Origin of the sequence: Pseudoalteromonas atlantica (assembly GCA_007988745.1) — a bacterium.
Lineage (GTDB): Bacteria > Pseudomonadota > Gammaproteobacteria > Enterobacterales > Alteromonadaceae > Pseudoalteromonas > Pseudoalteromonas atlantica.
In genome coordinates this window covers 1-115343 of the sequence record BJUT01000003.1, presented here as the reverse complement: position 1 = coordinate 115343, position 115343 = coordinate 1, and the positions used below count along the sequence as shown (strand labels likewise).

The window sequence follows — 115343 nt, the reverse complement described above, 5'->3', positions numbered from 1 at the left end:
AAGTGAGCGTCGTTTAAATGTATTAGCGCAGCTATGTCAAAATTAATCCCAGTTATTGAGGCTCATACCAGACACTTTTTAAGATGTACTTTTATAGCTTTAGTGTGTGTTTGCATAACAGCATGTAGTAGCACATATAAAAGCAGTGAGCGTGTTGATATTTCTGCAGCCACTACACTTGATATTTCGCATGTGCCTGTACAAATGTTTGATCAAAATTGGCAGCATGTTTTATATATTCAAAACAATGAGAAAGAGCATACATTATTAGCACAATTAGAAATAAACAAGCAGGGTACTATCAACTTATTGTTAATGACTACACAAGGCTTACCTATTTTAAAGCTTGAAAAACTAAATAACCAACCACCTAATGTTACTAAAATGATAGTCGGTGTTGATTTAGACCCTGCTTATATATTGGCAGATATTGCCTTAGTGCATTGGCCTGTATTATTTCTTAATGAGAAAATATCTGGGGCGATTATAAAGCAGATAGCCACACAAAGGCGTGTTGTAAAAAATAACCGCTCGATTATTACAATAAATTATAGCGATAATAAAACAGTACTAAATAATAGTGAGCGACATTATCAAATTACATTTGAGAAGGTAAACTAGTGACTTTTTGGTTAAATGATTTAGGCATTGTAAGTGCAATGGGCAAAGGCATTGAAGATACAATTATTAGCCTAAATAACTTACAAAATAATGAAGCCCCACAGCTTTTAAAGACAAAAGATTTAAGCACAGAGGGTTTGCCATTTTATGTTGGGCACGTGGACTGCGTTCCTCTAAATCAAAAGCACCGTATTGATACGCTAATTGATATAGCCCTTGAGCAAATATCCCCAACACTTAAGCGTTTTTCACATATTGATAAATCACGAATTGCTGTTGTGGTAGGTACAAGTACATCTGGGGTGCATGATGGCGAACAAGCTCGAGCTGAACACGACAGTTCAGGTGTGTGGCCAAGTGACTTTTTATATGCTGATCAAGAACTTGCTACTCCTTCACATTACATAGCCGAAAAAGTAGGGGCGTTAGGTCCTTGTTATAGTATTTCAACGGCATGTACCTCAAGTGCTAAAGCTCTCATTAGCGCAAAAGCTTTAATAACTGCTGATTTAGCAGACGTTGTAATTTGTGGTGGCGTAGACAGCCTTTGCAAACTTACCATTAATGGATTTAATGCCTTGGCATCAATGAGCACTGGAATGTGTAAGCCTTTTTGCGATGACAGAGATGGTATTAATATTGGTGAGGGTGCTGCGTTATTTGTCATGAGTAAAGAAGCACCGTTAGAAAATGGCGTCATGTTTTTAGGTGGTGGGGAAAGCTCTGATGCTCATCACATTTCGGCGCCAGACCCTAGCGGTAATGGTGCAGAATCGGCAATGAAAGCAGCTCTGGCCGTTGCTGACTTATTACCTAGTGATATTGACTATATAAATGCACACGGCACAGCAACAATTAAAAATGACGAAATGGAAGCCCTTGCAATTAATAGTGTGTTTGGCAACAATACACCGCTGAGCTCCAGTAAGTACTTAACTGGGCACACTTTAGGTGCAGCTGGTGCAATTGAAGCAGGTATTTGTTGGCTGTTGCTCAGAGGGAGAGGAAATATTACTTTGCCTTTTAATAAATGCACACACAGAAATAAGCTCGCAGATATCAACGTTATTGAGCAAGCTAGCACGGTTAAATTAAATTACTGCCTATCAAACTCATTTGCGTTTGGTGGTAATAATGCCAGTTTGATTTTAGGTACTCATAATGAATAATTATTCTATAGAGCAGGTTGTACCCCACGATGCTCCTATGATCTTAATAGATCAGTTAGTTGAATACAGCGATGAAAGTGCAACCTGCTCTGTGACTATTACACCCCAAAGCCCTTTTTATAATGAGCAAATTGAGGGAGTGCCAAGTTATATAGGTGTTGAATATATGGCCCAGTCTATAGCTGCCTATGCTGGAGCATTAGTTAACGATATTAATGAAGCGGTTAAAATTGGCTTTTTGATCGGCACGCGAAAATATAAAACACATCAGGCTATGTTTTATAAAAACAGCACCTTAACTATTTATGTTCACAAGCTTTACCAAGAAGAATCTGGTTTAAGTGTGTTTGAATGCCAAATAAGTGAAAATAAAAAAATACTGTGTGATGCAAAAATAAATGTATTTCAGCCAGAAGAACCGCTGGAATTTATAAGAGAAAACCAATGAATAAAAGAATTTTAGTGACCGGCTCTAGCCGGGGTATAGGTAAGGCTATTGCACTTAAACTTGCAGCTCAAGGCTATGACATTACTGTTCATTGCAGAACTGGTTTAGAGCAAGCTCAGCAAACATGTGCAGAAATACACGCACTTGGACAAAGCACTACACTACTACAATTTGACGTATGCGATAGAGCAGCGGCAAAGCAACAAATTGAGCAAGATATTACAAACAATGGTGCTTACTACGGTGTGGTGTGTAATGCGGGCATTACCAATGATATGGCTTTTCCGGCAATGCAGGGCGATGATTGGGATAGCGTAATTAGAACTGGGTTAGATGGCTTTTATAATGTTGTGCACCCAACAGTTATGCCCATGGTACAAACTCGTAAAGGTGGGCGCATTATTACTATGGCTTCAGTGTCGGGTATTGCGGGCAACAGAGGGCAAGTAAATTACAGCGCAGCGAAAGCAGGTATTATTGGCGCTACCAAAGCCCTATCGCTGGAACTAGCTAAGCGAAAAATTACTGTAAATTGTGTAGCGCCTGGTTTAATTGAAACAGCAATGACGGATGAGCTTCCGGTTGCTGAAATGATGAAAATGATTCCACTTAAACGTATGGGAACAGTGAACGAAGTGGCTGGTACAGTTGCATTTTTAATGTCTGATGATGCTGCTTACATCACTCGCCAAGTTATTTCGGTTAACGGCGGGATGGTTTAATGAAACGTGTTGTTGTTACAGGGATGTCGGTTATAACCGCATTGGGCGATGATTGGGATGAATTTAAAAGCGCCTTGATTAAAGGTGAAAATGCAGTTGTAACAATGCGTGAATGGGATAAAGCTGATGGGCTTAATACGCGCTTAGCTGCCCCTGTCACCCATTTTGAAAAACCTAACCATTATAAACGTAAGCAAATACGCTCAATGGGGCGAGTGGCACTTATGTCCACACGTGCAACTGAGCGTGCGCTTGAGCAAGCTGATTTACTTGAACATAAAAGTCTTACAGACGGCTCTACCGGTGTAGCATATGGCTCATCCACCGGCTCAACACCGCCACTTCTCGCATTTGCAAATATGTTGGAAAGTGGCTCAATGTCTGGAGTCACAGCTACAAGCTATATTCAAATGATGGCACATACAGCGCCAGTAAATGTAGGCGTATTTTTTGGCATAAAAGGACGAGTGATCACCACAAGTTCGGCATGTACGTCTGGCTCGCAGGGTATTGGCTACGCTTATGAGGCAATTAAATTTGGTCGTCAAAAAATAATGGTAGCAGGGGGGGCAGAAGAACTTTGTATTACCGAAGCAGCTGTATTTGATACGCTGTATGCTACAAGTATTAAAAATGACACCCCTAAAAATACGCCTCGCCCATTTGATAAAAACCGTGATGGCTTGGTTATAGGAGAAGGTGCCGGTACTTTAATACTTGAAGAGTATGAGCATGCTAAAGCTAGAGGGGCAAATATATTGGCTGAGGTTGTCGGTTTTGGCTGTAACTCTGATGGACAACATGTTACTCAACCATCTTCAGATACCATGCAAATAGCCATTGAAATGGCATTGCAAGATGCAAATTTATCGGCAGATCAAATTGGTTATGTTAATGCACATGGTACTTCAACAGATCGTGGTGACATTGCAGAAACAAATGCAACCTTTAACGCGTTAGGTGCTAAACCAATTAGTTCACTAAAAAGTTATCTTGGTCATACTTTAGGTGCTTGTGGGGCGATAGAAGCGTGGGCTAGTATTAATATGATGACTGATAATTGGTTTGCCCCAACAATTAATTTGACAGAAGTAGACAATGAGTGTGCGCCTTTAGATTATATTACAGAACATGGCCGTGAAATAGATACCGATTATATAATGAGTAATAACTTTGCATTTGGTGGCATTAATACCTCATTGATTTTTAAACGCTTTAAAGGTGAGTAATATGCCTTGGTTAGTGTTATTTTTGTGTTTATTTAGCCCATTGAGTTTTGCTACATCTAAATTAGAAATAGGCGGTGGTGTGTTTGTGGCTGATATCCCCCACTATCTAGGATCAGATCAAAGTGAGCAATACATAATGCCTGTGCCTTATGTTCGTTATCAAAGTGATGAGTTAGATGTGGACCGCAATAGCTTTACTGGTTACTTATGGCATTTTGATAATGTACACCTAGATATATCTGCTGGAGTTAGTATAGCCGTTGACAGCGCAGGTAACCAAGCTCGAGAAGGCATGGATGATTTAGATTGGGTGTTTGAACTTGGACCTTCGCTAAATTATTACTTTAAAGGTGATCCCCAAGCGGCAGAACAATTTTATATTGGCTTATTCACCCGTAAAGCTATGGCAACTGATTTTAGCTCAGTGACTAACGTCGGTTGGCGTTATGGGCCGAGCATCTACTATCAAAGCCCGGTGTTTATTGCCCCAACTTATGAAATTACCACTAGCGTAAGAGCAAATGCCAATTTTGCCGACGGTCGTTACTTAAATTATTATTATAGTATATCAGCATCAGATACGCATGATTCACGTTCAAAGTTTAATACTCAGTCGGGCTATTCTGGCGCCGATATTTCGCTGGGGCTTAATTTAGATAGTAAAAAATATTGGCTAGGTGGCTTTATTAAATATCACCACTTAGCCCAAAGCAAACAGCAACGTAGTCCCTTAGTGAAACACGATAGTAATATCTCGTTTGGTTTTGGAGTTGCATGGAAGTTCTATACAAAAGAAGGAATATAAAATGAAATTAATGACAAGTTTATTATTAGCTACATCTTTGTTAACAGTGAGTGCGGTTGAAGCACGTGATGATATAGGTAAATATCCTATTCAATCACTGCTAGAAACCAGTAAAGCCAAAAGTGCGCTATTAGATGTACCTCTTTACTTTGCTGATCAAAGCTACGGTAGTGAGAGCAGTAAATACGGTGAAGTGATCACTAATAAAAAAACTAACGCATTTAATAAAAGTGATCGTGAAGCGTGCGAGTGGGTCATGCTTAGTGCTTTAAAAGCACTACAAGAGCGTGCCATAAAAGAAGGCATGAACGCAGTTGTAAATATTCAATCATATTATAAAAAGCGTAAGTTTGTAAGTAGCACGGAATATGAATGCGGTGCTGGTACAATTATCGCTGGCGTTGCATTAAAAGGCACTTTAGTTAAGTTATAACTAACTGTTGACTCATTTTTGCTGTATAATTTGCGACCCTTGATAAATGTGGCCGCAGGTTATACAGCATGAATTTTAAATCTTTTAGTTTTTCCCCTGAACTTATTCAGGCGTTAGGCGAACTTAATTACCACACCCTTACGCCCATTCAGCGTTCAGCTATTCCGGCTGTTCGTAAAGGTAAAGACGTTTTAGCAAGTGCCCAAACAGGCACAGGTAAAACGGCTGCGTTTGCTTTACCTATCATCCAAAAATTAACTGAATCTGAGCTAAGCACAAGCAATGCTCCGCACGCGTTAGTGCTTGCGCCAACTCGTGAGCTGGCAGAGCAAATAGCAAATAACTTTAAAGCCTATGCAAAACATACCGCTTTAAAAGTAGTGAGCCTATTTGGCGGTGTTAATACCGCAGGCCAAGCAAATGCACTTAAAGACGGCGTAGATGTTGTAGTTGCAACCCCAGGGCGTTTACTTGATCATATTCGCTTAGGTAATTTAAGCCTAGCAAGCGTTAAACACTTAGTACTTGATGAAGCCGACCGTATGCTTGATATGGGCTTTATTAAAGATATGCAAAGTGTTATTAAAAGTTGTGACGAGCAGCGCCAAATTTTACTTTTTTCAGCCACTTTTCCAGCGGCTATTAAGCAGTTTGCAGCAAAAGTATTAAAACAGCCTGAAATTGTTCGCGTAGATCAAACTAATAGTACTGCAAGTACGGTACAGCATGTTGTGTACCCAGTTGAAGAGCGTCGTAAGCAAGAGCTGCTTTCTGAGCTGATTGGTAAAAAGAACTGGCAACAGGTACTTGTGTTTGTAAACATGAAAGAAACGGCGGATGAGCTGGTTAAAGAGCTTAACCTTGATGGTATTCCTGCCACTGTATGTCATGGTGATAAATCGCAAGGTAACCGCCGACGTGCACTTCGTGAATTTAAAGAAGGCAAAGTACGTGTTTTAGTGGCTACCGAAGTTGCAGCGCGTGGTATTGATATTGAAGGCCTACCACGAGTAATTAATATTGATTTACCATGGCTTGCAGAAGATTACGTACACCGCATTGGCCGTACAGGTCGTGCTGGTAATCAAGGCCAAGCTATTTCGTTTGTAAGCCGCGAAGAAGAAAACACCTTATTTGAAATAGAGTCGTTAATTGGCCAAAAAATCAAACGTGTTTACTTAGAGGGTTATGAAGTAAGTAGCCGTGAAGTACTTATTGATAAAATAGGTAAAAAACCAGCGCATTTACGCCGTAGCCGTACTAATAAGCCAACAGGCCAAGCAACAGGCGAAGCACGTGCGGTAAATCGCTCACGTATTTCAAATGTGCGTAAAAGCTTAAAAGGCGCCAAGCTTACCCTTAAAAAGTAAGCTTAAAAATTTAGCATTTATAAAAAACCTGAGGTTTACTCAGGTTTTTTTGTGCCTCAATTTAGCTCAAGGTTTAAACAAAAAAACCTCACTAAGTGAGGTTTTTGATTAATAACTTAAAAGGGTTAAGCGTTTTCTAACATTGAGAGTGCAACGGCTTCAGCTGCTTTAATACCATCAATACCTGCAGATAAAATACCACCTGCGTAACCTGCGCCTTCACCCGCTGGGTATAAACCTTTAGTATTTATGCTTTGGAAGCTTTTATCGCGTTTGATACTAATCGGCGATGATGTACGGGTTTCTACCCCTGTTAATAATCCGTCGTTTGTAGAAAAACCACGAATTTGCTTATTAAAGGCTGGAATGGCTTCGCGTATTGCATCGATAGCAAACTGCGGGAGTACATTTGCTAAATCGGTGAGTTTTATTCCTGGTGTAAACGATGGTTGTACATCACCTAAATCGCCCGATGCTTTTCCTTTTAAAAAGTCGCCAATTAACTGTGCTGGTGCATCGTAGTTGCTGCCGCCTAATGCATAGGCTTGCTCTTCTAGTTTACGTTGCAAATCAATGCCGGCAAGCGGGTGACCAGGGAAGTCTTTTTCAGGTGTAATACCTACTACAATGGCACTATTTGCATTGCGCTCACTACGAGAGTATTGGCTCATACCGTTTGTTACTACGCGGCCTTCTTCAGAGGTGGCGGCTACAACAGTCCCTCCTGGGCACATACAAAAGCTGTAAACTGTGCGGCCATTATCACAATGGTGAACGAGTTTATAATCAGCAGAGCCTAAAATGGGGTTACCCGCGTTAGGCCCAAAACGACACTCATCAATCATCGATTGCTTGTGCTCGATTCTAAAGCCCACAGAAAACGGTTTTGCTTCTACGTAAATGCCTTTATCGTGAATCATTTTAAAGGTATCACGGGCGCTATGTCCCACAGCAAGTACTACATGGCGGGTATTGAGCTTTTCACCGTTTGAAAGCGTTAAGCCAGTTACTTGTCCATCATCTATATGAATGTCGTCTACGCGGGTACTAAAGCGGATTTCGCCGCCAAGTTCAATAATACGTGCGCGCATTTTTTCAATCATGGTAACAAGTTTAAACGTACCAATGTGTGGCTTACTTACGTATAAAATTTCATCTGGTGCGCCGGCTTCTACAAATTCGGTGATAACTTTACGCCCGTAATGTTTTGGATCTTTTACTTGGCTGTATAGTTTACCGTCTGAAAATGTACCTGCGCCACCCTCGCCAAACTGCACATTAGACTCTGTATTAAGGGTACGTTTACGCCAAAAGCCAAAGGTGTCTTTGGTACGTTCGCGTACTTCTTTACCGCGCTCTAAAATAATAGGGTTAAAACCCATTTGAGCCAGCACTAAGCCCGCAAATAATCCACACGGGCCAAAGCCAATTACTACAGGGCGCTCAGTAAGGTTAGCGGGGGCTTGGGCAACAAATTTGTATGAGGTATCAGGGGCAGGTTTTACGTGCTGATCTTTTGCAAATGCGTTTAACAGCGCTTCTTCGTTATCTACTTCAATATCGAGGGTATAAATAAGTAAAATAGCCGTTTTTTTACGTGCATCGTACCCACGTTTAAACACATTGTAGCTGTGTAGCTGCGCTGGCTGTATTTTTAGTTTATCAACTATGGCTTGGCCTATAGCGTCTTCGTTATGATCAAGCGGCAGCTTTATTTCGGTTAAACGTATCATTGTTATCTCTTTTAGGTGTCTTAGCGGTAATATTATCCGCTCACAATAAGAAGTGTAGGGCACGTAATGGCTATACATTAAGGGCGCATATATTACGTTAAATTGACCGCAGATGGCACATATTTATTGTGTTTTTAATGGGGTTGGGTATGATCCTCGCTTTAGATAATTAATTACTAGGTTTAAACTATTATGGCGTTTGTGGTCACCGAAAACTGTATTAAGTGTAAATACACAGATTGTGTGGCAGTGTGCCCTGCAGATGCCTTTTACGAAGGCCCTAACTTTTTAGCAATAAGCCCTATTGATTGCATAGATTGTGGATTATGCGTACCAGAGTGCCCAGCTGAAGCAATTTACCAAGAAGATGAGCTGCCAGAAGACCAAAAAGAGTTTACCGAGCTTAATGCTGAGCTTGCATTGGTGTGGCCACGCATTGTTGAGGTAAAACCAGCGCCTGCTGATGCCGATAGTTGGAATGGCGTGGCTAATAAGCTTAAATTAATTGAAACCTAGCTTTTAAATTAAGCCTTTAATATTAATTAGTTAAAAAAGCCATTGTTTTTAGTATCAAACTATTAACAAATGTACTGACTTAAATTACACTGCATAAATAAGTTTACCTTTTAAGGGTAAACACGTCTAAATGGATGTTTATGCAGTACTTAATAATTATAAAAAAACAATGCAGTGCTTTATTCCCCTTCTTATTAGCACTTTTATTTTCTAACCACCTTTACGCCAGTGAAAAACAGCAGCATTCTCTTGAACATATAAATGCAGATATTACTGTAGATGGCGTACTTGATGAGCCCCACTGGCAAAATGCCACTTTAGTTCCTATAGCATTTCAAGATGAGCCTAACGAAAAGGGCGCCCCACCGGTTAAAACTGATGCTTACATGTATGAAGATGGCAGCAACTTATATGTTGCTTTTGTAGCCGAAGATCCACAGCCGAGCGAAATAACAGCTTCTCTACGTGACAGAGATACGCTTTGGCAAGATGATACGGTTATTTTAATTATTGACACTTTTAACGACGAACGTTCAGCTTACGAATTTTATGTAAATCCATTGGGTGCGCAAGGTGATACGCGGATGAGTGACACCGATGGCTGGCAATCAGACCCGTCTTGGGATGCAATATGGGATAGCGCAGGGCAAATTACCGACCAAGGGTTTGTGGTTGAAATGCGTATACCTTTTAAAGCGCTAAGATTTCCTGAAAATAAAACAGATTTAACATGGGGCTTTGCCCTTATGCGAAATTACCAACGTGATGTACTGTATCAGCTTTCAAATATGGGGTTTGACCGAGATATAAAATGCAGTTTATGTCAGTTTGATAAATTAAATGGTTTTAAAAATATAAAAGCCAGTAAAAATCTGCAACTAACGCCAACACTTACGGCGCTCAGAAATGATTCAAAAGCTACCTTGCCAGGACAGTGGGATAATGGTGATATAGACACCGAAGCTGGCCTTGATTTACGCTGGGGGGTTACACAAGATGCGGTAATTAATGCCACTATAAACCCAGATTTTTCGCAAATAGAAAGTGATGCGTTAGCCCTTGATGTAAATACCACGTACTCAATTTATTATGCAGAAAAGCGACCATTTTTTTTAGATGGCGCATCTTACTTTAAAAGCAGTTTATTTGAACTATTGTATACCCGCACTATTGCAGAGCCTGAAGTAGGGGCAAAATTAACAGGTAAAACAGGGCAACATAGCTATGCATTTATGTATGCCGATGACAATAATAGCAATATTTTATTGCCAACAAATCAAGGCTCTGGTTTTGCAATTTTAGAGGATAAAACCCATGCAGCAGCGGCGCGTTATCAATACGATATTGGCCAACAAGGCACTATAGGGCTAAGTACGACCCTCCGCGAAAGCGATGATTACTACAATACAGTGCTTTCTGTCGATGGCAGCTATTGGTTTAATCAATCAGATCTGCTGACCTACCAGGTAGCTACAACAGATTCTAAAAACTCTGATTTTTTAACAAGTAACTATAACTTATCTAAAACTCAATCTGATGAAGCGTACGCTATAGAGTTTACCCGTGATAAACGTGACTACAATTTGTTTGCCAGCTACGAAAACATAGGTAAAGACTATCGCACTGACTTAGGTTATCAAGAAAAAGTAGATTATGAGAACGTAGGCTTTGGGGGCGGACAAACCTGGTATGCAGATGAATCTGGTTTATTAACGTCATGGTCTTATGAGGCTGATTGGGATAAAACATGGGCGCAAAATGGCGACCTACTTGAAGAAGAATACCAAGGGTTTATAACATTAAAAGGGCAAAAGCAGTCTATTTTTGAAATTGGCTTACTGCATCGTTATGAAAACTATAATGATGCTTTTTATAATCAAAATATTGGCTTTGTTTATACGGGCTTTAAACCTAAAAATAATATATGGCTTTCGTTTTATGGTGAGTATGGCAGCCGCATTGATTACGCCAATGAGCAAATTGGCGATTCGTATGCTACGCAAACGCAAGTTACGTGGGATATAAACGATCATTGGCAAGTAGACGCTACGCATAACTACAGCGTTTTAGATAACCCTCAAGGGGAGCGAGTTTATACTGCTAACTTATTAGATTTTAGGCTTTATTATAAATTTAGCATGCGCGCTATGCTCAAGCTTATATTGCAATTTGAAGACGTTGATAGAAATAAAGACGCCTACTACTACCAAGTTAGCCACATTAATAAAGACTATGGCAGCCAATTAGTTTACTCGTACAAAATTAATGCTCAAACATTATTTTATTTAGGCTACTCAGATAAAAGCTATCAAGACGATTTTCTAAAACACGTTGAGAGAGATCAACGTACATTTTTTACAAAAGTGAGCTATGCATGGCAGCTATAAGTTGTTAAGCCAAAATATGTAACTTTAACAAAGTGGTTTATTTTTATTCATCACACTCTATAATTAGTTAATTATTAAGCATTAATTTATTCTTTTTGAGTACAGTTCTAAAAATTTTAATGAATAAGGACTGTGCTATGGCTTGCTTAGTACTAAAAACAGGCGATATAATCGTCCTTTAGTAACGGGTTTATAGGATAAGTAATTTAGATGGATTTTGTTGATGAATAAATTTAAACCCTTAGGCGGCATTTTTTTTGTATTTATCTTGTTTTGCTTTTGTTTAAACATCGAACTAACAAACCAGATTAACCGCATTAATTTATTCAACCCTGATATAGATTTACGCCACTTTGATATTGTAGATACAACGCTCGAAATGGCGCCTTGGTATAACCCTATGCTCAATGGGCACTATTTAATACACCAGCCTTCTGCCGATTTTTTGTTAGTTAAAACTACCGACACGGAATTTATCGCTGCAAACGCAACAAAGCTTATTTTAATGACGCTAACGTCGCCAATAAACTTTATATTGGTGTGTATGGTATTGTTTGTTGGCTTTACAATTATTCGTAAAGAGCGTAAAAAAATCTCTTATCAGCATCAAATTGCACAACTGAATAACAACGCTAATCAATTGCTTGTTGCCTTTAACCTACAACCCCAACACGACAACCCGTCAGGGCTGGGCAATTTAAGCCAGTCAATAAACAATTTAAATACCCATGTTGCTAATTATTTAAAGCAAACACAAACAAGTATCTGCCAAGATAAACTAACCTTGCTCATTGACCGCCATGCTTATATTGAGCATATAGATAGGCAAATAAATTTTACTGACGAAGAGCAGCTTAAATGCGCCTTATTGTTTATTGACCTAGATGGGTTTAAACAGGTAAATGACTCGTTTGGCCACAGCTTTGGTGATGAAATTTTGGTACAGGTTGCTACGCGCTTAGCCAACGTATTACGCCATCATAAGTTAAGTAATATTAACGAGGCGAATCAGTTAGAGCAAAATTTATCTCGTTTAGGCGGTGACGAATTTTCAATTTTTATTGAGTCGGTAGATACCGATAATAAAGTGGTCGATATTGCTAAGCACGTACTCAGTGAACTTGAAAAAGACTTTGTACTAGGTAATAAAATAATAAAAATTAGCGCCAGTATTGGTATAGCGGCGTACCCAGAGAGCGCATCAACCCCACAAGCATTATTGCAATTGGCCGATGTGGCAATGTACCGTGCAAAAAGCGATGGTAAAGGCATTTTTAAAGTGTACTCCCCAGAGATGGGTAATAAAATGCGCCGCTATCACTATTTATTAGAAGAGTTGCGTTTAGCGGTTGCGTGTAAAGACTTTTACTTATCTTTTCAACCTATCGTGCATGTAGAAGATTGCATGATAGATTATTTTGAAGCGCTTACACGCTGGGATCACCCTATAGAAGGGATGATTTCACCGGCGGAGTTTATACCTATTGCCGAAGAGTCTAACCTTATTTTAGAGCTCGGCGATTGGATTATGCATGAGTCGTGTAGGCAAATGGCGGCATGGCATAATGCCGGTATGCGCAAAGTAAAAATTTCGGTTAATGTATCGGGTGTGCAACTAAAACACCGCTCAGTGTACGATTGGATAATGAAAAACCTAAAAAACACAGGGCTACCATCGCATTCTTTAATGCTAGAAATAACTGAGTCTACGTTTATTAAAGCCAGTAAAAGTATGATTGAAGAGCTTGAGCGGCTTCGTGCAGAAGGTGTGACAATTGCTATTGACGATTTTGGTACTGGCTTTAGCTCATTAAGCACATTGGCTGATTTGCCCATTGATGTAATAAAAATAGATCGCTCGTTTATCTCTCAAGCCGATAAAAGTCCAAAGTACAATGACATCCTTAATACGATTAGCGAATTAGGTCAAAAGTTAGGACTTAAAATAGTGGCAGAGGGCGTAGAAGAAATCGAGCAGTTTGAACTTGTAAAACGCATGGGAGTAAGCTCTGTACAAGGCTATTTGGTTAGTCGCCCTCAATCATCCATCAATGTGGGTAACAAAGTTTTACGTAAAAATACCGCTAACTTATCTGCAGCGGGTACCAGCGCCTGGGAAATAGAAGGTTAGAGCCTGTATATTATTATAGGTAATTTAATAGCTTATGTAGGGTTTTAGGCTAAGGCTATGGTATTAAATTGCCACTACCGATAGCGATTAACTTGAGCATTCACTGGTGCAGCTATTCAGGCCACGAAATGTTAAACCCTATATTGTGCTTAATTGCCCCTAAATAAAACTAAGTTCTTTAGGACTACAGCCTTAAAATTTAGTAAAAAAAATGCCACTTTTAAAAGTGGCATTTTTGTTTGTAGAATCTAACAACTACAATTTTATAAATCGAATGTGCGTGATATAGCAAGTACTATACGCTCATCAGCGTAATCGTAATCTAGGCTTGTGTCTTCAGCAGCAATCTCTATGCCAAAGCCTTCGTAGCTAGTTTGGTACGCTAGGCGGTAATGTTTGTATGATTTCTTTTGGTTTACATCCCATGCCCATTTTTCGCCATCAAGCGAATTAGAAATATCAAAGCTTGCACGAATTGCATGATTCGGGGCAATTTCAAAGGTGTGGGCAATCATAGAAATAACATGGCCAGCGCCTGTACCAAAGTAATCCCAGCTATACCAAAAGTTTAGCTCTGTTTGACCATACTCACTTGCATAGCCAAATTTTGTGTAGGCTTCGGCGTAGTTACCATCGCTGTTATTACCTTGGTATGTGTAATAAGCAATACCGTAATCAGCGCTAACCGTGTCAGTTAATTGCACGTATTTACCTAGGTAGGCATCAAGTTCAAAATCAGTGTCATCACCAAAATCTACATTAGATGCCCATGCACCCGCATACACACCGCTGTCGAACGCGTAATCAAGGCTTGCTTGAATTGCAGGGTCGCTATCAGTTTGTGTTACACCGTTAAAAGTATAGTCAGATGCTGCTGTAATGGTTGTTGACCAGTTAGCTGACACCGTAGTTGATAAAAGTGCGAAAGGTAGCGCTACGGCTAGTTGTTTTAGTTTGTTATTCATTGTTGATCCCTAATGTACAGTTTCTATTTTTGTGTAATCTATTTTGTTTGCTTTTGGCGAACTGTCTATATTGTTAACCGTTTTAAATTTGCTGTAGCCAATAAACGCAGCACAGCCAAAAAACAGTGCAATTACTAACGCGCCAACCCATTGAATTTGTAAAAACTCAAGCTTAAACAATAGGGTTAGTAACGAAAGGGCAACAATATTGAGTATCATATAGTTCATTTTACCTAAACGTTTAACCGTTAAGTTAAGGTTATCTGTGTATAAGCGTATTAATGAATCAAGCGAATTAATAACAAACACTATCCCAACAAATACCATGGCAAAGTTTTTAATACCCGCTGTTGAAATACCCATTTCGTGGTAGTGATAAAGTACGCTAAACCAAATCGCAATCGGAATAGATGGAAATATCAACATTGCACCTAATACTTGGTATGTTTTAAGGCCGCCTACAAAGCGAGACGTAAATTGGCCAATCATAATGCTCCACGCAAACCACCAAAATAGATAAAATTCATGGTAGTCATTAAGCGGTAAAACAAACTGATTTATATTGGCAAAGTAAGTACCAATTTCAGCAAGGTTATTGGTAAATGCCGACATTTCGCTGTCTCCAACGACAAAGGCACCTGCCCACATAAAGGCAATTAATGCGATAAATAACCACGTTGTAGAAATACTTAAAAAGCGCACGTATTTAATATCTGTACTTGAGTACACAGCAAAGCAAATAGCTGCAAATACAATAAAGTAGAAGGTAGGTATAACGCTCGAACCATCGCCTAGCTCTGGTAAGTACCAGGGTAAGTTAGAAAGCAGTAGGTAAGCCGTAAAGGCACATGTGCCAATAATAACCACGTTATTAATGAACTTAACCCATGAAATTTCGAAAAATTTAACTTTGGGCTCTATTACGCAGAAATAAAAGCACGTAAGAAAGTAAAATCCCCAGATCAAGAATCCCCAATAGCCAAACTCAATAGCCAGTGGGTTTGCAAACGCGTATTCTGGGCTTGCTTTTATGTCTGCATAACCTGCAAATTCGGTTAATGGAAACATGATTAGGCCAACGTCTAGGCCTGAGGTAAATAAGATTGCGATAAAGGTAAACGTTCTCACTGGTGTTACGCCTACTACGCGTACGTTACCCCATTTAAATAAAATAGTGATAACTGCAAGTAGCGTAAATATAATGCCAGCACTAAGCCATATAGTCATTATCGCCCTCCCAAAATGAATAAAAGTAACTCATAAGTTCTCCGTTTTTGTTTTATTGCTTGCATAAACACCGCGTAACCAATTTACGCCGTGAGCCACTGCAAGTTGAACGTGCCCTACATAGTGTTAGGCACGTTATGGCTTAATTAAATCTCGCTATTACGTTGCGTTGTTTGCCAATTACTGCTCATGGCAACGTTTACCGATGCCTGTGTAAGTGGGGTTTTACCTAAAATTAGATCAGCTGCTTTTTCTGCAACCATAATTGTAGGGGCATTTAAGTTGCCATTTGGCACCGTAGGGAAGATTGACGAGTCAACAACACGCAGCCCTTCAATACCGTGTACTTGGGTATTAGAATTAACCACGGCCATGTCATCTTCGCCCATTTTGCAAGAACAAGACGGGTGATAGGCACTTTCTACTGCTTGGCGTACAAAGGCATCTATTTCTTCGTCGGTTTGAATGTGCTTACCTGGTTGAATTTCTTCATTGCGGTAGTCATCAAATGCGCTTTGCTCAATAATGTCGCGAGTGAGGCGCACACACGCTCTAAAGCCTTCAATATCGTCTTTATGCTGCAAGTAGTTAAATAAAATTTTCGGCGGTTGCTCAGGATTAGCTGATTGAATAGTGACACTACCACGGCTTTTAGGTTTGTTATGGCCTACATGTACCTGAAAACCATGGCCCGCAAATGCACTGCGCCCATCGTAGCGCATCGCCGCTGGTAAAAAGTGGTACTGAATATCTGGCCATTCAACGTCTGGTTTTGAGCGAATAAACGCACACGACTCAAAGTGGTTTGTTGCACCTAAGCCTTTTCGGGTCAGTAGCCATTTAGCGCCAATTAAGCCTTTTGAAATAAGACCTAATTTACCGTTTAAGGTAATAGGTTGTTTACACTTGTACTGAAAGTAAAACTCAAGGTGATCTTGCAAGTTTTGACCAACGCCTGGTAAGTGATGTTTTACCTCAACACCGGCTTCTTCAAGTATGGCTTTATCGCCAATCCCCGAAAGCTGTAAAATATGAGGTGAGCCAATTGGACCTGCACTTAATACAACGTCTTTAGTAGCATGCGCCGTTTTAAGAGTGCCATTTACTGTGTACTCAATGCCTGTGGCTTTTTTGCCTTCTAAAATCACTTTTTGTGCTAAAGCACCTGTAATAACTGTTAGGTTACTGCGTGATTTTACTGGGTCTAAATACTCGCGCGAGGCCGAACTGCGCACACCGTCTTTAACAGTCATGTGCATCGGGCCAAAGCCTTCTTGCTGAGCTGCGTTGTAGTCGTCTGTGTGTGCATACCCTGCTTCTACGCCTGCTTTAATAAAGGTGGTGTAAAGCGGGTTTTGCATTTCGTTACCGTTATTAACGCCAAGCGGGCCTGTGCCACCACGGTGCGCATTTTCACCTAAATAAAAGCTTTCTGCTTTTTTAAAGTAAGGTAAGCACGACTGATAATCCCAGCCGTTAGCACCGTGTTGTTGCCACTCGTCAAAATCTTTCGCGTGGCCGCGAACATATACCATGCCATTAATTGATGACGAACCGCCTAACACTTTACCGCGTGGGCAGTGCATTTCTCGGTTATCTAAATACGGCTCTGGCTGAGTGTGAAATTGCCATGCGTATTTATCTGTATTCATAGGAATAGAGAGCGCCGTTGGCATTTTTATAAATATACTTTTATCGCTACCACCGGTTTCTAGCAATAGCACTTTATTGTTTGTATCTTCAGATAAGCGATTTGCAAGTACACAACCTGCAGAACCGGCGCCAACAATAATATAGTCGTAAGTGTTACTCATAGTTGCCACCTTAAAACGGGCTTTCTATGTCGGCCATGCCCACATAAATAGACTTAGTTTGCGTGTAATGATCAAGCGTTTCTATGCCATTTTCACGGCCAATACCTGATTGCTTGTAACCACCAACAGGCATTTCAGCAGGTGAATTACCGTAAGCATTAATCCAACAAATACCGGCTTCTAATTGGTGAATAACACGGTGCGCACGTTTAATATCGCTAGTAAATACGCCTGCGGCTAAGCCAAGGTGTGTACCATTTGCACGGGCGATAACATCGTCTTCGTCTTCAAAAACAAGCACGCTCATAACTGGGCCAAAAATTTCTTCTTTAACAATAGTCATTTCATCGTTGCAATCGGTAAATACTGTAGGTGCTACAAAGTAGCCATTAGGCGCTGATTCAGGAGAAAGAGTTGTACCGCCAGTAAGTAGTGTTGCACCTTCGGCTAAGCCACTTTCTATGTAGCTCATTACCAATTCTTGATGCTTTTTAGAAATTAATGCCCCAAAGTTAGTATTTAAATCTTGTGGGTCGCCGGCAATAATATTCTGCTCAGTACGTGTTTTAAGCTCATCAATAAATTGTTGATATACATTTTTATGAACATAAATACGGGTACAGTTAGTACAAATTTCGCCTTGCGTATAAAAGTTACCTAGCATGGCTGCACTGACTGCTTGCTCAATATTGGCATCTTCAAACACTAATAAAGGTGATTTACCACCTAATTCCATTGTTACGTCTTTTAATGTACCGGCAGCGCTTGCCACTACTTTTTTACCTGTGCCTACTTCACCAGTGAACGACACTTTGTCTATTTCACTGTGAGAGGTTAACCACTGACCTACATCACCCGCACCTTGCACAACGTTAAATACGCCGGCAGGTACGCCTGCTTCAACAAAAACTTCAGCTAGTTTAATAGCACCTAAAGGGGTTTCTTCAGAAGGTTTAAAAATAAACGCATTACCTGCGGCAAGGGCCGGGCCCGATTTCCAACATGCAATTTGCAGCGGGTAGTTCCACGCGCCAATACCGGCACAAATGCCTAGTGGCTCTTTGCGGGTATAGTAAAAGTCTTCGCCAACCATTTGCTGCTGGCCAACTTGCGCTGGTGCTAGGCCTGCAAAGTATTCAATTACATCTGCGCCTGTTTCTATATCAACGCAGTTAGCTTCTTGCATTGGTTTACCTGTATCAAGCACTTCAACTAAGGCAAGCTCGTCATTACGCTCACGTAATAAAGCAACCGCTTTTAATAAAATACGGCTACGTTCTATTGGGCTCATTTTTGACCATTGAGCAAAGCCTTGTTTTGCACTTTCGATAGCCGCGTTTTGAATAAATTCGTCGGCAACTTCTACCGAGTAAATAACTTCATCTGTGGCTGGGTTTTTTACATCAAAAGTTTCACCACTTTGGTTTGCAAGGAAGTGGCCGTTTATAAAGTTTTGATAGACAGGTGTAGTCACGCTAGGCTCCATATTGCTTGATGAGTGAATGTACATAGCTTTTTGCTAATGTTTCACTGTGTTTAAATTGGTTTTCGTCAGATTGACTTAATACTGCTCTTAACCATAGGCCATCAATCATGGCGGCGCTAAGTTCTGCAGCTTGTTTTGCTTGCTTTACGGGCATTAGTTGCTTAAAAGAAAATGCTAAATTACTTTGCAAGCGATTACTGTTTACATTTTGCAGCCTGTGCAGCTCTTGATCGTGCATTGACTGCGCCCAAAAACTTAACCACGTTCGCGTGGTGTCATTGCGCTGTTGAACAAGTGCAAAGTTGGCCTCAACAATAAACATCAAACGCTCAATTGCGCTGGTGGTTGGCTCAACTTTTTCAATTAATTCATTTTTTAAATTCGATAACAAATACCTAACGGTTGCCTCTATTAACCCCTGCTTGCCACCAAAGTAATGGCTAATAATGCCAGATGATAAACCCGCATTTTTACTGATGGTGTTAATGGTTGTTCCTTGCAAACCGCGCTGTGCAACTGACTCAATGGTCGCGTCAATTAGCTGCTGACGCCTGACAGGTTCCATTCCTACTTTAGGCATAATTTTTATTAATTGAACGTTCAATAAAGATAAGCTTAATGTAATAGCTCTAACAATTCAAGGCGCAAGTAAACAACCAGATACCAAGATGTAGATGGATTATTAATAAAAACGGGTTAATTTGTAGTAGTGCCATATGCAGGTCTTGATTAATAAAATTGTTTATATTCAGTGAGTTATATTTAAATTTTTAAACGCTAAAAATAGTAAGGATTTGTTTACGGGGTATGAGTAATAAAAAAGATAAATATTCGTTAGAATGGTAATAGTTAGAGTACGAAGGGTATTTTAAATAAGCAAACGAAACCATTTCACATGTTTAATTAGTGTACTAATTAATAAAGTAGCAGTGTGTAATGGCTATAAGAGGAGGGTTAAGGTTAAAAAAGGCGTGTAAATTAGGCGCTATTAATAACGCCTTTAAATAATAGCGGGTAGCGTCTAAGGCGATTACCTATGTAATCATCGGCTAAGATTTGTTGGCATATAAAATTAACATCATTACTGGCCTCAAACACCCAGTCAAAGCGTTCAATAGCCAGCAAAAAACCGCGTTTAAGGTGAGTCTGTTCGCGGTATTCATTTAGGTTTCGACGGATTATCTCCAGCTTTTCTGGGTGCGCTTGCAGCTCAGTAATGACCTGGTTTATAAACGAGGTGGTTTGCGTGTTTGTGGTGCGTTTACGAATGCGTCTTGGCTGCATTATTCCTCATTAGCAATGTTGTATAGTTTTTTTAAAAAGTCGTCTTTATGTTTGTCATGCTCATAATCTAGGTGATAAGCATTATGAAACCCAAAGCGCAATAATACGCCGCTACCTTCTAAGTAAATAGTGTAGCCGTCAATGTCAGAGTAAGCCGTAACACCTTGATAATGTTTACCAATATCATTTTGTTTACCGCGCTGCTGAATACGTTCGTATACAGAGAGGATCTGCTTGTTATCGAGTTCGTTTTTCATCATTAACCCTTTATTGTTTAAAGCTATTACGTTTTATATATGAGGGTCGATCACCGTAAAAACAATGCCTAATAAGCGCTAAAATAATCTTGCTATTAACTGGTTTTACCTTATGCTCAAGCCTCATTTTTTGTTGAGCTTACACCATGATAGACAAGGCTTTACTCCTTAAAACTCGCGAACTGTCAGAGCAATTAATTGCTTTACAAACACCCATTAGAATACTCGATGCCATTAACTGGGATAAACAAATCAAAGAGACGTTTTTTAGGCAAAAGTGCCAAAAAAATCCGCTAATCGATAGCGCCTATTACCAGCAACGAGATTTAGGATTTGTCCCCAGCGAATTACGCCAAGCGTTTTCTAACTTGCATCGCAATATTATTAACCAGTTAGGTCAGCTAAATCCTATTTCTCAATACATGGGTAAAATGTGTAGTGAGTATAAAACGGTGCTCAGTATGCTTGAGTATAGAGGAACGCCTGAGTTTCATGATTTGTCGGTAGAGCTTTTTGGTCATCCAAAAGATTTATTTCATGCAGGTGAACCTTCACTGTTCGAACTTGCCAATATGTTAGAAATACCACTGCAAAACTTATTAATAGCCGATATTTTGCCTGATGATCCTAAAAATATTAATGCAAGTGATGCCGTGCGTATTCTGTCTGAGCAAATAAATAGCAGTATGGCGGGTATTAATGTAGAGGTTATGCTCAGCGATGGGATTGTCAGTGATGCTGCTGCAGGTGCAAATAACATTAAGCTAAATCAAGATGTTAAATTCTCCCAGCGTGAGCTTGATATTTTAGAAGTGCACGAAGGGTGGATACACGTAGGTACAACGCAAAACGGGCTAGCTCAGCCTTATTTAACCTGTTTAAGTAAAGGGACGCCAAGCTCAACAGTGACTCAAGAAGGCTTAGCTGTTTTAACAGAAATAATTACCCTTAAATCAACGCCTAGGCGTTTATCAAAGTTAGTAAATCGTATTCAAGCAGTTACTAAAGTGATTGATGGTGCAGAGTTTGTTGATATATACCGTGACTACTTAGCGCAAGGGCTTTCAAAAGATGAAAGCTATACGTTAGCACAACGTGTATTTAGAGGCAGCACGGCAACAGGCTTACCTTTTACTAAGGATATTGCTTACATTAAAGGATTTGTGCTGGTATATAACTTAATTCGTGTTGCTATACAGCTTGGGCGCATTGATCAGCTGCCATTATTGTTGGTCGGAAAAATATCGATTGATGATTTTAGACTTATATCGCAATTACATAGTTTAGGTGTAATAGAAAGCCCAAAATTTGTACCACCACATTTTAAAGATTTACGAGGTTTAGCAACGTGGCTAAGCTTTGGCAAATTTATAGGTGACTTATCGTTTGAACAGTTAGAAAACGACTATAAACCATTATTTTTGTAATAAGTAGCGCAGGTTGCTTTTATTAGAGCCTGCTCTGTTGAGTAAAAAGGTAAACAAGCCCCAGTTATTTAACGCAATAAAAAAACGCAGTTGGAATGAGCAACTGCGTTGAAATGTATAGGTACAAGCCAGCGTACCTATAGCGAGGAACTTATTTTCTTAACCTGTTAATACTTGGCTGTGCATTTGCTCGTTTAATACAACGACCTCAGCACGTTTAAAAAAGTTAAAGTCGGTTGCTGTAGCAAGTGTGTAGGCACCCATCATACGGCTAATAATTAAATCGCCATTGTTTAGTTTTGGCAGCATAATTGAATCACTTATTACATCTATACTGTCGCATGTTGGGCCTGCAAGTACCGACTCAAAACGCTCGCCATCTTGTTTTGCACTATCGATAGGGTAGGCTGCTTCATCAAACATTAAACCGCTAAAAGAGCCATAAACGCCATCATCTAAGTAGTACCATGTTTTACCTTCGCGCGTGGCTTGTCCCATTACAGAGGCAACACTGGTTACACTACTTGCTACAATAAAACGGCCAGGTTCAGCAATAATTTGCATTGTTTCTGGTAATTGTGCCAACGCGATATTAATAGGTGCGCAAAATACATCAATTGGTAGCACATCTGCGCTGTACGGCACAGGAAACCCACCACCAATATCGAGCGTACTAAGTGCTGGTAAGCCTAACTCAGCCACCTGTTTAACCACTTTTGCAGATGCATTTATCGCTTCAACGTATTTAGTTGGGTTAGGTGATTGCGAGCCAACATGAAACGATAACCCTTTAATACGAATACCAAGTTGCTGGGCAAGGCTAATAATGTCGATTGCCGCCTCTGGGCTGCAGCCAAACTTTTTAGATAAATCAGCAAATGCATCTTTATTACGAAAGCTTAAACGCACTAAAATTTCGGCTTGATCTTTATAGGCAATAAATTTTTCAAGCTCGTTAATGTTATCCACCACAAACACTGTACAGCCGTAGGCAAGTGCGTCGCGAATGTCACTGTCGCGCTTTATTGGGTGCGTGTGAATTGTACGCTCGCTTGGTACGCCTTGGCTTGCTACTAAGTCAACTTCGCCACTGGTTGCTAAATCAAAGCTTGCGCCTTCATCTAACAAAGTGCGCACGACAGCAGCATGCGGTAAAGGCTTTAAAGCAAAATGTAACACAACGCCAGGCAGTGCATGTTTAAGTGCACGGTATTGACGGCGTATAGCGTCGCAGTCAAGCACCATTAGAGGTGCGCCAAATTGTGAAGCAAGTTGTTCAATGTGGGCAATACTCGGTTGCGCGTAATCAATTGCTTGATTTGCAGCAACCGCTGCTGCAGGTACTTTAGTTACGGTGTCTTGTTGTTGTGTTGATAAAGCCATTTTATTTTCCGAGTCAATTAAGCAACTGCTCGGGTATGGTGTATCCACGAGTCAGTTGAGTGAGATCAATAGTGCAAACGCACAGTCAAATTCACTCTTGGATAGTTGCTCTATCGCCTTGCTACAAACGGGGTTTGTAATGTACTCGGATTGGCTATCATCAAGAAGCGGCGAGATAATAATGTAGGTTTTTATCCAGCGCAATAAAAATTTTAAATAAATTTAAAATAATTTATTTGTTATTAAAATCAGTAGCTTACTTTGATTTATGGAGTTTATCTTGACGATTTATTTTACTCATCAGAGGTTAAGTATACGTGCTCTTGAGAGTAAGCAAGCATCATAGCGCTGGATGTATCAGCACTATAGGCTTGTTGTAAACTTTTTTGTAAGCGGTCGTAAATTTCGGGGGTGTTCATTAAAATATTGATGGTTTTTATTACTTTTTCGCCAAGCTCTGACTTACTACATGCAAAGTAGCCATTAACAAATTCTGGAAATTCAGCTATTTCACGACTATCTATTTGTTTTAGTTGCTCACTGGTGAGTGCACCAAGTACGTTAACCTCGTAATCGACAATCATGTCTATTCTATTATGGATGAGAAGTTGAGGTAGTTGAGAGCTGGTATCTTCTGAGCTTATTGCTGCAATTTGCTCATTATACTTTGTTAAAACAGGCTCAAGTTTTTGATAACTCGTTCCTGAGTCTACGGCAAGGGTAAAGTCTTTTTCTAGTAGTTGAGCAACAGAGACTCGTTCAGGAAAGTTTTGTAAGGTGCGTTTAAATGCGTATATTTTTCGTTGCTCGTAAATAGTAGTTGGTATATTTGAGAACAAAATATGTTTTTCACGCTCGGGCGTTTTTATTATATCGTAGCTGCACACTGCTTCATTACCCATAAGCCGCTTGATTAAACGAGCTTGGTTGGTCCACTGCAATTTAGTATTAATTGTATGATTGAGCAGGCTTTCGAACGTTTTATCTGAGTTTAAAAAGCCATCAGTAGACGCATTCGCTCTAGAGAGTAATGTAAGTGGTTCATTTGCATGGCTCAATGATGATATAAGCAGTACATGCAAGATAATCAAAAATTTAGTAAATACAGGCATAAAACTTAGTGTAAATGTTCTAAATATTTTTGTCATAAAAAAAAGCCCAAACGGGCTTTTTTTAAGTTAAAACATTAAGGCATGTTTTATTTTTAACGCGCGTTAGTGCTTTCAAAGATTTTATCAGCAGAGGCTGCAACAAACCCCGTGTAAAGCTCGCCATTGGCTTTAGGGTATCTAATGGCAAACTCATAAAAACAGCTAGGGATGCGCAGTTCGCCGTCGCTAAAGGTGACAGCATACTCATCTGCAAGGGTTGATGATTGCTCTAATAATACCTCTGGTGAGCCTTTTACTTCGCCGCCTGATGTATTTAGGGCGAAGCCTGCGTCTTTAAGTGCTTGGTTAACATCCTGAATATTATCAAACTTAGCAAGCATATTAATATTTACAGTAAAGTGGTTTGCACGGTAGCCCCATGCCGACATCCACGCTGCGTACTCACTTTCAGCAAGTAACTGCTTGTATGTGTCGCTACTTACTTGCCAATGGGTACCTGAGTATAAAAAGTTATCGGCAGTTACTGCGTTTTCATCTATTTGCTCTACCATATCTGTCACAATGGCTTGTAACTCTGGTGAACACTTTTCAACTAATAGCTCAGAAATAAATACTTTAGGTTGCTTAGGATCGCTATGCTCGTAGTGTTTAGCATAGAGCTTTTTAGCTTCAAAGTGGTATTCACCACACTCTGTATAACCAAGTGCTAAAAAGTGCGCGGCTAGTTTTTCTAGGCCTACTTTTTCAATATTAAAGGTCCGCAGCGCAATATGGTCGTTAATAATGTCATCTTTTTGCGTTGAGCCTAATAAATCATGAATTTTATCTGCCGAGGGGGTAACGGCTAAATAGTTATCCCATAGGTTTTCAAATAATGTATTTACGTTAGTGTGCATGTTAAATCCTTAAATTGGGTTATTCACTTATTCAATTACTAAGCCTGGCGCTAAAGTTTGTGGCAGGTTTACCTTATCGGCCTCAACTGATGCTACAGGGTAGGCACAATAATCAGCGGCATAATACGCACTGGCTCGGTGGTTACCACTTGCGCCTATGCCACCAAACGGTGCTGCACTAGAGGCACCCGTAATAGGGCGGTTCCAGTTGACAATGCCGGCACGAATGCGCTTTAAAAAGTGGCTGTAATCATCTTCGTTATCGCCAAGTAAGCCTGCAGATAAACCAAAGCTGGTGTTATTAGCCTCTGCTATTGCGCTGTCAAAGTCGTTGTAGCGATACACTTTAATGAGCGGGCCAAAGTGTTCTTCATCGGCCATGTTGGTAATGTTAGTTACATCAATAATACCTGGGCTTACAAACCCAGTGCCTGCTTTTAGCTGCTTAAGCTCAACAAGTATTTCGCCACCACTTGCAACTAATTCTTTTTGCGCTGCAACCATGCCTAAGGCGGCTTTTTCGCTGATCATGGCACCCATAAATGGTTGATCGCTTGCAAAGCTGTCATCAACAACAATGTTTTTAGTTGCGCTAACAAGTTTTTCTAAAATAGCATCGCCATTGAGCGATTTTTCAATAAACACGCGGCGTGCACAAGTACAGCGCTGGCCAGAAGTAATAAAGCCCGATTGAATAATATCGTGCACTGCAGCGCTTACATCGGCTACATTTTTAACGATTAAAGGGTTATTACCGCCCATTTCAAGCGCTAATATTTTACCTGGGTGGCCTGCAAACTGTTTATGTAATAAATGGCCGGTGTTTGAGCTGCCGGTAAAAAATAAGCCGTCTATGTTTTGATGCGAAGCAAGTGCTTTACCTGTTTCAACTTCACCTTGCACTAGGTTAATAACACCTGCTGGTAAGCCTGCTTTTAACCAAAGTGATAAAGTAAATTCAGCAACGTGAGGGGTTAGCTCAGACGGTTTAAATACCACGGTGTTACCCGCTAAAATAGCCGGTACAATATGGCCATTAGGTAAATGCCCAGGAAAGTTATACGGGCCAAATATAGCCACAACACCGTGTGGTTTATGGCGTATAAAGGCTTTAGCACCCGGCATTGGGTTTTCAGTGGTGCCGGTACGCTCGTTGTACGCTTTAATCGAAATGGCCACTTTACCTGTCATAGCGCCTACTTCTGTGCGTGTTTCCCAAAGAGGCTTGCCGGTTTCGCGCGCTATAATGGCTGCAAATTCTTCGCTGTGCTCTTTTAATTGTGCTACAAAGTTTTCAAGTATGGTTATACGCGACTCAATTGGCGTATCTGCCCATTGTACTTGTGCGGCTCTAGCTGCATTGATTGCAGCATCTACTTGATCAGCTGTTGCGCCATTACCTTGCCATACAACTTCGCCGTTACTCGGATTAACAGAGCTAAAAGCGGGGCCTTGGCCTGAATGCCATTGGTTATTTATAAGGTGTGTGTTCATATTTGTTTTACAGGCGGAAAAAACGCGCTGCATCTCCTTGGGATAAATTAAGGGCATCAGCCACTTCTTGGCTTATTACTAATGTGTGCTTAGCGTGGTTATAGTGGGCGTGCTGGGTAAAGGTTGCTCTAAACCCACTTACACCTTGATTACAAACGGCTAAAGTATCTGAGCTGTGCTGGCTAATATGTTCCAGCTCGCCAATAGTAATAGGGCATACTTGAGATTCACGAATACTGCGAATATTACCAAGCTTGGCTTCTACCGTTGGGCCTGCATCAAACAAATCAACATAGCCACGGTGCTCAAAACCTTCTTTTTCGAGCAGTTTAAGTGCCGGTTTAGTTTTTTCATGCACGTTGCCAATCACTGCTTGGGCTTTTTTACTTAGTAGATTGACGTAAATAGGGTATTTAGGCATTAACTCACTAATAAACACTTTATCGCCAAGCCCTACTAAATGATCGGCCTTGGGAAACTCAATACTAAAAAAGTGCTCTTGCAGCCATTGCCAAAACGGTGAATGACCATCTTCGTCACTTACGCCGCGCATTTCAGCAATCACGGTATCGGCAAAGCGTTCGCTGTGCTGCGCCATAAATAAAAAGCGTGAGCGTGATAAAAAGCGCCCGGTTAAGCCTTTACGGCTGTTTTCGCGCAAAAACAAAGTACATATTTCAGAGCATCCGGTGTAATCGTTACACATGCTTAAAATATCAACGGTGTTATAAACATTAAGTGTAGGCGAGTGGTGTACTGTTTTACCTAAATGGTAATGATAAAGCGGCACCGATAAGCCAACAGCGGCTTCTATGGCGGTTGTGCCAATAACCTCACCTGTTTCACTGTCTTCTAAAACAAATAGGTAGCTTTCATCTAACGGCTGATTGATATTTTTAGCAAAGCTTTTCTCGGCGCGGTCTATTTTGTCTTTTAATTGCTGATCGTCCACCGGAAGTGAGGTAAACCCATGGCCCGATTCAATCGCAATTTGCTTAAGTGCAGCAAAGTCTTCAGTGGTAATAGGACGTAATACTTGCATTTATTACTTGCTCCAACAGCGCGCCCTAAGGCGCGCTTAATTAAATTAGCCATTTACTACGTCGCTTACTGCTTTTTCAAAGCGTGCTAGGCCTTCTTTAATATCTTCAAATGGAATAACTAAAGAAGGGGTAAAACGAATAACATTCATGCCTGCAACAAGGTTCATTAAACCATTGTTAGCACTGGCAACTAAAAAGTCACGTGCGCGGCCTTCAAATTTATCGTTTAATACCGCACCAATAAGTAAACCTTTACCACGTACTTCACTAAATACGTTGTATTTTTCGTTTATTGCATTTAAACCATCGCGAAATAGTTGTTCACGCTCTTTAACGCCGTTGAGTACATCCGGTGTGTTTACGGTGTCAAATGCAGCTTCTGCTACTGCACAGGCAAGTGGGTTACCACCGTACGTAGAGCCATGCGTACCTACTTTTAAGTGCTCTGCTATATGAGTACGAGTGATCATAGCGCCAATAGGAAAACCACCGCCTAACGCTTTAGCTGTCGTTAAAATATCGGGCACTACACCTAAACCTTCGTAAGCGTATAAATCGCCAGTGCGGCCAACGCCTGTTTGTACTTCATCAAAAATTAGCAGTGCATTGTGCTTAGTACATAACTCGCGTACTTTTTTAGCAAATTCGTCGGTAGGTGAAATAATGCCGCCTTCACCTTGTAGTGGCTCCATCATTACGGCACATGTTTTATCGCTAATAAGTGCTTCAAATGCTGCAATATCGTTATAATCACAATGCATAATGTCGCCAGGTTTAGGGCCAAAGCCATCAGAGTAAGCAGCTTGTCCGCCCACCGTTACTGTAAAAAATGTACGGCCGTGAAATCCTTTGTTAAAGGCAATTATTTGTGATTTTTCTTCGCCGTGTTCGTCAAGTGCAAAACGACGAGCAAGCTTAAGAGCCGCTTCGTTGGCTTCTGCGCCTGAGTTTGCAAAATACACTTTATCTGCAAATGTCGCTTCAACCATTTTTTGTGCTAAACGCAGGGCTGGCTCATTAGTCATCACATTTGATAAGTGCCAAATTTTCTCGCCTTGCTCTTTTAAAGCAGATACAAGCGCTGGGTGACAGTGGCCTAAACAATTAACGGCAATACCGCCTGCAAAATCAATAAACTCATTGTTATTTTGATCCCACACACGTGAGCCTTCGCCGCGCACTGGAATAACTGCCGACGGATTGTAGTTTGGCACCATTACATCGTTAAATAAGTCTCTTGTTACTTGCATTATGTACACCTAAAAATTGTGAATATTGAATAAAGATTAGCAAAATAAAAACGTTAGCGTTTTCTCAGCTAGGTAATTTTTGTTATTAAGCACTATTATCGAAGGTTGTAGGTTAAATTTGCAGTGCTATTTTGTGAAAAATGATTACAATAAAAGTCAAAATAACGAAATTAATAAGCAATATGATAACTCCACAAGACGAAAAGCTACTTTCAATTTTAAAAACCAATGCAAGAGCCAGTATTTCTGACTTGGCACGCATGCTTAATTTATCGCGCTCTACCGTGCAAAGCCGTATGTTAAAACTTGAAGAAACAGGAGTTATAAAAGGCTATAGCGTAGATTACGGTGAAGACTATTTGACCAGTATGGTCTCGGCTCATGTATCTATAAAGGTGATGCAAAAACTCACCACTAAAACCAATTTAGAACTTAAACAGATTGATGCTATTTCCCAGCTTTATGCCATAAGTGGGGAGTTTGATTTAATTGCCGTAGTGCAAGCGCAAAACTTAGAAAAGCTAAGCCATTTACTTGATGATATAGGTAATTTAGATGGGGTAGAGCGCACAACGTCGTCAGTGATTTTAGAAACAAAATTTAAGCGTTAAAGTTAAGTGTTACTAAAGCGAAAGGTTACCTATTGATTTAACTTAATATTTAATTTTATCGAAGTTAGGTATTTTGGTAAAGCCTTACTATACTTATTGTAATTAACACAATTATTTAGCAATGGATTATGCCCACAACGTTATTTTTTGCACTTTTAACTTTAACTGAACCCTTAAAATTTGGTACCAATGTATCGCTTACAACACCAGATAATGCGGTTAACCAAGTGCAATGCATTTTACACAATATGGACATGCCATTTGAGTTGCAATCGTTACCTTGGCTGAGGGCTCGTCGCGAGGTAAAACAAGATAGGTTGGATGGGTATTTTACAACGCATTTAACCTCTGAGATGAGCCAGTATGGTAAGTTGTCGTCACCTATTTACCTAGAAAATTGGTACTGGTTTACTCATCCCGATAGCGTTAATAAAGACCCGAAAAAATTACGTTATGGCGTGGTCCATGGCAGTTATCAGGCTAATTGGTTTAAAACGCAAAATATTACCTCGTTAGTTGAAGTAAACTCGCTAGAAGAAATAGTAAACGTACTTCACCATCATAGAGTAGACAAAGTATTACTTGATTTAGATGATTTTAATAATGCTGCCGATCGCTTAGGTATTGACGCATCTGCCTACCCGCGCTCATTTTATCGTTATGTGCCATTAGGGGTTTTTGCTGCTAATAAGCTTATTAATTCGCACCCTTCTTTTTTAGAAAAATTCGACGAAACGATTCCTCAATGTGCCCCTGCACCGTTTTATTTATCACAGGGCGAACAAGTACAAATACTAAATACGTTGTTAGAGCCAATAAAGGCGTTAATTTCACAGCCCATAATTATCGATGCCGTGGCGCAAAGTAACCATATAAAGCTGACTAACAAAGCGCTTAAACTCGCTGACGAGCTTTGGATAAAAGAAGTTAAAACACATCAACATGATTTAGCTAAAAATATGCTATTTACTGATGCTTCATTATATTTAAAACAATGGCAAAGGCAGTTCAAAGGCATAATTACCGAAATTATAGTGACAGATAAGCAAGGTAAAAATGTGGCTATAAGCAAAATCACCAGTGATTATTGGCAAGGGGATGAGAATAAATTTAGCCTCGTATACCAGCAGTCTTTAGTGTATCGCTTTGACAGTGTTGAATATGATGCTTCAACACATCATTTTCAGGTGCAATTAAGTCTACCGATAAAAAATGCCAAGGGCGATCATATTGGCGTTATTATTATGGGGGTCGATGTAGAAAAAGCGCTGCACTCATTTAATAACAACGCATTAAATTAATAGCGTGAGCAGCGTCTTATTAAAGCCCGCGTGTATAGCAAAATTTTGTGTAGCTATTTATTTACGGCAGTCTTTGGCGCTTGTCTGATAACGGTTTTTTGTGCTTCGTTTAATTTAATAACGTAAGCATTTCCTCCTACCAGCCCTTTAAATTCTTCATCGGTAAAAATAAGCGTATTATCATCATAAAAGGTGATCGCTTCTTTTTGCGTAACAATACCTAAATCGATTCGAGACACATCACCAGAAAAAAACTTGTCGCCTTTAAAGTTTTCGAACAGCCAAATACTTGTAGAATCAAGCAACACAAGTTTAGTCCTGTCAGGGCTAAGAGCAGCGGATGTGATCCAACAGAGTTTTTCTAAAGTTGTGCAAGTTTTAAATGAATCAATTAACTGTGCATCAAAATTGGCTGCATGATCGCCCACTTTATAAACATTGGTTATGCCATCGAAAGGTTCGGTTCTATTTTTGGTAAATAAATATAAATGGCGTTTGTATTCTACAAAGGCTTCTAAATCAAAGTTGCGTTTATTAGGCGTAATGGGAGTGCCGTCCATTTCAGGATAGGTAAACTTAATAATTTCGGCTTCGGTGGTCTCTGTTTTTATGTCTATTGGGTTTTCTATTTTATAGATAGTTAACCACTTTCTGTCGTTTTTATTATTGCCAAAATCACCTAAGAAAAAATGACCAAATTTATTTTGCGTCATGTCTTCCCAGTCTATATTTTTAGCATTCGTAACAAGGATTTCTTTTTCAATAGCGCCATCTTCGCCCAGGCGATAAAGTTTTGGGTCGTCACCGCCATCATTAATCGCCCACAAACGCTTTTTTTTATCAAACTCAATGCCTGAAATTTCTTTTAATTTAGGGTCTACTGATAATTGCTTTTTACTATAAAGGGTATATATAGAAAGGCTTACAAAGGAGGCAAGTGCAATAAATACAATTACCGTAGTAAATAAAATGCTTTTTTTCAACATGAAATTTTTGGTATTTCAGAGACGTAAGATGCTGTGTATTATTACTTAAGCACACTGATAACGAAAGAATTTTATAGGTTAGTGTGAACCTTTATACGATTTTTTACTCAATATATTAATAATGAAAAATGATTAAGTTGGTTTAATACTTGCTGTACATTAGTTTGTCATTAATAAGCGAAAATTTTTATCGTAATCGCACCTTATATGTGCAGCTAAAAACTTTTTTGCACTGTAATAATGCGTAAATAAAAATTTGTTTAAATTACCCGCGTTTAATGATGTTTAAATGCACCCCACATCGCCCTTTAAAGTGTTGTATCGGCCCTGTGGCAAAGATTAAGTACCCATTTTGGTTTAGTTGGAGCCTACTATGTTGAATAAACGTTTTTTTAAAACAAAAAATGAAGCTGAAGTTACCTTTGAGTTTACCCACCCTGATGCAGAGCAAGTAAGTTTACTTGGCGAATTTACCGATTGGCAGCCGGTGCCTATGAAGCTTAATAAAAAAGAAGGGGTATTTAAATGTAAGCAACGCTTGCCAGTTGATCAGCAGTTTCATTTTCGTTATTTAATTAATGGTGATATTTGGGATAACGACCACCAAGCAGATGACTACCTACCTAATACATTTGGCACAGAAAATAGCATAGTGAACACTCAACGCATAAATTAAGGCGAGTAAATGGACGCACTTTCGCAGTTGTTTTATCTGCACGGTATCGGTTATGAGTTTACTAAATACACGGGCGAGCAGGTTATATTTAGCGAAGACACGCGCAAACGTGCCTTACAATGTTGTGGTGTAAATACCGAAGATGAACACCAAATAGCACAGCTTAATTATCAATTAGATGTTGCGCCTTGGTTAGAGTTAGCACCCGATACCAGCTTAGTGAATTTAACTGATAACCTTTTTTATATTCGCATAGATGAGCGTCAACGTGATTTACCTGTTGCGATAACGTTGCCAAAGTTAAACGTTACCTATGAGCGTGCTAATTTACATAATTTGGCCATCACTGGCGATTACTATGTACATGGCGTGCGTTATATTGAAGTAGCAGTGCCGTTAGGGGCTATTCCGGTAGGTTATCATCAGGCGCTGGTTAGTGTAGGGGAGCAAAGCAAAGAGATTCAATTGTGGGCCACCCCAGAAAAAGTTTTTCAAGTAGATGATACTAAGCGCACTGGGCTTTCGCTGCAGTTGTACACAGTTAAAAACAAAGCAGGCCTAGGTGTAGGGGATTTTAATGATTTACTAGAGCTATGTGATTTATGTGCTCAGCAGCACATGGACTACATATTACTCAACCCGTTACATTTGCTGTTTGCACAGCAAAGTGAGCGAGCCAGTCCCTATAGCCCTAATAGCCGTGCGTTATTAAATCCTTTGTACATTTGTGTTGAACTATCAGCTGATGCTAAAAACAATCCACAATTAGATGCTTTGTTACACAGTGATGAGGTAAAAGCGCTTTTTAACAGCAATGAACAGTTTATAAATTATGAAAAAGTAAGCGCCGTTAAATATACATTATTTAAAGCGCTATTTAGTCATTTTGAAGCACATGCCAGCGCTTCACGACGCGATGAGTTTGCCCAGTTTTGTAAACAAAACGCCCAGACCCTAACTACGCTAAATTCAGCCAATCCTACCTTTGATTACTACTTACAATGGCAGGCTAAATTACAATTAAGCCATTGTCAGCAGCACTGTTTAAATAAAGGCATGGCAATAGGTTTAATTAATGACCTTGCTGTTGGTTGTGCAGGTGATGGCGTTGAGTATCAATCTCAGCAATCACTTTTTAGTGATAATGCCAATGTTGGCGCACCGCCAGACCCTTGGGCGCAAGCAGGGCAAAATTGGGGGCTGCCTGCGCTTAACCCGCAACAATTAAAAAATGATCACTTTGCCTTTTATCGCTCACTTATTAGCGCAAACATGCAAGGCGTTGGCGGTTTGCGCATTGATCACGTTATGGCACTAAGGCGCTTATGGTGGTGCTTTGAAAATAATCACACACAAGATGGCTGTTATGTTTATTACCCTTTCGAGCACTTATTGGCTATTTTAAAAATAGAGTCTCACCTTAATCAGTGCATAGTAATAGGTGAAGACTTAGGCATAGTCCCGCCCGAAGTAAAACACGCACTTGCTGTAAGTGGTATTTATTCAAATAGCTTATTTTATTTTGAAAAACAACATGATGGTGAGTTTTTACCGTTACAAGAATTACCTAAGCATTGTTTAATTATGATAGCGAATCATGACGTACCGCCATTTTGCGGCTGGTGGCAAACAGATGATTTAGATATTAAACGTAAGTATCAGCTTATTGATGATCAGCAGTACCAACAGCAATTGCACGAACGACAACAAGAAAAACAACGATTACTGCGTTTTATACAGTTACATAGCGCAGAGCAACTTAGCGAAACTAGCGATGCTATGTGTGTTTACGGTGAACTTGCCAAAGCACTTGCACACAGTGAGACCCGTTTATTTGCACTTCAGCTTGATGATTTAGATAAACAAACGTATCCGGTGAATATACCCGGTACTAATACCGAATACCCAAATTGGCGCCGTGTTTTAACTCATTCAAGCAACGCTATTTTTAAAAATAATGCCAGTACCTTGGCTGCAGTTAATTCAATAAGGAAAGGATATGAGTAGTACCGCACCAAAGGATTCATTACAGACCCATTACGACGCACAGGTAACTGCACTACAAGGCGGCAGATTTAAAGACCCTTTTAGTTTTTTAGGGGCACATGCTTATAAAAATGGCTACGAAATACGCGTGTATTTACCCGCAGCTAAAAATGTAAATATTATTATTAATGATAAAAAAGTTATTGCTAAGCGTTATAACAGTAGTGATTTATTCATTGCAACAAGCAACGAAATGCCCACGCAACCTTATAAGTGTAACGTTGAATATGCAAACTCAGCATTATGTTTTTACGATGAATATAGCTTTGCAAGCAGCCTAGATACAGATGCAATGTATTTATTTAACGAAGGCAGTTTAGAGCATGCATATAAACATTTAGGCGCACACTTTATTAACCAACAAGGGGTTGATGGAGTGCGTTTTTGTGTGTGGGCGCCTAATGCAGCCAGTGTATCTGTTATTGGCGAATTTAACCTTTGGCAAGCTAATCGTCATTATATGCGTTTTCATCCTGCATGTGGTGTATGGGAGCTTTTTATCGCAGGGCTTCAACCCGATACCTGTTATAAATTTTCTATTGTGACACAGCAAGGCGATGTGCTTGAAAAAGCAGATCCGTTTGCCTTTAAAATGCAGCAAGCTCCGGGTACGGCCAGTGTGTTACAACAGCAAGCAGCGGCTATTTCGCTCAGTGATAGCGAGCTTAAAAATCGCCAAAAGCGTAACCATATAGACGCGCCCATAAGTATTTACGAAGTGCACTTGGGTTCATGGCAAAGGGCTGAAGAAAACCGCTATTTAAGCTATAGCGAACTTGCCGACAAACTGGTTAATTACACGCTTGAAATGGGCTTTACGCATATTCAATTAATGCCAATAAGTGAATACCCGTTTGATGGCTCTTGGGGTTACCAGCCGGTGGGTTTATTTGCACCAACTAGTCGCTTTGGTGATTACAGCAGTTTTAAATACTTTGTTCAGCAGTGTCACAAAGCAAACTTAGGCGTGCTACTTGATTGGGTGCCTGGGCATTTTCCTAGTGATCCGCATGGTTTACACCACTTTGACGGCACGCATTTATTTGAGCATGCCGATATTCGACAAGGCTTTCATCCTGATTGGAATACCTATATTTATAATTACGACCGCCCGGAGGTTAAAAGCTTTTTAATCTCTAATGCGATGTATTGGCTAGAGCAATTTGGCCTTGATGGACTGCGCGTAGATGCGGTGGCTTCAATGCTTTATTTAGATTACAGCCGCAAAGAAGGTGAATGGGTTGCCAATTGTTATGGTGGGCGAGAAAACCTAGGCGCTATTGAGTGCTTAAAGCAGGTGAATTTGCGTAGTTATAAAAATAATCAGGGCATTATGATGGTGGCTGAAGAGTCGACCGCGTGGCCGGGAGTCACTCAAAGTGTTGATCACAATGGCTTAGGTTTTGGCTACAAATGGAATATGGGGTGGATGAACGACAGCCTTCATTACATGCAACATGACCCGCTTTATAGGCAGCATCATCATCACGTAATGACCTTTTCTATGGTGTACGCATTTAGTGAAAATTACATTTTACCGCTAAGTCATGACGAAGTTGTACATGGTAAAGGCTCATTAATTGAAAAAATGCCTGGTGATGATTGGCAAAAATTTGCGAATTTACGTGCGTATTACGCATTTATGTGGGCGCACCCCGGTAAAAAGCTGCTGTTTATGGGCGGCGAAATAGCACAGCGAAAAGAGTGGGATCACAACCATTCTATTGATTGGCATTTGCTAGAGCATAAAAGCCACCGCGGTATACAAAACACTGTACAAGCGCTTAATACTGTTTATAAAAAGTCGCCTGCACTGTATGAACTCGACTCAAGCCCTGCGGGTTTTGAATGGATAGATAACAACAATAACGAGCAAAGTATATTTAGTTTTGTACGTTATGCTAAAAATGCCCACGACTTTATTGTAGTAGTGGCAAACTTTACGCCTGTTTCTTATCAAGAGTATGAAATTGGGGTACCCGCAGCGGGTAAATATAAGGTTATTTTAAACACCGATGATGACGCTTTTTTTGGCTCAGGTATTAAAGTAACAGCAAACAAAAACGCCACGGTTAGTAGCGTTAAGGCAAGCGCTCATGGCTTTTCGCACAGCATTAAAATTGCAATTGGCGGGTTAACGACTATTTATTTACAAAAGGTTGAAGATGAGTAATCGATTTGAGGTTTCACATGGGCAACCACAGCCACTTGGCGCAACTATTAGCAGTGGCGGCGTTAACTTTAGCTTGTACGCACCTAAGGCAACACAAGCTTATGTGTGCTTATTTGATAAAAGTGGGCACTCTGAAATATTAAAAGTAACCATGCATATCAACGAAGGCGGTATATGGACAGCCCATGTAGCACCCTTAGCCGAAGGCGCATTATATGGGTATCGCGTAGAAGGGGAGTACAGTCCTGAAAAAGGTCTGCTGTTTAACGAGCATAAGTTGCTGATAGACCCTTATGCAAAAGACTTATTTGGCGAATTTACATGGAGTGAGCGCCACTATGGGCAAATGCCTATTGGCACGAAAAGCACCGTTAATAATGCCATTGATATACCTAAATCACGGGTTATAAATAGCCAGCCTTATAAACATAAGAAGCCAAACCATAGCTGGTCTAATACCGTTATTTATGAGTGCCATGTAAAAGGCGCCACGTGCCGACATCCTAATATTCCTAAAAATTTGCAAGGCAAATTTTTAGGCTTAAGCCACCCTAGCTTTATTGAGCATTTACATAATTTAGGGGTTACCGCACTAGAGCTGCTCCCTGTGCATGCTTTTATAAGTGAGCAGTTTTTAACAGCAAAAGGGCTGCAAAATTATTGGGGCTACAACACACTCAACTTTTTTACGCCGCATAAAGATTATTTAGTTGATGATGACATTAACGAATTTAAGCGCATGGTTAGCGAGCTTCATAAAGCGGATATAGAGGTTATTTTAGATGTGGTTTATAACCACACCGCAGAAGCGGGCGCCGATGGGCCGATTTTATCGCTCAGAGGGCTAGATAACTTAGCTTATTACCGAACGGTGGCTGATAAGCCACAGGTGTATATAAACGATACCGGCTGTGGTAACACCATTAATATTGATCATCCTAAAACCTTAAAGCTGGTACTTGATAGCTTACGTTATTGGGTGCAAGTAATGGGAGTAGACGGATTTAGGTTTGATTTAGCCACCATTTTAGGCCGAAATGCCCATGGTTTTAATAGCGCCCATGCGTTTTTTCAAGCCATTGAACAAGACCCTGTATTAAGCCGTGTAAAGCTTATTAGTGAGCCCTGGGATATAGGGCCAGGAGGTTATCAACTGGGGGCTTTTGCTGCACCTTGGCGAGAGTGGAATGACCAATACAGAGATGTCATACGCCGATTTTGGCAAAGCGAAGAAGGCGTTATTGCAAATGTAGCAAAACGTATTCATGGCTCATTTGATATTTTTGAGCACAGCCAGCGCGGGCCGCTAAACAGTATTAATTTTATTACCAGCCATGATGGTTTTACGCTTGCCGATTTGGTGAGTTATGAGCATAAACATAATGAAGCGAATGGCGAGCAAAATCGCGATGGCCACAGCGCTAATCATTCCACCAATTGTGGTGTTGAAGGATTTACTAATGATGCCAAAATTATTGCCCTAAGGCTGCAGCAACAAAAGAACTTTTTACTTACGCTAATACTCTCAAAAGGGGTGCCTATGATTGCCTCAGGCAGTGAAATGGGGCACTCGCAAGGGGGCAATAATAATGCGTATTGTCAAAATAACCGCACCAGTTGGTTGGCATGGAAAGACTCGCAGCTAAATCATTCACTAACCCGATTTATTGACGATGCACTAAAAATAAGGCGTGGTCACAGTGCGTTTAAACACAGTGTGTTCTCAGAAGATATTGACGAGCGCTTTACGGTTAAATGGTTTACCGAGCAAGGCGTAAAAATGACCAACGAGCATTGGCACGAGCCACAGCGCCAGTTTTTAATGTATAGCTTGTTAGATAAGCAAAATAAATACGCCTTATTAATCATTTTAAATGCGAGTAAAAAAACAGTTTTTTGTAAGTTACCCCCATCGCCTATCGCGGCGCAATGGGACATGGTTTTATCAAGTGTACATAACGCATCGGTGAGTAGTAAAGAGGATGCAATAGTCGAAATTTCAGCACAAAGCAGCTGGGTTTTTAGTGCAAATTTAGAGGACGATGGTCATGTCTAAGCAAGACGAAAATGTGTGTGTGGTAAAAGGGTGGCAAGAAGGCCCTGTAATTGATGAAAGCACTTTAAAAGATGATTTAACTCGGCACTTTTATTACAGTTTAGGGCGTGACAAAGTGGGTGAGTCGCAACTGTATTTATATCATGCGCTTGCGCTGACAATCAGAGATCGGCTGGTTGCACGTTGCAGAGAAACCAAACAACAAATCAAGCAAGAAAAACGCCGTAAAACAGCTTACCTATCCCTAGAATTTTTAATGGGTAGAGCACTTGGTAATGCAATTTTAAACCTCGACTTAGACGAGCAAGTCTCCAGTGCACTGCAAGAGTATTGCACCACAATTGAAACCGTAGCCCAGGCCGAGCACGATGCAGGGCTAGGTAATGGTGGCCTTGGGCGTTTAGCTGCCTGCTTTTTAGATAGCTGTGCAAGCCTTGCGCTTCCCGTGGTTGGTTACGGTATTCGCTACGAATACGGTATGTTTAACCAATCATTAAAAAATGGCCACCAAGTTGAGCAACCCGATAACTGGCTTCGTGAGGGGCACCCGTGGGAGCTTGCCGCGCCTGAGCAATCACAACGAGTGAAGTTTTTTGGGCACGTACAAAGTTATACTGACAAACATGGGCGCGAACATCGCCAATGGGTTGGTTGTCACGACGTATTAGCTGTGCCATATGATGTGCCTATTCCTGGTTATAAAAACGACATTGTTAATACGCTAAGGCTATGGAAATCAGAAGCGACCGACGAATTTAACTTAACCGAGTTTAATGCGGGGAGTTATTCAGAAGCGGTAGCGCAAAAAAACCTAGCAGAACAAATTACAATGGTGCTTTACCCAAATGACAGCAGTGAAAATGGTAAAGAGCTTAGATTACGCCAACAGTACTTTTTATCATCAGCGAGTATTCAAGATATCGTATCGCAATGGGTTGAACAGTACGGCGAAGACTTTAGTGACTTTGCTGCACATCATGTATTTCAATTAAATGATACGCACCCAAGTATTGCCGTGGCAGAGTTAATGCGCATTTTAGTTGATGATTACGAGCTTGATTGGGATAACGCGTGGGAAATTACAACCAGCACAATGGCTTACACTAACCACACGCTATTGCCAGAGGCATTAGAAAAGTGGTCAGTGCCGCTTTTTGCAAAACTATTGCCGCGAATTTTAGAAATTATTTATGAAATAAACGCCCGCTTTTTAGCGCAAGTGGCTCAGCATTGGCCAGGCGATGCAAGTAAACAGCGTGCGCTTTCGTTAATTGAAGAAGGCGACGTGCCGCAAATACGTATGGCTTATTTAGCGATTGTTGGTAGCTATTCGGTAAATGGTGTGGCCGCACTACATACCCAACTTTTAAAAGAAGGGCTATTTAAAACCTTTTATGAGCTTTGGCCTAACAAGTTTAATAATAAAACCAACGGGGTTACCCCAAGGCGTTGGTTAGCACACTGCAACCCGGCCTTGAGTCATTTAATTACAGAAAAAATTGGCTCAAAATGGGTTAGCGATTTTGCAGATATAAGCCAATTACGCCGCTACTTCGACGACACCGCGTTTCATCAGCAATGGCAAAATGTTAAACGCGAAAACAAACAACGTCTCGTCGATTTAGTGAAAGAGCGCTGTGGTGTTGATTTTGATGTAGAGATGATGTTTGACGTACAAGTTAAACGTATTCACGAATACAAACGCCAGTTATTAAATGTACTTCATGTTATTCATTTATACGACCGTATACGCCGAGGCGATACTACAAACTTAGTACCACGTTGTGTGCTGCTAGGGGGTAAAGCCGCCCCTGGTTATTACATGGCTAAAAAAATAATTAAGTTAATTAATAACGTAGCTGAGGTTATTAATAAAGACCCACTTGCAGCGCCTTATTTACGAGTTGCGTTTTTGCCAAATTATAATGTAACCGCAATGGAAACTATTTGCCCTGCAACCGATTTATCAGAGCAAGTATCGACCGCAGGTAAAGAAGCATCAGGCACTGGTAACATGAAGTTTATGATGAATGGTGCGCTTACTATTGGTACGTTAGATGGGGCGAATATTGAAATTAGAGACGCTGTTGGCGCTGATAATTTCTTTTTGTTTGGTGCCCAGGCTCATCAAATTGATGATATTAAATCGCGATATAACCCTTCTCATTTAATAGAGCAAAACAGCGACCTAAGCCATGTAATGCAGTTACTCGAAAGCGGGCAATTTAACCTGTTTGAGCCTAATTTATTTGACGACATTATTAATGCTATTAAAAGCCCTCACGATCCGTGGTTGGTTGCACATGACTTTGAAAGCTATGTGGCAGCGCAAAAGCAGGTAGAGGCTGCGTATCAAGACCAAACGCATTGGACGCAAATGAGTATTTTAAATACGGCCGCAAGCGGCATATTTTCAAGCGATAGAACCATAAGCCAATACAGTGAAGATATTTGGCACCTAACCCCCTAACTATTAGTGAAACAGACTTACACGCAACTACGAGCCATGCCACTAAGAGCACAGACTAAACGGAGAGAGTATTATGCCTAGTTATGCAAATCGTTACATAAGTAGCTTAACCCGAGATACGTACGCGTTAATACTGGCTGGTGGACGCGGCTCACGCTTACACGAATTGACAGATTGGCGCGCAAAGCCCGCTGTTTATTTTGGCGGTAAGCACCGTATTATCGATTTTCCATTATCAAATTGTATCAATTCGGGTGTGAGGCGTGTAGGCATAGCCACACAATATAAATCGCACTCTTTGATTCGCCATGTTAATCGCGCCTGGGGCCATTTTAAAAAAGAGCTGGGGGAGTCGGTTGAAATTTTACCCGCATCTCAGCGTAATGGTGATGAGTGGTATTGTGGAACTGCCGATGCGGTTTTTCAAAACATGGATATTATTCGCCACGAACTGCCAAAATATGTGATGATTTTGTCAGGCGATCACGTTTATCGAATGGATTACGGCGCTCTATTAGCCGAGCATGTGCAAAAAGGCGCCGACATGACAGTATGTTGCCTTGAAGTACCTGTTGAAGAGGCTGCAGATACCTTTGGGGTAATGACCGTTGATGAAAGAAATCGGGTATGTCGCTTCGATGAAAAGCCTTCGATCCCCAGCTCTGTCCCTGGTAAGCCAGGTACCTGCTTAGCCTCTATGGGCAACTATGTGTTTAATACTGAGTTTTTATTTGAGCAGCTAAAAAAAGATGCTGAAAATGAAGGTTCTGGCCGCGACTTTGGGCACGATATTATTCCGGCAATTATAGAAGAGCACAGTGTGTATGCGTTTCCGTTTAGAGATCCCATGCAAGAAGGGCAACCTTATTGGCGTGATGTAGGAACGTTAGACTCGTTTTGGGAAGCCAATATGGAATTGGTAATGCCCGAGCCACAGCTAGATTTATACGATCCAACCTGGCCTATTTGGACCTACCAAGAGCAGTTGCCACCGGCTAAGTTTATTTTTGATGATGAAGACAGACGAGGTATGGCGGTAGACTCTACGGTATCGGGAGGGTGTATTGTATCGGGCTCAGTAGTTAGAAAATCACTGCTGTTTTCAAACGTGCACGTGCGTTCATTTTGCGAAATAGAGCAATCGGTTATTTTACCCGGGGCTCTTATTAATCGTCATTGTAAAATTAAGCGAGCCATAATTGATCGAAGCTGTGAAATACCCGCAGGGCTTGAAATTGGCTACGATAGAAAAGCCGATGAAGAAAATGGCTTTAGGGTATCTAAAAAAGGCATCGTATTAGTCACCCGTGATATGCTCACGGAACTTGCTAAAAAGCTTGAACGTCAAGCACACGAAAATAAAAAGTTCGCTTAAAATCGGATGCGAATAACAAAGGTTAAGGAAGTAGTAAATAAATGCATGTATTAATGGTTGCCGCAGAAAACGATGCTCTACCAAACGCTAAAGTGGGCGGGGTAGCAGATGTAGTCAGAGATGCCCCAAAAGCACTAGCAGCACAAGGCGTGAGCGTAGATGTTGTTATTCCTGATTATGGGTTTGAGCAACTGCAACGTGAATATATAGGTGATGTCACTGTTATATTTAGAGCGCAGCCACAGGTATTATCTTTATTTAAAATAAGTGATGACAACACACACATTAATCAATTTGTTATTTCGCACCCACTGTTTAGCCAATCGGGTTCGGTGTATTGCAATGACGAACCCGGGCGACCTTTTGCTACTGATGCAACAAAATATGCATTATTTAGTGCCGCTCTATGTGAAGCGCTGCTTCAGGGTTTAATAACGCGCCCTCAAGCACTGCATTTACACGATTGGCATAGCGCGTGTGTCGCCGTATTATTAAAATTTGATAAACGCTACGATACCCTCGCTAATTTACATATTGCCTATACAGTTCATAATTTAGCACTGCAAGGGATCAGGCCTTTTAAACACGACGACTCGAGTTTAGAGGCTTGGTTTCCTTCGTTAGGTTATAACGGGCAACATTTGTGCGACCCTCGTTACCCACACTGTTTTAACCCTATGCGCAGTGCTATAAATTTGGCGGATAAAGTTCATTTAGTCTCACCTACTTACAGTACCGAGGTACTAAAGCCGAGTAATTATCAGCAAGGTTTTTTTGGTGGAGAAGGCTTAGAGCTTGATTTACAAAATCAATCGGCTCAAGGCAAGGTGGTGGGAATATTAAATGGCTGTGAATACCCTGAGCAAAACCCTAAGCAAGTTACTTTATCGCTCTTGTATGAGCGTATTGAACATACTTTATTTAACTGGATGGCAAAACATGAGCAGCTTGAAACGAGCTACTATGTGGCGCATCAGCGCATGCTGCAGTTTAAAAACACGCCAATAGATGGGCCCCTTGTAACAAGTGTTGGCAGGCTGACCGAGCAAAAGGTGTTATTACTTTGCCAACAATACGGTAATGCATTAGCGCTTGATAAAGTGTGTGAAATAATTAACCGTTTTAACGGTCGTCTTATTATTTTAGGCTCTGGTGACAAAGCCCTTGAAAGCATTTTTACCAAGGCTATGGCACGTAATACAAACTTATTGTTTTTAAAAGGTTATGGGCAAGGTATTGGCGATAGCCTATATGAGCTTGGGGATTTATTTTTAATGCCAAGCTCGTTCGAGCCATGCGGAATTAGTCAAATGCTTGCTATGCGCGCAGGGCAACCTTGTTTAGTCCACAGTGTTGGCGGTTTAAAAGACACCGTAAGCCACAACAACAATGGCTTTGTATTTTCTGGCGGCTCGTTGAATGAACAAGTTGATGGGTTAATGACATGCTTGACTGAAACCCTTACGCTAAAACAGCAAAATCCTAAGCAATGGAGTAACATTACAGCTAATGCTAAAGGAGCACGTTTTTCGTGGGAAACGGTCGCTGCTGATTATATTTCAAGCATGTATTGCTAAATCATTAAAATTAAACGCAGTAGAAGTGACATTTATACCTATTTACGCTATTAATTACTTAGTTTGAGTATAAAAATAAGAAGTAGGTAATGTGTCTGTATTTGTTGCAAGGCAAGCAATATTCAATCGTAAGCAAAATGTAGTTGCTTACGAGCTTTTATTTCGTAATAGTGCTGAAAACTTTTTTCCCGATATAGAAGAAGGTCAAGCAACTGCTCGCCTAATAATGGAAAACCAGCTTAATTTAGGCACACGCCACATCACCTCAGGTAAAACGGCACTGATAAATATAGGCCCAGACTCTTTAAAGCACAATTTATGTGACTTTTTACCCTGCAAAGATGTGGTCATTGAGCTATTAGAAACCATTGAACCCACCGACGATAACTATCAGCTTTGCAGAGAGCTTTTTCATAAAAACTATAAACTCGCATTAGATGACTTTGTTTATAACGAGCAATGGGAGCGATTTTTAAAGTTTATTAAGCTAGTAAAGTTTGATATTGCGCAAACGCCTTTATCAGATATTGCTGAGATTGTAGAAAAACTAAAACAGCATAAAAAAATAAAAATATTAGCAGAAAAAATAGAAACCCAAGCCGATTATCACCAAGCACATAAAATGGGGTTTGATTACTTTCAAGGCTACTTTTTTGCCAAGCCCACAATGCACGAACAGCAAGACATTGATTATAACTATGCGTTAGTTGTGGCTATTTACGCGCAAGTAATGAAACCAAGCCCAGATATAAAGCAAATTAGTGCGTTATTTGAAGCCGATGCGGCCTTGGCTTATAAGCTTATGCGGCTAATTAACAGCGGTGTTTTTCCTATTCAGAGTAAAATATCATCTATTAAGCAGGCGTTAGTGTATTTAGGGCATGAGCGTTTAAAAAAGTTTGTTAGTTTAATTGTTACCGCGCACACCGCGGGTAAAAAGCCAGCAGAGCTAATGCAAGTGTGTGTAGTTAGAGCACGCTTTTGTGAGCTAATAGCAAAGCAGGTGTCTAAATCGTTGGTGGGTGAGGCGTTTTTAACCGGCTTGTTTTCGTTACTAAATGCCATACTCGATCAACCTATGAGTTTATTAGTCGAAAAGTTACCTTTTCCTGATGATATTAAAGCGGCATTACTAAACGAAAAAAACACCCTATATTATATTTTAAATGTAGTACAAGCGTACGAAACAGGTAGCTGGTGGACATTAGAAAAAGCCGTTATATTACTTAATGTTAAAAGTGATGTGCTGCCAGGATTATATAATCAAGCCGTAGATTGGGCAGATAATTATAAAAATAATAGTTAAAGGACAGTAACCGCTCATTATGCGAAATTATAATATGGACTTTATTCGCGGCATTGCCGTGCTTTGCTTAGTGTATATGAATGGCTATGCGTTTGGCTTAGTGGATTATAGCTATATTCCTTTATCTACCCCGCCTTTTAGCGACACCCTTATCCATGCTGTGAGTACTTTTTTTGTTGATGGCCGATTTAGAACGCTGTTTAGCTTACTGTTTGGTGCAGGGCTTTATATTCAATGGCAAAAAGTTAAATCAACAGCGCCTTTAAAAGCGCGATTGCATTGGCTTATCATTTTTGGTTTGGTACATGGTTTTTTACTTTGGGCTGGCGACATTTTATTTTTGTACGGTGTATCTGGCTGGTTTGTTCTAAAATATTTGCAAAGTAATAATCAACTGCTTGTAAAAAGGGCAGGGGAGTTTCTTTTAATTGGTTGTGTAGCCACGGGGTTGGTGCTTTTTAGTGCGCCAGATGAGCTCGTTTATCGTGATTCAGCACAGTATATCGATTTATATAGCCCGCATTACAGCGATTACTTTTTGAGTAACCTAGGTATGAATGTATTAATGCTGGTAGCTGTTCCTATCATGATCATGTGGCTGTGCGTAGGGCTAATGCTGATTGGCATATATTTATATAAAAATGAGGTTTTTAGTAAAGGTTTAACTAAGCCGCACCTTATTGTTTGTATAGCTGGCGCCTTTATTTTTTCAGGCATGAGGCTTTATGCGTCAAAGTTTACTGGGGGAGCGGGGTTCGCCCTACAAGAGTTTATAAATACCTTTGCCGCGTTATTCATGGCTGTATTTTATATTCATCTCATCGTTAAATTTTGTAATAACCGTGCTCATGTGGGCCAGCTTATTCAGCAGGCGGGGCGCTTAGCTTTTACCTTATATATATGCCAAACACTTATGCAGCTGTTGCTTTATAAAGTGTTGTATCCGCAGTGGGTATTAAGTTTTAACCGAATAGACTATTGGATAATCGCGACTGGCCTAGTTAGCGTGCAGCTATTGTTTACAGCTTTATATTGTCGCTATTATGAGCAAGGGCCGCTGGAATATGTTTGGCGCAGGTTAACTCAAGCAAAAATTGCAAAAATTAATGCGTAAAGGTTTAAATTAGGGGCGAAAAATAATGGCGTGTGGTTTACACTAGTCGCCTTTAAAATTAGGACCATTCAGTGCCATGACCGAATTAAAACGTTTAAATAAATTTATTAGTGAAACAGGTTTTTGTTCACGCCGTGAAGCCGATAAATATATTGAGCAAGGTCGTGTAACAGTTAATGGTAATACGCCTGAAATGGGCGTAAAAGTGGCTGATACCGATACTGTTTTAGTCGATGGAAAACCGCTGCGCGAAAAACCAAAACGCGTGTACATAGCGTATAATAAGCCAGTGGGTATTACCTGTACCACCGAGAGTAAAATTCAAAGTAATATTGTCAAAGCCGTTAATTATCCCACCCGTATATTTCCTATCGGCCGTTTAGATAGACCTTCAGAAGGATTGATTTTTTTAACTAACGAAGGCGATATCGTTAATAAAATTTTGCGAGCGGGTAATAACCACGAAAAAGAATACGTGGTGACAGTTGATAAACCACTCAATCGCCAATTTGTGAGCAAAATGGCCAACGGTATTCCTATTTTAGATACCGTTACAAAAAAATGTAAAGTGACGCAAACAGCTCCGCAAGAATTCAAAATTGTGCTTACGCAGGGTTTAAACCGCCAAATTCGCCGTATGTGTGAATACCTAGGTTATGAAGTTGTAACCCTTAAACGTACCCGCATTATGAATGTAACGTTAAAGGGCTTAAAAGTAGGCCAGTGGCGACATTTAACCGACGTAGAAATGGCGCAAATTAATGACTCCATTGCCGATTCGGGTAAAACGCAAGAGCATTCGGTTGATACCAATAAGCAAAATGCCAATAACAAAGGCGAGCCTAAAAAGCGTGATTTTCAGGGGGAAAACCCACGTGCCTTTAATAATGAGCGAGGCACTCGCACTCAAAGAAGTAACACCCCTTTTCAAAAGCGCTCCACCACCTATGTAGGTAAAGGCGGAGCTAGTAAAAATACGCAAGGCGATAGCAAAAGCGCAAACAACAAAAAGCCAGCAAACGGTAAAGCGCGTTCATCTGGCACATTAAGTTTAAAAAAATAGCGTGCGCACTTACCATTGTATTTGATGCACGACGTTACCTAGTGGGCTTTTAACGCCCACGATGTTTATTTTCTCATTTTTTAGCCGCTTTAATGCTGGTTTATCTAAATACCACCTAAAAGAGCGCTTTCTGTAAGTTTGTAAATCAAGCACAACCAGTTTTGCGCAGCTGTATTCGTAATCACTCGGACACGCCTCTACAGCCAGTAGCTGGTAATCTTGCTGCCAGCTATTGTCGCTATAATAATACGTCCATAACTTTACTGAAATACAAAAACTAGCCCACAGCCATAAATAAACTAAAACCGGTATAAACAAAATACCCAGCCAGCCCCTAAGCTTCCCATCATCCTCTAAGTAGTCTTTAAAATTTGATTTAAATGTTATGCATGCGTTGTACTTTTTGTATCCGTACATCCCCCCTGCAATACTAATTATTACTGACAAAACAGGAAGCAGCTTATGTGTTAAAAAATCATAAGCGGTATTGGCAATAAAGGGGGGATCGAGATTTTCATCCCAAGCAATAAAAAATAGGGGTGGGAATAGTAAACTAGCGGTAATTATTATTCTAAAAAGTTGTTTTGCTGTCATTTGAGGGGTTACTTATAAAACACAACGCCAATATAAAGTAAATAAAGCCCTAAATAAATGGCTAATGCAGATACGCTGTTTTTAGAGCGCAGTCGTTTAATTAAATCGTAAGTACCGTCAAACATGCCTGTTATTACCAGTGTAATACCGCCCGTGAAACGGTAGTTGTTTAAATCTACATTGCCATTTTCGTCGGTTATAAAGCGAAAACAGCCAAAGAGAATACAAATACAACCTAGTTTATTATGTCCATCTTTAACTTCGGTTTAAATAATAAAAAACGCAGCTACTGTGAGGTAAGCTGCGTTTTAAACGTCCTGTAAGGCTTTTAAATTACTTTCTAGGCTCGTAGTCTATTCTAAATACAACAGTATAAAGCACAGGCACTACAATAAGCGTGAGTATGGTTGCAAAACCTAAACCAAACATAATAGTTACCGCCATTGACTGGAAGAACACGTCAAACAACAGCGGGATCATACCTAAAATGGTGGTAATAGCCGCCATGGCTACAGGGCGTACACGGCTAACGCCAGATTCAAACACAGCTTGATAAGGCGATTTACCATCGCGAAGCTCAAGATTTATTTGATCGACCAACACAATGCCGTTTTTAATCAGCATCCCGCTTAAACTTAGTAATCCAAGTAGTGCCATAAAGCTAAATGGCGCATTCATTATTAACATGCCCGCACTCACACCAATAATGGCAAGTGGCACTGTAGCCCAAATAACTAAAGGCTGTTTAAGTGAATTGAACAGCAGTACGGTTACCGCAAACATCGCTAAATAACCCAGCGGTAATGAACCAAATATAGCGGCTTGCGCATCCGATGACGACTCATACTCGCCGCCCCATTCTAATTTATAACCACGCGGTAGCTCTATTGCCTCTACGGGTCCGCGCACGCGTGCAAATAACTTAGCGGCAGTTTCATCGCCTAATACGTTGTGATCGGCCATTACCGTTATTGTGCGCTTTCGGTCGCGGCGCATAATTAGGCTGTCTTCCCATTCAACCACAAATTCGTCAACCACTTGCGTTACTGGCACAAATACACCCAATACAGGGCTGTATATTTGTAAATCGTGAACGCTTTCTACATTTAGGCGCTCATTTGCCGGTGAGCGAGCAATAATTGGCAGAAGTTGCGTACCATCACGATATACACCCACTTGCTTGCCCGAAAGGCTAGTAAGCAGAACATCATCAAGGTCTGACTTACTAATACCTAAGCGGCGCGCTTTTTGTTCGTTAAATTGTGGGCGAATCATTTTAGTACGTGCGCGCCAATCATCACGAATATTATAAGCGCCGTCGTCTTGTGCGATAACTTCTTCAGCCTGGGCGGCTAATCGTCTAAGTATTACCGGATCGGGGCCTGTAAAGCGTGCTTCAATTTTAGCATCGGTTGAGGGGCCAATTTCCATGGGCTTAATTTTAAGCTCAGCTGAAAGCGGTGTATTTTGCGAGTATTCACGCACTTTTTGCATTACTACAGCCACCGCCTCGCGGTTTTTTACTCTAATAATGAGCTGCCCGTATGACGAGTACGACTTTTGCGGTGCATAAGTAAGCATAAAGCGTGGAGCACCTTGGCCTGTAGTACTGGTTATTTCTTCAACTAGCTCTTCTTTTTGAAGGTAGTTTTCAAGCTTTTTAATTCCCTCTAGCGTTGCTCTTATGTCGGAGCCTTGTTGCTGCCAGTAATCTACATAAAACATAGGCGTGTTAGAGGCGGGGAAAAACGATTGTTTAACCGCACCAAAACCAACCACAGCCGAGCAAAGAAGCACGACCATAAGCACAAGCGTGGTTTTACGATAATGCATAGATACATCTAAAAGTGCTTTATAGCCGGTAAAAATAAAGCCTTGGTATGGGTCGTCATCATCCTCTTCGCCCTCAGCATTTTTAGCTTTTTTAAACTCATCTTGTTTAAACATTAAATTTGCAAAAAATGGCGTAAGCGTAATGGCGGTGATCCAGCTTAGTAAAAGCGATATAAACAACACCCAAAATAAGCTACCCGCAAATTCACCGGTCGCATCAGAGCTTAAGCCAATAGGGGCAAACGCAGTAATACCAATAACTGTAGCGCCTAGTAGCGGCCATTTAGTTTGTTCTACAATATTAACCGCAGCTTTTAACTTAGTTTGGCCACGCTTTAAATTTATTAATATGCCTTCGGTTACTACTATAGCGTTATCTACCAGCATACCAAGGGCAATAATAAGCGCACCTAGAGAAATACGTTGCAGGTCTATGGCGAACAACTTCATAAATATAAAGGTGCCTAAAACGGTGAGTAATAAAATACCGCCAATTAAAATACCACTTTTTAACCCCATAAATATAAGCAGTACTACGATTACAATGGCAATCGCCTCAACTAGGCTGACAATAAAGCCATCTACCGATTTTTCTACTTCTTTAGGTTGGTTATACACCGATTCTACATGTATGCCATGTGGGCGTTGATATTCAAGCTCTGCTAAGTGCTCGTCAATACGTTTACCTACATCTACTACGTTCACGCTATTCATAAACGAAACGCCAATTAAAAGCGCTTGTTCTGAGTTGTAGCGAATAACATTGCTGGGTACTTCTGCGTATTCTCTAAATACTTTGGCTACATCACCTAAGTAAATAAGCTCGCTAGCACCGGGTTTTGATATAAGTAGGGTTTCGAGCTCTTTAACATCTTTAAATTCGCCGGTTGGGTGAAAGCGTATAGACTCATCGCCCACTCTAATTTTACCTGCGTTAGAGACTGTATTTTGCGATTGCAGTAAACCAAAAATATGGCTTGGGGCAATACCGAGCTGCGCTAATTTACGGGTAGACACTTCAACCATTACTTGAGGCTGTTGCTCACCAGCAATGGTCACTTTACTCACACCTTTAACCAGTACGAGTTCACGCTTTAAGTAATCGGTGTAATCTTTAAGTTCATCATAAGAGTAGCCATCGCCGGTAACCGCATACATAACGCCGTATACATCACCAAAGTCATCTAAAATGGTGCTTGGGTAAACGCCACTTGGAAGTGAAGGCGCTAAGTCGTTAATTTTACGGCGCATTTCATCCCAAATTTGGCGCAGCTGTTCTTTTCGGTAGGTGCTTTTCATTTCTACCGATATTTGCGACTTACCATTTGATGAAATAGAGGTCACATAATCTACGTAGGGGAGTTGCTGAATTGCATTTTCGATAGGAAAGGTGACTTCTTCCTCTACTTGTTGTGGCGATGCACCCGGATACATAGTAATAACCATGGCGGTTTTAAGCGTAAACTCTGGGTCTTCTAGTTGGCCTAAATCAAAGTATGACACACTCCCGCCAATTAACAGCAGTAGTGCAAACATCCAGCTAATTACTTTTTTCTCTATGGAGAGTTGCGCAAAGCTCATAATTATAAGCCTCGCTCTTTATTCCATGGACGTACTTTCATGCCCTCATCTAATGAGTGTACGCCAGCAGAGACGACAATTTGGCCTTCTTTAATACCGCTTAGCACTTCAATGCCGTCGCGGTGTACTTGGCCTACTTTAACGGCTTGTTTATTAACAACACCGGTTTCTGGGTTATATATCCACACATAGGCGTTATCTGACACGCTTTCTTTAGCTTCAGAAAAAACCGACTCAACCGGTAAAATAGTGTAAGCCACTTGCGAGCTGGTTACTTTTGATAAATCGATAAATACACGCCCTGTCATCCCTGCAAGTAAGTTAAAGTCTTTGGGTACTGGCAGCGAAAAAACAACTTTGTAGGTAAGCGTAGTAGGATCGGCCTGCGTATCCCACTCTTTTAAATCAAGGGTGTACTCTTTATTATCATAACCGTCAAACACAACGGTAGGGTGGTAGTCGCTGCCTTTTTTAATGCGCGCTATTATTTTTTCAGGAACTTGGATTTCTACATCCATTAAATCGCGGGTTTCTAGGCGTAAAATGTTTTGCTTGGCTTGAATGTTTTCAAAGTTTTTAACAAATACTTTGGCTACAGTCCCTGCAAATGGGGCGCGCAGTTCGCTGTATTCTAGGTTGGTTTCGGCAATTTTAAAGGCAGACTCTGCCACTTGCATATTGGCTAATGCTTCATCGTACTCTGATTGACTCGCGATTCTTTTTTCAAGTAATTGTTCAATGCGGCTAAGTTGTGATTTAGCAAGCTCATAACGGGCTTTTCTATCATCGTACTGTAATTGAAAGTCTTCTGGGTCAAGCTTTGCTAAAAGTTGTCCTTCTTCAACTTCTTCACCTGCTAATACCGGAAACTCTACCAGTTCACCATTGACTCTAAATGCTAAGTACGAGCCTTGGTTAGCAACCACTTCAGCAGGAAAACTGCGCACATTTGTTTGCGAATCATGTCCTATATTGAATAACTTTACAGGCCTAATGGGCTCTTCTTTTACTTGCTTTTCTGGCTCTGAGCAGGCCATTAAGGTAAGTAAAGTCGTAGTAAGTATACATAGACGAAAGAGTTTCATGTCTTCTCCGTGGCAATGATGGGCAAAATAATTAAGTGCAGGATACGCCGCAACCATATAAAATAAAATTCATTAAATTTTAGAAACATAATAAGTTTTATTTATGATCATGTTGAGCGCAGTATGAAGCTGAATCAATTACAAATTTTAGATGCCATTGTACAAAGTGCAAGTTTAAGTGGCGCGGCGCTTAAATTACATAAAACTCAACCTGCGCTTACCTTAGCAATTAAAAACTTAGAGGCAAAAATTGGCTTCGAACTACTCGATAGAAGCAAGTACCGATTACAGTTAACTGAAAAAGGGCGTGTTTTTCATCGCGAAGCACAACAATTATTGCATGCAAATGATGAGCTAGCACAGCTTGCTAAAGAGCTTGCACTGGGTAACGAGCCACAATATCGAATTTGCTACGAGCAAATTTGTCAAAAAGACAGTTATAACGAGATCATAAGTAATACTTTTAGACTATTTAAGCGTACAGAGTTTAATTTAACCAGTGGCAAACGCTTTGTCTCTTTAGAGCAAGTAAATAGTGGGCAAGTGGAGTTAGGCATAGGCCCCTGGTTTGACTTATTTCATGCAACAGGGCACTTAGAGAGCCTACCTATTGGTAAATTAAACATTGGAATTATTGCATCTACTAATACGTTTCCTAAGTACATGACCTTTAACGAGCTACAAAATTACCCGTGTTTGGCCATGTTTGAAAGTGACTTAAGCATAGACAGCGACAAGCTTTCGTATTCAAAAGGCTCTGCCTTAATGAAGATTGACGATGTAACCAATTTAAAGTCGTTTTTGCTTGCTGGTGCCGGCTGGGCAATGATGAACATAGACTATTGCGCCCCTGAAATAGAAGCAGGGCTGTTGCAGCAAATACAGATAAACGACAGAGAAGATGAGTTTGGTATAGAAGTACGTGCATTTAGGCGTGATGCAATACACCATGGCCCTGTTGCGCGCTCTATTTGGGAGCAATTTAAAGTACTCAGTGAGGCGTACGTTAATGACCGATAATATTGAGAAAGAAACCCTCATCTACACCATTATTGCAAATATACCTGCAGGTTTTGTAGCAAGTTACGGGCAAGTAGCAACGCTTGCAGGTTTCCCGCAAAATTCACGCTTAGTAGGGCGCCTTTTAAAGCAAATGCCAGATGATTCTGTTATACCGTGGCACAGAGTAGTAAATAGCCAAGGTAAAATATCATTTCCTGCAGGCAGTGATAAATACCAAGAGCAGCGCCAAAAGCTATTATTAGAAGGGGTTAGCTTTAAAAACGACAAAGTGAACATGCGCGAGTGTAGATGGCTGTAGTGAACGTATTATCGTAAAAAAGCTTTTAAAGGCTGCTTTATTACAAGTGTGCGGCTTACTTTTTTGTTTTTAGCTATCGTAAATCTACAAAAAATAGGGTTATTCAGCTTGTAGTTTTACTTTTAACACAATCTCCTTATCTAGCTTTGTGAATGAAAAACTTACAATGAAAAGCGATATATTTTCTATTTTTTACACAATAAAAATATATACGGCAAAGTAAAAACACCTCCACACCTACCAATACCTAAGATGGCATTAAATCAATTTAGCGTCGAGATTTGGCATAACATTTGAACTACTTATTTGTTGTAAATAGATATTGAGCATACCAAATGTTGGCTTAAGGGCGCGTTTAAAATGGTATCTCATTTGCAAAAAGGTAAAAGAGTAAAAGCGTAAAAACGTAAGTAATCCTCAAGCCATCTTAAAAGTGACTGATAAATTATTTGAAAAATACGGTTTTTCACATCGCTAGTGATGAATAATTGAGGTGATGAAGTGTAAATAATTAGTTTTAAGCATGAGGGTTATTAAAACGAAATATTAAGGACTAACAAACTATGACTGACCCAACTTTATTGATTTTAATGTATTTTGTGATCCCTGTGTGGCTTGCTGCTGGTATTGCTGATTGGTTTTGTCATCGACGTAGTAATATTTCTACAACCAGCGGTGCTAAAGAGTCATTTATTCATTTATTAATGTTTGCCGAAGTGGGCATTCCGTTAATCCTCGTTTTAATTTTTGAAGTTAATAGTTTGATTATTGCCATTTGTATTGTGTTGTTTTTTCTGCATGAGCTTACAGCAATGTGGGATGTAAGTTATGCAGTAAGTAAGCGAAGGGTAGGGCCGGTAGAGCAACATATACACAGTTTTTTAGAAATGATACCCCTGTTAGCTTTGGTATTAATTATTGCGCGCCATTGGGAGCAATTTACCGCTTTATTTACTCCAGGCGGCTTTCCTCCTGACTTTACGCTGCAATTAAAAGCCTCTCCTTTACCAATAACTTACTTGGCAACGGTGCTATTTATAGCACTTGCGCTAGAATTTACACCTTATTTAGAAGAGTTCATTCGCGGTATACGTGCTAAAAAAGATAATACTTAATCGGCTTAAGTTATTTATGCAGTTAATTTATGCGTGTCTAAATAGGCACGCTCTTGCTTACACTGAGCTAAATAGTGTTGCTCGAGCACAGGGTTTAGTACCAAGCTAAGATGCTGTCTAAGGTATTGTTAACCAGAGCCTCACTAATACTTAGTGGGGCTTATTTAGGTATAATTGAAAAAGGCTAGGTAAAAATAGCGGCGTATATACGCCGCTATTATTTTATAAAATCAATATGTTGAGATTAACTAATATGAGTGAGCTAGCATGATTAAGGTAGATGCTGCCCACCTGTAACACCCATTATTTCAGCGGTAATGTAACTTGACTCTTGCGATGCTAAGTAGACATAGGTGGGTGCTAGTTCAGCAGGCTGTCCTGGCCTGCCTAATGGTACGTTATCACCAAATTCAGGCAATTTTTTAGCCGGTTGGCCACCACTTTGTTGAAGCGGGGTCCAAATTGGCCCAGGAGCAACCCCATTAACCCGAATGCCTTTATCAATCACCATTTTTGCTAAACTTTTAGTAAAGCTTGTAATTGCGCCCTTAGTCGATGCGTAATCAAGAAGCCCAGCAGAGGGTTGATAACATTGGATAGAGGTTGTATTAATAATACTAGCGCCCGGTGGCATATGTTTTACCGCCGCTTTTGTTATCCAAAACATAGCAAATACATTTGTTGCATATGTTTGGCAAAATTGCTCGGTAGATAAATCGTCTAACTCTGCAACAAACTGTTGCTTACCCGCATTATTCACTAATATGTCGATTGAGCCTAAGTTTTCAACGCTTTGCGCCACAAGGTCGTTACAAAAACTCTCATCAGAGATATCGCCTGCAATTCCCCATGCTTTGTTACCGCTGGCTTTTAATATATCGAGTGTTTCTTTCGCATCAGCTTCTTCGCTGGCTAAGTAATTAATAACTACATCGGCACCTTCTCTGGCAAATGCAATGGCAACCGCTCTGCCAATGCCCGAGTCGCCCCCGGTGATCAACGCCTTGCGACCCTTTAATCTGTCGCTACCTACATAGGTATCTTCGCCGTGATCTGCTTTAGGTTTTAAAATTTCATCTAGGCCAGGGTCTGGTTGATCACTGTCTTTTTCGGTCCGACCCATTTGATATTGGCTTCTAGGGTCTTGCATCGTAAATTGGTTAGTTGGCATATCAACGTCTCCTTTAACGTAAAGTTTAAGTTGGATTAACTGCATGTAATCACAAAGAGCCTAATGGCATATAACGCAGCAATGCGAGTTACCTACCTCTTTGCTTGGCGGGAATAGACGTAAAAGTGAGTGTGGTTGTAAAATATTGAGTATAAGTAGCAACTTACTAATGTAGCACTTGCCTCAATTGTAGAATCAGCTTGTAATGCGCCCACTTTGTATCTCCTTTAACGTATTTGCTTGGCCAAGGTTTTACTGACCATTTATATTGAAGGAGCAATAGATATGCCATAGCGTTACATTCAAAATATGATGCTATGTCACTTATTTTAATGCATTTATTTTAAAACTAGGAAAGGATTATGTGAAGATAATGGGTAAAAAATGGATAAGAGTACCGAAAATGTTACACGCTGTTTATCGAGCTATTTAATTAGGCGAGTAAGGACAGTGATAGGCTTATAGTCAAAGCGGTAAATTACAGCGTTTTTAATTAAGGCCCAGGTGATATCACCTGGGCTAAAACGCGCTTTTATATAGAAGGGTAGCCAAATTAATGCGGTTTATGTACGTAGCGTAAAATTACTAATTACATGCATTAATACACGTAATTAGTAATTGAAATGTAGTGGCACACACACCCAGCTATTACAAAGAGGTGCCAAATTGCGTGGCTAAATTGAGTGCTTTTAGCGCTATAAAATAATGTTCCTAAGCTATAAAAAATGCCACCGGCCAGTAACCAGTACAGTGCTTTTACATCAATATTTAAATAAAGTGGGTATACAATCGCAAGGGCAAACCAGCCCATAAGTAAGTAGGTAGCCAGCGAGACTTTTTTATTACCATTTTTAACCAGCACTTTATAAGCAACGCCACCAAGCGCGACTGCCCAAATAAAACTCAGTGTCCCCCAAGACCACAATCCATTTAGAGATAGCAATAAAAATGGGGTGTACGTACCCGCTATTAATACGTAAATAGCGCAGTGATCGCACTTTTTATAAAAAGCGCGTAATTTGGGCTGTACACTGGCGTGATAAAGTGTGGATGATAAAAACAATACAAATAAACTAGCCCCATATACAGCGGTGCTAATATAAGCTTTTACGCTGGTGGCTTGTTTAAATAAATCCCACATTACAAACACAGCAAAAAATATTCCCAGTGCATGGCTTAATACATTGAGTTTTTCTTCTTTGCGAGAATAGGGTGCACCTATAGTCATACTAGTCCTACCACTTATTAATTAAACTTGAGTGTACAGGTGTACGCTCAATGTTTCAATGTCAGCATTGTTACTGTAAATTAGTCACCGTACTTTTATTGATTTTAAAGGGAATTAATCGGGTATAGTGTGGTCGTATAGTCTCAATTAATTAAGGCACGTTTATCATGAAAAAAGAGCTCAAAGCCGTTTTACTTACTGCCATTGTGTATCCTGGGGCAGGGCATTTTTCGCTTAAAAAGCATTTAATAGGCTGTATTTTTGCAGGTGTATTTACGCTACTTTTGTTTATGACATTAGGTGATATTTTGGCTATAGCGCAATGTAGCGCAAATGAAATTTTAGCAGGTAAAATTCCGATGACGGCTTCAGGCATTTTACAAGCCGCCCGTAATCCATCAGGTGAATGTGCTCAGCTTGGGGAATATAAATATCTTCCTTTAATGGTGGTCATTTGGTTACTAAGTATGGTTGATGCTTATCGGTTAGGTAAAAAAGTTAAGCCCGATACACAAAATAAAAAGTAATGGTAGTCGTTGTTTTAAACTGCAAATAGTGAACTAAAAATATTTACTAATAGTTAGTCAAAAAATTAAAAAGGTTAGTTAAATTAACCAAACCTGAATGCTGCGTTGCTATATGGCTTTTGATATAGTCTTTAAATATCAACGATTTAATTTTTATTTTTCTGTTGGCACAACCCTTGATTATGTTATTGCGTCTAAACAATATACACAACAAGGAATACCATTATGAAACATTCAATTAAAATCGCTATGGCAAGTTTATTAGTATTAGGTTCTTCGCAAGTACATGCGAGTGAAGTGGACCTAGATGTAACTGATATTATAACGCAAAACGTAACAAGCTATATTAATCAAGCAACGGCAGAGCTTGAGCAATCAATTTCGCAGAGCCTTAGTTTTGATGCCCAGGCAGTACTTGAGCAATTTGTAAATCAAGCGCAAGAACAAGCTGACGTTACCACGCAGTCTTCAATGCCGGTAACTACGCAAGTTAAAGCTAAATAAGTGTAAAAGGATAAGACGATGAGTAACGAATTAGGATTATTTGCACTTATGTTGGCGCCTGTTGTAAGCGTGATTAGTGTTTACTATATGGTTCAAGTAATAAAAAGTATGGGAAGTTGGATCAACTTTTAATTAATAGGTAAATAATTCGATTTGAGTAAGCTGATCGACTTAGTAAAAGCGCACGTAAATAAAGGCAGTGTAATTTAAAGAAGTAGACTTTATGAAACGTGCGATTTTCCCATTACCAATATTTGTGTTACCAGAAGGCTATACGCGTTTACGTATATTTGAGCCTAGGTATTTAAACATGGTAAAAACCGCACTACAAAATAATGTCGGTTTTGTACTGTGCACCTACCAGCACGACACGCCATTTAATATTAGCGCTCAGGGCTGTTTGGTCGATATTATCGACTTTGATCAAGACCCTAGCAATATGCTACTTATTGATGTGTACGCTGCTAAAAGCGTGCAAATAAATGACGTATACCAAGATGAAAGTGAATTGCGCCATGGCTTATTAAGCGATTGCAATACGCCGTATTGGTACAATGACTCCCACAGTGAAATTTCGGCTGATAATCAACGCTTGTCTGATTCTTTGCAGGACATATTTTTAAACAATAAAGAGCTTTCTAGTTTATATAGGCAAACCAAGTTTGATAATTTAGCCTGGGTAGCTGCGCGCTGGCTTGAACTGTTACCTATATCTATTGATAAAAAACAGCAACTTGCGTTCGAAAGTAACTTTGCTAACTTACTAAACTTCCTCCATACTGTGATTAACAATGAATTTGCCTAAAATAATGTGATCTGCGTTTAATTGCTTGGCGTATAGACATATACAAAAGCATACACGGGATTAATTATTATGGTAAGTCAACAACCCTCACCACGTTGTGAACCTAATACAGGTAAATATACTGCCATGCCAGAAACGCCAAGTGCAGAGCTTATGCAAGCTCTGCTTGATGTAGCTACTTCGCGAGACAAAAGAGCGTTTGCTTACTTATTTGAATATTTTTCGCCAAAAATTAAACGCTTTGGAATTAAGCAATTTGGCTCTGAGGCACAAGCAATGGAGCTTGTACAAGAAACACTAACCTCAGTGTGGCGTAAAGCGCATTTGTATCACAGCGATAAAGGGGCTGCGACGACTTGGGTATATACCGTAATGCGTAATGCCTCATTCGATATGCTTCGTAAAATGAAAAGTAATAAAGAAGAAAATATAAGCGAAGATATTTGGCCACTTATTAACGAATCTCAAGATACAACACTCGAATTTAGCGACCACTTGGAAGATCAACAAATTAAACGTTACCTAGACAAACTACCAACCGCACAGCGAGAGGTAGTCAGAGGTGTTTATTTCCAAGATATGTCGCAAGAGCAACTTGCTCAACAATTAAATATTCCTGTAGGCACGGTAAAATCACGATTGCGTTTAGCCTTGCAAAAATTACGTAATGAAATGGGAGATCAGCATGATTAAACATCACCCTAGTGAATCTTTACTAGCACAATATTGTTCAGCGCAGTTACCTGCATCGTTAAGCGTTGCGGTATCTATACACGTTGATATGTGCCCAGTTTGCCAAGCAAAAGTGGCAAAACTTGAAGCCGCTAATGCAAAGGATGTATTTAGCGAGACACCACACGCCCCTGATGCATTAAATTTAAGTAACGACTTACAAGCACCAGATTTTGACGCTGACCTGCTAGATTTGATAACCGCCGATGCTAGCATTGATGAAGTTTACGAAGTTGAGCCGGTAACCGTACAAGTTAACGAGCATAACTACGAATTACCACGCGCCTTAACACGCATTTCGCATGGGCGTTTTACGCAAGTGGGTAAGCTTGCTCGCTCTCGCGTTGCTATTGATGATGGCCCATTGCGCTCAAGCCTTTTACATATTGGCGCAGGGGGCGAAATCCCCGAGCATACTCATACTGGTTTTGAAGTAACCTTGCTACTTGATGGTGAGTTTAGTGATGAAGAGGGCAGTTACGTGCCAGGAGACTTTATTTGGCAAGATGGCTCTCATCAGCACACCCCACTTACAAAAGATGGCTGTTTATGCTTTACAGTAGTCAGTAGTGCGCTACATTTTAATAAAGGGCTCAGTAAGTTACTTAATCCTATAGGTAACTTGATTTATTAAGAGAATTTATGCAAACAGACACAATAAAAATAGGTATTAGCGCCTGCTTAGCAGGCGAAAAAGTACGTTTTGATACAGGCCATAAAAAGTCTAACTTTTGTATGGATGAACTTGGAAAACATGTAGAGTACACGCGTTTTTGCCCAGAGGTAGCCGTAGGGTTACCTATTCCTAGGCCAACCATACGCCAAGTACGTGTGGGCGATACAATAAAAGTATGTCGCCCAGATGGCACTGGCGATGTTGGGCCTAAGTTAACTGAATACGGTAAAAAAGTAGCCACAGAGCAAGCTAAAAACCTAAGTGGTTTTGTTTTTTGTGCGAAAAGCCCAAGCTGCGGTATGGAAAGAATTAAAATTTATAACGAAGCTGGCACCGGCAATACCTCCGAAGGCGTTGGTTTTTTTGCTGAGCAAATAATGAAGCACAATCCATTACTGCCATGTGAAGAAAACGGCCGCTTAAACGACATGCATTTACGCGAAAACTTTGTAATGCGCGTGTACGCTTACAAACAGTGGCAGTTATTAGCTTCTGAGCCGCTCACAGTGCATAAGCTTACCCAGTTTCATTCCCAATATAAGTACTTATTGATGGCTCATAATTATCAAGCTTACCGCGACTTAGGTAATTTACTTGGTACTTATAAAGGTGATGATATTAACGCTTTAGCAGATGAGTACATTCTTGGGTTAATGAACGGCCTTAAAAAGCCTGCATCACGTAGGAATAACTGCAACACGTTAATGCACTTGCAGGGCTACTTTAAAAAAGACTTATCTAAGGTTGAAAAGCAAGAGCTACGCGATGCCATCGATGAATACCGCCAAGGTTTAGTGCCTTTGTACGTACCGCTTACTTTGTTAAAACATCATCTGAAAGTACACCCTAATGAATACCTAGAAAAGCAGGTGTTTTTTAATCCTTACCCTAATGAACTAAAATTACGTTACGGCATATAATGAATACACTTTTTTGGTTTAGGCGCGATTTGCGCCTTTTTTCTAACGAAGCGCTTATTGAAGCGCTAAATAATGGCGCTAAACAGGCCATTTTTTTTATCTGCGAAAAGCAATGGCAACAACACAACGCCGCTCCCATTCAAATAGATTTACTAAAAAGACGTCTCAATTATATACGCGAGCAGCTAGCGCAGTACGCAATAGAGCTGCATATTTTTGACGCTCCTTACTTTGACGATTGTGAAAGTGCGCTTTTATCATTTTGCGATAAACATCAGGTAAAACATGTAATTGCCAATAAAGAGTATGAGTTAAATGAAGTAAATCGTGATGCGCAAATACTTGCAAAGTGTGATGATAAAAAAATTACGTTTACCCTCTATGAGGGAGATGTAATAGCGCCTGTAGGCAGTGTTAAAAACCAAAGTAACGAAATGTACAAAGTGTTTACGCCATTTAAAAAACAGTGGCTTAAACAACACCAAGATACTCACTTTAGCTTATTACCGTGGCCTTTAAAAAAACAGCCGATAAATAACAACGCACAAGCAATTAAAAGTGATGGCAGCTCAGAAAAATGGCCAGTTGATGATGAAAGCTTAGCAACCATTGTTGATAATTTTATTTGCGACAAATTAAGTCGCTACGACGAACAGCGTGATATACCCAGCATTAAAGGCACATCGGGTTTAAGCCCTTATTTAGCTCTGGGTATTATAAGCCCTAAGCAGTTACTGGTTAATATTCAAAACCGCTACCCAGATATTTTAACAACATCTAAAAGTAAAACTTTTACTTGGGTAAACGAGCTTATTTGGCGCGAATTTTATCGTCATTTAATTGCGCAATTTCCTAAGCTTTCTCGTGGTGATAACTTTAACGAAAAGTACAATGGCGTTAAGTGGCGTAAAAACGAGGCTGAGTTTAAAGCCTGGTGTGAGGGAAAAACAGGTTACCCACTCGTTGATGCAGCGATGAGACAGTTAGTTCAAACCGGCTGGATGCATAACCGTTTAAGAATGGTAGTTGCCAGCTTTTTGACCAAACATTTATTAATTGATTGGCGTGAAGGCGAGCAGTTTTTTATGCAGCACCTTATTGATGGCGATTTAGCCTCTAATAATGGTGGTTGGCAGTGGGCTGCAAGCACTGGCTGTGACGCGCAGCCTTATTTTCGCGTATTTAATCCTATCACTCAAAGTGAGCGCTTTGATCCTAATGGTAAATTTATACGTAAATATTTACCGGAGCTTGAAAAAGTGCCAGATAAACATATTCATTTTCCTCATGCTTATTTAGCGTCAATAGGGGCTGATAAGCAATGTTACTGGCCGGCAATCGTAGATCATAAAGCAGCTCGCGAGCGTGCAATAGCTGCATTTAAGGGGTGATATGGAAACAGCATTACCGGTAGCAAAATTTGTAGAAATATATCAACAACTCGATAAATCAAACCTGCATTTGCTTAATGATATTTACAGCGAGCAAATTAAATTTAAAGACCCAATGCACGAAATACACGGGCTAAGCGAGCTTACCCGATATTTTTCTAATCTATATAGTAATGTTAAGCATTGTCAGTTTGATATTAGCGACACCTACGAGCGTGATGATAAAGCATTTTTGTATTGGACTATGCATTACGCCCACCCAAAACTGGCTTCTGGCAAAACTATATCGGTAGAAGGGCACAGTAAGCTGGTATTTAAAGAATGTAAAATTATTAACCACCGCGACTATTTTAATGTAGGTGAAATGCTATACAAGCATATTCCTATTTTGGGTGGCGTTATAAATTACATAGATAAACGAGCAGGGTAGCGATGAATATTTTAATTACAGGTGCAACCTCAGGTATTGGCGAGCAGCTTGCAATAAAGTACGCACAGCAAGGTAACACGGTAATTGCTTGCGGCAGAAACCTTGAAAAGTTAGCTGAGCTTGAAAAACACACCAACATTAAAGCGTGTCAGTTTGATGCCACAGACCTCAAAGACATAAAGCAAGCAACCCTTGGGTTTAGTGCTTTTGATAAGGTTATTCTTAACGCTGGTAACTGTGAGTATGTAGATGATGCCCGTAACTTTGACAGCGCTTTGTTTGAGCGAGTTATTTCAGTAAACCTGCTGGCAATGGGCTACTGCCTAGAGGCACTATTACCAAAAATTAGTGCGGGCGGGCAACTTGTACTTGTTAGCTCAAGCGTTACGTATTTACCTCTGCCACGCTCTGAGGCTTATGGCGCATCTAAAGCCGGGGTAAGCTATTTAGCGAAAAGCTTAGCAATCGACTTAAACGATGTTGATGTTACGTTAGTGCACCCTGGTTTTGTTAAAACCCCCCTTACTGATAAAAACGATTTCCCAATGCCTATGGCTGTTACTGCAACAGAGGCCGCCGATTATATGATTAAGGGGATCAATAAACGCCGTAAAGAAGTTCATTTTCCTTATCGGTTTACGCTTATTTTAAAAGCATTACGTATTTTACCGTTACCACTTTGGTTACGTTTAGCAAAAGGATTAGCCCGTTGAAAAAAATAGCAATAATAGGTTCTGGCGTATCGGGTTTAACCTGTGCTCATTTACTGCATAAGCATTACGATATTACTGTATTTGAAAAAAACGATTACATTGGTGGTCATACCGCGACAGTAGAGATATCTGATGCTGGGGTTAAACGCGCAATAGACACGGGCTTTATAGTATTTAATGACCGCACTTACCCGTACTTTGAAAAACTACTCGCGCGCATTGGCGTAGACAGACAAGAAACACAAATGAGCTTTAGTGTTCATAATCAAGCAAGTGGTTTTGAATACAACGGACACACCTTTACCAGCTTATTTGCTCAAAAAAGAAATATATTTAGGCCTAAGTTTTGGCGCTTGTTAAGCGATATAGTTAAGTTTAATAAATTATGTAAAGCAATGCACAGCGAGCAAAACTACCCTAAAGATCAAACACTGGGTCAGTTATTAGATACGCACGGCTTTAATGACTTTTTTAAATACCATTACATTTTACCTATGGGGGCGGCAATTTGGTCAACCAGCATCAAAGAGATGCAAAATGTAGGGGTTGAGTTTTTTGTAAACTTTTTTTACAACCATGGCTTACTTGATGTTACAAACAGGCCGCAGTGGTATGTAATCCCTGGTGGGTCTAAGCAATACATTAAGCCGCTTATTAAAGGTTTTGCAGAGCGGATAAAACTAAATACCGACATTGAGACGGTTACGCGTGTAGATAATAAAGTAATTATTACTTTTGAAAATGGCGAACAAGCTGAATTTGATAAAGTGGTATTTGCGTGTCACTCAGATCAAGCCCTTACATTACTTGGTGATGCGACTGAGCAAGAACACGCTGTATTAGGTGCAATCCCTTATACCGAAAACTCGGTAGTACTGCATACAGATACCAGTTTACTGCCAGATAGAAAAGCCGCCTGGGCTAGCTGGAATTACTTACTAAACGAAAACACCGACAAAGCAGCGGTTGTTACATACCAAATGAATATACTGCAAGGTATTGACTCAGATACACAATTTTGTGTAACCCTTAATCACTTAGAAGGGATTAACAAAGCAAATATATTACGTGAGTTTACTTATCATCACCCTGTTTTTAACGAAGCATCCATTGCCGCACAAAAACTCAAGCACACTGTTGATGGCCAAAATAATAGCTATTTTTGTGGTGCTTATTGGTATAACGGTTTTCATGAAGATGGTGTTCGCAGTGGGGTAGATGTGGCTAAGCAATTCGGTGTTGAATTTGAATAGCGCTGTATACTTAGGCGATGTGAGGCATCGGCGCTTTGCGGTAAAAAACCATCAGTTTAAATACCCGCTTTATATGATGTGGGTAGATTTAAAAAATCCGTTATTGCTTAATAACATTCACCCTATGTTAGGTACTTTTGGGTTTAAAGCACTGCGTTTTAATCAAGCCGATTATTTAAACACACTGCCAAACTCAGAGCCATTAAGTATTATTGAACGTGCACAGTGCCAAATAGAAAAACTAGGCGTTAAAGAGACGTTTTCGCATATTTATATGCTTGGCCAACTTAGGTGTATGGGCATTTATTTCAGCCCTGTAAATTTTTACTTTTACGGTAATAGCACCGATAACTTTAAATATATGGTGGCTGAGGTAAGCAATACGCCGTGGAATGAACGCCATTATTATTTGGTGCCCTTACAAAAAAAAGTGAACTTTAAGAAGGCTTTCTCCGTATCACCCTTTATGAATTTAGATATGGACTACCATTGGCAGGTACAACATACAGCCGATAACACATTAATTCATATAGAAAATAAACGTGGGGATGAGTTGTTATTCGACGCGTCTTTACGATTAAAGCGAAGTCAGTTAACGAAGCAAGAAGTTAATAAATTATTAAAAAAATTTCCTGCGATGACTTTGTCTATTTTCAAAGGTATTTATGTGCAAGCACTTAAGTTGTTTATTAAAAGGGTTCCTTTTTTAGGTCATTCAGGAAAACCTTAGTATAGTTAAACAAGCTTAGTTGCGGGTAGCGATACAATTATAAAGGGTTTAAGATGGAAAAAGTCTCGAGTATAAATTGCCAAGAGCAAACTGGTTGGTTTACAAACTTATATAAAAAGCTAGTCACCAAAGCCTTTGCAAGTATTGAAACAGGCCAAATAGTGTTAGTTGAGAACAGTCGCTCAACAGTATTTGGTCAACAACATTCAGACTTAAAAACCACGATTACCGTTAACGACACTGCCATGTACAAAGCATTTGCGCTATCTGGCAGTGTGGGTGCTGGTGAGTCTTATATTCTTGGGCAATGGTCATGTGATAACTTGACCAAACTCATCGAAATTTTTGCCATAAACCAAAAACAACTAGATGCTTTTGAAAAAAAATTCTCGTTTTTTAGTGGCCTAGCCCACCGTTTTAACCATCTCAAAAACAGCAACTCAGAATCTGGGTCGAAAAAGAATATCGTTGCACATTACGATTTAGGTAACGATTTATACGAGTCATTTTTAAGCGAGGAAATGCTCTACTCCTGCGCTGTTTATCCATCAAGAGACGCCTCTCTTGAGGATGCTCAACAAAACAAGCTTAAACAAATTTGTGAGCAGGTAGAGATAAACGAAGGCGATTCAGTTATTGAAATTGGCACAGGCTGGGGGGCGTTTGCGATTTACGCGGCCACACATTACAACTGCCATGTGACCACAACAACGATTTCTGATGAGCAATATGCCTATGTTGAAAACAAGGTTAAACAGTTAGGACTTGAAAATAATATAACTCTGCTCAAGCTTGATTACCGTTTATTAGAAGGTCAATACGACAAGCTTGTATCAATAGAGATGATAGAAGCAGTAGGACATGAATACCTACCAAGCTTTTTTAAGCAATGTAATAGCTTGCTTAAAGAAGACGGTGCAATGCTTATCCAAGCGATCACTATTGGCGATCAACGTTATCAACATTATTTAAAAAACTCTGACTTTATTCAGCAGTATATTTTCCCCGGTGGTTGTTTGCCTTCAATTAATGAGATGAGCGAGCAAATTAAGAACAATACCGATATGGTTATTCATACTGTAAGCGACATAGGCGCGCATTATGCTAGAACACTAGCCGATTGGCGCACACGCTTTATTGATAACTGGCACACCCTTGACAGTGACAAGTTTGATGAGCGTTTTTACAGATTATGGTTATTTTACTTTGCTTACTGCGAAGGCGCTTTTAGAACGCGAGCAACCAGCACCGTTCATTTAACGGCGCGTAAACCACGTTTTACTAGTCAAAATGACGAAATTGCCCTTAATTATTAATTTTGTGCTTTTTCAAACAGTGTGGTTTTTATCACTGTTTTTAGAAGCTCAATCTGTTTTATACACCTCTGGTATTGTTGTGCTTATGTTTGTTTTATCAAAGCAGCATAAGCTCGACGCGTTGCTTTTAGTAAAAGCTTTACCAATTGCGCTGTTATGTGAATACCTTGCTGTGCAGTTAAATCTTTTTGAATTTAAAGTATCCCCTTTTCCGCTTTGGTTAGCCTTGCTATGGGCAGCACTATTGCTTTGCTTAAACACATCAATGGCGTTTATTACTAACCTAAAACTTTGGCAAGCCTATTTAGTGTGCTTAGCCTTTGCGCCAATTAGTTATTATTCAGGTGCTCAATTTGGCGTGCTTAGTATTTATTCACCTGTGTGGGCATTTTGGCTTCTGTACGGCGCACTTTGGGCTGCTGCCTTTACATTAATTCTTATTATTAACCAAAAAATTAAAGCGATTATAAATTTTAGCAAGCAATAACAGGAGCTTGTATGAATATCACCGCAAAAATATGTGCAATAACGGCCGCAATGATTATGGCTACTTTTTTTACCCCATTGAGCTTTAGCGAAGAGCAAACTGACTTTAAAAAAGTGGGCGAGGCGCGCATGGAATATTTATTTTGGGATGTTTACGATGCAACGTTATATACCCGCTCAGGGAGTTACAAACAGGGGGCGCACCCCGTTAAATTTACGCTCACCTATTTGCGAGACTTTGCAGCAAAAGACATTGTTAAAGCCACTAAAGAGCAATGGCAGCATTTAGGTAAAAGTGATTTATCAGCTAAGTATGCTGATAAATTGCTCGCTCTTTGGCCAGACATTAAAAAAGGCGAGTCGTTAAGCTTACAAACATCACCAAGCGGTCAGGCTACTTTTTACCATAATGATAAAAAGTTAGGTGAAATTAGTGACTCGCAATTTGCCAATCAGTTTTTAGCTATTTGGCTAAGCCCAAACACCTCAGAGCCAGCACTTAGAAAACAATTATTAGGGATTTAACATGCGCAATATAAATAAATTTAAACAGCTATGTATTTTAATGGCCGCATTATTTTTAGTGAGCTGCTCCGCGCCAAAAGTAGAGCACTACAATAGCAGCAACCCAGAATTTGATTTTAAAGCGTTTTTTAGTGGCGATTTGAAAGCATACGGCGTTGTGCAAGATTATAAAGGCGAACTCACACGTAAACTTGTTGTCACTATGAATGCGCGCTGGGAAGGGAACGAGGGCGTTATAGAGGAAGACTTTGTGTATGACGATGGTGAAACACAAAAGCGTATTTGGTATGTCACCCTTAATGACGATAATAGCTTAGTGGGACGTGCTGATGATGTGCTTGGCATTGCAACCGGTAAAAGCGCAGGCAGTGTGTTTCATTGGAACTACAATGTGGCCTTACCCTATGACGGCAGTACGCTTGAGGTAAATTTTGATGATTGGATGTACCTGGTTACACAATCGCGCTTGATAAACCGAACGTCTATTGTTAAGTTTGGTGTCGAGGTTGGGGAAGTGACCTTAGTTATCGAAAAAATATAGAGCAGTGTGTTATTTAAAGTGTGCCTTTTGTGTACTTAAATTAAGTTTTAGTTAACCCAACACGCTGTATTTTACCGAGAATTATTAAAATTTTACGCATTTTCGAAGTATTTAAGCAAAAAATGCAATTTGCTGTTGCTAACTCCTTAAAAATGCATAAAGATAGGTTTTGCGAAGGCAAAATAATAACGAATAGGAATCTAACAATGAATAAAGCTCAATTAGTTGAAAAAATCGCTACTGATGCAGAAATCTCTAAAGCTGCTGCTACACGTGCACTTGACGCGTTTACTGGCGCTGTAACTTCTTCTTTAAAAGAAGGTAATTCAGTTGCATTAGTAGGTTTTGGTACTTTCTCAGTTAAAGAACGTGCAGCACGTACTGGCCGTAACCCACAAACGGGTGCTGAGATCCAAATCGCAGCGGCAACTATCCCAAGCTTTAAAGCAGGTAAAGGTCTTAAAGACCAAGTAAACCCTTAATTGGCGCTTTACAGAATTTTTTAAAAAAGAGCTATTTAGCTCTTTTTTTTTGCCTGTATTAAAGTAGTGAGCTTACCTAAGTTAAGCTTATTCCCACATGCCTAATTAGGTATCAATGCAGAGCGTTGTAAGGCAAGGCTTAACATAAAAAATCCCTGCTAATTGCTTAGCAGGGATTTAATATAAAACGCTTAAGCTTTAATTAATTACGCTTTTAATGCTTTGTCACCACGGCCGATCCCTACAGCACCAGAGCGCACCACTTCAATAATGTCGGTTTCATGGCGTAGGGTGTCTAAAAACGATTCTATTTTGTCTGTGCTGCTTACCAGTTGTAAGCTGTAGCTTTGGCGACCCATATCTAAAATAGCACCTTGGAACACGTCTACAACGCGTGTAACCGCTGCACGTGTGGTTTCGTCTTGGGCAAATACTTTAACAAGTAATAATTCACGTTCGATGTGACTCATTTCGGTCAAATCAATAATTTTAAGTACATCAACTAATTTATTAACTTGTTTAGTAATTTGCTCAACGATTCTATCATCACCCATAGTGGTAATAGTGATACGTGACAGTGACTCATCATCAGTGGTGCCCACTGTTAAGCTATCTATGTTGTAGGCGCGCTGTGAAAAAAGCCCAACAATGCGAGATAAGGCTCCCGGTTCGTTTTCTAATAAAATAGATAATATACGACGCATTATGCTTTTACTCCTTTACGTAACCACATCTCATCAATGCCACCTAGTTTAATTTGCATTGGATATACATGTTCTTTTTCATCAACGTTAATATCTAAAAATACTAAACGGTCGTTAATGCTCATGGCTTTATCTATAGCAGGTTGTAGCTCATCTAAAGTATCTACCTTTATGCCTACATGGCCATAGCTTTCAACAAGTTTTACAAAGTCAGGTAATGAGTCCATATATGAAGATGAATGGCGACCGCCGTAAATCATATCTTGCCATTGGCGTACCATGCCTAATGAGCGGTTATTTAGCGAAACCACTTTTACAGCCAAGTTGTACTGTAAGCATGTTGATAGCTCTTGAATATTCATTTGAATAGAGCCATCGCCGGTTACACACACTGACTCTTTATTAGGAAAGGCAAGCTTAACCCCCATCGCTGCTGGTAAGCCAAAGCCCATGGTGCCTAAGCCCCCTGAATTGATCCATTGGCGAGGGTTTTTAAATGGATAATATTGCGCTGCAAACATTTGGTGCTGACCCACATCAGAGCTTACATATGCGTCACCATTAGTGGCTTTATACACTGCTTCTATAACAGCTTGAGGCTTTATTTTGTCGCCATCGGTGTTGTAGCTTAGGCACTTTTGCTCGCGCCAGCTAATAATTTGTCGCCACCAATCCTCTTGTGCACTGCGATCAATTTGAATGCTACTTTTATCTATGCCGGTTTGCAGTTGCTCCATCACAGTGGCTAAACAGCCTACAACCGGAATATGTGCTTTAATCGTTTTAGAAATAGAGGTTGGGTCTACATCTACGTGAACGATGGTTGCATTAGGGCAAAACTTTTTAACATTATTGGTTACACGATCATCAAAACGCGCTCCCAGTGCTAAAATTACATCGGCATTTGCCATTGCTTTATTGGCTTCAAGCGTGCCGTGCATACCCAGCATACCCACGTAATTTGGGTGAATACCCGAAATACCGCCTAAGCCCATTAATGTATTAGTGATAGGTGCATTTAGCGATTCAACTAAGCGGGTTAATTGCTCAGAGGTGTTAGATAAAATAATACCGCCGCCTGAGTATATAACCAGTTTTTTAGCTTCTAAAATTGCGGTAACCGCTTTGCGAATTTGTTTAGAGTGGCCCTTTGTATTTGGGCTGTAGGTTCTAAGCTCTGTTGTTTTAGGGAAGTTGTACTCAAACTTAATAGCAGGGTTAAGCATATCTTTTGGTAGCTCAACAACAACGGGTCCTGGGCGGCCAGTACTTGCAATGTAAAACGCTTTTGCCAAAATAGCCGGAATTTCTTCAGCGCTTCTGCAGTTAAAACTATGTTTTACAACCGGGCGAGAACAGCCAACAATGTCGGTTTCTTGGAATGCATCGTCACCAATTAAGCTAGTAGGTACTTGCCCCGATAATACCACCATCGGAATTGAGTCCATATAAGCGGTAGCAATACCTGTAATACAGTTAGTTGCGCCAGGGCCTGAGGTAGCAAGTACAACACCAACTTCGCCAGTAGCTCGGGCATAACCGTCTGCCATATGGGTTGCGGCTTGTTCGTGACGCACTAAAATATGTTCAATGTCTTCTTGTTGAAAAAGTGCATCGTATAAATCTAAAACCGATCCACCTGGGTAGCCAAAAATATACTTAACCTTCAACTCTTTTAATGCCTGAACAACTAGTTCAGAACCATTATATTCTTGTTTGCTCATCCTCATTCCTCTGTGCGCTGTTTATGCATAAAAAAACCCCCGCGTAGTGCGAGGGTTTTTAAAAAGCAATTTCACTTTTTAATACATCCCCGCTGGGCTTATCACTAAGACCACTACGAGTACGATTAAAAGGTGAAGTTGTTTTTTCATAATTGTCACTTTATAAAAAGCAAAATGCTGCTTTAGATTAAAAATTCTATATGGGGTTATTTTTAAGGGTTTTACGTGCTTATGTCAACCTTGAAAGGGCTGTTTTGGATTGAAATTTCAAATTAATTTATTTTCATACTAAAAAGTTGCACGCTATTTGTAGTTATATAAAAAATATGAAGAAATTATGCTAATTTTACCGAGTAGCCATAATGGGTAAATAGGTGGTTTGAGCGCTGTGCTTAATGCATATATTAGGTATGATAGAGCAATAGTTTATCTGGGGAAGATACAGTGAAAAAAATAATATGGCTTGGCTTATTCCTTTGCAGCCTAAATCTTAACGCAGCAAATACCAGTGCGCATGACCCAGGTATTATTAACAAACAAAGAATAGAGTATTGGTTAAATAAACGCGCTGATACCCAACAAACCACTAACAAGCCAACGGTTGAAAGCTACTTAGCGAATACTGAACGGCTTAACCCTTTGCAGTTAAAACCTGTTTCTACTATGAAAGCCCGCTTAACCGCTAAGCAAGCCAATAAGCAGCTGCAATATGCAAGTGCGGCTAGCCCTAGCAACGCGCTAAATGAGGTTAAAGTACTGGCTATTTTAATTGATTTTCCTGATTTAAAGCACGATGACAATCAACTAGTTGATGATGATACCGACATGTATTACGAAAATTATACAAAGGAGCATTACCAACAATTGCTTTTTAATGAGGGTGGGTTTATTGGCCCTAATAATGAAATACTTAGCAGCGTATACGATTATTATTACGACGCATCAGGTGCTAGCTTAACTTTTAGCGGGCAAGTATATGGGTGGGTTAGGGCAGATAGTAATGCAAAAACCTATGGTGAGCGCGTAGGCAACACGCGCGATATAAATGTCCCCGCACTGATACAAGAAGCAGTCGAAAAAGCCACTGCACAATTTGATATTGATTTAACGCAATATGATTTAACAGATTTAGATGATATTGACGGCGATGGCATTATCAACGAGCCAAACGGCATTATCGACCATGTTATGGTTTTTCATTCCAGTATTGGTGAAGAATCCGGTGGAGGCTATTTAGGCGTTGATGCAATTTGGTCTCACCGCTACTACGTATTTGATGAAAACAGTGAACCTGTCAGTATTGCGGGTAGTAGCGTTAAGTTATCGGGTTATACGATAAATCCAATAGATGCCAGCATAGGTGTCGTTGCGCATGAATTTGGTCACGACTTAGGTTTAGCAGATGAGTACGATTTACAGTCAAATACCGTGGGTGAGCCTGTATCGTCTTGGTCAATAATGTCTACTGGTAGCTGGGCTGGTGGGCCTCGGGGCTCAAAGCCCGTTATGTTTAGTGCACAGGCGCTTGAGTATTTACAAAACAGATACCAAGGCAATTGGGTGAACCAGCTTAATTTAACCATGGAGGAAGTGAACAGCCAGCCTCAGCAGTCGCTAGTTTATACTAGCTCACTTTCTCAGCAGCAAAGCCAAATTAAAGTGACACTTGCGCAGCAGCTAGAAAAATTTAAAACCCCGGTTGAAGGTGATTTTCAATTTTACTCTGGTACAGGTAACAATCTAACACACACGCTCTCACAAACCGTGACCTTACCTGAGGCGGCTACACCACTGACACTTAGCTTTTTAGCTTACTACAGTATTGAGCGCGACTATGACCTTGTACAAGTAAAGGTAAATCAAACTCCTTTAGCTGGTAATTATACAATCGAGACAAATCCTTATTATGGCGATATAGGCCCGTATATAAGTGGTGATTCGTTTTTACATGCAGATGCGCAGCAACCAAATGGTTTTTTAATGCATGAGTTTGATTTAACACAATATGCAGGACAAACCATTACACTAAGTATTGAGTATATTACCGATACAAACACACAATATTATGGTTTTGTAGCCGATGATTTAAAAATAACATACAACAATACTGTGATTTGGCAAAATAACGCAGAGCAGCCAAGTACTAACTTAGCGTTAAATGGTTTTAGCCGCGTGAGCAGTTATATTTATGCTAAACCAGCCCACTACTATATACAGCTACGTGCGCACAGAGGTGTGGATGTCGGCTTACAAGCAGAGCAATATTCACCGGGAGTTTTATTATGGTATAGCGATAGTGCATTTGATAACAACAACACAACTGATCACCCTGGGGGTGGTTTTAATTTAGTGGTTGATGCGGATCAAAAGCCAATTTATCGCGGTACAAGTAGCACCACACTTGCAGATACACCTATACAAGTACGCGATGCTGCATTTAGTTTATATCAGCAAAGTGCAGGTTTAGGCGATCAAGACTTAGCTGCCATTAGTGAGTTTAATGATCATTTTGATTACAGCTTTACGCAGCAGGCTGAATCAGGTGTGGTGCTTACTCCCCCAGGGTTTAACTTTGAAATAGTCAGCCAACACCCTGGAAGTGAAACAGCAGAGCTCTTGCTTAGCTATGATGCGCTACAACAAATAACCACAACAGTAAACGAGGCAACCGTTAGCTTTAATGTACCCGGTTTAAAGTTAACCCCCACAGATACATTTTTATGGGACTTTGGTGATGGGCAATCGAGTACTGAGCTAAGTCCTACACATACCTATGCCGATTACGGCACCTACAGCGTTACCTTTTCGGCAATGGGTGAGACGACTACGCAAACACAAACTAAACAAATTAGTATCACAAAGCCGCTAGAAATTGAAAATTTAACGTATCAGTTAAACGGTGCGACTTTATCTGCTCAAGCAATCGTAACTGGCGGAGAAGCACCTTACAGCATGAGTTGGCTTATAGATGGTGAACCCGTATCGCAAACTGAAAACCTAGATTACCAATTTAGCTACTCTGGAGATTACACCCTCGCGTTAATAGTAACTGATACGCAAGGGATAAGTGTTAGCCAACAACATGCTTTGAGTGTTAACGCACCGCTGCAATTAAGTACACGCTATACTGCAAATAACTTAGCGGTACAATTTAATAGCTCACCATTAGGTGGATCTAGTAATTATACATATAGCTGGGATTATGGCGATAGCAGCCCACTAGGTACAACGCAAAACCCAAGTCATAATTACCAAGGTGCAGGTAGTTATTCAGTAAAACTTGTACTCACAGACAGTCAAACCAATGAAGTTATAAGTAGTGAGCTAACAGTCTCGGTACAAGAAGCGCAAAGTGAATCATCATCAAGTGGTGGGGCAATAGGTTATTTCATTGCGCTATTAGTGATAAGTGGGTTTTATCGGCGTACCAGCAATAAAGTTTAATGATTTTGTGAAGTAATACCAATCGACTTAAATGTCTAATAACTTAACACCAGTGGTATAAAAGGAGATGTTCACTGCATTAAAAATTCTATTTAAAATAAATAGCGTAGTTATGCCAAGTGATGTAATTAGCAAAGGTTAAAATACAAAAAAGCCAGCAATATGCTGGCTTTTTAGGCTTAAAACAAGATTAACCTTGTTAAATTATAAACGGTCGATTACTGATTGAGTGAAATCAGTTGTACCGTGGCTGCCGCCTAAGTCACGTGTTGTGCGATCGCCAGATTTAATTACATCAGCTACAGCGCTTCGAATACGCTCAGCCGTGTCGCCCATATCTAAGTGCTCAAGCATTTGGATAGACGCTAAAATTACTGAAGTAGGGTTTGCTAAGTTTTTGCCAGCAATATCTGGTGCACTACCGTGAACGGCTTCAAAAATAGCAGCATCTTCACCAATGTTTGCACCTGGTGCCATACCTAAACCGCCAACTAAACCAGCACAAAGATCAGATAAAATGTCGCCAAATAAGTTAGTTGTTACTACAACGTCAAACTCTTCTGGTGTCATAACTAGCTTCATACATGTTGCGTCAACAATCATTTCAGTTGATTCAATTTGCGGGTAACGCTCAGCAACTTCACGTGCAACTTTTAAAAATAAGCCAGAGGTAGATTTTAAGATATTTGCTTTGTGTACTGCGGTTACTTTTTTACGGCCTTCACGTACTGCTAACTCGTAGGCAAAAGTGATGATTTTCTCAGCGCCTTCGCGAGTAATTACAGATTTAGCTTCTGCTTCGTTACCGTCTTCGCTTACTACTTGGCCTAAACCTGAGTACATACCTTGGGTATTTTCACGAATAGTAATGATATCGATATCATCGTAACGTGCTTTAGTACCAACAAAAGATTTAACAGGGCGTACGTTTGCGTATAAACCAAACTGCTTACGTAATGTTACGTTAATAGACGTAAAACCTTCACCTACCGGCGTCGTTAGTGGACCTTTAAGAGTGATTTTGTTTTTAGCGATTGTATCAATTGTTTCTTGAGGAAGTAGCTCGCCAGTTTTTTCTAGTGCAGCAAGGCCTGCATCAACAAATTCATAATCAAAATCGCAACCTGCGGCTTTTAATATTTCAAGTGCTGAGTCGATAATGCTCGGACCGATGCCGTCGCCTTTGATCACTGTGATGGTTTGTTTGGCCATTGACTTTTCCTTTAAAAGAATAAAAAACGCACATAAATTATTACTAATAATAGTAACTGCTTGTTAGGTCATTTATGTGACGTATGTGGATATATTTTGAGGGCGCATTTATACCAACTTATCGCCCATTTTGCCAGTTTATACTATAAATACAGGGTATAACCTGTGCTTATAGTCAGCATAAGTGACTTAAATGCTGTTATATAGCGATAAGCCTTGCAGTTGCGCAAAAAAATCATCCTCAGATTTAAAGCCTTGTGCTTTTAGCTGCGCATTTAAAGTTTGTTTTTGCCAAGGCGTTAAAGGCAGAGCGGGTTTAAAAATAGTTTGCGCCACGACCTTTAAACTAATCCATAATTTGTGCTGCTCGTTTAGCTCTTTTTTAGGTTGTTGTTCAGCATCGAGTAGGGGCTTGGTCCATGGATTATCACTCAGTAGTTGTGTTAATTCTGTATTTAAATGTTCATTATTAATCGTTTCCACCCCAAAAAAGGCTGCTAATGGGGCACTATAGGTTTGGTTAGGCACGCTACTTATGGTTACTTTTGCACAGAGCTGTGCACTGCAATGGGTTAATAAATAATGCACGTAACCATAGAGGGGCAAGGCTATATGTTCAAATTGCTGTTTTGGGTTATTACTTACTATTAAAGCTAAAATATTAATAAAGCTATTAAGTTTATTCAGTACGATGTGTTTGTGTGGATGATGTGATGTATCCACTAATTGCTCAAATATAACCCGCTGAATAATCGCCGGTGCATTATCGTAGCCGACCATCGACAAGCTATGGCGTAAGTCTTTGGCGGCTTGGTGCTGATTGTTATAGGGCCTGACTGCTTGGCAGAGCTTCTGTGTTATTTCACTAAAAGGGGCCAGTAACTTATCTAAGCCTTTAAAACCATATTCATGCGCTACTTTTATATGACTCACTAACGCTATTAATTCGGCCTTTGAGCTTATCTGCGCCGGGGCCTTACGTACCAGGTGCTCATTGTTCCAGGCTAAAAATAATACCCGTTTATCAGTACATAGCCATTGCAGTGGTTGATCTTTAAGTGAGGTTTTAACCTTGTACCACGCCAGTTTTTTCTCATTATTGGCATTAATAAGTATATGCTTATTAGCCTCATCACTTGCTAAATAAACCATTGCTTGGTCGCTGTAAACAATTTTACTGCCTGGCAGGTGTGGGCCTATATGCGCTATTAAATCCTTAATTAACCTTTGCGCAAATGGGTTAGCTGTTTTGACATACAATTCACCCAAAGCTTTGTAAAAATTTAATGGGTTCTTTTTCGATGTATAGGTGATGTTCATCGCGATAATATTACTTAATGCACACAAGGTTATGGCATTGTCATATAGCATTATGTCGCTAGTACTTAGTAACGCTTGCTTATACTTATTTAGTTTAGCCAACATACGCACGCTATTTTGAGTAGGGTGCTGTGCACTGAGCAACACTTTTGCTGCTAGCTGATGGCGAAAACGCCATATTTTTTTATCGCTGAGTGTAAGCATTTGCTGCTGCGCAATTTTATTATGCTGCGCTACAACGCAGCAATGCTCTACCAATGCAACACCAATATAAAGCTCGGTTAGTTCGTCATCAAATTGCTGGCTAGCGCACAGTGCTGTGCTAATAACACATTGGTTAATAACGAGGTTTGTAGCAAAGTCGTAGTGGCTGGTGTACAAGCTTAAACGCGCTTGTAAAGCGTGCGGGTGTTGCTGATACAAAACGCGATAATGCTGGGCTGTTTGTACAACAAGCGGATAAAGATGTTGCCACTGCGTTTTGTCACTATAAATTGTTAGTATTTGATGTGTGTTGTGTAGTAACCGCACTAACTGTTTTGAAATAGGCTCATCCATTGGCCATCACCTGATCTTTTCCTGATAAGTTGTATAGGCGCTGGGGCCCCATAAAAATAACTCACCATTTTTAAATAATAAGCCGGTGCATTCATCCATCGTGGTTATGCCATCTGAAGTTTGGTGCTGAGTACGGTAAAAAACAATCTGCCATACTTGGTCTTTATTACGTTTGGCATAGGTTAAATCGGGGCTTCCTAAATAATCGAGTACACTGTTTAAGGTAACCGCCTCATCAATTGACAGCTTTCTTATGTAGCGCTCGTTAAAGGCCTCACGGTCTTGCCAAATCATTGCTTGCGGGTCATCTTTATAAAAGGTGATCACTAAAGTCGCAATGAGTGCATACAAGCCTAACCCTAATATTAAGTATCTTATAAACTTTTTAATCATTTTTAACTCACACTCGCAACAATAAAGTGAGTATATGTTGTACGCTTAAACAGTGCTATCAACATGCGACTAATGCAACCTTAACTGCTTTAAACTAAAACCTAGCTGTATATCTGTTCGCAAAGTGACTAATTGTTTAGAAATAACATACATGTCTTTTTGCTCAACTAGCTTTTTTTGAATACTGCTTGATAGGGCATCATCTTCTATGGCGCTATCTATGCTTTCGTAGGTATTTACAATAAGCTGAGCCGATTTAGTCCCTATGCCTTTAACGCCGGGTACATCGTTAGTTTTATCACCCGCTAAGGCCCAAAAATCAATAAGTTTACTTTGCTCAATACCAAAACGCTGCTCAATGCTGTCGCAATCTAGGTAGGTCTTTTTAAAATAATCGTACACACAAATATAGTCGTTCAAAAAAGGTAAAAAACCCTTATCGGTAGAAACAATGGTACTGTTTATCTTATTTTTTGCAGCTTTGTCGGCTAAGGTGGCTATGATATCGTCGGCTTCATCGTTGAGCGGTTCAAATACAACGATGCCCGTTTGCTCTATAGCTTCTTTAAAGTTGTGCAGCGCATTTTTAAGCGTGTCGGGCATGGGGGCCCTAGAATGTTTATATTGCTTATAAAAGTGGTAGCGCCAGCTTTTGTCGCCATCAAAAACAGCTATAGCGTGAGTGGCATTTGTTGACTGTAAAAGCTTTTTGCAAGCATGTGCTACGCGCGCGCAACTGGCCTTTAGCATCTGCTCTTCACTATGGTGTGTTTGGTTAGCGTCAACTGCGTAAATGCGCCTAATTAAATTAAGCGCATCAATTAAAAGTAAATGGGGTTTCAAATAGTCAAACTCATGCTTTTATTTCATAACAAGGGATATACTTACTACCGGGTAACTTCATACGACCTTGGTCTACAAATGCTTGTAATAGTTTATCCATATCTTTCATTAAATCAGGCTCACCACTTAACACATAAGGTCCATGTGCTTTTATAGCGCGTAGGCCTTCATCTTTAACATTGCCAGCAACAATCCCCGAAAACGCTCTACGTAGATTAGCCGCTAATTGCTGCTTGGGCTGTTCTAGGTGCAAATCTAAACTTGCCATGTTTTCGTGCGTAGGTGCAAAAGGTTGCTGAAAATCGTTATCGATTTTAAGTGTCCAGTTAAAGTAGTAGGCATCGCCTTGGCTTTTACGGTAATTACGTACATTTGCCATAGCTGATTTTAATTTTTGCCCTACTAGCGCTGGATCATCAATGATTACTTCAAACTTATCAAGGGCTTCTTTGCCTAATGTTAGCTCTACAAACTTACATAACTCGCTAAAGTATGCTTCGCTTTCTTTAGGGCCGGTTAAAATAACAGGCAAACACTGTTTTTCGTTATCTGGATGCAGCAAAATACCTAATAAATAAAGTAATTCTTCTGCAGTACCTGCACCACCTGGGAATATAATAATTGCATGCGCCGTTCTAATAAATGCTTCAAGGCGCTTTTCAATGTCGGGTAAAATCACCAGCTCATTTACAATAGGGTTTGGCGGCTCTGCGGCAATTATACTAGGCTCGGTTAAACCAAGATAACGGTTTTCGCTAATACGTTGTTTAGCATGGCCAATAGTGGCACCTTTCATCGGGCCTTTCATTGCCCCTGGGCCGCAGCCAGTACATATATTTAAACCACGTAAGCCAAGCTCGTAACCTACTTGTTTTGTGTATTTATATTCTATTTCGTTAATTGAATGTCCACCCCAACACACAACCATATTTGGTTCGCTGTTAACGCGCAGCGCCCCGGCGTTTCTAAGCATATCAAATACCATGTGGGTAATGGCTTTTTGTTCTTTAAGATCTTTTTCGTACTTTTGGCAAATAAATAAAATATCGCGGATCACCGAAAAAATATGCTCGTGAATACCGGTAATTATTTCGCCATCAACAAAGGCGGTTTCGGGAGGGTTTTCTAACTCAATTTTAATGCCGCGCTCGCGACTGACTAAACGAATATCAAAGTCTTGGTATTTGTCGTAAATTTCATTACTTGCGTCTGTGTGGCTGCCTACATTAAGGACGGCTAAGGCACAGTTTCTAAAAAGTCGATAACGTTCACTGGCTGAAGATTGCTCTAATAAATCAACTTCCAATTGTGACAGTAAATCTAAAACCCCAGTCGGGTTTAACTGTATTAACATCGGCATTCTCCTTGCTGCTTAAAATGTAAAAACTGCATGTCATCTACTTTAGCACTCAAACTAATTGAGAATTATGACATTATTTACTCATACAAAGGCGATCCCGACCCGTTTTCTTTGCTTCATAAAGGGCGTCATCTGCTCTGTCGAATGCTTTGAGCGGTGTATCGCCTTTTTTAAATTGTGTAGCGCCTAACGAAATGGTGATTTCTATTTCTTTTTCTCTAAATTTAAAAGGAATATTTTTAATCACTTTTCTAAGTTTTTCAAGCGGCTGCGCTGCGTTTAACAACGAAAGCCCAGGCATAAGTAGTACAAATTCTTCTCCGCCGTAGCGGGCTATAAAATCAGACTGCCTTACTGATTTTTGCAGCGCCTTTGCAATAACTTGTAAGGTTATATCGCCTGCAGTATGACCAAATCTATCATTAATTGACTTAAAGTGATCCACATCAATAACCACTAGGGTAACATCCGAGGCTTGGACATTAAATAAGTGAAGCTCGTGATTGTAACGTTCATCAAAAGCCGCTCTATTAGGAAGTTTTGTAAGGCTGTCGAGTAAACTTTTAAAGCGTTGCTCGTTTAGGCGTTTTTTATATTTGGTTAGTTTGCCTTCTAAGCTGCCAATTCGCTCGTTAATTTCATCAAAGCTGGCAATCAGCGTTTCGCGGTCTTTTCTTTCTAGCTGCTCTTTAGCAATAAAGTCTTGGCTGAGTGATTTTAGCTCGTTATCAACTAATTCTTTTAAAGAGGAAATAGACGTAGCAGATTGGGTTTGCTCGTTTAAATGCTTTATTTTTCCTTCAATACGTTTATTTAGTGTATCGAACTCTTCACCCATTGATTTAGAGTGCTGGCTGGTAGATACAATTGATGAGTGCAACTCTTCTAATGTTTGGTTAAGCGAGACTAAAAAGCTTTGTGCCGATTGGCGCTCTTTACTGATATTTTTGACCACGACGCTTATTATATTTAAAGCAGCTTGCAGCAGGGCTTCTAAATTATCGTTTTCGGTAATTGTATTTTTTATTTGTTTAATTTGTTCAGTCGATTCATCCTCTAACACCAGCTCATTTGCAAGCTCTAACAGCTTTTTAGCCATACGAGGAGAAGCATTGGTACTTGTTTCATCCGTGATTGAAAGCTTGCTATGCAAAGCATGGTGATAAAAGTTAATAAGCTGATTTAATATCGGGATGTAGTCGTGCGTAGACTGTACATTATTAATTTCGTGGTCGAGTAAATGTCTTAAGGTGCGGCGGGTATCATCTGGTAAGCCTTTGGTTTTTTGTAAAAGCTTACCGGCTGTTTGTACGCTCGAAAACAGCTCTCGCTGATGGGCTGTTTGTAACGCCTCTTGGTTTTGCAGTAACAATAAAATGTCATCTATTAAAGGGGATAATATTTCAAACCCAACACCTTTATTTAGCGAACTTCTAAATTTGGCGAGTTTATTATCAAGCTCAATATCAAGCCCTTTACAGCTTAAAGACAATTTTGCAGTTAGATTTGATAAAGTATCAACTTGGAGCTTACGCGCATTTTCAATGGCTACCCTTGCTTCAATTGCTTGCTTTAACTTTTTATCTACAGCGTTAGAGTTTTCAGACACCTAAGCATACCGCCATTGTATTAATTACATTACCTTCAGTTTACAACAAAATCATATTAAGTGTAGTTATCTAATTAAAAACTTAGCATTTTTACTTAGACCTTGCATGTAAACTGAGCTATTAGGTTGTTTGTCGTTTTTAATTCACTTTTAATTTATGCCTTGTTAGGCTTATTTCAAATAATAAGTAACCTTGAGTCATTATGAAAAAGCGTTTAGTCCTGTCAATGTTAGCGGCCTGTTGTGCAGCCCCTGCGTTAGCCGATGTAAATTATTCTTTAAGTATTACACAGCCACAACATCATTTAGGTAATGTAAGTGTAGAGTTTCCAAAGTCGGCGCAATCGCATATCGATGTTAAATTGCCTGCATGGCGTACTGGTCGCTACGAAATATTAAACTTAGCCAATGGGGTACGTTACTTTGCGGCCACAGACGACAATGGCAATGCATTAAAATGGGAAAAAATTAATCACAGCACATGGCGAGTGCATTTAGCTGAGCCAACACACGTGAATATTGATTACCAAGTATATGCAAACGAGTTAGGTAAACGTGCACGCCACATAGATGATAGCCATGCCTTTATTGATGCGTCTGGCTTTTTTATGTTTAGTGAATCGTTTCGCCAAGAACCAGTTACCGTAGATTTAAAGGTGCCAAAAGCGTGGCGCTCTGTATCAGGTATGGAAAATGCGAGTAATAAACACAGTTTTAAAGCCGCAGACTACGATGTACTGGTAGACTCACCAATAGAGACAGGAATTAACAAACTTCATAAATTTGAAGTAGATGGCCGCCAATACGAGTTAGTTATATGGGGCGAAGGCAACTACGATGAGCAACTAATGCTTACTGATTTAAAAAAATTAGTCACCACAGGTAATGTTATTTGGAATAGCTACCCGTATGAGCGTTATGTATTTATGGTGCATGCTACATCGGGTGCTGGCGGGGCAACTGAGCATTTAAACTCAACCATTATACAGCGCCCACGGAATCGTTTTGGTAGCCGCGAAGACTACTTAGGCTTTATAAGTACCGCCGCGCATGAATTTATTCATACTTGGAATGTAAAAGCTTACCGCCCTAAAGGGCTGGCGCCTTATGATTACACCAACATGAACTACTCAAATTTATTATGGATTTCGGAAGGTTCTACTAGCTACTTTGAAGATCATCTATTAGTGCGCTCAGGCATAGAAACCACCGATGAGTTTTTTAAAGTGATGAGTAAAACGATTAATCGCCACTTACAAACACCGGGTCGAGAAGTACAAAGTGCCAGCGAAACAAGCTTTGATAAATGGATAAACCAAGGCGGCGACCACGCGCGTAATTACAGCACCAATATATATTTAGAAGGCTCATTGCTTTCTATGTTGTTAGATATACATTTATTAGAAACAACCCAGGCAAAAGTTAATTACCGCCAAGTACACAATGCTTTATACAACAAGCACACGTTACCACAAGGGTTTACTGAGCAAGATGTACTGGCAATATTAAAAGAGCTAACAGGTGAAGACTACACAACGTGGTGGCACGATAACGTGAGCACCCCAGCTAATATCGATTTTGATGCTTTATTAGGTAAAGTTGGCTTAAAGCTTACTCGCCCTGAGAGCGCTAAGCCATTAGCAAGCATTGATGCCACTGCAAAAAATAGCGGTGAGTTATTAACGCTTAGCCACGTTCGCAGAGGCGGAGCAGCATGGCAGGCGGGCCTCACAACAGACGATAAAATTGTGGCGGTTAACAAGCAGCATGTAGGAAAAGATTTAAAATCGAGCTTAGAAGTATTTAAAGCGGGTGAAAAAGTCACTATCGATTTTATTCGTCGCGATGCACTTCAATCGACAACCCTCATTTTATCGCAAGATTATGATAAACCTAAAAAGGTGGTTGCTGATAAAAATGCAACGTTATCTCAACGCGCTTTATTTAAAGCATGGGTGGGGGTAGAGCACCCGATTAATGTGCAAGCTGATTAATCATAATAGCGTTTAAAAAAAGGAGCTTTGGCTCCTTTTTTTATATCTTATGCAAAGGTATATCACTTAAAAACCAACCTAAAAGTGCTAATTTTAAGAGTACGTCCTATTATTGTGTTAATAACGACTCTAGGTTGCGTATAAATGAAGTCATTAAAAACCACTCAAATCCTCTCACATCAATTTGTGCTTAACGATCCGCTGCATCAGTTATTTGATGCGATACACAGTATTTCTGTGCAAGGATACGATGAGCAGCGCCGCGTTATTTATTGGAATAAAGGCAGTGAACTGCTTTATGGCTATACAAAGGAATACGCAACCGGAAAAAAACTAGAAGATTTAATTATCCCACCTCCAATGCAAGATGCGGTTATAGATGCTCATCGTGAGTGGCTCATAAACGATATCGAAATACCCGCGGCTGAGCTTACATTACAGCATCAAAATGGCAGCAATGTTACTGTGTTTTCAAGCCATGTTATGTTTACAAATCAGCATGGGGTAAAACAGATGTACTGCATAGACATAGACTTGAGCGATGTAAAACAAGCACAAGCGCAAGCTATGGATAAACAGCAGATGCTCGAAAAAGTATTTGAAGCCATTCCTGATTTGTACTTTTTACTCAAACCGGATGGCACCATAGTTGATTACCATGCAAATGATTTGAGCAACTTACATTTACAGCCTGAGCAATTTTTAAATAAATCGATGTTTAGCGTATTGCCCTATACTGTAGCCAAAATGTTTAAAGACAATATTCAAGAGCTGTTAATTCACAAAGGTAATGTATGCTTTGAATACGAACTTTTAGTACCCAAAGGCGTGTTGTATTTCGAAGCGCGAGTGAGTTATTTACATCATTCAGACCAAGTAATGGTGATAATTCGCGACATAACAGAGCAGCATGAGTCAAACAAACTTATACGTAAACAAGCCTATTACGATAGCTTAACGCTACTCCCTAATCGTTTTAATTCTTTAAAACGACTTACTCAGCTAATTAACACTGCGAGCGAAAAAAACACTTTAGCCGCTGTTATTTTTATCGACTTAGATGACTTTAAAAAAGTAAACGACACACTCGGGCATGAAATTGGCGATTCATTACTTATCAGCGCCGCTAATAAATTGAGCCAAATAGTTAATGAAAACGCGACCGTAGGCAGGTTGGGGGGCGATGAATTCATTATTTTACAACCAGAGCTACACAGTAAAAAACAGCTAGACGAGATTGTTACACGCTTACTTAAAAGCTTTAGAACCCCCTTTGAAATAGATGGTCGCGAATTGTTATTAACGTTAAGTATTGGCGTGGCTTTGTACCCTGATAATGGGGTAACAGCCTCTGATTTATTACGCCATGCAGACACAGCAATGTACCAAGCAAAAGCGCTTGGCAGAAACACCTACGCCTGCTTTACCAGCGAAATGAATACCGCCATAAAAAGGCGGTTAGCAATAGAAGAGCAGATGCATGTTGCTCTTGAAAAAAATGAATTTGAATTGTATTTCCAACCTAAATGCGATGCTAAAACACTTAAAATAATTGGGGCTGAGGCGCTATTACGCTGGAACAATAGTGTGCTTGGTAAGGTTATGCCCGATGAGTTTATTCCGTTAGCAGAGCAAACAGGTTTAATTATTCCAATTGGAAAGTTTGTTATTGAGCAGGCATTAGCATTTTTAACGCAGTGGCAGGCAAGCTCTCAACAAAACTACAGCATGGCAATTAATTTATCACCAAGCCAATTTAGAGATTCAGAGCTGCTAAGTTTTATAGCAAGCACGTTAGAAAAAACCGGAGTAAGTTCTAAAAATGTCGAGCTTGAAATAACTGAAGGTGTGTTAATGAGCGTACAAACCAATATTACAGAGTCATTGTATGCACTTAATAAGCTCGGTATTAAACTATCCATGGATGACTTTGGCACAGGCTACTCATCGCTTAGCTATTTAAGGCAATATCCGTTTGAGGTATTAAAAATAGATCGCAGCTTTATTTGTGGTATTACCGAAAACCAAGAAGACTACAGCTTAGTTAAAGCCACAATTGCAATGTCGCATAGCTTAGGCTTAAGTGTGGTAGCTGAAGGCGTAGAAACATCAGCACAACAAAAATTACTAGCCGAGCTAAATTGCGATTTGATTCAAGGTTACTATTTTAGTAAACCGCTGCCTGCGGTACAGTTACTTGATTTTAAAGCGTTATAAGTACATTTATTATAAGTGTTAACCTAGACCCATTGAGCTTTAAATAGCGTAAATTGAGGCGCCCACCGCATTTAGTATTTAAACCCTTTAGCCAAATAACGCTACGCATTAATATGATAGGCTTTACTGCTACTGCTTTGGTATTTAGATAAAACAAAACCTACGTAGTTAAATAAAACACCCACTAGATTGAGTAAAACTCATCCCGCAAACTTTAATACCCCTGACACTCATAATTCATTAATTTAATTCATGTGCATTTTATAAGCTAATGATGCTAGGTTTAATCATCACAATATTGAAGGAAATAATTATGAAACTAGAGTCATTAGCACTGCACCATGGTTACGAGTCTGAAGAAACCACTAAATCAGCAGCAGTGCCTATTTATAATACCTCATCTTACACGTTTGATAATACGCAGCATGGCGCTGATTTATTCGACTTAAAAGTACCAGGCAATATTTATACTCGTATTATGAACCCAACCAATGCGGTGCTTGAACAGCGTATTGCTGCAATGGAAGGGGGCATTGGTGCGCTAGCGGTAGCCTCAGGCATGGCAGCTATTACCTATGCTATTCAATGCTTGTGTGAAGTAGGCACTAATATTGTGAGCACCAGCCAAGTATATGGCGGTACATATAACTTATTTGCCCATACGTTACCGCGCCAAGGTATTGAAGCTCGCATGATTAAAGCTGATGATTTTAGCGCCTTTGAAGACGCGATTGATGATAATACCCGCGCAGTATTTTGTGAGTCCATTGGTAACCCGGCAGGTAATATTGTCGATATTGAGCGTTTAGCTAACATTGCTCATAGTAAAGGGGTGCCACTTATTGTTGATAATACCGTTGCGACCCCGTATTTATGCCGCCCATTTGAGTTAGGTGCCGATATAGTGGTTCATTCACTGACAAAGTATATAAACGGACACGGTACAGCTATTGGCGGTATGATTGTTGATTCAGGTAAATTTGATTGGAAAGCCAATGCCACACGCTTTGCAATGATGAATGAGCCCGATCCGTCTTATCACAATGTGGTCTATACCGATGCCTTTGCAGAAGCAGCCTTTATTGGTCGTTGTAGAGTAGTGCCACTTAGAAATACCGGTGCAGCACTTGCGCCCAAAAACGCATCTGACATTTTAATTGGCCTAGAAACCTTAGGTTTACGAATGGATCGTCACTGCGAAAACGCGCAGCAACTGGCTGAATACTTAGAAAATCACCCTAAAGTACTTTGGGTTAACTACGCTGGTTTAACATCAAGCCCACATAATGCAATGAGCCAAAAAATCACCAGTGGTAAAGCCTCAGGCATTTTAAGCTTTGGTATCGCGGGCGGCCTTGAAGCAGGCACGCGCTTTATTGATGCGCTTAATATGATCCTGCGTTTAGTTAATATTGGCGATGCTAAATCGCTGGCTTGTCACCCAGCGTCAACCACGCACCGCCAATTAAATGATGAAGAGCTTGCAAACGCAGGTGTGAGCCGTGATTTAATTCGCCTATCAGTCGGTATTGAAAACATTGCCGATATTATTGCCGATGTAAGCCAAGCGCTCGATAAAGCATAGTTATAAAATTAAGAACCTTGCGTGAGTAAAGAAGGTGCTTTTGTAGCGCCTTTTTTATTAGGTTTAATTTGCTTGGTTTGTTTTATAAATGCATTTGTATAAAGTTTATTTAAAACGCCGCTGTGTAATTGTTGAAACTTACGTTTAAAAAAAGCTTTTTTAACCTTGGTTTTAGTAGCGCAGCTTGCAATATCGCTCTGTATGTCTGTATTTTGCGAAACAGGGTATGGCATAAGCGAAAAACCATTTACGTGGGTTTCCCAAATATGCTGTAAGTCGCAATCTACAGGGCGGCCAAATTGAACTGTGGCTTTAAGTAATTGCTTAGCCCCTTCATAGCTTATTGCCGTAGCACAACAGCCGGTCATTAGCTTTTTATGTATGACTAATTGCTGGTGGTTATTTAGGTTTTGCTGATAGGCAATAGGGCGAGTGCGGTTTTCATAAGCGGCGAGTTTAATAAGCTGCCAGGGCTGCTGTAGCTGCTCAATATTTTTTATCGCATTATGAATGCTCTCATCAATATAAAAGTCATCCTCGAGCACAATCGCGTAATCTAGTTTTTCATCAACTATCTTTTGCCATGCTTTACGGTGGCTTAAATAGCAGCCAATTTGGCCATTGCTTAGCGGATAGTGATACTGCTGTTTATTCAATTGCGGGCTGTAATGTAGGAACTTTTGTTGTGTACTTAATTGTGCGCCATCTACGGCATCAATTCGTTCAAATGACAAGTTAACACGTGCCAGTTGCGTTTGAGTATTTGCGAGTCGCTGCGCGGAGCGCGCTAAGTTTATTACAAATAATGCTGCCATGATGTTCACCCCCTACCGTTTTTAGCAATACTAAAGGGGGGCTGTTACACGCAAGTGGCAAATTTATGGCTTTTTTAAGTCAGCTCGCGGCTGCGCTAAAATGGCGTTTTTTTCTTCTTGGCTGAGGATGATCCAATCAAATATTTCTTCATTAGTTCGCCCGCAGCCAGTGCAATAACCGCTGCGGCGCTCACATATGCCTAAACAGTCTGTTTTTAACTTAGTGTTTGAGTGTGTGGGTTTTTGCATTTAATTTCCTAGCGGTGGAGCAATTTCAAAACGGGTAATATAGCGCGTTCTGCTTTGAGAGGTAAATAAGGTGATAACTGGGTGAGCTTCATCCAAAACAAAGTTACTACTGATTGAAGTTGCTGACTCTTTCGTATTTTCGTACCAGCCTTGTGACGCTACACATTGACGTATTTTATCCACTGTTTGTATATGTAGATTTGTGGCATGGGCTTGTTTGTTTTCACTCGTGCATTGATAACTAAACTGCTTATTATGTTGAGTAATGGTGCAGGTATTGCCTATAAAATGGGTATTAGCATGCCACTGGTTTATAAAATCATTCCCCACTTTATTTGCTTTTACTGCATTAAAGCCATTAGCGTGCGCATTAAGTAATGTGTTTAGTGGGCTACACGTGTTTTGCGTTTTTACTATTTTGGGCGCAGGGGCTTTTTGGCTTACACAACCTGTTAATACCAATAAGGATAAGGCTGTGATAATTGATTTATTCATAAGCAACGCTAAAAGAATTAGATAAGCTGCACCATACGCAACCTATGTAAAAAAATAAATACCATAACGTAAAAAGGCCCATAAAATATGGGCCTGTAAATGCGCTAAAACAAAGCAGCTGTATTATTTATGGCGACCTTGTAGGCATTTTACAACGTCTTCAAGGGCTAAGCCTTGGCGTTGTAGCAATACAGTAAGGTGATAAATTAAATCAGCCGATTCGTTAGTAAGTTCATCGTTATCGTGTTTCATTGCAGCAAGCGCTACTTCTACGCCTTCTTCACCTACTTTTTGACAGCTACGGCTTAAGTCTTTAGCAAACAATGAAGCGGTGTAGCTTTTTGCTGGGTCGTCGTTTTTACGCTCAACAATCACATCTTCTAATTGCGCTAAAAAGCTTAGGCTAGGTTTTGCGTCATCACCAAAGCAGCTTTGTGTGCCTAAGTGACATGTTGGGCCTTCTGGATTAGCCAGTACTAAAATTGAGTCGTAGTCACAATCGGTATGCACCGATACTACGTTTAAGTAGTTTTCTGATGACTCACCTTTGGTCCATAAACGTGACTTCGAACGCGAGTAAAAGGTTACTTTGTTACTTTCAAGCGTCGCCTTTAGTGCTTCGCTGTTCATAAAGCCTTGCATTAAAATAACACCAGAGCGAGCATCTTGAACAATCGCAGGGATCATTTCGCTTTTAGCAAAATCTACTTGAGTTTGGTTTTGTTGTGTTACTTGCATAGTCTTGCTGCCACTTGGTTATCAGTTAAAAATTGTTTTAATTCGCCAATGTTAATCACATTTTTGTGAAAAACGCTTGCTGCTAATGCGCCATCGACTTCGCTTTGTTTAAATACATCAACAAAGTCTTGCATACTGCCTGCACCGCCTGATGCGATTAAAGGAATATTACATAATGCGCGCATTTTACTTAACTGCTCATTGTCGTAACCGTTACGTACGCCATCTTGGTTCATACAGTTTAAAACAATTTCGCCTGCGCCTAAGTCTTGTACGCGTTTAACCCATTCTTCGGTTTTGTAACGTGTACGGCTTGATGCATTAGGATCGCCGGTTAATTGATACACTAAGTATTCGCCGGTCACTTCATCGTAAAAGCTATCAATACCTACAACAACACATTGCTTACCAAATTCATCATGCAGCTCTTTTATAAGCTCAGGGCGGGCAATAGCAGGGCTGTTAATACTTATTTTATCAGCGCCACGCTCTAGTACACGTGCTGCATCGGCTACCGATTTAATACCGCCAGCCACACAAAATGGAATATCGATGTGGCGGGCAATGCTCTCTACCCAATTTACATCAAGTAGGCGTTTTTCAACACTTGCGCTGATTTCATAAAAAACCAGTTCATCGGCGCCGGCATCGCTGTATGCTTTTGCCATTGTTAAAATATCGCCCACTATTTCGTGGCCTTTAAATTTAACGCCTTTTACTACTTGGCCGTCTTTTACATCTAAACACGGGATTATGCGTTTTGATAACATGCCAACGCCTCCTCAACACTAAATGCGCCATCAAGTAGTGACTTACCTAAAATAACGCCTCCTACGCCCAGCTCTTTAAGCTTTTTAATGTCATCAAGTGAGCTTACGCCACCCGAAGCTTGCACTTTAATGCTGCTGTTATGGCGACTTAAATCTTCATAAAGCTCAAACGATGGGCCGGTCATGGTGCCATCTTTACTGATGTCCGTACATAAAAAGTCAATAACGCCCAAGCTTACATAAAAATCTACAAGCTCAAGTAAACCAAACTCAGATTCACTTAACCAACCGTGCGTAGCAGGTGCCCAGCCAGTGGCTGTTTTATTTACATCAAGGGCAATAACAAAGTGCTCGGCGCCAAATTGTTCAATCCAGGCTTTTACTTGCTCGCGTTTTTCTACCGCCATAGAACCAATAACAACTTGGTTAGCACCGGCTTTTAGCCAATCGCTTACATCTTGCTCTGAGCGAATACCGCCGCCCACTTGATACGGTACGTTAAGCGCTTTAGTTGCAGCTTGAATATGTTGCCACTGTTTTTTACTTGGATCGCGTGCGCCTTCTAAATCTACAAGGTGCAATTTACCTGCGCCGCTGTCGGCGTATTCTTTTAAACGTGCGCCAAGCTCAAAAGGGTAAAACTGAGCGGTGTCGTACTTACCTTGGTATAAACGAACAATTTGATTTTGTAATACGTCTAATGCTGGAATAATCACAAATAATCTCTTTATTGTTGGTTAATGGGCCGTTTATAACTGCCAATCAACAAAATTTTGTAATAAACGTGTGCCTACTTTTGCACTGCGCTCTGGGTGAAATTGCATGCCAGCGTAGTTGTCTTTTGCAACTATGGCTGAAAAGGTTTGGCCGTATTCGCCGCTTACAAGTGTTGCATCGTTCACGGTGTGCGCAAAGCTATGTACAAAGTACACTTGCTCGTCTTGTGTTAAGCCTTTGGTGAGTGCATGCTCTTTATTTACGCTTAAGTTATTCCAACCCATATGCGGCGATGTTAAATTGCCAACATCAAGGGCTTTTACTTGGCCTGGTATTTTACCTAAGCATTGTACGTTACCTTCTTCGGTGCTTTCGCACAGTAACTGCATACCTAAGCAAATTCCCATAAGTGGGCGCTGGTATTCGTTTATAGCTTGTTGCCAGCCATTATCTACAAGGCGTTTCATGGCAACAGATGCATGTCCAACGCCTGGTAATATTGCACGCTCAAAACCAGCTAATTGCTCTGGTGAGGTAATGACTGTTGGCGTTTGACCTAAACGTTCAAAGGCAAAACGAACTGAATTTATATTGGCACACCCGGTATTAATTATGGCAATCATAAACATCCCTTAGAGCTGGCTGTTTGTTGGGTCGTGTCTTGTGCTACTGCCATACGAAGGGCACGTGAAAACGCTTTAAATAAGCCTTCTACTTGGTGATGACAGTTACCGTCGCTCACCGATAAAATAAGGCTAATAGCGGCATTATCGCTTAAGCTTTTGAAAAAGTGCTCAACCATTTGTACGTCTAAATCGCCGGCTTTTTCGCGGCTAAAGTTAGCGTTTAATACAAATGAAGCGCGGCCCGATAAATCAATTTGTGCTTCAGCTTTACACTCATCCATAGGTAGCGCAAAACCATAGCGCGCTATTTGCGATTTAGTACCCAGCGCTTGTTTAAGCGCAACACCTAGGGCAATACCAATGTCTTCAACAAGGTGGTGCTCGTCTATGTGTAAATCGCCTTTCGCTTTAATATTTAGACCAATGTTGGCGTGGGTGCGAATTTGATCAAGCATATGATCAAAAAAGCCAAGGCCTGTTTCAATGCTACCGTTTTTAGTTTGATCTAGGTTTATGGCTACATCAATTTGGGTTTCTTTGGTGTTACGCGTAACACGGCCTTCGCGATTGGCAGTTGTAAGCTTTGTAACAATGGCAGGCCAGCTGCCATCATACAAAATGCCTTCACAACATAAGTTTTGAGCAAGGCCAATATCGGTTTGACGATCGCCAATCACGTATGAGCGAGCTAAATCAACCTTGCCTGAGCGCATAAGTTCAGTTAATAAACCTGTTTTAGGTTTACGGCAATCACAGTTTTGCTCGTCAAAGTGTGGACAAATTAATACTTCGTCAAAGCTAATGCCTTGGCTTTGCAGTATGTCCATCATTTTATCTTGTGCTATATCAAAGTCAGCAGTCGGGAAGCTGTCTGTGCCTAAGCCATCTTGGTTAGATACCATTACTAAGCGGTACCCTGCGGCTTGTAACTGTAATAAAGCCGGGATAACACCAGGTAAAAACGCTAATTTTTCTAGGCTGTCTACCTGTTTGTCGGTGATTGGCTCTTCAATTATGGTGCCGTCACGGTCAATAAATAAATAGGGGTTACTCATGATACTTCTTGTCCTGATAAAAGAGGTGAGGTTGCTGGCTTATCAAGGCCATCTAACCAAATTTTTACTTGCTCAAGTTCTTGCTCATTACCAATGGAGATACGTAGCCAATCGTCTTCACCGTATAGGGTAAACGCGCGCATCACTAAACCTTGTTCAAGTGCTACTTTAAAGTAGTTTTTGTCGGCTAATTTTAAGGTAACAAAGTTACCTTCACCAGTGAGAATTTTTAATGCAGCTGGGGATGCGTTTAACCACTGTACAAGTTTAGCTTTTAAACTATTTAAAATAGTCACTTGTCGGCGCATTGATGTTATTGCATCAGGCGCTATGGCTTGTGCTGCAATACTTGCTACCACACCCGATACCGGATACGGCGCAATCACTTTACGAATAGGTGCAAGTACACTTTCTTGTGCAAGTGTAAAGCCGGTTCTTAGCCCTGCAAGCGCAAACGCTTTAGATAAAGTGCGCAGTACCACTACATTACTATATTCGTTAATCAGCGCTGTAGCACTTTGCTTAGGGCAAAACTCAATGTAGGCTTCATCAACAATAACTAAAGCTTTACCGGCAAGTGCTGTTGCAATTGCTTTTACTTTTTCAAGGGGGGTTATGCTACCGGTTGGGTTATTTGGATTACAAATAAACACCAATTTTGAGCTGCCCACTGCCTCAACTATTTCATCAACACTGCCATCAAGTAATAACGCTTGGGTTAAGCCATTGATTGCAACGTTGTGCGTATCAGCGGTTACCTTGTACATACCGTAGGTTGGCAAAAATAACGCGATACTGTCTTTTGCAGGTTCGCAGTAGGTACGTACTAAAAGCTCAATGCCTTCATCGGCGCCGCGCGTCATTAATACGTTTTCGCTTTCAAGCTCTGCATACGCAGCATAGCGGTCAATAACCAGTTGCGGTTGTGGATCTGGGTAGCGATTTAAATCTTCAATACTCAGTTCAATATTTTTAGCGTACGGGCTTTCATTGGCATTTAACCACGTTGACCCTGTTAGCTTTTCACTTTTAGCAGAGCTATAGGCAGCAAGAGCTGCAATATTTTGTGGTAATAAGCTAGTCGCTTGTGCGCTCTCATTGCTCATTTTTAATTGCCTCTAAACGAATTGAAACCGCATTTGCGTGTGCATCAAGGCCTTCTGCATCTGCTAGTGGCAAAATAGCTTTTGACAGCTGTGTTAGGCCACTTTTACTTATAGTTTGTACTGTGTAAGTGCGGAAAAAATCAAGCAAGTTTAAGCTTGAATAGGTTGCACTGTAACCGTAGGTAGGTAACACGTGGTTAGTACCCGATGCGTAATCGCCCGCTGATTCTGGCGTGTAGTCGCCAACAAATACCGAGCCTGCATTTTTTACTTTATCTAAGTAAGGTGTTGAATCTGCTAATTGCAAAATTAAGTGCTCAGGGCCATATTGCGCTGATACGTCAAATGCTTGCTCAACAGAGTCGACTAAAATAAGTGATGAATTAGCCAGAGCTTGCTCGGCTGTCTCTTTGCGGCTTAAGTTAGCAAGCTGGCGTGTAAGTGCCCGCTGCGTTTGCTCAATGATACTTTCGCTGTTACATAATAAAATAACTTGCGAGTCTGCGCCGTGCTCAGCTTGCGAGAGTAAATCTGCCGCTATAAATTCTGGGTTTGCACGCTCATCTGCAATAACTAGTACTTCAGAGGGGCCTGCTGGCATATCGATTGCCATTCCAGGGATCGTTTGCGCAACAAGCTGTTTGGCCATCGTTACAAAGCTATTACCTGGGCCAAAAATTTTGTTCACTTTAGGCACTGATTCAGTGCCGTAGGCCATTGCGGCAATTGCACCTGCGCCACCACTTTCAATTAAAGTTGTAATGCCACATAACTTAGCTGCATATAATATCGCAGGGTTAATGCTTTCATCACCTTGTACAGGGGTTGCAAGTACGACGGTTTTAGCACCACTTAATTGTGCAAGTACACCTTGCATAATAACCGATGATGGCAGTGGAGCACTGCCACCTGGTACATAAATACCCACAGCTTCGATGGCCTGATATTTCAGTTCACATTCAACGCCAGGTTGGGTTGATAACTTAATATCTTTAGGCAATTGCGCTTCGTGAAAACGTTTAACGTTTGCATAAGCGGTGTCAATTGCGTATTTAAGCTCTGCGCTTAGTGCTTGCTCTGATGCGTTTATTTCATCAAGCGGTACACGTAAACGAGGGTTAGCTCTATTATCAAACTTTTTAGCCATATCAAGTAAGGATTTATCACCTTGCTCTTTCACATCGCTCATAATTGTTTGGCATATAGCTTCAACCTTTGCGCTGGCAGAAACCGCAGGGCGCATTAGCGCCGCTGCTTGTACTTGTGAAGATTCCTCATTCCAACGAAGCATGGTACTTACTCCATCATTTTTTCAATTGGCATTACTAAAATAGAGTTAGCGCCTAGGGCTTTAAGCTGCTCCATTGTTTCCCAAAATAATGTTTCGCTGCTTACCATGTGTAGCGCTACGTACTCTTCGTTACCAGCAAGTGCAAGTAGAGTAGGTTGGCCAGAGCCTGGTAAAATTTCGCAAATTTCATCAAGTTTAGTTTTTGGCGCGTGTAGCATAATGTATTTGCTTTCTTTAGCTTGTTTAACACCACGAAGGCGCGGCATAAGCTTATTGATTAGTGCTAGTTTGTCTTCATCTTGCAGGTCTTTATTTTGAATTAAACACGCGTTTGATTCTAAAATTGTATCACCTTGAATCAAGCCGTTCGCTTCAAGCGTTGCACCGGTAGAAACTAAATCACAAATTGCATCTGAAAGACCGGCACGTGGGGCTACTTCTACTGAGCCTGTAAGCATTACAGTGCTTGCATTAATGCCTTCGCGCTTTAACCACTGCGTTAAAATTTCTGGGTAGGTTGTTGCAATACGTTTGCCTTCAAACCAGCTTTTATCACGTGGGCCAAGCTCTTGTGGCCATGCAAGTGCAAGGCGGCAGTAACCAAAGTCTAGTTTTGCTAGTTTGCTAACTTCGCTTGGTACACCTTGGCGTTCGCGTTCGGCTTGTACTTCTACTAGTACGTTTTCGCCAACAATACCTAAATCACAAACACCGTCCATTACTAAGCCCGGAATATCGTCATCGCGCACACGAAGTACGTCAATTGGCATATTGGTTGAGTGTGCAATTAAGCGTTGCTCACGTAGGTTTAATTTAACACCTAGTTGCTTTAGTAAATCTTGACAATCTTTAGACAGGCGACCGCCTTTTTGGATGGCGATACGTAGACGATTTGTGTTACTCATTATTCATTTTCCTTTAATTTAAAAACTAAAAACCCCGAGGGGAACCTCAGGGCGAAAATGAATCAATGTGTTTTGAATCGCCAGAGGTTCCTTTTAGGAATAACCTCTCAGCGAAAGACCTGACAGGTTATTCCGGTGAATGGTGGTGATGATGTACTGTTGTCAGGTTTAAGCGCATTTTTGTATCCTATTTTGCTTACCGCTATTTAGTGAGCGTTAAGCTTTAATCTGTTTCAATAAATTTCGCATTCATAAAAACATAAACCGCCTAGCTAAGGCAAGTTTTTTTTTACCAAATTAAAGCATATCTTATAACTGCCGATAATATTGAGAGCTAATCAGTATTTTTAGTTGTTTTAATGTTTAAATTGTAGGCAAATTGGGCTTTGTTGGTCAATTTATCTAATTTTTAATAAACAGGTTAAGGAGGGGAGTATGGATATAATGATCCCTTTTTTAGGGAAAATTTCGCGGTTAGAGCTTGAGCCAAAAAGTACATTTCATATTGCAGGTGTGCAAAATATGCCGCAAGCGCAAAAAATTAAGCTTGAAAATGAAAAAAAGCAGACGCTCAACAAAAAAAGATTAGCGCAGGCGCAGGGCAAAAAAAGTGCAAGTGCAGCTAATGAAAAAGCGATTACCGTAGATGACGAAGGGAATAAACATTTAGATACGTGGGCATGATCTAAACCCTTAATAGTAAAAAGCCACGTACAACTTTTTACTATTAAGGGCGTGTTGTTCTTTACGCTTTATATATTTGTTAGTGCTTTTTAGCTTTAATAATGTAAAAGCTAAATATAACAGCTACGGTAAGTTGCGCTATAAAGCCTTGCCACGTAGATTTTAAACCCAGTAGTGCAATATCGAAGTTTATCGGCATTACACTAATCGCGACTAAATCAGCCTCTTGTAATGCAATGACAGCTTTACCCATTAATACAAAGGCAAGTGCAAATAATAGGTAAGTTGTATACGCAAAAAACTTAGCAATAGGTAATTTAATCGAATATTTAACTAACACCCATGCAATAAGCGCTAATAAAACCACACCCAATGCAAAGCCCATCGCAACCGATGAATACTGTGCTTGCGAGCTTTGCGTTAATAACGACTGATAAAATAATACCGTCTCGAACACTTCACGATATACCGCTATAAACGAGAGGCCCGTGAGCCCCCATAGTGTGCCAGACTCTAATCGCGTATTAATATTTTGCTGAATATATGCCTGCCACTGCTGAGCACTGGTTTTACTGTGCATCCATACCCCAACATATAGCAAAATAATAGCTGCAAATAGGGCGCCTATACCTTCCATTACTTCACGGCTGGCACCACTTATTTGTATTAATGTTTGCGCTGCTGCCCATGTTAAGCCACCTGCTATGAGGGCCATTACCCAGCCAATATGAACGTATTTAAGCGCATCCTGGCGTTTGGTTTTTATAAGTACGGTCATTAGCGCTATAACAACTAATAGTGCCTCTAGGCCTTCGCGCAGCAAAATAACTAAACTGGCTGATAGCAAGGCGCCATCACTAAGTGTGGTGTCATTAAGTAGGTTGTTTGCTTTTGTTAATTGTGCAAGTACAGCATTAACTTGCGCACTGACAAGCTCGGTGTTTTTTTCATTTTTGAATGTGTTACGTAAGTTCATCAATTGTACTTCAATGCTTTTACGCAAGCTTTCATCGTATGCATTTAAGTTATTTTCTATCAGCTCAAAACCATCTAAATAGGCACTGATAGCCAGTTCGCTGGCTTTTGCATATTCACCATTAGCATGTGCATTTTGCGCTGCAATAAGTTGCGAGCGTGCAACGCTAAGTGGCTGAGCTTTGTTTTTAAATAAGTGTTCTGGATTACCGCGCAGCCACTTAATAAATTGAACTTGGGCAGGGGATTGATTTTGTGAAAGCTGCGCAGGGTTAAGATTAATGATGTCTGAAGTGCTGATTGTCTGGTTATTGTGTTGCGGCTTAGTTATATCTTGAAAAGCTAAACTTCCTACATAAAAGGCGAGTGACCAACGTTGTTGCTCATTAAATTGGCTAAAAGCAACCATTGGCGTATCGTCTATGCCATTGGATACAGCTTCATATAATCCCATAATTGTGCGATTTGTGGCTCGCTCTTTATCCGTAAAGTTGGTGGGCTGTGGTGTTAAACCTTTAGCAAGTGGGCCATCACCTTGTCCATTTATGCCATGGCACATAGAGCAATTTTCTGCAAAAAGTGCTTTTGTTTGTTTTAGGGGTAATAAAGATGTAGGCAAAGAAAGCTGTGGCATAAATTCAAGCAAAGACTCCCTAAGCTTTGAGCTGGCAGCACGAACACTTTGTACGCTTTGTTTATTTATAATGGCGTTATGTAAGGCGCCAGCTTGTATTTTTATATGACTGTATTGATTATTAGCACTGCTTAACTGTGTGGCTAGCGTGCTTATTAAATTTGCAAACTCAGACATTTCTTGAAATTCGTCTTTACTGACTACCTCGCCTTTTTGCACCGCGCCAACGTAATCAACCCCTACGTACTCTGCAAGTTGTGATATTTGTTTAATCTTAGCTTGCTCAGCAGGCGTTGAGGCAAAAGCAGAAAAACATAAAAAAGTGAGTAAGAACAAAGGAAAGAGAAAAACGTGGCGACGTGTAATGCCATAAAATAACGAAAAAACACTGGTATACTTACTGGACATAATTAGCCCTATAAAAAACATTTAAAATTAAAACTATTTTTATTACGCTTAAAATAAATAAAACCGTGCTAAAAATAATCCCCCATAAATAACTAACCCGCAGTGAATAGACTGCGGGTTTAATAAAGAAAACTTAGTGACTTTGCTCGGCAGATTTAATACTACTTTGAATGAGAGGAGAGATAGTTAAACCTTGCACAATAATAGAAAATATAACCACAACATAGGTCACAATAACGATTAAATCATGCAGATCACTGCCTGATATAAATACTTGATCCCGAGGAATAGCTGCAGCCATAGCTAATGCTAAACCGCCACGTAAACCACCCCATGTTAAAATTTTAACGCTGTGTTTGTCGTAGTTTTTAAAGCGCTTAAATATTACAAATGGCGCACCAACACTAATAAAACGTGCTAATAAAATAGCAGGGATCATAACAAGGCCTAAGCCAATTTCACCCATTGTTACTGGCATAGTGACAATCAGCATACCAATAATCAAAAACAACAAAGCGTTTAAAAAGCTGTCGGTGGCGTGCCAAAAGTCTTTAATATAGCGCGTGTTTTCAGGCCCTGTGCGCTCGGTTGCTTTTGCGCGAGTAATATTACCTAAAATAATACCACTGGTTACCATGGCAAGCGCACCAGATATTTCCCATACATTGGCAGCGGCAAAGCCCGCAGTTGGAATGGTTAAGGTTATTAATAGGCGTATATTTACATCTTTACAGTTAATAATTAAAAAGTGACCCACAAGGGCCATTGCTAAACCAAACACGATTCCACCTATGGCATCAACAAAAAACAGCTCTGCAATGTCGGCTGGGTTGGCATCGGTGCCAAAAAATGCAACAGAAAACAGCGTAGTAAAAATTACCAAACCAATACCATCGTTAAATAAAGACTCGCCTTCTACCTGTACCGAAATACCTTCAGGGGCGCGTAATTGTTTAATAATTGCCAGTACAGCAATTGGATCGGTTGGGCTTATTAAGGCGCCAAAAAGTAAACAATAAATAAAAGGGACGGGCCAGCCAAGAGCGGCAAAAATATAAAAACTTAAATAGCCAATTAAAAAAGTAGAGACTACGGTAGAGAACAAAACTAAAGCGGTTATTTCCCATCGTTGTTTACGCAGTGCCAACAGGTTAATTTCTAAAGCACCTGCAAATAACAAAAATCCAAGCATGCCTTTTAAAAGCAATTCATTAAAATTAATACTGGCTACAACTTGCGTCATTTCCAATGCAGTTGTATCGCCTAATAACTTAACTGAAATAATTAATAACAACGATATAACAACCGAGCCCGTTGTTATAGCAATCGTTGTTTGCATTTTAAGAACATACTGGTTTGCATAAGCAATAAAAATTGCGATAGCAGAGAGAAAACAAATGAGATACCAAGCATTCATTGGCTAACCTTAAATTTATTTTAGAGAACAAAAAAGAGCGAATTAAACGAGCCGTATATTACTCTTGTGACTAGGCTGTGTCACAGTATTTATGGGGCTTTTAGCACTTTTTTTATGTCTTTAGGAGACATATAGTTAATGCAAATTTACTGGTGTTATTGCTTGTAATGAAGAGATTAATACAAAGTTGCCTAGGCAACGTAGTGGCTAATTAATGCCGTTAATTGAATAAAGTAAACGCGGCTATTTTGCGGGTGTAATAGTGTAATTTAGTGTAAATATATGTATACAATTTGTATCTGTTTAAGGTTTCACTGATTTTGTGTGTTTTTTAACCTACTGTAATTTCTGTTGTTCTTACGTTTCCTAATACTTTACTTGTAAATTAAATGTTTAATTTTCATAACTCAAATTTGTAACATAAGCTTGATCCTTAATCGGGTACAAGTAGTTCCGGTTAATACAAATCCACTACAAACTAAATATTTTGACGGAGCGTAAACGTGAATTTATCAAAAATCACATTAGCAACTTTTGCTGCTTTAACCTTGGTTCAAGCAACAGATGCAGTAGCTGCGAACAAGAAATACCTAAATCAACAAACGGCTTTAAATAACATGATGCAATCAAATTCTGCATCCATTTTATCTACTAGCCCTAAAGACTTGATTGGGTTAAGTGTAAGGAACGAGTTAGTTGTATTAAAAGAGTTTATAAGTAATAACGGTGAAGTAACTCGCCGATATCAGCAAACATATCAAGGTTTACCAGTAATTGGTGACACTTTAAGCCTTTCATTTAAAAATGGCATGCTTAAAAAAGCCCATGGGGCTGCGGTGTACGATATTGAAGGCGATATAAACGATGTAAGCGCTAAATTATCTGTAAAACAAGCCATGCTTCAAAGCCAAAATGTAGGCATAGCTGCAAAAACTAAAGGTTTAAAAAAACACAATGAGAAATCAAGGTTAGCGATTTGGGTTGATCAACAAAGTAAGGCGCATTTGGTGTATGAAGTATCGTATGTAACCTACGGCAAATCGCCATCACGCCCTTATCAAATAATCGATGCTAATACCGGTGAGGTTTTGCTCAGCTACGATAACTTACAACATGCTGATGCTACGGGACCAGGGGGGAATCTCAAAACAGGTAAATACATTTACGGTACTGACTTTAGCAACCTAGATGTGTCTCAATCTGGTAACACCTGTGTTATGGATAATGCCAATGTAAGAACTATAAATCTCAATGGCGGCACAAGTGGCTCTGCTGCCCATTCATTTACTTGCCCAGAGAATACAGTAAAAGAGATAAATGGGGCTTATTCGCCGCTTAACGATGCTCATTATTTTGGTAACGTTATTTTTAATATGTATAACGACTGGGTGGGATCGCCACCGCTAAGTTTTCAGTTAAAAATGCGCGTACATTATTCAAGTAATTATGAAAATGCATTTTGGGATGGCAGTGCAATGACCTTTGGCGACGGGCAAAGCACTTTTTACCCACTCGTAAGCCTTGATGTATCGGCGCATGAGGTAAGCCATGGCTTTACCGAACAGAATTCTGGCTTAATTTACAGCGGTAAGTCTGGTGGCTTAAATGAAGCTTTTTCAGATATGGCTGGTGAAGCGGCTGAGTATTACATGAAAGGCACTAACGATTGGTTAGTCGGACAAGATATTTTTAAAGGCAATGGCGCGCTTCGCTATATGAATAACCCATCACAGGATGGACGCTCTATAGATAATCAAGGTAGTTATACCTCAGGCATGGATGTGCACTATAGCTCGGGTGTATTTAACAAAGCATTTTATAACCTTGCTACTACATCCGGCTGGGATACTAAAAAAGCATTTGTAGTCATGGCACGTGCGAATCAGCTTTATTGGAGTGCGAGTACAAATTGGGATTTGGCCGGTAACGGCGTTATGGACGCTGCGTGTGACTTAAATTACAACCCAAGCGATGTACAAGCTGCTTTGGCGGCAGTGGGAGTTAGTTCAAACCTAAGTGCAGGGAGCGATTGCTCAAGCACACCTGTGCCTACGGATGAGGCGTTAACAAATAAAGTGGCACGTACGGGGATCAGCGGCTCTGCAAAAGCGCAGATGTTTTTTACACTCGATGTACCAGCGGGGGCAACAGATCTTGAGTTTAATACCGCTGGTGGCTCGGGCGATGCAGATTTATATGTAATGTTTGGAAGTAAACCCACACTGAATACGTATGACTGTAAAAGTACCACCTCTTCAAGCACCGAAAATTGCAGTATTTCGAACGTCCAAGCAGGCACCTACTATGTAATGGTAGAAGCATGGAATGCTATAGCTGATGTATCGCTTACTGGGAGTTTTAACAATTCAACAGGAGGCGTCACACCGATTAACAGAACCGAGTCTAATATTAGTGTTTCAACTAATAGCTGGGCTCGATTTACTCAAGACTTAGGAGCGGGCTATAGTAATTTAACCGTTACTATTTCTGGTGGAAGTGGCGATGCCGATCTTTATGTAAATTATGGTTCAGCGTCGAGTACGTCAACTTATTTGTGTAGACCTTATAAAAATGGCAACAGTGAAACGTGTTCGTTTGATAACCCACAATCAGGTACATGGTACCTAGATTTAAGAGGGTACAGTAATGCAAGCGCAGTAACACTGAGTGTGTCTGCTAATTAAACATTGATACCAGGGGCCTAGTGCCCCTTTTTAATTTTATGGATACCAGTATTGCCAATTATAAGGAATACCAATGAAACCTTTTAAACTACTAAGTGCACTGAGCTTATTTACTACAATGGGCGTTGTAGCTCAAAGTGAAACAAACAAAGTGTGGGTAAGCATAGATTCAACTGCAGCGGCACATTATGAGTATACCCAGCATGGATTAGTGCAAAGATTGCCCTATGCACAGCGCTCAACAAGTGCGCTTGAAAATATAGACTTGGTGAATATACCTGCTGATCAGGTAAATAATCTAAGCGAATTTATGCACCACAATTATAATCGGTGCGGTGGGTTTGTGGCACATGATTCATGGCAAGAGGCGAGCAGTTACGCAACACAATTAGCCGCGGCGCATACTATACAAAATACATTAGCATTTAGTTATTCTATTGATAACGAACAAACAGTACAAAATTTAATGTCATCAATTAGCACCGTTAACCTCGATAGCACTGTTAACTCTTTAACCAGTTTTAATAATCGTTATTACACCTCACAAGCTGGGATAGATGCTGCAAATTGGTTAAACACATATTGGCAACAAATAGCGCAAAGTCGCAGTGATATTAGCATTGCAACTTACCCGCATAATTGGGCGCAATCGTCGGTTATAGTGACAATTGAAGGCAATGAAAAAGCAGATGAAATTGTTATTATTGGCGGCCACCTTGATTCGATAAATCAGTCAAACCCAAGTAATGGACGTTCACCCGGTGCTGATGATAACGCCTCAGGCATTGCTGTGCTATCAGAGGCGCTGCGCGCTATTGTACAAACTAATTACAAACCACAGCGTACGATTCAAATTATGGCGTTTGCAGCGGAAGAAGTTGGCCTTAGAGGTTCAAGTGATATTGCGAGCAGCTACCAATCGCAGGGTAAAAATGTAGTGGGCATGGTGCAGTTTGATATGACAGGCAATAATGGCAGCCTTGAAGATATAGTCATGATGACTGATTACTCTAACAATGCACAAAATCAGTTTTTAGCAGCGCTTTTAGATACCTACTTACCGCAATTAAATTATGGATTTGATCAGTGTGGTTATGGTTGTTCTGATCATGCGTCATGGTATCAGCAAGGGTTTGCAGCCTCTATGCCTTTTGAATCAAAAATGGGCGATATAAACCCGCTTATTCACACCCAAAGCGATAACCAATTTGATGCTCAACATGCCAGTAAATTCGCAAAGTTGGCAGTAAGTTATGTTGCCGAAATGGCAAAAAATGCCGGCGATACTTTGCCTCCTACTAATAACCAATTAACCAATGGGCAAACACTTAGTGGGATCACAGGGGTTGCAAAAGAGCAGTTTATTTACACATTAGCTGTGCCACAAAGTGCGAGCAATTTAAATTTTATTACGACTGGGGGCACAGGCGATGCAGACTTATATGTACGCTACAATCAAGCACCTACGCTGAACGATTATGATTGTAAAAGCACTACCTCAAGTAGTAATGAACGTTGCGATATTAATCCCTCTAGTGAAGGAGTTTACTATGTGATGGTACACGCATGGAATGCGATAGAAAATGTATCCCTAACCGGAAGTTACAATGAAGGGGGGAGTATTGAGCCTATCAATCGGAGCATAACAAACATTAGTGTTTCTGCTGGGAGCTGGCAACGCTTTAGCCAAAGTTTAAATACGCAGTACGCATCATTAGATATAACAATGTCTGGTGGCAGTGGCGATGCTGATTTATATGTAAACTTTGGCACTCCTTCTAGTGATTCTGAGTACTTGTGCAGGCCATATAAAAATGGCAATAGCGAAACCTGTTCGTTTTCTGCGCCACAAACAGGTAATTGGTATATCGATTTAAAAGGGTATAGCAATGCCAGCAATGTCACGTTATCTATAAATGCACAATAACGTGTAAAGGGGTGTGAGCCCCTTTGCAAAATTCTAATTTCAATTGGCTTGCCCTTATAGCCAGGCTTACGTAAAATCTCGCTATTATTTTTTGTAAAGTGACTGGTATTATCAAACAGCTGTTTAGTGCAACCGGGCCGTTAGCGTTATCTTTAGATGGATACACGCCTCGCCAACCTCAAATTGATATGGCCGTTGCCGTTAACGATGCATTAAAAAATAGCACGCAGTTAGTGGTTGAAGCGGGCACTGGTACAGGTAAAACGTTTGCCTATTTAGCGCCTGCCCTTAAATCTAAAGGTAAAACAATTATCTCTACAGGCTCTAAGGCCTTGCAAGAGCAGTTATACCACCGCGATTTACCTCAGCTAGTAAAAGCACTTAATGCATCTAAAAAAACCGCATTGTTAAAAGGGCGCGCTAATTATCTGTGCACTTATAGGCTAAACCAACATGTAGCCCATGTACCAACAGACGATCCTGATGTAATGCATCAACTTGCTATGGTTGCAAAATTTGCCAGTGAAACACACTCGGGTGATTTAGCTGACTGTATTGGTATTGAAGAAGATGCCAAGGTACTGCCCTATGTTAATTCGACAGCCGATAATTGTTTAGGCAAAGAGTGTCCAGACTTTCAATCATGTTATATACGCAAAGCGCGTTTAAATGCAGCCGAAGCGGATGTAGTGGTTATAAACCATCATTTATTTTTTGCTGATATGGCAGTAAAAGACTCCGGTTTTGCCGAACTTATGCCTACTGCCGACGCTTATATTTTTGACGAAGCACACCAGCTTAGCGAAATTGCCAGTGACTACTTTGGTGAAAGTATTAGCACTAAAAAGCTGGTGGATTTAATTAACGATTTACGCGCTATTTACCGTGCAGAAATTCCCGATATGCTGCAGCTTGGCAAAAGCCTCAATAAGCTTGAAACCAGTGTGGCTGATTTACGTTTACAGTTTGGTGTAGATGGAAGCCGAGGAGATTGGCGCGAAAAGCTCAGTGATAAATTAATTTGCGCAGCGCTGCATCGGGTAATTAGCGATTTAGACTTTGTTTATCAGGTATTAAAACTGTGCCTAGAGCGAAGTGATAAAATAGAGCATCCGTTTGAGCGTACATTAGCGTTTAAAGGTCAGTTAGAGCGTGTTTTTGATACCGCACAAACGGGCTTTAGCTATTGGTACGAAACCACGCGGCGCTATTTAACGGTTAATATTACGCCCCTTAATGTCTCTGCTAAATTTGCTCAAATGATGAAAGACACCGGCGCAGGGTTTGTATTTACCTCAGCCACGTTATCGGTTGATAATAAGCTCGATCACTTTAATGCAAGCTTAGGTATTACTCCTGCGCAAAGTATGATGGTTGATAGCCCCTTTGATTATCCTAATCAGGCGCTTTTATGCTTACCACGATATTTGCCTGAATCGCATGCAGAGAATATGCCTCATGCAATTATAAAATTAACCCTAGAGCTGATTAAATCGGCTAAAGGGCGTTGCTTTGTACTGTTTACAAGTTACCGAATGATGCATTTGGTGGCTGAGGGGTTAACCACACAAATGGACTACCCAGTTTATATGCAAGGGCAAATGTCTAAGCGTATAATACTGGAAAAATTTACGCGCCATGGTAATGCGGTATTGTTAGGTACTGCCTCGTTCTGGGAAGGGGTTGATGTACGTGGTAGCACGCTAAGCTGTGTTATTATTGACAAGTTACCTTTTGCAGCACCGGATGACCCATTACTGCAAGCCAAAATGCAAGATTGCCAAATGCAAGGCAAAGACCCGTTTGCTCATATACAGTTACCGCAAGCTGTTATTGCGCTCAAGCAGGGCGTGGGGCGTTTAATACGAGATAACAAAGATAAAGGCGTGCTGGTTATTTGCGACAACCGATTAGTAACGCGCCAATATGGCCAAGTATTTTTAAAAAGCTTACCGCCGATGCGCCGCACGCGAAGCTTAGAAGATGCAAACACATTTTTAAAACACATTAACTAGAGTACTAAAATGATTAAAAGTAATATTCTTGCCCTAGACGCCTCAACCGAAGCGTTATCTATAGTTTTACACTTTGAGGGGCAAACATTTCATCATTTTGAAGAATGCCCACAGCAACATAGTCAAAAAATACTCCCTTTAGTTGATGAGCTTCTTAATAAAGCACAGTGTAAATTAAAAGACTTAGACGTTATTGGCTTTGGCCAAGGGCCAGGTAGCTTTACCGGTGTACGCATTAGTGTTGCTATTGCACAAGGGTTAGCTTATTCAGCCAATTTACCATTAGTGGGCGTATCAACCTTGGCAATTATGGCCCAGCAAGCGTACGAACAAACGCAGGCACCAGTAGTGTATTCAGCTATAGATGCGCGCATGGGAGAAATTTATTTTGCCCAATACCAGGTAAATAATGCACGCATGGAGTTGGTAAATGAAGAGTGTGTTATAAAACCAGAGTTATTAAGCAAAGAGCATATAAACAGTGAAGAGTTACACGCGATTGCCGTTGGCACGGGATTTAAAAGTTACCCTGATGCACTTAAAAACGTTAGCGATATAACCATAAATACAGCCATTACTTTGCCAGATGCTCGTTATATGCTTAGCCATGTAGACACGGCCTTTTTGAAGGGCGAGGTTGTTAAAGCAAGCGATGCGCAACCTAAATATGTGCGCGATACAGTAACATGGAAAAAACTACCGGGTCGCGAATAAGCACAAGAGTTGCAAATTGAGTGTTTTTAAATCATAATTTTTAATATGTTTGTTGTTGGAAGTTATCTATGACTTTGCCAATTGGCGCTGGTTTTTTTACTGGAGATATTCCTGCAAAGGTTACCTCTACAAAAATTTTACCCTCTAAACCACAAGGTTTAGCGGATGATAGCGCCACTCAAAAAATAAACACAGATTATGTAAAAACTAGTAAAGCGGGTGTAGAGCTTGCTAATCAATACTTTAGTCGAAACACTAGTAACGCAAAGTACAGCCAAACTATTTATGACCAACCAAGCCCAACGGTGAGTAAAGCAATTTCAACATATACTGAATTTGCAAATTTAGAGCGTCGCGCCGAAGTACAAGATTTAATAGGCGTCGATATATACGCTTAGCCCCCGTAATAGTAAAAAATAAAAAGCCCGAACACTGGTTCGGGCTTTTTGCGTAAGCTTATGGCTACTGTTTAATAAAGCCAATTAGTTTATCGGCAATATCTGTATTATTTTGAGCACCGTTAAAGTGTTCACTGCCTTTACCGTAGGCAAATACTTGTACATCTACAGCGGTGTGTCCGCCTGTTGTCCAACCAGTAAAGCTGGCGTCACTAATAATACTTTTAATGGCTAAATTAAGCGCTGTTTCGCCCATTTTTTTCGCTTGTTCAAGTTTTACTTTATTAGCCGGTGTGTATTCAATACCTGTGTTGGCGCGCCAAATAGGCTCTAGGTCATCAGCAGCGAGTAATTGCTTTGTTAGCTCAACGGCTGTTGCTTTAACACCTTTAATAACTTCTGTATCCCACTTATATTGTCCGTGCGCACCGAGGGTTAACCCACCAGTTGAATGATCTGCAGTAACCACTAATAAAGTATCAGGGTTTTTATCAATATAGGCTTTTGCTTTTTCAATCGACTGTGCAAACTCATCCATTTCGGCCATGGCACAGGCTACATCGTTAGCATGTCCACACCAATCAATTTGGCTGCCTTCAATCATGACAAAAAAGCCGTCTTCATTTTGGCCGTCGAGTAAATCAAATGCTTTAGCTGTTAGTTGCGTTAAGTGGTTTGAATTAGCATCAAGCGCAAACGGCAGACCTATTGGGGCGTATAAGCCAAGTGCCGGTACTTTTGTGATCTGACCAAGGTTTTTTATATCGTCGCTATATTGATAACCAGCTGCTTTAAATTCATCCACGAGGTTACGGTCTTCTCTAATAAAATACTGCGTACCGCCGCCTAGCATTAAATCAACAGGGAGTTTACCGGCAATTTTGTTATCTATGTATTCATTAGCAATCGCATCGTAATTTCGACGTGATTCGTTATGTGTAGCAAAACTAGCTGGGGTGGCATGGTTAATTTGCGAGGTCGCCACTAATGCCGTTGTCATACCGCGTTCTTTTGCTATTTCTAGCATGGTTTTAACAGGCTTTTTGTCTGTACCGACTGCAATAGCACCATTATAACTTTTGTGGCCGCTACTCAGTGCGGTTGCACCTGCAGCACTGTCGGTAACATAAGTGTGATCGTCAGGGTAAGTACGCGCCATGCCTGTTAAAATAGTATCAAATACGGTTGTTTCAATCTGCTTGGTGGTTGGATCATCTTTAAAATAACGATAAGCGGTTGTATAGGCAGGACCCATCCCATCACCAATCATATAAATTACATTTTTAGGTGCATCGCTTGCATAAACACTGGTAGATGCACATAAAAGCGCTAATAAGCTAAGTTGGTTTTTCATTTTTATCCCTATGAATGTGCTGTTTAAATAGCACCACAATTGTATATGGTTACGGCGTGTTGAATTTGCAGCATAAATACCAAACATGCGCTGCCCAAAAATTCTATCTAAGGCGATTAAGTTTTTGCTAGGTTTTTACTCCGTCCACAAGGTTACAAACCTCGTACCAGGATTTAACCGCCCGTAGATTGAACAAATTTCAATCCACAAAGTTCAATACGCCCTCGTATAATAATGAAATGAAGTAAGAATAAAAAGCAAAGTATATAAACAGGTTTGGCTAATTGTCACTAAAACAATACAGCCATTTTTTTAGGTTATGTTAATTATAGTGTAATGAATATAGTGGTATACATTACCTACCTGAAGAGTATTTAAGCTCTGTTTGTAATTATTTATTGAATTAATGAAACTTAAAATATTTTAACTTGTTGAAATTAAATACATAATTAAAATTCAAAAGTTAACCTTACAAATAAAGTGGTCTTTATAAATATAAAAAATATAAAAACTTTTGGTATTAGAGGTCTGACAACTAGTATGTTATAAATAATGTCGCACGTTAAAAAGAGGTGTCTGTTGCAGCCATTTGAAATAAAAACAAGAAATATAACATTGCGTGGCTTACAAAAAGGCACTGGCGATGAGCTGGTTATAGCCTTGCATGGGTGGCTAGATAACAGTAATAGTTTTACACCTATGTTGGATAAGGTTAATCCGCAGCATACTTGGTATTGTGTTGACTTTGCTGGGCATGGGCTATCTGATTGGCGCGCACAGGACGCTCATTATTATTTTGTTGATTATATTGACGATGTGTACCAACTTATAAAGAGCTTAGGGGCAAAAAAGGTACATTTAGTCGGCCATTCAATGGGCGCAATGGTGGCTGGTTTATTTGCTAGTTGTTTTAGTGAGTATGTGTATTCAGTTACCTTTATTGAAGGGATTGGCTGTGTTACAACCCCCAGTGATGAAGTATGTGAGCAATTAAAAGGGGCGATACTGAACAGAGAGCGCGCCTACAATAAAAAAAAGCGCGTTTATAAATCGCAATCAGCGATTATTGAAGCGCGTGCAAATACAACAGATTTAAATAACGAACTGATCACCTTATTGATGAGTCGTAATATTAAGCAAAGTGAACTAGGGTATGAGTTAACAACAGACCCTAAGCTTAAAAATCACTCAGGTTTTAGGTTTGATGAAGCGCAATGTATTGGTGCAATAAAACAATTAATTGCACCAAGCCAATTAATTTTAGGTAACCAAGGTTATTCGTTTGTAAAACAAAATTTGGCCAAGTATATTAGCTATTACAACAACTTGAAGGTAATTAATGTAGATGGCGGGCATCATTGCCATATGCAAAGCAGTGGGTTATGTTTTGAGCATATTCAAGCCTTTATGCTGCAAAATGGTGCATGTTAATTGTAAATTAGCGCCAAATGTGGGATTATTCCTGCATTAGAGTATTTGCTCAATTGTTAAAGTGCCTTACTTAGATTAAGGTTAATAAAAATATAATTATAAACAGGGGCTAAGAGTGGAAAAAATCTGGCTTAAGCGCTACCCAGAAGGTATGCCTGAAACAATCGATCCTGAGCATTACAACTCGTTACTCGAAGTGTTCGAAAAAAGTTTTACCGATTACAAAGATTTACCTGCATTTACGAATATGGGTAAAACATTATCGTATGATGAAATAGATACAGCGACACAACGTGTTGCCTCGTATATTCAAAATGATTTAGGTTTGAAAAAAGGCGACAAAGTTGCCGTAATGATGCCTAACTTGTTACAAACGCCTATCGCTATTTTAGGTATTTTACGTGCAGGGTGTGTGGTGGTTAACGTAAACCCACTTTACACAGTACGAGAGCTTGAGCATCAATTAAAAGACTCTGACGCGTCAGCTATTTTTATATTGGCTAACTTTGCAGACACGCTTGAAAAAGCACTTGCAAAAACGGATGTAAAACACATTGTTGTTACCCAAGTGGGCGACATGGTGGGTGGTATTAAAAAGCATATCGTTAATTTTGTGGTTAAATACATAAAAAAAATGGTACCTAGCTACAGCCTACCAAATACAATTAAGTTTTCAGATGTGTTAGCAGGTGACCCTGCAAAGTATACGCGTCCAGAAATGAGCTTATCTGATCTGGCCTTTTTACAATACACGGGTGGTACAACCGGCGTATCTAAAGGGGCGATGTTAAGTCATGGCAACATGGTTGGTAACCTTGAGCAAGTATCGGGCTGTTTAGATAAAGTATTAGACCGTGGTACTGAAGTTGTTGTTACTGCATTACCGCTTTACCATATATTTGCGTTAACGGCTAACTGCTTAACGTTTATGAAATACGGTGGTTTGAATGTATTAATTACAAACCCACGTGACATGCCAGCATTTGTTAAAGAGCTTAATCAGCATAAATTTACTGCTATTACCGGTGTAAATACCCTGTTTAACGGGTTACTTAATACACCAGGGTTTGCAGAGCTTGATTTTAGTCATTTAAAAATGTCATTAGGTGGCGGTATGGCGGTACAACGTCCTGTAGCCGAAAAATGGCAAAAAGTGACTAATTCTAAATTGATGGAAGGTTACGGTTTAACTGAGTGTGCACCGCTTGTAACTGTAAGCCCGTACGATTTAGAAGCTTATAATGGCTCTATTGGTTTACCTGCTCCTAATACCGAAATTAAGCTAATGCTTGAAAACGGTGAAGAAGCGGCAAAAGGTGAACCCGGTGAGCTATGGGTTAAAGGCCCACAAGTTATGCTAGGTTACTATAACCGCCCAGATGCAACCGCAGAATGTTTGCAAGATGGCTGGTTTGCTACCGGCGATATTGCCACATACGACGATGAAGGTTTCTTCTATATTGTTGACCGCAAAAAAGACATGATCATTGTATCGGGCTTTAATGTGTTCCCAAATGAGATAGAAGAAGTGGTTGCCATGCACGACGGCGTACTAGAAGTCGCGGCTATTGGTATTCCGCACGATGTAAGTGGCGAACAAGTTAAAGTTTTTGTTGTTAAAAAAGACCCTTCTTTAACTGAAAAAGATATAATAAATCACTGTCGTGATAATTTAACTAATTATAAGGTGCCTAAACTCGTTGAGTTTAAGGATGAGTTACCTAAAACAAATGTAGGTAAAATTCTCAGAAGAGCCCTAAAAGATTAGTAAACTATAAAAAAGCCGGCATTAGCCGGCTTTTTTATTGTAGGAGATTAAGTGCAATACCAATTGATCGAAACACAAAATCAACTCAATACCTTTGTTGAGCAAATAAAAAACAAGCCTATTTTAGCCATAGACACAGAGTTTATGCGCCGCCGTACTTTGTACCCTGAAGTTGCACTTATTCAAGTATATGATGGTGAGCATCTCGCCCTTATAGATCCACTTGCCGAACTCTCGTTATTTGAATTTTGGCAAATATTACAAGATCCATCAGTACTGAAAGTGTTGCATTCCCCCTCAGAAGATATTGAAGTATTTCAAAAATATGCAGGCTTTGTACCCGCTCCATTGTTTGATACACAATTTGCTCTTCAGCTTTTAGGCGAAGGCAACTGTATGGGCTTTGCGCTAATGGTAAAAGAGCTATTAGGCATAGAAATAGACAAAAGTGAATCGCGAACTAATTGGCTACAGCGCCCATTAACTAAAAAGCAGCTCGATTATGCAGCCGCTGATACGTTTCATTTACTGCCTTGTTTTGAACTAATAATAGAGCGTATAAATAAAGCTGAGCTATTTGATATTGTCATAAATGAGAGCGAGTTAATTGCAAATAAACGCGCCTTTCAAACCCCAGATGAGCTGCTTTACAAAGATATAAAAAACGCATGGCAACTAAAACCACACGAGCTCGCGGTATTAAAAGAATTAGCTGTATGGCGTCGTAATAAAGCTATTCGTAAAAATTTAGCGCTTAACTTTGTGCTTAAAGAGCACAACATGACGGAAATTGCTAAACGTGGGCCTTCGAGCTTAAATACGCTAAGACAAATTCCGGGTGTTGAGTCAATGGAAGTAAACCGCTCTGGAGTCGAAATACTAAAGTGTATTGAAAAGGCCAAAGCACTCCCGGTTGATGAGCATCCGCCAGTGCTTAAACGTTTAATTGATTTTCCGGCTTATAAAAAAGTAGCTAAAGATATTAAACAAAAAATCACGAAAGTGGCAAAAGAGCAGGGTATACCAGAGGATGTAATGGCCTCTAAAAAGCAAATTAATCAGCTTATTAGCTGGAATTGGAAACTCACCGATGAGCAAAAGCTAAATCATATTAAACCTGATTTACTTAATTCTTGGCGCTACAGTTTTGTTAAAGACGCACTTAAAGAGTGGGATAATTAAACCCACTTTTTAAGCTAACAGGCTATGTTATACCAATTCGCAATAATATTTAATCATTTTTAGGGGCTAAACGTGTCGCTATCTGCGTTAAAAAATCTCATTTAGAA

98 protein-coding genes and 1 pseudogene (1 of these 99 running past the window's edge) are annotated in these 115343 nt (G+C 40.2%); 57 read left to right on the top strand and 42 right to left on the bottom strand.

The features are described 5' to 3' along the window. The 9 genes from PAT01_RS03275 to PAT01_RS03235 form a co-directional block, all read left to right on the top strand. A protein-coding gene (locus PAT01_RS03275; protein ID WP_064387203.1) for an NAD(P)/FAD-dependent oxidoreductase crosses the window boundary here: on the top strand, window positions 1–46 show its final stretch. Its footprint begins 1193 nt before the window's first position; only the last 46 of its 1239 coding nucleotides appear in the window; the start codon falls outside the window, past its left edge; it ends in the stop codon at window positions 44–46. After that, on the top strand, window positions 34–621 hold the full coding sequence (locus PAT01_RS03270) for a DUF3261 domain-containing protein (protein ID WP_154944739.1): 588 nt from the start codon (window positions 34–36) through the stop codon (window positions 619–621). The genes PAT01_RS03275 and PAT01_RS03270 overlap by 13 nt, the downstream gene beginning before the upstream one ends. Continuing rightward, on the top strand, window positions 621–1790 hold the full coding sequence (locus tag PAT01_RS03265) for a beta-ketoacyl-ACP synthase (protein ID WP_154944737.1): 1170 nt from the start codon (window positions 621–623) through the stop codon (window positions 1788–1790). The genes PAT01_RS03270 and PAT01_RS03265 overlap by 1 nt, the downstream gene beginning before the upstream one ends. Continuing rightward, window positions 1783–2238: a hotdog family protein gene (locus PAT01_RS03260; protein WP_154944735.1), complete on the top strand. Its 456-nt coding sequence runs from the start codon at window positions 1783–1785 to the stop codon at window positions 2236–2238. The genes PAT01_RS03265 and PAT01_RS03260 overlap by 8 nt, the downstream gene beginning before the upstream one ends. Then, a complete protein-coding gene (gene fabG / locus PAT01_RS03255; RefSeq protein ID WP_029772005.1) occupies window positions 2235–2960 on the top strand; it encodes a 3-oxoacyl-ACP reductase FabG in 726 nt (241 codons plus the stop codon). Before PAT01_RS03260 ends, fabG begins: the two co-directional genes overlap by 4 nt. Continuing rightward, complete coding sequence (locus PAT01_RS03250) at window positions 2960–4189, top strand: beta-ketoacyl-ACP synthase (RefSeq protein WP_154944733.1); 1230 nt, start codon at window positions 2960–2962, stop codon at window positions 4187–4189. Before fabG ends, PAT01_RS03250 begins: the two co-directional genes overlap by 1 nt. Before the next feature lies 1 nt (window position 4190). Beyond that, the gene (locus PAT01_RS03245) at window positions 4191–4994 is read left to right on the top strand and encodes a MipA/OmpV family protein (protein WP_154944731.1); all 804 of its coding nucleotides are present in this window, start codon (window positions 4191–4193) and stop codon (window positions 4992–4994) included. Between the two features lies 1 nt (window position 4995). Then, window positions 4996–5427, top strand: coding sequence for an excinuclease ABC subunit A (locus PAT01_RS03240; protein ID WP_096042945.1), 432 nt, complete (start codon window positions 4996–4998; stop codon window positions 5425–5427). Between the two features lie 68 nt (window positions 5428–5495). Then, a complete protein-coding gene (locus tag PAT01_RS03235) occupies window positions 5496–6797 on the top strand; it encodes a DEAD/DEAH box helicase (protein ID WP_154944729.1) in 1302 nt (433 codons plus the stop codon). A 125-nt stretch (window positions 6798–6922) separates the two neighbouring features. On the opposite strand, the gene PAT01_RS03230 is transcribed toward PAT01_RS03235, so the two are convergent. Continuing rightward, window positions 6923–8530, bottom strand: coding sequence for an NAD(P)/FAD-dependent oxidoreductase (locus PAT01_RS03230; RefSeq protein WP_055254050.1), 1608 nt, complete (start codon window positions 8528–8530; stop codon window positions 6923–6925). A gap of 192 nt (window positions 8531–8722) precedes the next feature. On the opposite strand from PAT01_RS03230, the gene fdxA reads away from it, so the two are divergent. From fdxA to PAT01_RS03215, 3 genes are all read left to right on the top strand, one after another. Next, a complete protein-coding gene (gene fdxA / locus PAT01_RS03225) occupies window positions 8723–9046 on the top strand; it encodes a ferredoxin FdxA (RefSeq protein ID WP_029774458.1) in 324 nt (107 codons plus the stop codon). Between the two features lie 140 nt (window positions 9047–9186). Next, window positions 9187–11433: a carbohydrate binding family 9 domain-containing protein gene (locus PAT01_RS03220; RefSeq protein ID WP_154944727.1), complete on the top strand. Its 2247-nt coding sequence runs from the start codon at window positions 9187–9189 to the stop codon at window positions 11431–11433. Window positions 11434–11656: 223 nt separating this feature from the next. Beyond that, window positions 11657–13564 carry a putative bifunctional diguanylate cyclase/phosphodiesterase gene (locus tag PAT01_RS03215; RefSeq protein WP_154944725.1) on the top strand — a complete coding sequence of 636 codons (1908 nt, stop codon included), beginning with the start codon at window positions 11657–11659 and terminating at the stop codon, window positions 13562–13564. A 263-nt stretch (window positions 13565–13827) separates the two neighbouring features. On the opposite strand, the gene PAT01_RS03210 is transcribed toward PAT01_RS03215, so the two are convergent. The 7 genes from PAT01_RS03210 to PAT01_RS03180 form a co-directional block, all read right to left on the bottom strand. Continuing rightward, window positions 13828–14529, bottom strand: coding sequence for a TorF family putative porin (locus PAT01_RS03210; RefSeq protein WP_054981895.1), 702 nt, complete (start codon window positions 14527–14529; stop codon window positions 13828–13830). Window positions 14530–14538: 9 nt separating this feature from the next. Beyond that, window positions 14539–15756, bottom strand: a complete 1218-nt coding sequence (locus PAT01_RS03205) for a BCCT family transporter (RefSeq protein WP_004586453.1) — start codon at window positions 15754–15756, stop codon at window positions 14539–14541. Between the two features lie 146 nt (window positions 15757–15902). Continuing rightward, a complete protein-coding gene (gene betA, locus PAT01_RS03200; protein ID WP_154944723.1) occupies window positions 15903–17570 on the bottom strand; it encodes a choline dehydrogenase in 1668 nt (555 codons plus the stop codon). A gap of 10 nt (window positions 17571–17580) precedes the next feature. Beyond that, on the bottom strand, window positions 17581–19044 hold the full coding sequence (betB, locus tag PAT01_RS03195) for a betaine-aldehyde dehydrogenase (protein ID WP_154944721.1): 1464 nt from the start codon (window positions 19042–19044) through the stop codon (window positions 17581–17583). 1 nt (window position 19045) lies between these two features. Beyond that, window positions 19046–19621 (bottom strand): transcriptional regulator BetI, encoded by a 576-nt coding sequence (gene betI / locus PAT01_RS03190; RefSeq protein WP_024031790.1) that lies wholly within the window; start codon window positions 19619–19621, stop codon window positions 19046–19048. 413 nt (window positions 19622–20034) lie between these two features. Further along, window positions 20035–20340 (bottom strand): hypothetical protein, encoded by a 306-nt coding sequence (locus PAT01_RS03185; RefSeq protein ID WP_154944719.1) that lies wholly within the window; start codon window positions 20338–20340, stop codon window positions 20035–20037. Next, window positions 20340–20597, bottom strand: a complete 258-nt coding sequence (locus PAT01_RS03180) for a DUF3081 domain-containing protein (RefSeq protein WP_024031788.1) — start codon at window positions 20595–20597, stop codon at window positions 20340–20342. The genes PAT01_RS03185 and PAT01_RS03180 overlap by 1 nt, the downstream gene beginning before the upstream one ends. A 146-nt stretch (window positions 20598–20743) precedes the next feature. On the opposite strand from PAT01_RS03180, the gene PAT01_RS03175 reads away from it, so the two are divergent. Next, complete coding sequence (locus tag PAT01_RS03175) at window positions 20744–22024, top strand: flavohemoglobin expression-modulating QEGLA motif protein (RefSeq protein WP_154944717.1); 1281 nt, start codon at window positions 20744–20746, stop codon at window positions 22022–22024. 159 nt (window positions 22025–22183) lie between these two features. Here PAT01_RS03175 and PAT01_RS03170 read toward each other — a convergent pair whose 3' ends face one another. The 6 genes from PAT01_RS03170 to PAT01_RS03145 form a co-directional block, all read right to left on the bottom strand. Further along, window positions 22184–23407 carry a type III PLP-dependent enzyme gene (locus tag PAT01_RS03170; RefSeq protein WP_154944715.1) on the bottom strand — a complete coding sequence of 408 codons (1224 nt, stop codon included), beginning with the start codon at window positions 23405–23407 and terminating at the stop codon, window positions 22184–22186. Between the two features lie 293 nt (window positions 23408–23700). Further along, window positions 23701–24555, bottom strand: a complete 855-nt coding sequence (locus PAT01_RS03165) for a transporter substrate-binding domain-containing protein (RefSeq protein WP_085065560.1) — start codon at window positions 24553–24555, stop codon at window positions 23701–23703. A 56-nt stretch (window positions 24556–24611) separates the two neighbouring features. Then, on the bottom strand, window positions 24612–25415 hold the full coding sequence (locus tag PAT01_RS03160; RefSeq protein WP_096042953.1) for a DUF1338 domain-containing protein: 804 nt from the start codon (window positions 25413–25415) through the stop codon (window positions 24612–24614). 27 nt (window positions 25416–25442) lie between these two features. Next, a complete protein-coding gene (gene astD / locus PAT01_RS03155; protein WP_154944713.1) occupies window positions 25443–26909 on the bottom strand; it encodes a succinylglutamate-semialdehyde dehydrogenase in 1467 nt (488 codons plus the stop codon). 7 nt (window positions 26910–26916) lie between these two features. Further along, window positions 26917–27951, bottom strand: a complete 1035-nt coding sequence (gene astA, locus PAT01_RS03150) for an arginine N-succinyltransferase (protein WP_154944711.1) — start codon at window positions 27949–27951, stop codon at window positions 26917–26919. A gap of 45 nt (window positions 27952–27996) precedes the next feature. Further along, window positions 27997–29202 carry an aspartate aminotransferase family protein gene (locus PAT01_RS03145; protein WP_029774471.1) on the bottom strand — a complete coding sequence of 402 codons (1206 nt, stop codon included), beginning with the start codon at window positions 29200–29202 and terminating at the stop codon, window positions 27997–27999. A 182-nt stretch (window positions 29203–29384) separates the two neighbouring features. Between PAT01_RS03145 and PAT01_RS03140 the strand changes: the two genes are divergently transcribed. Both PAT01_RS03140 and PAT01_RS03135 read left to right on the top strand, forming a co-directional pair. Next, window positions 29385–29813, top strand: a complete 429-nt coding sequence (locus PAT01_RS03140; protein WP_004586440.1) for an Lrp/AsnC family transcriptional regulator — start codon at window positions 29385–29387, stop codon at window positions 29811–29813. A 128-nt stretch (window positions 29814–29941) separates the two neighbouring features. Beyond that, on the top strand, window positions 29942–31114 hold the full coding sequence (locus tag PAT01_RS03135; protein ID WP_154944709.1) for a cellulose-binding family II protein: 1173 nt from the start codon (window positions 29942–29944) through the stop codon (window positions 31112–31114). A 53-nt stretch (window positions 31115–31167) separates the two neighbouring features. Here PAT01_RS03135 and PAT01_RS03130 read toward each other — a convergent pair whose 3' ends face one another. Next, on the bottom strand, window positions 31168–32100 hold the full coding sequence (locus tag PAT01_RS03130) for a hypothetical protein (RefSeq protein ID WP_054981905.1): 933 nt from the start codon (window positions 32098–32100) through the stop codon (window positions 31168–31170). Between the two features lie 373 nt (window positions 32101–32473). On the opposite strand from PAT01_RS03130, the gene PAT01_RS03125 reads away from it, so the two are divergent. The 10 genes and pseudogenes from PAT01_RS03125 (at window position 32474) to rluF (ending at window position 47956) form a co-directional block, all read left to right on the top strand. Next, window positions 32474–32776 carry an isoamylase early set domain-containing protein gene (locus PAT01_RS03125; RefSeq protein ID WP_004586437.1) on the top strand — a complete coding sequence of 101 codons (303 nt, stop codon included), beginning with the start codon at window positions 32474–32476 and terminating at the stop codon, window positions 32774–32776. Window positions 32777–32785: 9 nt separating this feature from the next. Continuing rightward, window positions 32786–34783 carry a 4-alpha-glucanotransferase gene (gene malQ / locus PAT01_RS03120; protein ID WP_154944707.1) on the top strand — a complete coding sequence of 666 codons (1998 nt, stop codon included), beginning with the start codon at window positions 32786–32788 and terminating at the stop codon, window positions 34781–34783. Continuing rightward, entirely contained in the window at window positions 34776–36995 is a 2220-nt protein-coding gene (gene glgB / locus PAT01_RS03115) for a 1,4-alpha-glucan branching protein GlgB (RefSeq protein ID WP_154944705.1), read from the top strand. Before malQ ends, glgB begins: the two co-directional genes overlap by 8 nt. Continuing rightward, on the top strand, window positions 36988–39051 hold the full coding sequence (gene glgX / locus PAT01_RS03110; protein WP_154944703.1) for a glycogen debranching protein GlgX: 2064 nt from the start codon (window positions 36988–36990) through the stop codon (window positions 39049–39051). Before glgB ends, glgX begins: the two co-directional genes overlap by 8 nt. Further along, window positions 39044–41580: pseudogene (locus PAT01_RS03105) on the top strand (glycogen/starch/alpha-glucan phosphorylase). Before glgX ends, PAT01_RS03105 begins: the two are co-directional and overlap by 8 nt. 14 nt (window positions 41581–41594) lie before the next feature. Then, window positions 41595–42896, top strand: coding sequence for a glucose-1-phosphate adenylyltransferase (glgC, locus tag PAT01_RS03100; RefSeq protein ID WP_138577245.1), 1302 nt, complete (start codon window positions 41595–41597; stop codon window positions 42894–42896). A gap of 41 nt (window positions 42897–42937) precedes the next feature. Continuing rightward, on the top strand, window positions 42938–44473 hold the full coding sequence (locus PAT01_RS03095) for a glycogen synthase (RefSeq protein ID WP_138577243.1): 1536 nt from the start codon (window positions 42938–42940) through the stop codon (window positions 44471–44473). Window positions 44474–44564: 91 nt separating this feature from the next. Then, entirely contained in the window at window positions 44565–45779 is a 1215-nt protein-coding gene (locus PAT01_RS03090) for an EAL and HDOD domain-containing protein (RefSeq protein WP_138577241.1), read from the top strand. A gap of 34 nt (window positions 45780–45813) precedes the next feature. Beyond that, window positions 45814–46893, top strand: coding sequence for a DUF418 domain-containing protein (locus PAT01_RS03085; RefSeq protein WP_154944752.1), 1080 nt, complete (start codon window positions 45814–45816; stop codon window positions 46891–46893). A 76-nt stretch (window positions 46894–46969) separates the two neighbouring features. Continuing rightward, window positions 46970–47956 (top strand): 23S rRNA pseudouridine(2604) synthase RluF, encoded by a 987-nt coding sequence (gene rluF, locus PAT01_RS03080; RefSeq protein ID WP_029774482.1) that lies wholly within the window; start codon window positions 46970–46972, stop codon window positions 47954–47956. A 9-nt stretch (window positions 47957–47965) separates the two neighbouring features. On the opposite strand, the gene PAT01_RS03075 is transcribed toward rluF, so the two are convergent. The 3 genes from PAT01_RS03075 to PAT01_RS03060 form a co-directional block, all read right to left on the bottom strand. Next, the gene (locus PAT01_RS03075) at window positions 47966–48550 is read right to left on the bottom strand and encodes a hypothetical protein (RefSeq protein ID WP_138577239.1); all 585 of its coding nucleotides are present in this window, start codon (window positions 48548–48550) and stop codon (window positions 47966–47968) included. Between the two features lie 333 nt (window positions 48551–48883). Further along, entirely contained in the window at window positions 48884–51964 is a 3081-nt protein-coding gene (locus PAT01_RS03065) for an efflux RND transporter permease subunit (RefSeq protein ID WP_138577235.1), read from the bottom strand. Window positions 51965–51966: 2 nt separating this feature from the next. Further along, on the bottom strand, window positions 51967–53049 hold the full coding sequence (locus tag PAT01_RS03060) for an efflux RND transporter periplasmic adaptor subunit (RefSeq protein WP_138577233.1): 1083 nt from the start codon (window positions 53047–53049) through the stop codon (window positions 51967–51969). 123 nt (window positions 53050–53172) lie between these two features. Between PAT01_RS03060 and PAT01_RS03055 the strand changes: the two genes are divergently transcribed. The 3 genes from PAT01_RS03055 (at window position 53173) to PAT01_RS03045 (ending at window position 55485) form a co-directional block, all read left to right on the top strand. After that, window positions 53173–54069 carry a LysR family transcriptional regulator gene (locus PAT01_RS03055; RefSeq protein ID WP_138577231.1) on the top strand — a complete coding sequence of 299 codons (897 nt, stop codon included), beginning with the start codon at window positions 53173–53175 and terminating at the stop codon, window positions 54067–54069. Further along, complete coding sequence (locus PAT01_RS03050) at window positions 54059–54370, top strand: MGMT family protein (RefSeq protein ID WP_138577229.1); 312 nt, start codon at window positions 54059–54061, stop codon at window positions 54368–54370. Before PAT01_RS03055 ends, PAT01_RS03050 begins: the two co-directional genes overlap by 11 nt. Window positions 54371–54933: 563 nt before the next feature. After that, window positions 54934–55485: a diguanylate cyclase gene (locus PAT01_RS03045; RefSeq protein ID WP_138577227.1), complete on the top strand. Its 552-nt coding sequence runs from the start codon at window positions 54934–54936 to the stop codon at window positions 55483–55485. Window positions 55486–55756: 271 nt separating this feature from the next. Here PAT01_RS03045 and PAT01_RS03040 read toward each other — a convergent pair whose 3' ends face one another. Then, window positions 55757–56656, bottom strand: a complete 900-nt coding sequence (locus PAT01_RS03040; RefSeq protein ID WP_138577225.1) for an SDR family oxidoreductase — start codon at window positions 56654–56656, stop codon at window positions 55757–55759. 598 nt (window positions 56657–57254) lie between these two features. Next, window positions 57255–57884, bottom strand: coding sequence for a PAQR family membrane homeostasis protein TrhA (gene trhA, locus PAT01_RS03035; RefSeq protein WP_055254106.1), 630 nt, complete (start codon window positions 57882–57884; stop codon window positions 57255–57257). 167 nt (window positions 57885–58051) lie between these two features. Here trhA and PAT01_RS03030 point away from each other — a divergent pair, with 167 nt between their 5' ends. The 16 genes from PAT01_RS03030 (at window position 58052) to PAT01_RS02955 (ending at window position 69915) form a co-directional block, all read left to right on the top strand. Beyond that, entirely contained in the window at window positions 58052–58411 is a 360-nt protein-coding gene (locus PAT01_RS03030) for a hypothetical protein (protein ID WP_024031760.1), read from the top strand. Between the two features lie 225 nt (window positions 58412–58636). Next, entirely contained in the window at window positions 58637–58915 is a 279-nt protein-coding gene (locus PAT01_RS03025; protein WP_055254108.1) for a hypothetical protein, read from the top strand. 223 nt (window positions 58916–59138) lie between these two features. Beyond that, window positions 59139–59720, top strand: coding sequence for an LON peptidase substrate-binding domain-containing protein (locus tag PAT01_RS03020; protein WP_004586417.1), 582 nt, complete (start codon window positions 59139–59141; stop codon window positions 59718–59720). 69 nt (window positions 59721–59789) lie between these two features. After that, window positions 59790–60413, top strand: coding sequence for a sigma-70 family RNA polymerase sigma factor (locus PAT01_RS03015; RefSeq protein ID WP_004586416.1), 624 nt, complete (start codon window positions 59790–59792; stop codon window positions 60411–60413). Beyond that, a complete protein-coding gene (locus PAT01_RS03010; protein ID WP_054981919.1) occupies window positions 60406–61086 on the top strand; it encodes a ChrR family anti-sigma-E factor in 681 nt (226 codons plus the stop codon). The genes PAT01_RS03015 and PAT01_RS03010 overlap by 8 nt, the downstream gene beginning before the upstream one ends. 8 nt (window positions 61087–61094) lie before the next feature. After that, window positions 61095–62048, top strand: coding sequence for a YbgA family protein (locus tag PAT01_RS03005; RefSeq protein WP_096042971.1), 954 nt, complete (start codon window positions 61095–61097; stop codon window positions 62046–62048). After that, window positions 62048–63439 (top strand): deoxyribodipyrimidine photo-lyase, encoded by a 1392-nt coding sequence (gene phrB, locus PAT01_RS03000; RefSeq protein WP_138577219.1) that lies wholly within the window; start codon window positions 62048–62050, stop codon window positions 63437–63439. The genes PAT01_RS03005 and phrB overlap by 1 nt, the downstream gene beginning before the upstream one ends. 1 nt (window position 63440) lies before the next feature. Next, window positions 63441–63869 (top strand): nuclear transport factor 2 family protein, encoded by a 429-nt coding sequence (locus PAT01_RS02995; RefSeq protein WP_138577217.1) that lies wholly within the window; start codon window positions 63441–63443, stop codon window positions 63867–63869. Between the two features lie 2 nt (window positions 63870–63871). Continuing rightward, window positions 63872–64582 carry an SDR family NAD(P)-dependent oxidoreductase gene (locus PAT01_RS02990; protein ID WP_004586411.1) on the top strand — a complete coding sequence of 237 codons (711 nt, stop codon included), beginning with the start codon at window positions 63872–63874 and terminating at the stop codon, window positions 64580–64582. After that, window positions 64579–65835: an NAD(P)/FAD-dependent oxidoreductase gene (locus tag PAT01_RS02985; protein ID WP_138577215.1), complete on the top strand. Its 1257-nt coding sequence runs from the start codon at window positions 64579–64581 to the stop codon at window positions 65833–65835. The genes PAT01_RS02990 and PAT01_RS02985 overlap by 4 nt, the downstream gene beginning before the upstream one ends. After that, window positions 65828–66565, top strand: coding sequence for a DUF1365 domain-containing protein (locus PAT01_RS02980; protein ID WP_054981923.1), 738 nt, complete (start codon window positions 65828–65830; stop codon window positions 66563–66565). Before PAT01_RS02985 ends, PAT01_RS02980 begins: the two co-directional genes overlap by 8 nt. Before the next feature lie 53 nt (window positions 66566–66618). Beyond that, window positions 66619–67881 (top strand): SAM-dependent methyltransferase, encoded by a 1263-nt coding sequence (locus PAT01_RS02975; RefSeq protein ID WP_029774496.1) that lies wholly within the window; start codon window positions 66619–66621, stop codon window positions 67879–67881. Beyond that, window positions 67856–68368 (top strand): DUF2878 domain-containing protein, encoded by a 513-nt coding sequence (locus PAT01_RS02970; RefSeq protein ID WP_138577213.1) that lies wholly within the window; start codon window positions 67856–67858, stop codon window positions 68366–68368. Before PAT01_RS02975 ends, PAT01_RS02970 begins: the two co-directional genes overlap by 26 nt. 50 nt (window positions 68369–68418) lie before the next feature. Further along, complete coding sequence (locus tag PAT01_RS02965; RefSeq protein WP_055254401.1) at window positions 68419–68892, top strand: chalcone isomerase family protein; 474 nt, start codon at window positions 68419–68421, stop codon at window positions 68890–68892. Window position 68893: 1 nt separating this feature from the next. Next, entirely contained in the window at window positions 68894–69433 is a 540-nt protein-coding gene (locus PAT01_RS02960; protein WP_024031747.1) for a DUF3833 domain-containing protein, read from the top strand. Window positions 69434–69639: 206 nt separating this feature from the next. Next, window positions 69640–69915, top strand: a complete 276-nt coding sequence (locus PAT01_RS02955; protein WP_004586404.1) for an HU family DNA-binding protein — start codon at window positions 69640–69642, stop codon at window positions 69913–69915. A 206-nt stretch (window positions 69916–70121) separates the two neighbouring features. Here PAT01_RS02955 and ilvN read toward each other — a convergent pair whose 3' ends face one another. Then, window positions 70122–70619, bottom strand: a complete 498-nt coding sequence (gene ilvN, locus PAT01_RS02950; RefSeq protein WP_004586403.1) for an acetolactate synthase small subunit — start codon at window positions 70617–70619, stop codon at window positions 70122–70124. After that, window positions 70619–72343 carry an acetolactate synthase 3 large subunit gene (locus PAT01_RS02945; RefSeq protein ID WP_138577211.1) on the bottom strand — a complete coding sequence of 575 codons (1725 nt, stop codon included), beginning with the start codon at window positions 72341–72343 and terminating at the stop codon, window positions 70619–70621. The genes ilvN and PAT01_RS02945 overlap by 1 nt, the downstream gene beginning before the upstream one ends. A gap of 444 nt (window positions 72344–72787) precedes the next feature. Here PAT01_RS02945 and PAT01_RS02940 point away from each other — a divergent pair, with 444 nt between their 5' ends. Beyond that, window positions 72788–75787: an immune inhibitor A domain-containing protein gene (locus tag PAT01_RS02940; protein ID WP_138577209.1), complete on the top strand. Its 3000-nt coding sequence runs from the start codon at window positions 72788–72790 to the stop codon at window positions 75785–75787. Window positions 75788–75991: 204 nt separating this feature from the next. Here the strand turns inward: PAT01_RS02940 and PAT01_RS02935 are convergent, their stop codons facing one another. The 6 genes from PAT01_RS02935 to PAT01_RS02910 all read right to left on the bottom strand — a co-directional run bounded on the left by PAT01_RS02935 (window position 75992) and on the right by PAT01_RS02910 (window position 83082). Then, window positions 75992–76999: an isocitrate dehydrogenase gene (locus tag PAT01_RS02935; RefSeq protein WP_004586400.1), complete on the bottom strand. Its 1008-nt coding sequence runs from the start codon at window positions 76997–76999 to the stop codon at window positions 75992–75994. Between the two features lie 189 nt (window positions 77000–77188). After that, a complete protein-coding gene (locus tag PAT01_RS02930) occupies window positions 77189–78877 on the bottom strand; it encodes a hypothetical protein (RefSeq protein WP_138577207.1) in 1689 nt (562 codons plus the stop codon). A 6-nt stretch (window positions 78878–78883) separates the two neighbouring features. Continuing rightward, window positions 78884–79270, bottom strand: a complete 387-nt coding sequence (locus tag PAT01_RS02925) for a DUF3192 domain-containing protein (RefSeq protein WP_004586398.1) — start codon at window positions 79268–79270, stop codon at window positions 78884–78886. 69 nt (window positions 79271–79339) lie between these two features. Then, window positions 79340–80113 carry a flap endonuclease Xni gene (xni, locus tag PAT01_RS02920; RefSeq protein ID WP_138577205.1) on the bottom strand — a complete coding sequence of 258 codons (774 nt, stop codon included), beginning with the start codon at window positions 80111–80113 and terminating at the stop codon, window positions 79340–79342. 10 nt (window positions 80114–80123) lie between these two features. Next, window positions 80124–81467, bottom strand: coding sequence for a nucleotide 5'-monophosphate nucleosidase PpnN (gene ppnN, locus PAT01_RS02915; RefSeq protein WP_138577203.1), 1344 nt, complete (start codon window positions 81465–81467; stop codon window positions 80124–80126). Window positions 81468–81546: 79 nt separating this feature from the next. Next, the gene (locus PAT01_RS02910) at window positions 81547–83082 is read right to left on the bottom strand and encodes a GGDEF domain-containing protein (RefSeq protein WP_138577201.1); all 1536 of its coding nucleotides are present in this window, start codon (window positions 83080–83082) and stop codon (window positions 81547–81549) included. A gap of 203 nt (window positions 83083–83285) precedes the next feature. Between PAT01_RS02910 and PAT01_RS02905 the strand changes: the two genes are divergently transcribed. From PAT01_RS02905 to PAT01_RS02895, 3 genes are all read left to right on the top strand, one after another. Further along, window positions 83286–85076 carry a M61 family metallopeptidase gene (locus PAT01_RS02905; protein WP_138577199.1) on the top strand — a complete coding sequence of 597 codons (1791 nt, stop codon included), beginning with the start codon at window positions 83286–83288 and terminating at the stop codon, window positions 85074–85076. A 144-nt stretch (window positions 85077–85220) separates the two neighbouring features. Further along, window positions 85221–87293, top strand: a complete 2073-nt coding sequence (locus tag PAT01_RS02900) for a sensor domain-containing protein (RefSeq protein ID WP_138577197.1) — start codon at window positions 85221–85223, stop codon at window positions 87291–87293. Window positions 87294–87606: 313 nt separating this feature from the next. Further along, a complete protein-coding gene (locus tag PAT01_RS02895; protein ID WP_138577195.1) occupies window positions 87607–88878 on the top strand; it encodes an O-acetylhomoserine aminocarboxypropyltransferase/cysteine synthase family protein in 1272 nt (423 codons plus the stop codon). A gap of 8 nt (window positions 88879–88886) precedes the next feature. On the opposite strand, the gene PAT01_RS02890 is transcribed toward PAT01_RS02895, so the two are convergent. The 11 genes from PAT01_RS02890 to hisG form a co-directional block, all read right to left on the bottom strand. Continuing rightward, on the bottom strand, window positions 88887–89693 hold the full coding sequence (locus PAT01_RS02890) for a glycosyltransferase family 25 protein (protein ID WP_154944699.1): 807 nt from the start codon (window positions 89691–89693) through the stop codon (window positions 88887–88889). 63 nt (window positions 89694–89756) lie between these two features. After that, the gene (locus PAT01_RS02885; protein WP_024031736.1) at window positions 89757–89942 is read right to left on the bottom strand and encodes a DUF1289 domain-containing protein; all 186 of its coding nucleotides are present in this window, start codon (window positions 89940–89942) and stop codon (window positions 89757–89759) included. Continuing rightward, the gene (locus tag PAT01_RS02880) at window positions 89943–90437 is read right to left on the bottom strand and encodes a lipoprotein (protein WP_138577191.1); all 495 of its coding nucleotides are present in this window, start codon (window positions 90435–90437) and stop codon (window positions 89943–89945) included. Between the two features lie 123 nt (window positions 90438–90560). Continuing rightward, window positions 90561–91175, bottom strand: coding sequence for a bifunctional phosphoribosyl-AMP cyclohydrolase/phosphoribosyl-ATP diphosphatase HisIE (hisIE, locus tag PAT01_RS02875; protein ID WP_006793442.1), 615 nt, complete (start codon window positions 91173–91175; stop codon window positions 90561–90563). Then, complete coding sequence (hisF, locus tag PAT01_RS02870; protein WP_006793443.1) at window positions 91166–91945, bottom strand: imidazole glycerol phosphate synthase subunit HisF; 780 nt, start codon at window positions 91943–91945, stop codon at window positions 91166–91168. The genes hisIE and hisF overlap by 10 nt, the downstream gene beginning before the upstream one ends. After that, a complete protein-coding gene (locus PAT01_RS02865) occupies window positions 91927–92661 on the bottom strand; it encodes a 1-(5-phosphoribosyl)-5-[(5-phosphoribosylamino)methylideneamino] imidazole-4-carboxamide isomerase (protein ID WP_055254146.1) in 735 nt (244 codons plus the stop codon). Before PAT01_RS02865 ends, hisF begins: the two co-directional genes overlap by 19 nt. A gap of 33 nt (window positions 92662–92694) precedes the next feature. Continuing rightward, a complete protein-coding gene (gene hisH / locus PAT01_RS02860) occupies window positions 92695–93285 on the bottom strand; it encodes an imidazole glycerol phosphate synthase subunit HisH (protein WP_004586382.1) in 591 nt (196 codons plus the stop codon). Further along, on the bottom strand, window positions 93282–94343 hold the full coding sequence (hisB, locus tag PAT01_RS02855; protein WP_024031732.1) for a bifunctional histidinol-phosphatase/imidazoleglycerol-phosphate dehydratase HisB: 1062 nt from the start codon (window positions 94341–94343) through the stop codon (window positions 93282–93284). Before hisB ends, hisH begins: the two co-directional genes overlap by 4 nt. Beyond that, complete coding sequence (hisC, locus tag PAT01_RS02850; RefSeq protein WP_138577187.1) at window positions 94340–95449, bottom strand: histidinol-phosphate transaminase; 1110 nt, start codon at window positions 95447–95449, stop codon at window positions 94340–94342. The genes hisB and hisC overlap by 4 nt, the downstream gene beginning before the upstream one ends. After that, window positions 95439–96740: a histidinol dehydrogenase gene (hisD, locus tag PAT01_RS02845; protein WP_138577185.1), complete on the bottom strand. Its 1302-nt coding sequence runs from the start codon at window positions 96738–96740 to the stop codon at window positions 95439–95441. The genes hisC and hisD overlap by 11 nt, the downstream gene beginning before the upstream one ends. Before the next feature lie 5 nt (window positions 96741–96745). Further along, window positions 96746–97645 (bottom strand): ATP phosphoribosyltransferase, encoded by a 900-nt coding sequence (gene hisG, locus PAT01_RS02840; RefSeq protein WP_004586378.1) that lies wholly within the window; start codon window positions 97643–97645, stop codon window positions 96746–96748. Window positions 97646–98080: 435 nt separating this feature from the next. On the opposite strand from hisG, the gene PAT01_RS02835 reads away from it, so the two are divergent. Beyond that, the gene (locus PAT01_RS02835; RefSeq protein WP_004586377.1) at window positions 98081–98329 is read left to right on the top strand and encodes a hypothetical protein; all 249 of its coding nucleotides are present in this window, start codon (window positions 98081–98083) and stop codon (window positions 98327–98329) included. Between the two features lie 79 nt (window positions 98330–98408). On the opposite strand, the gene PAT01_RS02830 is transcribed toward PAT01_RS02835, so the two are convergent. Together PAT01_RS02830 and PAT01_RS02825 are read right to left on the bottom strand one after the other, a co-directional pair. Next, window positions 98409–100346: a cytochrome c/FTR1 family iron permease gene (locus PAT01_RS02830; RefSeq protein ID WP_249318347.1), complete on the bottom strand. Its 1938-nt coding sequence runs from the start codon at window positions 100344–100346 to the stop codon at window positions 98409–98411. Between the two features lie 133 nt (window positions 100347–100479). Beyond that, window positions 100480–101763, bottom strand: a complete 1284-nt coding sequence (locus PAT01_RS02825) for a cation:proton antiporter (protein ID WP_064387250.1) — start codon at window positions 101761–101763, stop codon at window positions 100480–100482. 503 nt (window positions 101764–102266) lie between these two features. Between PAT01_RS02825 and PAT01_RS02820 the strand changes: the two genes are divergently transcribed. The 5 genes from PAT01_RS02820 to PAT01_RS02800 all read left to right on the top strand — a co-directional run bounded on the left by PAT01_RS02820 (window position 102267) and on the right by PAT01_RS02800 (window position 109501). Continuing rightward, a complete protein-coding gene (locus PAT01_RS02820) occupies window positions 102267–104447 on the top strand; it encodes a M4 family metallopeptidase (RefSeq protein ID WP_138577183.1) in 2181 nt (726 codons plus the stop codon). Between the two features lie 73 nt (window positions 104448–104520). Further along, complete coding sequence (locus PAT01_RS02815) at window positions 104521–106374, top strand: M20/M25/M40 family metallo-hydrolase (RefSeq protein ID WP_171036123.1); 1854 nt, start codon at window positions 104521–104523, stop codon at window positions 106372–106374. 98 nt (window positions 106375–106472) lie between these two features. Further along, complete coding sequence (locus PAT01_RS02810) at window positions 106473–108389, top strand: DNA repair helicase YoaA (protein WP_029772969.1); 1917 nt, start codon at window positions 106473–106475, stop codon at window positions 108387–108389. A 9-nt stretch (window positions 108390–108398) separates the two neighbouring features. Continuing rightward, window positions 108399–109103, top strand: a complete 705-nt coding sequence (gene tsaB, locus PAT01_RS02805) for a tRNA (adenosine(37)-N6)-threonylcarbamoyltransferase complex dimerization subunit type 1 TsaB (RefSeq protein ID WP_154944697.1) — start codon at window positions 108399–108401, stop codon at window positions 109101–109103. A 68-nt stretch (window positions 109104–109171) separates the two neighbouring features. Next, complete coding sequence (locus PAT01_RS02800; protein ID WP_154944695.1) at window positions 109172–109501, top strand: hypothetical protein; 330 nt, start codon at window positions 109172–109174, stop codon at window positions 109499–109501. A gap of 64 nt (window positions 109502–109565) precedes the next feature. Here PAT01_RS02800 and PAT01_RS02795 read toward each other — a convergent pair whose 3' ends face one another. Then, window positions 109566–110855, bottom strand: coding sequence for an alkaline phosphatase (locus PAT01_RS02795; RefSeq protein WP_154944693.1), 1290 nt, complete (start codon window positions 110853–110855; stop codon window positions 109566–109568). Window positions 110856–111434: 579 nt separating this feature from the next. On the opposite strand from PAT01_RS02795, the gene PAT01_RS02790 reads away from it, so the two are divergent. The 3 genes from PAT01_RS02790 (at window position 111435) to rnd (ending at window position 115236) form a co-directional block, all read left to right on the top strand. Then, the gene (locus tag PAT01_RS02790) at window positions 111435–112286 is read left to right on the top strand and encodes an alpha/beta hydrolase (protein ID WP_054981947.1); all 852 of its coding nucleotides are present in this window, start codon (window positions 111435–111437) and stop codon (window positions 112284–112286) included. 115 nt (window positions 112287–112401) lie between these two features. Continuing rightward, a complete protein-coding gene (gene fadD, locus PAT01_RS02785) occupies window positions 112402–114054 on the top strand; it encodes a long-chain-fatty-acid--CoA ligase FadD (RefSeq protein ID WP_004586367.1) in 1653 nt (550 codons plus the stop codon). Between the two features lie 51 nt (window positions 114055–114105). Continuing rightward, complete coding sequence (gene rnd / locus PAT01_RS02780; RefSeq protein WP_064387254.1) at window positions 114106–115236, top strand: ribonuclease D; 1131 nt, start codon at window positions 114106–114108, stop codon at window positions 115234–115236. The last annotated feature ends 107 nt before the right edge of the window (window positions 115237–115343 follow it).

What these genes read in the sequence shown, in the direction of transcription:
- PAT01_RS03270 (WP_154944739.1), top strand. Translation starts at nt 34, where the DNA reads ATGTCAAAATTAATCCCAGTTATTGAGGCTCATACCAGACACTTTTTA.
- PAT01_RS03260 (WP_154944735.1), top strand. Translation starts at nt 1,783, where the DNA reads ATGAATAATTATTCTATAGAGCAGGTTGTACCCCACGATGCTCCTATG.
- fabG (WP_029772005.1), top strand. Translation starts at nt 2,235, where the DNA reads ATGAATAAAAGAATTTTAGTGACCGGCTCTAGCCGGGGTATAGGTAAG.
- PAT01_RS03250 (WP_154944733.1), top strand. Translation starts at nt 2,960, where the DNA reads ATGAAACGTGTTGTTGTTACAGGGATGTCGGTTATAACCGCATTGGGC.
- PAT01_RS03245 (WP_154944731.1), top strand. Translation starts at nt 4,191, where the DNA reads ATGCCTTGGTTAGTGTTATTTTTGTGTTTATTTAGCCCATTGAGTTTT.
- PAT01_RS03240 (WP_096042945.1), top strand. Translation starts at nt 4,996, where the DNA reads ATGAAATTAATGACAAGTTTATTATTAGCTACATCTTTGTTAACAGTG.
- PAT01_RS03235 (WP_154944729.1), top strand. Translation starts at nt 5,496, where the DNA reads ATGAATTTTAAATCTTTTAGTTTTTCCCCTGAACTTATTCAGGCGTTA.
- PAT01_RS03230 (WP_055254050.1), bottom strand. Translation starts at nt 8,530, where the DNA reads ATGATACGTTTAACCGAAATAAAGCTGCCGCTTGATCATAACGAAGAC.
- fdxA (WP_029774458.1), top strand. Translation starts at nt 8,723, where the DNA reads ATGGCGTTTGTGGTCACCGAAAACTGTATTAAGTGTAAATACACAGAT.
- PAT01_RS03220 (WP_154944727.1), top strand. Translation starts at nt 9,187, where the DNA reads ATGCAGTACTTAATAATTATAAAAAAACAATGCAGTGCTTTATTCCCC.
- PAT01_RS03215 (WP_154944725.1), top strand. Translation starts at nt 11,657, where the DNA reads ATGAATAAATTTAAACCCTTAGGCGGCATTTTTTTTGTATTTATCTTG.
- PAT01_RS03210 (WP_054981895.1), bottom strand. Translation starts at nt 14,529, where the DNA reads ATGAATAACAAACTAAAACAACTAGCCGTAGCGCTACCTTTCGCACTT.
- PAT01_RS03205 (WP_004586453.1), bottom strand. Translation starts at nt 15,756, where the DNA reads ATGACTATATGGCTTAGTGCTGGCATTATATTTACGCTACTTGCAGTT.
- betA (WP_154944723.1), bottom strand. Translation starts at nt 17,570, where the DNA reads ATGAGTAACACTTACGACTATATTATTGTTGGCGCCGGTTCTGCAGGT.
- betI (WP_024031790.1), bottom strand. Translation starts at nt 19,621, where the DNA reads ATGGAACCTGTCAGGCGTCAGCAGCTAATTGACGCGACCATTGAGTCA.
- PAT01_RS03185 (WP_154944719.1), bottom strand. Translation starts at nt 20,340, where the DNA reads ATGCAGCCAAGACGCATTCGTAAACGCACCACAAACACGCAAACCACC.
- PAT01_RS03180 (WP_024031788.1), bottom strand. Translation starts at nt 20,597, where the DNA reads ATGAAAAACGAACTCGATAACAAGCAGATCCTCTCTGTATACGAACGT.
- PAT01_RS03175 (WP_154944717.1), top strand. Translation starts at nt 20,744, where the DNA reads ATGATAGACAAGGCTTTACTCCTTAAAACTCGCGAACTGTCAGAGCAA.
- PAT01_RS03170 (WP_154944715.1), bottom strand. Translation starts at nt 23,407, where the DNA reads ATGGCTTTATCAACACAACAACAAGACACCGTAACTAAAGTACCTGCA.
- PAT01_RS03165 (WP_085065560.1), bottom strand. Translation starts at nt 24,555, where the DNA reads ATGACAAAAATATTTAGAACATTTACACTAAGTTTTATGCCTGTATTT.
- PAT01_RS03160 (WP_096042953.1), bottom strand. Translation starts at nt 25,415, where the DNA reads ATGCACACTAACGTAAATACATTATTTGAAAACCTATGGGATAACTAT.
- astD (WP_154944713.1), bottom strand. Translation starts at nt 26,909, where the DNA reads ATGAACACACACCTTATAAATAACCAATGGCATTCAGGCCAAGGCCCC.
- astA (WP_154944711.1), bottom strand. Translation starts at nt 27,951, where the DNA reads ATGCAAGTATTACGTCCTATTACCACTGAAGACTTTGCTGCACTTAAG.
- PAT01_RS03145 (WP_029774471.1), bottom strand. Translation starts at nt 29,202, where the DNA reads ATGCAAGTAACAAGAGACTTATTTAACGATGTAATGGTGCCAAACTAC.
- PAT01_RS03140 (WP_004586440.1), top strand. Translation starts at nt 29,385, where the DNA reads ATGATAACTCCACAAGACGAAAAGCTACTTTCAATTTTAAAAACCAAT.
- PAT01_RS03135 (WP_154944709.1), top strand. Translation starts at nt 29,942, where the DNA reads ATGCCCACAACGTTATTTTTTGCACTTTTAACTTTAACTGAACCCTTA.
- PAT01_RS03130 (WP_054981905.1), bottom strand. Translation starts at nt 32,100, where the DNA reads ATGTTGAAAAAAAGCATTTTATTTACTACGGTAATTGTATTTATTGCA.
- PAT01_RS03125 (WP_004586437.1), top strand. Translation starts at nt 32,474, where the DNA reads ATGTTGAATAAACGTTTTTTTAAAACAAAAAATGAAGCTGAAGTTACC.
- malQ (WP_154944707.1), top strand. Translation starts at nt 32,786, where the DNA reads ATGGACGCACTTTCGCAGTTGTTTTATCTGCACGGTATCGGTTATGAG.
- glgB (WP_154944705.1), top strand. Translation starts at nt 34,776, where the DNA reads ATGAGTAGTACCGCACCAAAGGATTCATTACAGACCCATTACGACGCA.
- glgX (WP_154944703.1), top strand. Translation starts at nt 36,988, where the DNA reads ATGAGTAATCGATTTGAGGTTTCACATGGGCAACCACAGCCACTTGGC.
- glgC (WP_138577245.1), top strand. Translation starts at nt 41,595, where the DNA reads ATGCCTAGTTATGCAAATCGTTACATAAGTAGCTTAACCCGAGATACG.
- PAT01_RS03095 (WP_138577243.1), top strand. Translation starts at nt 42,938, where the DNA reads ATGCATGTATTAATGGTTGCCGCAGAAAACGATGCTCTACCAAACGCT.
- PAT01_RS03085 (WP_154944752.1), top strand. Translation starts at nt 45,814, where the DNA reads ATGGACTTTATTCGCGGCATTGCCGTGCTTTGCTTAGTGTATATGAAT.
- rluF (WP_029774482.1), top strand. Translation starts at nt 46,970, where the DNA reads ATGACCGAATTAAAACGTTTAAATAAATTTATTAGTGAAACAGGTTTT.
- PAT01_RS03075 (WP_138577239.1), bottom strand. Translation starts at nt 48,550, where the DNA reads ATGACAGCAAAACAACTTTTTAGAATAATAATTACCGCTAGTTTACTA.
- PAT01_RS03065 (WP_138577235.1), bottom strand. Translation starts at nt 51,964, where the DNA reads ATGAGCTTTGCGCAACTCTCCATAGAGAAAAAAGTAATTAGCTGGATG.
- PAT01_RS03060 (WP_138577233.1), bottom strand. Translation starts at nt 53,049, where the DNA reads ATGAAACTCTTTCGTCTATGTATACTTACTACGACTTTACTTACCTTA.
- PAT01_RS03055 (WP_138577231.1), top strand. Translation starts at nt 53,173, where the DNA reads ATGAAGCTGAATCAATTACAAATTTTAGATGCCATTGTACAAAGTGCA.
- PAT01_RS03050 (WP_138577229.1), top strand. Translation starts at nt 54,059, where the DNA reads ATGACCGATAATATTGAGAAAGAAACCCTCATCTACACCATTATTGCA.
- PAT01_RS03045 (WP_138577227.1), top strand. Translation starts at nt 54,934, where the DNA reads ATGACTGACCCAACTTTATTGATTTTAATGTATTTTGTGATCCCTGTG.
- PAT01_RS03040 (WP_138577225.1), bottom strand. Translation starts at nt 56,656, where the DNA reads ATGCCAACTAACCAATTTACGATGCAAGACCCTAGAAGCCAATATCAA.
- trhA (WP_055254106.1), bottom strand. Translation starts at nt 57,884, where the DNA reads ATGACTATAGGTGCACCCTATTCTCGCAAAGAAGAAAAACTCAATGTA.
- PAT01_RS03030 (WP_024031760.1), top strand. Translation starts at nt 58,052, where the DNA reads ATGAAAAAAGAGCTCAAAGCCGTTTTACTTACTGCCATTGTGTATCCT.
- PAT01_RS03025 (WP_055254108.1), top strand. Translation starts at nt 58,637, where the DNA reads ATGAAACATTCAATTAAAATCGCTATGGCAAGTTTATTAGTATTAGGT.
- PAT01_RS03020 (WP_004586417.1), top strand. Translation starts at nt 59,139, where the DNA reads ATGAAACGTGCGATTTTCCCATTACCAATATTTGTGTTACCAGAAGGC.
- PAT01_RS03015 (WP_004586416.1), top strand. Translation starts at nt 59,790, where the DNA reads ATGGTAAGTCAACAACCCTCACCACGTTGTGAACCTAATACAGGTAAA.
- PAT01_RS03010 (WP_054981919.1), top strand. Translation starts at nt 60,406, where the DNA reads ATGATTAAACATCACCCTAGTGAATCTTTACTAGCACAATATTGTTCA.
- PAT01_RS03005 (WP_096042971.1), top strand. Translation starts at nt 61,095, where the DNA reads ATGCAAACAGACACAATAAAAATAGGTATTAGCGCCTGCTTAGCAGGC.
- phrB (WP_138577219.1), top strand. Translation starts at nt 62,048, where the DNA reads ATGAATACACTTTTTTGGTTTAGGCGCGATTTGCGCCTTTTTTCTAAC.
- PAT01_RS02995 (WP_138577217.1), top strand. Translation starts at nt 63,441, where the DNA reads ATGGAAACAGCATTACCGGTAGCAAAATTTGTAGAAATATATCAACAA.
- PAT01_RS02990 (WP_004586411.1), top strand. Translation starts at nt 63,872, where the DNA reads ATGAATATTTTAATTACAGGTGCAACCTCAGGTATTGGCGAGCAGCTT.
- PAT01_RS02975 (WP_029774496.1), top strand. Translation starts at nt 66,619, where the DNA reads ATGGAAAAAGTCTCGAGTATAAATTGCCAAGAGCAAACTGGTTGGTTT.
- PAT01_RS02970 (WP_138577213.1), top strand. Translation starts at nt 67,856, where the DNA reads ATGACGAAATTGCCCTTAATTATTAATTTTGTGCTTTTTCAAACAGTG.
- PAT01_RS02965 (WP_055254401.1), top strand. Translation starts at nt 68,419, where the DNA reads ATGATTATGGCTACTTTTTTTACCCCATTGAGCTTTAGCGAAGAGCAA.
- PAT01_RS02960 (WP_024031747.1), top strand. Translation starts at nt 68,894, where the DNA reads ATGCGCAATATAAATAAATTTAAACAGCTATGTATTTTAATGGCCGCA.
- PAT01_RS02955 (WP_004586404.1), top strand. Translation starts at nt 69,640, where the DNA reads ATGAATAAAGCTCAATTAGTTGAAAAAATCGCTACTGATGCAGAAATC.
- ilvN (WP_004586403.1), bottom strand. Translation starts at nt 70,619, where the DNA reads ATGCGTCGTATATTATCTATTTTATTAGAAAACGAACCGGGAGCCTTA.
- PAT01_RS02945 (WP_138577211.1), bottom strand. Translation starts at nt 72,343, where the DNA reads ATGAGCAAACAAGAATATAATGGTTCTGAACTAGTTGTTCAGGCATTA.
- PAT01_RS02935 (WP_004586400.1), bottom strand. Translation starts at nt 76,999, where the DNA reads ATGGCCAAACAAACCATCACAGTGATCAAAGGCGACGGCATCGGTCCG.
- PAT01_RS02930 (WP_138577207.1), bottom strand. Translation starts at nt 78,877, where the DNA reads ATGGATGAGCCTATTTCAAAACAGTTAGTGCGGTTACTACACAACACA.
- PAT01_RS02925 (WP_004586398.1), bottom strand. Translation starts at nt 79,270, where the DNA reads ATGATTAAAAAGTTTATAAGATACTTAATATTAGGGTTAGGCTTGTAT.
- ppnN (WP_138577203.1), bottom strand. Translation starts at nt 81,467, where the DNA reads ATGTTAATACAGTTAAACCCGACTGGGGTTTTAGATTTACTGTCACAA.
- PAT01_RS02905 (WP_138577199.1), top strand. Translation starts at nt 83,286, where the DNA reads ATGAAAAAGCGTTTAGTCCTGTCAATGTTAGCGGCCTGTTGTGCAGCC.
- PAT01_RS02900 (WP_138577197.1), top strand. Translation starts at nt 85,221, where the DNA reads ATGAAGTCATTAAAAACCACTCAAATCCTCTCACATCAATTTGTGCTT.
- PAT01_RS02895 (WP_138577195.1), top strand. Translation starts at nt 87,607, where the DNA reads ATGAAACTAGAGTCATTAGCACTGCACCATGGTTACGAGTCTGAAGAA.
- PAT01_RS02890 (WP_154944699.1), bottom strand. Translation starts at nt 89,693, where the DNA reads ATGGCAGCATTATTTGTAATAAACTTAGCGCGCTCCGCGCAGCGACTC.
- PAT01_RS02885 (WP_024031736.1), bottom strand. Translation starts at nt 89,942, where the DNA reads ATGCAAAAACCCACACACTCAAACACTAAGTTAAAAACAGACTGTTTA.
- PAT01_RS02880 (WP_138577191.1), bottom strand. Translation starts at nt 90,437, where the DNA reads ATGAATAAATCAATTATCACAGCCTTATCCTTATTGGTATTAACAGGT.
- hisIE (WP_006793442.1), bottom strand. Translation starts at nt 91,175, where the DNA reads ATGCAAGTAACACAACAAAACCAAACTCAAGTAGATTTTGCTAAAAGC.
- hisF (WP_006793443.1), bottom strand. Translation starts at nt 91,945, where the DNA reads ATGTTATCAAAACGCATAATCCCGTGTTTAGATGTAAAAGACGGCCAA.
- hisH (WP_004586382.1), bottom strand. Translation starts at nt 93,285, where the DNA reads ATGATTGCCATAATTAATACCGGGTGTGCCAATATAAATTCAGTTCGT.
- hisB (WP_024031732.1), bottom strand. Translation starts at nt 94,343, where the DNA reads ATGAGTAACCCCTATTTATTTATTGACCGTGACGGCACCATAATTGAA.
- hisC (WP_138577187.1), bottom strand. Translation starts at nt 95,449, where the DNA reads ATGAGCAATGAGAGCGCACAAGCGACTAGCTTATTACCACAAAATATT.
- hisD (WP_138577185.1), bottom strand. Translation starts at nt 96,740, where the DNA reads ATGCTTCGTTGGAATGAGGAATCTTCACAAGTACAAGCAGCGGCGCTA.
- hisG (WP_004586378.1), bottom strand. Translation starts at nt 97,645, where the DNA reads ATGAGTAACACAAATCGTCTACGTATCGCCATCCAAAAAGGCGGTCGC.
- PAT01_RS02835 (WP_004586377.1), top strand. Translation starts at nt 98,081, where the DNA reads ATGGATATAATGATCCCTTTTTTAGGGAAAATTTCGCGGTTAGAGCTT.
- PAT01_RS02830 (WP_249318347.1), bottom strand. Translation starts at nt 100,346, where the DNA reads ATGTCCAGTAAGTATACCAGTGTTTTTTCGTTATTTTATGGCATTACA.
- PAT01_RS02825 (WP_064387250.1), bottom strand. Translation starts at nt 101,763, where the DNA reads ATGAATGCTTGGTATCTCATTTGTTTTCTCTCTGCTATCGCAATTTTT.
- PAT01_RS02815 (WP_171036123.1), top strand. Translation starts at nt 104,521, where the DNA reads ATGAAACCTTTTAAACTACTAAGTGCACTGAGCTTATTTACTACAATG.
- tsaB (WP_154944697.1), top strand. Translation starts at nt 108,399, where the DNA reads ATGATTAAAAGTAATATTCTTGCCCTAGACGCCTCAACCGAAGCGTTA.
- PAT01_RS02800 (WP_154944695.1), top strand. Translation starts at nt 109,172, where the DNA reads ATGACTTTGCCAATTGGCGCTGGTTTTTTTACTGGAGATATTCCTGCA.
- PAT01_RS02795 (WP_154944693.1), bottom strand. Translation starts at nt 110,855, where the DNA reads ATGAAAAACCAACTTAGCTTATTAGCGCTTTTATGTGCATCTACCAGT.